Genomic DNA, 113451 nt, shown 5'->3' on the forward strand with positions numbered 1-113451 from the left:
ATATGCGGTTGTGTGAGGGTTGTTCTCGGTGGGGCACTCCCCCGCCCCGGCCCCGGCCCCGGGGGGGGGGGGCCGGGGGAGCGGCCGGAGCGGGGGCGGGGGCAGGGGCGGCCTGCACGGGCTCGGGAACCGGCGCGGGAGCAGGTGTGGGCGCGGGAGCGGGAGCAGGAGCGGGCGCGGGAGCACCGACAGCGGCCCGCGCGGCGGCGGGCCCGCCACCAGGACCGGCCGGCGCCATGGCATGGGCCTCGGGCCCGGGTACGTACCCCATGGCGGGCCCGGCACCCTGCGGCGCGAGGACCGGCGGCCCGGCGGCGAAGGCGGCGGCCCCGCTGCGCTCCAGCCGGTCGAGCCGCGCCTGGAAGGACCGCTCGTCGTCGAAGGCGGCCGGCAGCAGCACGCGGGCGCAGATCAGCTCCAGCTGGAGCCGCGGCGAGGTCGCCCCGCGCATCTCGGTGAGGCCGGTGTTGACCAGATCGGCGGCGCGCGACAGCTCGGCCGCCCCGAAGACGGACGCCTGGGCCTGCATCCGCTCCACGACATCGGCGGGGGCGTCGATCAGCCCCTTCTCCCCGGCGTCCGGCACGGCGGCCAGGATCACCAGATCGCGCAGCCGCTCCAGCAGGTCGGCGACGAACCGGCGGGGGTCGTTGCCGCCCTCCACGACCCGGTCGACCACCTCGAAGGCGGCCGCGCCGTCCCCGGCGGCGAAGGCGTCGACGACGGAGTCGAGCAGCGAGCCGTCGGTGTAGCCGAGAAGAGAGGTCGCCATGGCATACGTCACACCCTCCTCACCGGCACCGGCGAGGAGCTGGTCCATGACGGACATCGAGTCACGCACGGACCCGGCGCCGGCCCGCACGACGAGCGGCAGCACCCCGTCCTCCACCTGCGCGCCCTCGCGTCCGCAGACCTCGCCCAGGTACTCGCGCAGGGTCCCGGGCGGCACCAGCCGGAAGGGGTAGTGGTGGGTCCGGGACCGGATGGTCCCGATCACCTTCTCCGGCTCGGTGGTGGCGAAGATGAACTTGAGGTGCTCCGGCGGCTCCTCGACCACCTTCAGCAGGGCGTTGAAGCCCGCCGAGGTGACCATGTGGGCCTCGTCGATGATGTAGATCTTGTACCGGCTGGACGCGGGGCCGAAGAACGCCTTCTCGCGCAGGTCACGGGCGTCGTCCACACCACCGTGCGAGGCGGCGTCGATCTCGATGACATCGATGGACCCGGGCCCGTTCCTGGCCAGGTCACGGCAGGACTGGCACTCCCCGCAGGGATCGGGGGTGGGACCCTGCTCACAGTTGAGGCACCGGGCGAGGATGCGCGCGCTGGTGGTCTTTCCACACCCGCGCGGCCCGCTGAACAGGTACGCGTGATTGACCCGGTTGTTCCGCAGGGCCTGCATCAGGGGCGCGGTGACATGCTCCTGACCGATGACCTCGGCGAACGACTCGGGGCGGTAGCGGCGGTACAGCGCAAGGGACGACACGTCTACGAGGTTATCCGGGCCCACCGACAACAGCCCACAGCCACCGAGCGCACCGCAAGCGGCGGGCCCCCGGGAACAGCACCGCCCCGGGAACGCAAAGGGCCCCCCACGCACCCACCAGAGCCCACTTACCCTTGCTGCCTTCCGGCCCTGGGGGAGTTGGGTGAGATAGCGCCACGTGAGGGGCTGGCCCCCACCCTAGCGGATCCCACCCCCCGGAATCGACCCCGCCCCGCACCCACACCCCCGCCCCGCCCCCTCGGAACGATCACGTTCGCGAGCACCCCTCAACGTCTTGTATTGTTTGCCGCGGAGGATTCGCCTAGTGGCCTAGGGCGCACGCTTGGAAAGCGTGTTGGGGGCAACCCCTCACGAGTTCGAATCTCGTATCCTCCGCACCCGCCCATCAGGGCAGCCGAAGGCCCGGACAGCGATGCTGTCCGGGCCTTCGTCGTCTCCTGGTTCCAGTTGCCGCGTCTCACGGCCTTGAGCGAAGCCGAGCACGGCAGGACCAAGCCACAGCTCACCGGCCCCGCGCTCGTATCGGCCAGGATCGACTCAGAACAGCGGTGTCCATGACGACCGGGGCCCTGCTGATCCAAACTTCGGTGACGATAGGACGCCACGGACGAGGAGCACAGCGCATGGCCGAGCGAACGATCTACCTCGATCCGGATCGGCGCGGCCCGCAGTCTCGGAAGATCCTGGTCCGCTCCAACCGCTGGTACGCCACTGTCGAAGTCGACCGCGACGGATACGTCGATGCCACGACGAGGCGGGGCGATGCTCCCGATCTGCCCGCCGCCTACACGGAGGCCGTCGACAGGGCTCGAACCGTCTCTATCGACCACATCTGGTGCGAGGGATATGCGGGCAACTTCACCTGGGGTGATGGTCCGCGCTGGATCACCCTGTACGTTCAGTTTCCCCACGTCGGGGCTACGGTTGAAGCGCTGCGTGCAGCTGAGCTCGACCACGAGTACAGCGGACTCCACGCCCTCGCCGACCGGCTGGCGCTCCCCGTCGATGACTGGCTCGCCCCTGGTGAGCGGGAGCTGGTCCGTGGCATCGACTTCACCTCGCCGCCCGGGGCGTTCCTGCGTTTCCTGCGAGTCAAGGCCAAGGCACGCGGGGTGCGGCTCAACGGACGCGCAACCCCAGGGAGTGTGTGGGTTCGCCCGACTCTGCCACCTGCAGAGAAGCAGAAGCGGGAGAGGTTTCCCGAGCGGTATCCCGAGTGGGAAGACCGATGGACTGGATATGTCGAGCAGGACGGTGCGCCAGTCCGACCTTGGGTGGGCGGCAGAGATCAGAATCTCAGTTACGGCGCCGCTCCTGTCGAGTTCCGCCACGTGGAGGCTCCCGAGGGCGGCCAGTGTCCCTGCGGCATGAGCCTGAAGGACGACTGGAATGGCGGCAAGGAACACACCTCCCACCATGCGGCGTGGGCATTCGGTATCCGGGCACCCAGGAACCTGGACTGGTGGGCCGACGTGGCCGTCGTCACGACGGAATCGCCGATTGCCTGGAGGAAGCTGACCCACCAGGCAGGGCGGATGCCGCAAAGGGAGAACCACTACGACTTCAACTCGTGGTCCGACCTTGCTGAACCCAGGCAGACCCCGGACAACGTACGGGCGTACCTTCTGAAGGCCAACGAGTACGTCATCGGCTACCTGGCCGCCCGGGACTCAGATCAGCACATCCGCTGGGATCTGATCGACGGATCGGAATACGGCGACGAGGACGGCACTCTGCGACCGCTCATCGACCTGATCTGGGTGGCGAACTCCTATCGCCGACAGGGCGTTGGCGCCAAGCTCGTACAAGTCCTTGCCGACGACTTCGGGTGCCAAGTCACCGAAGTGTCCTGGTCGCACCCAGTCAGCGCCGCTGGCCAACGTCTCGCGCGCCGGGTTTCACCGGGTGGCATCTGGATCGGCTGAAGCTCCAGCAGACATCCTTGAGTCAGACTCATTGGGCAGCGCAAGGGGATACTGCATCCGTGACTCACCCATCGCGACCACAGAGCGCCGGCTGACAGCGTGGAGCTCTTGGGATCCATCAGCCGGCGGACTCAAGCCAATTAAGAAAACGGTCTTCGGGCGTCGTTGTCCTGCTCTTTGGTCGCCGTCAGGTGAACGTCGGCATGGTGCCCGTTGTTGTCGACAAGTCGATTACGGCGAAGGCCGCGCCCTGGGGGTCCGCCACTGCTGCGAAGCGGCCGAAGGGGCTGTCCATCGGGCCGAAGTGGAGTTTGCCGCCGTGTTTCTGGGTCTTCGACACCGCCTCGTCGCAGTCCGGGACCGCGAAGTAGACCTGAATGTACGGCGGCACCTCCGGCGGGAAGTCGTCGTCCATCCGCATGCGGCCCAGCACCGGGTTCCCGGGGCCGCCGACGCTGAACACCTTGAAGTCCATGTCCGGCGCGTCCGGGTCGCTGCCCGGTTCCATCTGCTGGGCGCCGTACGGGAAGACCCGCGGCAGGAAGGTGTCCGGTGCGGCCGGGTCGCGGGTGAAGACCTCCGCCCAGGCGTACGCGCCGGGCTCGCCCATCTTCTCGAAGCCCTTGTGGTCGCCCGGCTGCCAGACCCCGAAGACGGCGCCGCTCGGCTCCTTCGCGATCAGCATCGTGCCGAAGCTGCCCACCTGCATCGGGCCCATCAGAACCTCGCCGCCGTGCGCGGTGACCTTCTCCGCCGTGGCCGCCGCGTCGGGCGAGGCGAGGTACAGGCACCACTGCGAGGGGGCGTCGGCCCCCGGCATCGGCGGGACGACGGCCGCGACGGCCTTGCCGTCGGAGTACGCCTGCGTGTAGTTGCCGTACTCGCTGCTGGACTCTCCGAAGGTCCAGCCCAGCACGTCACCGTAGAAGGTCTTGGCCGCCTCCACGTCCCGGAACATCGCGTCCACCCAGCACGGCGCGCCCTCGGGGAACTCTTGCATCTTCGATCGACTCCTCGGCTGTCCCGACGTCCCCCGTACTCACGCTAGGCGCGCGGTGTGCCTCCCGCGCGGGGAGCGCACCCGCGCGGGAGGCTGGAGCCATGGACAAGGACATCACCATCCGGCTGGCCCAGCAGCCGGAGGCCGACGCACTGCTCGGCCAGAGCCCGCTCGCCGCGCTGGTCGGGATGCTGCTGGACCAGCAGGTGCCGATGGAGTGGGCCTTCTCCGGGCCCTGGACCATCGCCCAGCGGCTCGGCACGGACGATCTCGACGCGCACGCGATCGCCTCGTACGACCCGGAGGCGTTCGCCGCGCTGCTCTCCGAGAAGCCCGCGGTGCACCGGTACCCGGGGTCGATGGCGACGCGGATCCAGCAGCTCTGCGCGTACCTCGTGGAGCACTACGACGGCGACGCCGAGGCCGTGTGGGCCGACGCGGCGACCGGGCGCGAGCTGCTGAAACGCCTCAAGGCGCTGCCCGGCTTCGGGGAGCAGAAGGCGCAGATCTTCCTCGCCCTGCTCGGCAAGCGCTTCGGCGTGCGCCCCACGGGCTGGCGGGAGGCCGCCGGCGGCTACGGGCAGGCGAACGTCTACCGCTCGGCGGCGGACATCACCGGGCCGGAGTCCCTGGCGAAGGTGCGGGCGCACAAGCAGGAGATGAAGGCCGCCGCGAAAGCCGCCAAGGCCGCGAACACCTGAGTTCTCCGCAGCCTCCGGATTGACCGGCCCGGCCGGTCACCGATTGACCTGCGCCGCCGGTCGATCCGGACCCTAGGTTGAACGACATGACAGAGATCGCCACCCGCGCCGCCACCGCCGAGACCGTCCAGGACGCCCCCGGCAGCCGCATCACGCTGCTCACCGACACCGCCGAGCTCACCTGCAACACCGCCACCTTCGACGAGGGCGCGGCCGGCGCCCCGGTGCACTTCCACACCAGGGCGACCGAGTTCTTCCACGTCACCGCCGGGCGGCTCGACGTCCTCGTCGGCGACGAGATCCACACCCTCGACGCCGGCGACTTCCTCGCCGTCCCGCCCGGCGTCCGGCACGCCTTCGCCCCCGCCGCCGGCCACACCGCGAGCGTGTTCGTCGGCTTCACCCCCGGCATGGGCCGCTTCGACTACTACCGCCTGCTCGGCCGGGTGCACGCGGGCGAGGCCACCGTCCAGGACATCAAGGACAGCTCGGCGGCCTTCGACAACCACTACGCCGAGAGCGCCGCCTGGAGCGGCCGCCGCCGCAGCGCGGAGCCGTAGACCACGTCCGCGTCGAGGCGGCGCAGTTCCTCCGCGATCAGTTCGACGCCGCTGCGGATCTTGAGCGCCACCTTGCGGTCCGGGCTCCCCGGCAGCCGCAGCGTGGCCAGCGCGCCCCCGGGCCGGTCCACCCGGATCTCCCCGCCCGCCGTCTGCAGGCCGACCCCGGTGATCACCGGGCCGTCGGTCGCCACCCGGGCCACCGGGACCCCGAGCCGGTCCTCCAGCCAGCGCGCCAGCAGCTCCGCGCTCGGGTTCTCCGGCTCGCTCTCCACCGACGCGCCGGTCACCGGCTGCGGCAGCTGGTCCAGGGCCGCGGCCAGCAGCGCCCGCCAGGGGGTCAGCCGCGTCCACGCCAGGTCGGTGTCGCCCGGCTGGTAGCCCGCGGCCCGCTCGTCCAGCACCCCGACCGGGTCGAAGGCGGCCACCGCGTCCGTGATCCGGCGCTGCGCGAGCGCGCCCAGCGGGTCCCCCGCCAGGTCCGCGGGGGCGTCGGCCGGCCACCACGCCACCACGGGCGCGTCCGGGACCAGCAGCGGCAGGACGACCGACCCGGCCTGCTCGGTCAGCGCCCCGTGCAGGCGCAGCAGTACGAGCTCCCCCGCGCCGGCGTCGGAGCCGACGCGCAGTTCGGCGTCGACCCGGTCCTGGCGGAGCTTGTGCGGGCCGCGCGAGACCCGCTTGATCACCGCGATGATGCGGCACGGGTGCTCGCGCGCGGCCTCGGAGGCCGCGCGTACGGCGTCGTAGGCGTTCTCCTCGTCGGTGACGACGACGAGGGTCAGTACCAGCCCCATCGTGGGGCTGCCTATGGCCCGGCGGGCTTGCAGCAGGGCCCGGTTGACCTTGCTGGACGTGGTGTCGGTGAGTTCGGTCCGCATGCGCCGAGTCTGTCAGCGCCCCCTCCGGTCCGGGCACCCGGTGCGCTCGATTCCGCCTGGAGCGGCCGCCCGTACGAGGACCTCCGCGTACGAGCACCCGACCGTACGAGGACCCGACCGTACGAGGATCCGCGCGCCCGGCGTGCGCCCCGCGCCCCGCCCCCGCCCTCAGCGCCTCCGCCGTGCCGTGCCGAACACCGAGCGGGAGATCTCCCGGCCCAGCTGCGTACCGATCGACCGGGCCAGCGAGCGGAACAGCCCGCTGCCGACCACCTGCTCGGCCAGCGAGGGCTCCGGCTTCGGCGCGCCGCGTCCGGCCCGGCCCGCCTCCTTCTGCGCCGCCTTCGCCCGCTTCTCCTCCTCGGCCTCCGTCGCGGCCGCCTCCGCCTCGGCCTCGGCGGCCGCCTGCTCGGCGCTGATCCGCTCGTACGCCGATACGCGGTCCACCGGCTGCGCGTAGCGCGCGTACAGCGGCGAGGACTTCACCGCCCGGTCCAGGTCGGCCTCCGCGACCGGCCCCATCAGGGACTGCGGGGCGCGCAGCCGGGTGGCCGCGACCGGGGTCGGGGCGCCGTTCTCGCTGAGCACGGTGACCACCGCCTCGCCGGTGCCGAGGCCGGTGAGCAGCTCCTCCAGGTCGTAGGGGGAGCGCGGGAAGGTCTTCACGGTCGCCCTGAGCGCCTTGGCGTCGTCGGGGGTGTAGGCGCGCAGCGCGTGCTGGACCCGGTTGCCGAGCTGGGCGAGCACGTCCGCGGGCACGTCCTTGGGGGTCTGGGTCACGAAGAAGACGCCGACGCCCTTGGAGCGGATCAGCCGCACGGTCTGGGTGATGGAGGCGAGGAACGCCTTGGAGGCGCCGTTGAAGAGGAGGTGGGCCTCGTCGAAGAAGAAGACGAGCTTGGGCTTGTCCAGGTCCCCGACCTCGGGCAGGTCGTTGTAGAGGTCGGCCAGCAGCCACATCAGGAAGGTGGAGAAGAGCTGCGGCCTGTCCTGGACGGCGGGCAGTTCGAGCAGCGAGACCATGCCCCGCCCGTCGGGCGCGGTCCGCAGGAACTCGGCCGTGTCGAACTCGGGCTCACCGAAGAACTCCGCGGCTCCTTGCGTCTCGAAGGCGGTCAGCGCCCGCAGGATCACCCCGGCGGTCACCGTGGACAGCCCGCCGATGCCCTTGAGCTCGGCCTTCCCCCGGTCGGAGACGAGGAAGGCGACGACCGCGCGCAGGTCCTTGAGGTCGATCAGCTCCAGGCCCTTGGTGTCGGCGTAGTGGAAGATCAGGCCGAGGGACTGCTCCTGCGTCTGGTTGAGCTGGAGCACCTTCGACATCAGGACGGGGCCGAAGCTGGTGACGGTCGACCGGAGCGGGATGCCGGAGCCGATCCCGCCGAGGGAGTAGAACTCCCCGGGGCAGCCGGCCGGCTCCCAGCGCTGCGCCACCTCGCGGGCCCGCCGCTCGGTCCGCTCGCCGGGCGTGCCGGGGGCGGTGATGCCCGAGACATCGCCCTTGACGTCGGCGAGGAAGACGGGGACGCCCTGCGCGGACAGCTGCTCTGCGATGAGCTGGAGCGTCTTGGTCTTGCCGGTGCCGGTGGCCCCGGCGACCAGTCCGTGCCGGTTGAGCATCGACAGGGGGATGCGGATCTGGCGCTCGGGCAGGCAGGCGCCGTCCCAGAGCAGGGCTCCCAGGTCGAGCGCGGGCCCGGTGAAGGCGTATCCGGCGGCGATCCGCGCGGCGGGCCCGTCAGCAGCCCCGGCAGCGTCGGAAGCCTCGGCAGCCGGAGCCGCCGGGGGAGCCGCTGAGCCGGCAGCCGCTCCCGGATCCGCCGGATCCGTCCCCTTCGCGGCATTCGTCCCGGTCTCCGGAACAGCAGGGTCCGTGCTCTCACTCATGGATCACTCCCCAAATAGCCCTCTTCGTCACTTTTGCACCGCCCGCGCGAGGCTGCGCCCGCAGGCACGGGCCCGGTAGGCTTTCCGTGTGATCTTCAAGCGCATCGGCAGCGGGCGGCCGTACCCCGACCACGGCAGGGAAACCACCCGGCAGTGGGCGGACGTCGCGCCGCGCCCGGTCCGGCTCGACCAGCTCGTGACGACCAAGGGCCAGCTGGACCTCGAAACGCTGCTCGCCGAGGACTCCACCTTCTACGGCGACCTCTTCGCGCACGTCGTGAAGTGGCGGGGCGACCTCTACCTGGAGGACGGGCTGCACCGCGCCGTGCGCGCGGCCCTCCAGCAGCGCCAGGTGCTGCACGCGCGCGTCCTCGAAATGGACTGACGCTTCGCGAAGATTGCGCCTTTCGGGTCGCCATTGACCTATCAGCAGATCATTTAGTAGGCATCGCCACCGGGTCGCATTACGCTGCGCCCATGAGCATGCTCACTCCCCCCGGCATGGGCGGAAAGTACCGCGTCACGGGGACGGCCTACCCCCGCATGAGCCGTAAGCGGAGCCGCCCGCGGATCGTTCTCGCCGTGCTCGGTTCGGTCCTCGCCCTGGCCCTGGTCGGCTACGGGGCACTGCAGCTCATCGACGTGTTCCGGGGCGAAGGCCCGAAACGGAACACGGCTGCGGGTGCCAAGGACTGCCCGACCACAGCCCCCGGCGCCGCCGCCAAGGGCGCCCCCGTCGCCGCCACGGCCGCCGCCTCGGCGACGCCCGCGGTGGCCCTCCCCGCCCCCGGCCAGATTCAGGTCAACGTCTACAACGCGACCGCGCGCGCGGGCCTGGCCAAGGCCGTCGGCGACGAGCTCGCCAAGCGCGGCTTCGTCGTCGGCAAGGTGGGCAACGCGCCGCCCGACTTCGACAAGAAGGTCCCCGGCACCGGGATACTGCTCGGCGCGCCGAGCACCGACAAGGGCGCCTACGCCGTGCTCGGCACCCAGCTCGCCGGCATGACCCAGCAGACCGACACCCGCGAGACCGCGGACATCGACCTGATCCTGGGCGATGCCTTCAAGGAGCTCAGTACGAAGGAGGACGCGGACAAGGCGCTGGCCCTGCTGGCCAACCCCGCGCCCGCGCCCGTCAAGAAGTGCTGACGGCCGGCGGCCCGGCGGACGCGCCGGGCCGCCGCGCCCGCTACTCCGCCGAGCCGTACATCCGGTCGCCCGCGTCACCCAGGCCGGGCACGATGTAGCCGTGCTCGTTGAGCCGCTCGTCCACCGCGGCCGTCACCACCGTCACCGGGGTACCGGCCAGATCGCGCTCCATGACCTCGACGCCCTCGGGCGCGGCCAGCAGCACCACGGCCGTGACATCGTCGGCGCCGCGCTTGATCAGCTCCTGGATCGCCGCGACCAGCGTGCCGCCGGTGGCGAGCATCGGGTCCACGACGTAGACCTGGCGTCCGGAGAGGTCCTCCGGCATCCGGGTGGCGTACGTGGACGCCTCCAGGGTCGACTCGTTGCGCACCATGCCCAGGAAGCCCACCTCGGCCGTCGGCAGCAGCCGCACCATGCCGTCGAGCATGCCGAGGCCGGCCCGCAGGATCGGGACGACCAGCGGACGCGGGTGGGAGAGCTTCACGCCCGTGGTCGGGCCGACCGGCGTCTCGATGTCGGACTGCTCGGTGCGCACGTCGCGGGTGGCCTCGTAGGCGAGCAGGGTGACCAGCTCGTCCGCGAGCCGCCGGAACGTGGCGGAATCGGTGCGCTTGTCGCGCAGGGTGGTGAGTTTGTGCGCCACCAAGGGGTGATCGACGACCTGCAAACGCACAACATCCTCCAAGACTCAGCCTGCGACCCGGCAAAAACGGCCGCACGACGCGACCCGCACCCAAAAGGCTACGCGCTGGAACGGGCCCTCCGCGTCCCAGGACCCGGCCGCGCCCGCCCCGTCCTGCGGATGCGCCCCGCCCGGACGCCCAGCACGCTGGACGGATGAGCAACGCACCGGTCATCGTGGCGGTCGACGGGTCCGAGCACAGCCTCAGGGCCCTGGAGTGGGCGCGGGCCGAGGCCGAACTGCACCGCACCGGGCTGGTCGTGGCCCATGTGCTGCCCGACCACGCCCAGTTGTACGCCGGCCGCCGCGCCTCCCTGCACGACCGCGGCGCGCCGGAGGAGACCGCCGACCCCGTGCACGACTGGCTCCGCGCCACCCTCGGCGGCGGCCCGGGGCTGCCCGGGGGCATCCGCTACGAGGCCCTGGAGGGCTCCGTACCCGAGGCCCTGCGGGTCATCGGCGCGGAGGCCCGGATGCTGGTGATGGGCTCGCGCGGCCGCGGCGGCTTCAAGGCCCTGCTGCTCGGCTCCAGCAGCCGGGCCGTCACGGCGACCGCGCCCTGCCCGGTGGTGGTCGTCCCGCACGCGGACCGCAGCGCCGGAACCGACGCCTCCGGGGAGTCCGCCGGGCGCGTGGTGCTGGGCCTGCACGCCGCCGAGACCCCCGACGACGTACTCGTCCACGCCTTCACGGAGGCGGCCGTGCGGGGGACCACCGTCCAGGTGGTCTCCGCGTACGCCGTCCCGCCCGCGCCCGCCCTCGTGGTCGACGCCCCCTTCGCGGTGATCCCGCCCGAGGGGCTGGCCGACGAGGGCGACGGGGTGCCCGCCGAACGGGAGATGCTGCGCGCCCAGACCAGGCGCCTGGAGCCGTACCGCGCGCGCTACCCGGACGTGCCCGTGGAACAGGCGGCGGTGCCCGGCGACGCGGCGGGCCGGCTGGTCATGGCCTCCGCCTCCGCGGCCCTCGTCGTGGTCGGCCGGCACCACCCGCGGCGCACCGCCATGGCGCTCCAGATCGGCTCCGTGGCCCACGCCGTCCTGCACCACGCGCACGGCCCGGTGGCGGTCGTTCCGACCCTGCACGACGACGACTGAGTGCGCACGCCCGGCCACGGATCACCGGCCGCAGACGTCTGACCTGCACGGGGGTGGCATCAAACGGCCTGTCCGAGGGAAGGTGGGTGCCGGGGGGAACGACCGACCAGCCCAGGGTGGTGGCCGATGCCCGAGACGCAGCCGAGCGACGACACTCCGGAGACCGCGGCGCAGCGCCGAGCGCGCCGTGCGCAGTTCCTCCGCGACCTCATGGAGGCGCGCGAGCTGCGCGACCGCGTACAGCCCCGCCGCGCCCGCGCGGCCCGCATGCGCCAGCAGATGCGCATGCGCACCTTCCGCTGGTGACCCCTGCCCGTACGGCTCCTTGCGCGCCCGTACGGATTCCCCCGCGCCCGGCGTTCCCCCGCCCGCCGGCGCGACACGAGCGGCCCGCGGGGCAGCCGGCACGGCCCCCGCGCGCCCGGAACGCCCCCTCGCCACAACCCCGTACCGGCCCCGGCGCGGGGCGGCGCGGCACGACGCAAGCGCGGAAGACCTCTCGCAAAGCCGCTGTTTCTGCCACGATGCCGATTGGGCGGGGCAGGGCGGCGCGCAGCACAGCCGTTCCGTCCCATCCTCCGGCCGGGGGGACCTCCAACCGGCACGCCTAAGACCAGTGGGAGAGTCACGGTGTATTTCGCCGCACTGCTCGCGCGCACCGAAGACGGGTGGGAAGCGAGCGACATGGAACTCGACGATGTCGAGTCCCTCAGTGATCTGATCGATCTCGCCCGGTCCGCCGCTGTCGACGACGACACGGTGGTCGCCCTCATCGAGCAGGAGGACGCCTGGTTCGGCGTCGTCCGCGTGGACGGCGAGGAGGACCCGCGGTATTTCGTGTCGAACGCCGCCGCGGCCGACCGCAGCTCCTACGGCTCGATGCTGACCAAAGAGCTGCTGGGCAGCGACGAGGAGGACGACGAACTCGACGAGCTGGACCTGGACGGCACCGAGGACGGCGAGGAGGATGCCGTCTCCGCGTACCGGGACGAGGACGACGACGCGGACGAGGCGGGCGGGACGGGCTCCGAGCCGGTACCGGCCGGTCCGCTCGGCGATCCCCGGCTGCTGGACGACCTCGGCGTGACCAACAGGCAACTGATGACCCTGGACGGCGACGCCCTCTCGGAGATCGCCGAGTCCCTCGGAGCCACCGAGGTCCTGGAGGCCGTCCGCTAGTGCTCACCACGGACACCACCGATCCCGTCGATCCCGTACGGGACCCGTGGCGCGCCTCCATGCGCCTGGCGCTCCAGGAGGCCGCCCGGGCGGTGCCGGCCGGCGACGTGCCGGTCGGCGCCGTCGTGCTGGGCCCGGACGGGGACGTCCTCGCCACCGGGTACAACGAACGCGAGGCCACCGGCGACCCCACGGCGCACGCCGAGGTACTGGCGCTGCGCCGGGCCGCCGCGGAGCTCGGCGCGTGGCGGCTCCCGGGGTGCACCCTCGTGGTCACCCTGGAGCCGTGCGTGATGTGCGCGGGCGCGCTCGTACAGGCGCGGATCGCGCGGGTGGTCTACGGCGCGGACGACGACAAGGCGGGCGCGGCCGGCTCGCTGTGGGACCTCGTACGGGACCGCAGGCTCAACCACCGGCCGGAGGTGGTGCGCGGGGTCCTCGGCGAGGAGTGCGCGCGGCAGCTGACGGACTTCTTCCGCGACCTCTGAGCAGGGGCGGGGCGCCGATTTCGGCGGATGGGGGTTCGTGGGCTAGGATCCATCTCGGTAGTGTGTCCGAGTGGCCGAAGGAGCTCGCCTCGAAAGCGAGTATGGGGCAACCCATCGGGGGTTCAAATCCCTCCACTACCGCTTCGACCGAGAGCCCCGCCCCGCAAGGGTCGGGGCTCTCGGCGTTATCCGCCGTCGGCTGTCGGTGTTCCACGGCGTAGGCTTTCGGTGTTCTCCGGCTTCGGCTCCCGGTGTTCTACCGCGTCGGTTTTCGGCGTCTTCCGGCGGCCGGGCCCGGGTTTTCCGCTCGCCTCTCCGGAGGACACCCGCGTGACCGCCCGCGTCCTCGGCCGTTGTCACGGCATGACCAAGACCCAGCGCATCCTCGCCGCCTTCGCCCTCGCGGGGGCCGCCGCGGGCCTCGCCGCTCCCGCCGCCTCGGCCGACACGGCGCCCATCTCCCCGCTCACCCTCCCGGACCTGCCGTCCGCCGCGCCCGGAATGCCCGCCGGGGCGCAGCCCACGTCGGTCCAGGAGATCGGCTCGAAGCTCAGCGCGGGCGCGAACCAGCTCAACGCGCTGATGGAACTCCCCAACCAGCTCGCGCCCGTCATCGCACCCGTGCAGCCCATCGCGGACCTGGCCGGCGGCCTCGAATAGCGGAAAGCGGCACGGGGAGAGGTGGTGGGGCGGGGGAAGTGGCCACGGGGGGACAAAGCCACTTCCCCCGACGAGGACGGGCCCGCCGGTCCCGGCCGCCGTCAGGGGAAGCGCGGCCCGGACCTCGCAGTGAGGCCCTGTCCCTCACCCGCCGGTTTCCTGCCAGAACCGGTGGGCTCCCCTCCATCGTGCGCCCGCACCGGTCCCCGGCCGTGCGGCAAAGGGCCTGGAATGCCGGGTCGTTGGTCCTTAAAGGACAGGTGAGTGCCCATTCCTGACCGGTTAGACTCACCCGACTTGCCAGGACCGGTTGGGGAGGCCGCCCGCACGTGGACACCAAGAAGCTCATCACGGGTGCCCTCACCGTTTTCGCCCTCTTCGTGATCATCACCCAGCCGAAGCGGGCCGCCGAGATCGTCGGAATAGGTTTCCAGGGGATATCCGATGCGGCCTCCGGCATCGGCGAGTTCATAACCGAACTGGTGCGCTGACCCGTCCGCCGCAGCGGTTACCGGACTCCCGCCCCCCACTCCGACGGGTGGGGGGCTTTTGCGTACCCATGACCGGGCATAATGCCCGGATATGCCCAACTTGCCCTCAACACGGCTATATACGGTGCTTGCACACAGTGTGCATCTCTTGTGATGCTATGACCGCTTTTGACCGATCAGTTGACTGAAGGGGTGGCGTGACCGTGCCGGCCAGTACTGCGCCTCAGGTGCCACCCCAGCAGGACCCCCAGGTACCGCCCCAGCAGGAGCAGGTGCCGACCCAGCAGGAGCCCCGCCAGGCCCCCGCCCGTCCCGCGAGCCGGGGCGCGGACACCCGGGCCCTGACCCAGGTGCTCTTCGGCCAGCTGAAGGACCTCCAGCCGGGCACCAGCGAGCACGCCCGGGTGCGCGGGGCCCTGATCGAGGCGAACCTCCCGCTGGTCCGGTACGCGGCCGCCCGCTTCCGCAGCCGCAACGAGCCGATGGAGGACGTGGTCCAGGTCGGCACCATCGGCCTGATCAACGCCATCGACCGCTTCGACCCGGACCGCGGCGTGCAGTTCCCGACCTTCGCGATGCCCACCGTCGTCGGCGAGATCAAACGATACTTCCGCGACAACGTCCGCACCGTGCACGTGCCGCGCCGCCTCCACGAGCTGTGGGTGCAGGTCAACGCCGCCACCGAGGACCTGACCACCCTGCACGGCCGCACCCCGACCACCGCCGAGATCGCCGAGCGGCTGCGCATCACCGAGGACGAGGTGCTGTCCTGCATCGAGGCCGGCCGCAGCTACCACGCCACCTCGCTGGAGGCCGCACAGGAGGGCGACGGCATGCCCGGACTGCTCGACCGCCTCGGCTACGAGGACCCGGAGCTGGCCGGGGTCGAGCACCGCGACCTCGTACGCCATCTCCTCGTACAACTGCCCGAACGCGAGCAACGGATCCTGCTCCTGCGGTACTACAACAATCTGACGCAGTCCCAGATCAGTGCCGAGCTCGGTGTCTCCCAGATGCATGTCTCACGGCTGCTGGCACGCAGCTTCGCCCGTCTGAGATCCGCAAACAGGATCGAGGCTTAACCCCCACGGGTGTAGATCATCCACGCTTTTCGCGACAGAACGGGCTGATCACGATCTGCCCCTTTCTGTCGCTGGGGATATATGTCGACATGGCGCTACAGCGCGTTGCCGACATGTGACATCCTGCGGGAACCGCGTTTGCCGCGGCCCCGCCTCCGGTATTCAGGTGGAAGCTGCGTTCCTCAGACGGGCGCGCCGTGCGCGACCGTCCGCGACCTCAAGGGGGTGGCATGTCCGTAGACCAGGGCAGCTCCAAGGTGCTCACGCTCGTCAAGCCCGTGACACCGCCGGCAGTGGCCAACCGCTCGGAAGCCATCGACACCCGCACCCTCTCCCGCTCGCTCTTCCAGCGACTCGCCACCCTGGACGCGGACAGCCCGGAACGGGCCTACGTGCGCGACACCCTGATCGAGCTCAACCTCCCCCTCGTGCGCTACGCGGCGGCCCGCTTCCGCAGCCGCAACGAGCCGATGGAGGACATCGTCCAGGTCGGAACCATCGGCCTGATCAAGGCGATCGACCGCTTCGACTGCGAACGCGGCGTGGAGTTCCCGACGTTCGCCATGCCGACCGTCGTGGGCGAGATCAAACGCTTCTTCAGGGACACCTCCTGGTCCGTGCGCGTCCCGCGCCGCCTCCAGGAGCTGCGCCTGGCGCTCACCAAGGCCAGCGACGAGCTCGCCCAGAAGCTGGACCGCTCGCCGACCGTGCCGGAGCTCGCCGCCGTGCTCGGGGTCTCGGAGGAGGACGTCGTCGACGGCCTCGCCGTCGGCAACGCCTACACGGCCTCCTCGCTCGACTCGCCCTCCCCGGAGGACGAGGGCGGCGAGGGCTCGCTGGCGGACCGCCTGGGCTACGAGGACACCGCGCTGGAGGGCGTCGAGTACCGCGAGTCGCTCAAGCCGCTGCTGGCCAAACTCCCGCCCCGGGAACGGCAGATCATCATGCTGCGCTTCTTCGCGAACATGACGCAGTCGCAGATCGGCGAGGAGGTCGGCATCTCCCAGATGCACGTCTCCCGGCTGCTGACCCGCACGCTGGCGCAGCTGCGGCTGGGCCTCATCGGGGACTGACGCGGAGGCCGGATCGTCCACCGGGACGATCCGGCGCCGGAGCCTTCCTAATTGACGGGCCGTCAGGAACACTGGCGCGATGCGAACGGGATCGCGCGCCGCCACCGCCCTCCTCGCCCTGTGCTGCTGCGCGACCACCGCATGCGGCGGCCCGCCCCGCGAGGGCTACGCGGCCGTGGGCGCGGCGGCCCCGGGCCCCGAACGCGGCGCGGGCGACACCGTCGCCCCGGAGGCCGGGGTGGAGTTCCAGCAGCTCGGCGACCCGTCGGCGCCGGGCGGACCCCCCGCTTCATCCGGTACGCCGGCCCCACCCCCGGGATCCACACCCCCGGGCGGCCCCCCGCCCGGCGGAGCCACCATCACCGCCCCCGGCGGCCCGGCGTACACCCCCGGCACCCCCGCACGGCCGGGCACGCCCCCTCCGGCCCCCGGCACCCCCAGCGGGCCCGGCGCACCCGGCACCTCCGGCCCTCCGGCACCTCCCCCGGGCCCGACGCGGCCCACGGGAGCGCCCACCGGACCCGTGACGCGACCCCCGGACCCGCCGCCGAGCACCCCGGCACGGCTGACGCTGTCGGCGCCGGCCCGGTCCGCCGCGCCCGACCGCTGGTGCGAGCGCGTCACGGTCACCTTCACCAACACCGGCGGCACCGCGGCGCGCGCGGGCACGGTCACCTTCGCCACGCACATCATCGGCGCGCTCGGCGTCGACTGGGCGACGATCACCACCACGCAGCCGCTCCCGGCACCGCTCGCGGGCGGGGCGTCACGGACGCAGACCTACACGGTGTGCGTGGAGTCCTGGCGGGTGCCGCTGGGTATGCACGTGGACACCCGGAAGGTCACCGCGACCTGGAGCTGAGCGCGGTGATGCGTGGGGCCGGGAAGGTCCGCGACGCCGGGGCCGTCAGCCCAGGAGGAACCAGGCCACCGCGCCGATCACGAGCAGGAGCGCGACGCCGATGCCCACCTTGAGTCCGGTGCCGGATCCGGCGGCCCGCTGCTCGGCGCGGCGCTGCTGCCGCGCCCCGGGGCCCGCCTGGCGGGCCGGCGCGGCCTCGTCGACGAACGCGCGGAACATCTGGGTGCTGCCCGCGGGGTCGTAGTTGCCCTCGGGGCCCTGTGAGTTGTGGTTGTCAGCCATGGAGCAGGACCCTAGCCGGTTTTCCGATTCCTTTACCGCCCTACCCCCCGGATTCATTTGCCTGTAGCAACCATCGGCTTCTATGGTTGCCTCAAGCAACGACATGGAGGCTGCCGGTGATGCTCGTGCAGACGACTCGGACCGGGCAGGCCGGTCCGGCCCCTGACATCGGTGGGGCCGCCGGCACAGGCCGGGCGGGCGCCCCGGCGGGAACCCCGCACGAGGAGCTGGCCCGGCGGCTGACCGGCATAGGAGCGGTCAAGCGCGAACTGACCCGCCACCTGCCGCCGGACTGCCCGCCCGGCACCGCCGCCGTCCTCACCCTGCTCGACCGGCAGGGGGAGATGCGGCTGAGCCGGCTGGCCGAGCTGATGGCCGTGGACATCTCCGTCACCAGCCGCCACGTCACGCACACCGCCGAGCGCGGCTGGATCGAGCGCGAGCCCGACCCGGTCGACGGGCGCTGCCGGATCCTGCGGCTCACCCCGGCCGGGCGGGCCCTGCTCGCCGAGATCGGCGCCCGCTACACGGCGGCGCTCGAAAGAGCCCTGCACGACTGGTCCCCCCAGGACATCGACGTACTGAACACCCTGCTGGCCCGACTCCGATCGAGCTTCTAGAGGAAGGAAAGACATGGCCCAGTCGGAGACGACGACCCGACGGCCGATCCCGCCCGCGGACGGGAACGTGCCCATGACCCACCCCCAGATCATGAAGGCGCTGTCCGGGCTCATGCTCGGCATGTTCGTGGCGATCCTCTCGTCCACGATCGTCTCCAACGCGCTGCCCCAGATCATCAGCGACCTCGGCGGCACCCAGTCCTCGTACACCTGGGTGGTGACCGCGGCCCTGCTGTCGATGACGGCCGCCACCCCGCTGTGGGGCAAGCTGTCGGACCTCTTCAGCAAGAAGCTGCTGGTCCAGATATCCCTCGTGATCTACGTCCTCGGCTCGGTGGTCGCGGGCCTGTCCCAGAACACCGGGACCCTGATCGCCTGCCGCGTGGTGCAGGGCATCGGCGTCGGCGGCCTCTCGGCCCTCGCGCAGATCGTCATGGCCGCGATGATCTCCCCGCGTGAGCGCGGCCGGTACAGCGGCTACCTCGGCGCCGTCTTCGCCGTCGCCACCGTCGGCGGCCCGCTGCTCGGCGGTGTCATCACCGACACCGACTGGCTGGGCTGGCGCTGGTGCTTCTACGTCGGCGTACCGTTCGCGATCATCGCCCTGATCGTGCTCCAGCGGACCCTGCACCTCCCGGTGGTCCGGCGCGACGTCAAGGTCGACTGGCTGGGCGCCTTCCTGATCAGCGGCGCCGTCTCGCTGCTGCTGATCTGGGTCACGCAGGCCGGCGACTCCTACGAGTGGATCTCCTGGCAGACCTGGGCGATGACGGGCGGCGCGGTCGTGCTCGGCCTGCTCTTCGTGCTCGTCGAGTCCCGCGCGAGCGACCCGATCATCCCGCTGCGGCTGTTCCGCAACAAGACCATCACCCTCGCCTCGGCCGCCTCGCTCTTCGTGGGCATCGCGATGTTCTCGGGGACGGTGTTCTTCAGCCAGTTCTTCCAGCTGGCCCGCGGTGAGTCCCCCACGATGTCCGGAATCCTCACGATCCCGATGATCGGCGGCCTCTTCGTCTCCTCCACCGTCTCCGGCCAGGTGATCACCAAGACCGGCAGGTGGAAGGCGTGGCTCGTCGCCGGTGGCGTGCTGCTGTCCGCCGGCATGGGCCTGCTGGGCACCCTGCGCTACGACACCCCGTACTGGCACATCGCGATCTACATGGCGCTGACCGGCCTCGGTCTCGGCATGATGATGCAGAACCTGGTCCTCGCCACCCAGAACCAGGTGGCCCCCGAGGACCTGGGCGCGGCCAGCTCGGTCGTCACCTTCTTCCGCTCCCTCGGTGGCGCCATGGGCGTCTCCGCGCTGGGTGCGGTGATGGCCCACCGGGTCACCCACTACGTCCAGGAGGGTCTGGCCGCGCTGGGCCCGAAGGCCGCGGCGCTGGGCCACGGCGGCACCGCCGGGGGCGGGATCCCCGACCTCGACAAGCTGCCCGCGCCCTTCCGCGAGGTCATCGAGTCCGCGTACGGGCACGGCGTCGGCGACGTCTTCCTCTACGCCGCGCCGTTCACGGTCCTCGGCCTGGTGCTGGTGCTGTTCATCAAGGAGGTCGCTCTGCAGTCGAAGCCCTCGACGCACGCTCCGGCGGCCGGTTCGGCCACCTCGGCCGAAGCCCCGTCCGCGAACGCCTCGATCTCGGCCTGAGCAATCCTTCACGAAGGCCCGGACCCCGCGGGGGTCCGGGCCTTCGTGCGTCCGGTTCCGGTGTTCCCGGGGCGGCTCAGGCCGCCGGAGCGGTGAGGTCGTAGAAGGTGGCCCCGCCGATGGTGGACGGCTGGTACGTGGCCTTGATCCAGGTCTCGATCTCCGTACTGGTGCCCCCGCCGGGGCCTCCGGCGCCGCGGGCGCCGCGGCTCCTTTCGGCGCCGGCTCCGGCTCCGGTGCCGGTGCCGGTGCCGGTGCCGGTGCCGGCTCCTCCGGATTCCGTGGACTGGCCGATGAACCAGTGGATCCTGCCCGCCCGGACGTACTCCTGGAACTGCGCCAGGGTGGGCGAGGGGTCGCTGCCGTTGAAACCGCCGATCGGCATGACGGGCGCCCCGGAGGCGAGCTGGTAGCTGGCCGCGTTCTGTGAGCCGATGGCGGCCGCCGCCCAGGTGTACCGGCCGGCGTCGGTGGTCAGGGCCGCCTTGGCCTCCGCGCTGACGCGGGCCCCGTTGAGCAGCCCGCCGGGGCCGCCGCCGCCCGGGGCGCCGCGCTCGGCCGTACGACCGTCCGTACCGCCTTGGCCCTGGCCCGGCCCTCGGCCCTGGCCCATCGGCATTCCGCCCGGGGGCATGCCTCCCTGCGGCATACCGCCCTGCGGGGGCGCGCCGCCCGGACGGAAGCCGCCCGGGGCCCCGCGTCCGCCCTGGCCGTCGGACCGCGTCCCGTCGGGGCCGCCGCCGGGACCGCCGCCGAAGCCGCCGCGGCCGCCCGCCACCGCCGGACCGGCCGTCACGATGGAGCCCGTGTGCGCGGTGTTCACGGTGGTCATGCAGTACGCGAACGGTCCCGCCAGAGCGGCGGCCACACCCAGCGCCGCCGTGGCCCGCAGGGCCTGCCGCCGCCCGGCCCGCGCCGCGAACGGCAGGGCCAGCGCGGCGAGCAGCCCGCCCGCCAGTACCGCCCAGCGCAGCCACGGCAGATAGCCCGTGGACCGGCCCAGCAGCACGTACGACCACACCGCCGTCAGCGCGAGCGTCCCGGACAGGGTGGCCGCGGCGGCCGCGGAGCCCCGTTCCTCCCACAGCACGGCGACGCCCATGCCGATCAGCGCGGCCACGAAGGGCGCCAGCGCGACCGTGTAGTACTCGTGGAAGATCCCCTGCATGAAGCTGAAGACCAGCGCGGTGACCAGGAGCGAGCCGCCCCAGGCCAGGAAGGCCGCGCGGGCCATGCCGTCCACCGAGTCCGTGGCCCGGCGGGCCCGCCAGGTGATCACCAGCCCGGCGACGAGCAGCACCAGGGCGGCCGGCAGCAGCCAGGAGATCTGACCGCCGATGGCGCCGGAGAAGAGCCGGCCGAGACCGGCCTCCCCCCAGCGGCCGCCGCCGGGCCCGCCGCCCCCGCCGACGCTGCCGGTCTCGTTGCCGTTGATCCGGCCGAGCCCGTTGTAGCCGAGGGTCAGCTCCAGGAAGGAGTTGTTCTGCGAACCGCCGATGTACGGGCGGGAGGCGGCGGGCCACAGCTCCACCACGGCCACCCACCAGCCCCCGGCGAAGACCATCGCCACCCCGGCGAGCAGCAGCTGCCCGAGCCGCCTGCGCAGCCGGGTGGGCGCGCAGACCGCGTACAGCACCGCCAGCGGCGGCAGGATCAGGAACGCCTGGAGGGTCTTGGTGAGGAAGGCCAGGCCCACCGCCACCCCGGCCCCCACCAGCCAGCGCGTGGACGCCCCTTCGAGGGCCCGCAGCACGCAGTACACGGTGACGGTCAGCAGCAGGGTCAGCAGCGCGTCGGGATTGTTGAAGCGGAACATCAGCGCGGCGACGGGCGTCAGCGCGAAGGCAGCCCCGCCCAGCAGCGCCGCTCCCGGCCCGAACTGGCGGCGTACGGAGGCGTACAGCACGGCCGTGGTCGCGACGCCCATCAGGGCCTGCGGGACGAGGATCTGCCAGGCGCCGAGCCCGAAGAGCCGTACCGACAGCATCATCGGCCAGAGCGCGGCCGGGGGCTTGTCGACGGTGATGGAGTTCCCGGCGTCGGAGGAGCCGAAGAAGAACGCCTTCCAGCTCTCCCCGCCGGCCTGCACGGCGGCCGAGTAGAAGGAGTTCGCGTACCCGGAGGCGCCGAGGTCCCACAGGAGCAGGACGGCGGTGGCGGCCAGCAGGCCGGCGAAGGCGGGCCGTTCCCAGCGGGGCCGGCCGGTGCGTGCGTCGGCCGTGGCGGCGGCCGGGAAGAGCGGGATTGCTGCCGCGGTGGTCATCGGCCCTCCTCGGGTGTCGGGGTCGTCGGGGGAGTCAGGGAAGTCGAGGAAGTCGGGGACATTGGTGTCGCCAGCGTCGCCGGGTTCGCCGGGGACATCGGTGCCTCCGGGGTGCCGCGCCGCTCGGGGAAGACCCAGGCGCGCAGCAGCAGGAAGCGCAGCACGGTGGCGGCGAGGTTCGCGGTGATCAGGACGGCCAGCTCGGTGCTGTGCGCGGGGGCGGCCGTGGCCGCGTCCAGGGCGGCGAGGGAGCCACTGGTGAGGGCCAGCCCGATGCCGAACACCACCAGCCCCTGCGCCTGGTGGCGTACGGCCCGCTCGCGGCCGCGCACCCCGAAGGTGAGCCGGCGGTTCGCCGCGGTGTTGGCGACGGCCGAGAGCAGCAGGGCGGCGCCGTTGGCGAGCTGGGGTCCGGCCGCGCCGCGGAAGGCGGAGTAGAGGGCCAGGTAGAGGACGGTGGACAGGATTCCGACGGTGCAGAAGCCGATCAGCTGGCGGGCCAGCCCGCCGTCCACCCCGGGTACGGCCGTCCGGTCGCGCGGGTCGTCTCCGAAGGGGCGGGCGAGCCGGTCGAGGGGGAGCGCCCCGACGGCCAGGGCCCGGCCCACGCGCCAGACGCCCTTGAGGTCCTCGGCGGCCGTGCGGACGATGTGCACGGTGGAGTCGGGGTCGTCGACCCAGTCCACCGGCACCTCGTGGATCCGCAGCCCGGCGCGCTCGGCGAGCACCAGCAGCTCGGTGTCGAAGAACCAGCCCGTGTCCTCCACCAGCGGCAGCAGCCGCTCCGCCACCTCGCGCCGGATCGCCTTGAACCCGCACTGGGCATCGCTGAACCGGGCGGCGAGGGAGGAGCGCAGCAGGAGGTTGTAGGCGCGGGAGACGAACTCCCGCTTGGCCCCGCGCACGACCCGCGAGGAGCGCGCCAGACGGGTGCCGATGGCGAGGTCGGAGTGGCCGGAGATCAGCGGCGCGACCAGCGGCAGCAGGGCGTTGAGGTCGGTGGAGAGATCGACGTCCATATAGGCGAGGACGGGCGCCTCCGAGCCGGACCAGACCGTGCGCAGCGCCCTTCCGCGCCCCTTCTCCTCCAGCCGGGTGCTGCGTACGCCGTCCAGTGCGGCGGCGAGCCCGGCCGCGACCTCGGGGGTGCGGTCGGTGCTCGCGTTGTCGGCGACCGTGATCCGGAAGGGGTAGGGGAAGGTCCGGCTGAGATGGTCGTGCAGTCGGCGCACGCACGGGCCGAGGTCCTTCTCCTCGTTGAAGACCGGGATCACCACGTCGAGGACGGGCTCGCCAGGCACGGGCGCGAGGGGCGCCCGGGCCGGAAGGGCCCCGGGAGAGGTGTCGGTTGGCATGCTCCGACCCTCGCGGGGCGGCCTGTCACCTCAGTGTGGTGAGCCTGTGGCCTGTCTGTGAGTGCCGGCGCGTAGCGCTCTGTGCGGGCCGCAGGGTGCCGCGCGCGAGCGGCAGGACCACCTCGAAGCAGGTCCGTCCCGGCTCGCTCGTCACCTCGACGCGGCCGCCGTGGGCGGTGACCACGGCGTGGACGATGGCCAGTCCGAGCCCGGTGGAGCCCGCGGCGCGGGAGCGGGAGGCGTCGCCGCGGGCGAAGCGCTCGAAGACGTGGGGGAGCAGTTCGGGGGCGATGCCGGGCCCGTCGTCCTCGACACGCAGCAGGACGGCCGATGTTTCACGTGAAACGGTCGCTCGTGTTTCACGTGAAACGGCCGCGGATGTTTCACGTGAAACACGCGCGGTGACGGTGGTGCCCGGCGGGGTGTGCGTACGGGCGTTGGCCAGCAGGTTCACCAGTACCTGCTGGATCCGGGCCGCGTCGGCCCGTACGGGTGCGGGCTCCTCGGGCAGGTCCAGCCGCCAGTGGTGCGCGGGGCCGGCGGCGCGGGCATCGCTGACGGCGTCGACGACGAGCGGCACGAGGTCGGTGCCCGTATCGGCCTCGGCTCCGGCCTCGGGCTCGCCCTGCTGGGGCGGGCGTCCCGCGTCGAGCCGGGCCAGCAGCAGCAGGTCCTCGACCAGGCCGGTCATCCGCGTGGCCTCGGACTCGATACGGGCCAGCGCGTGCCGGGTGTCGGGCCCGGGCTCCTCCCGGCCGCGGCGGGTCAGCTCGGCGTAGCCGCGGATGGAGGCCAGCGGGGTGCGCAGCTCATGGCTGGCGTCGGCGACGAACTGCCGGACGCGGGTCTCGCTCTGCTGGCGAGCGATCAGGGCCGAGGAGACATGGCCGAGCATCCGGTTGAGGGCCGCGCCGACCTGGCCCACCTCGGTACGGGGGTCGGCCTCGGTGTCGGGGACCCGCTCGTGGAGGGCGGGCTCGCCCTGGTGCAGGGGGAGTTCGGAGACCCGGGTGGCGGTGGCGGCGACCCGGCGCAGCGGGCGCAGGGCGACCCCGACCAGGGCCTGCCCGGCGAGGGAGGCGGCGAGCAGCCCGGCGAGGGTGACGCAGACCTCCACGGCCACCAGGGTGCGCACGGTGGAGTCCACCTCGCGCAGCGGGAAGCCGAGCACGAGGCTGCCGTCGGCGGACGCCTGCACCCGGTAGGCCCCGAGGCCCGGCAGGTCCGCGTCCACCGGGCGGGGCTCGCCGCCCCGTGCCGCCTTGCGGCCGGCCTGGGCGAGGGCCGCGCTCTGGGCCTCGGTGAGGGGCGGCAGCCGCTGGCCGGAGGCCCAGCCCTCGACGCGCGCGTTGCGGGCGCTCCCGAGGACCGCACCGCCTGGGTCCAGGTGGATCCCGGCCGCGTCCAGCGGGCTGCCGGGGGGCATGAAGAAGCCGGAGGGGTTCTCCCTGGCCGCTTTGCTGCCGGGAGGCCGGGGGGCCATCTTGAGCGAGCCCGTCAGCTGCTCATCGGCCTGGTCGACCAGGTACGAGCGCAGGGCGAGGGTGGTGACGGTCCCGATGGCGGCGCCCACAACGGCGATCAGCGCCACCGCCGAGACGACGAGCCGGGTCCGCAGCGACCACCGGCGCCGGGCGCGCGGCCGCCGCTTCCCGCGCGGGGCCACTACTCGGCCGGCTTGATCAGGTATCCGGCGCCCCGGCGGGTGTGGATCATCGGGGCCATGCCGATGCCGCTCTCCAGCTTCCGGCGCAGGTAGGAGATGTAGAGCTCGACCACGTTGGCCTGGCCGCCGAAGTCGTAGGACCACACCCGGTCCAGGATCTGCGCCTTGCTCAGCACGCGCCGCGGGTTGCGCATCAGGTAGCGCAGCAGCTCGAACTCGGTGGCGGTGAGGTGGATGTCCCGGCCGTCCCGGGTCACCTCGTGACTGTCCTCGTCGAGCCGGAGGTCGCCGACGGCCAGCACCGAGCCGCCGCGGGCCGCCTGGGCCGCGCCGGAGCGCCGTACGAGCCCGCGCAGCCGGGCCACGACCTCCTCCAGGCTGAACGGCTTGGTGACGTAGTCGTCCCCGCCCGCCGTGAGGCCGGCGATCCGGTCCTCTACAGAGTCCCGGGCGGTCAGGAAGAGCACGGGGACCTGCGGGATCTCCCGGCGCAGCCGCCCGAGGACGGCGAGGCCGTCCATGTCGGGGAGCATGACGTCGAGGACCACCACGTCGGGCCGGAATTCGCGGGCTGCGCGGACGGCCCCGGCCCCGTCACCGGCGCTGCGGACCTCGCAGCCCTCGTAGCGCAGGGCCATGGACAGCAGCTCGGAGAGCGATGCCTCGTCGTCGACGACAAGCACCCGGCAGGGGCCACCGTCGGGCCGGACCAGGGCGGAGGGGTTGCTGGTGGACGTGGACGCGTGAGAGGTGGTCGTCGCAGTCATACCGCATACGGTGTCCCGGGCCTCTGAGAGCGTTCTTGTCCCTCCCTGTGAATTTCCTGAGAAAGAAAACCGCAGGGCGGCGGCGCCTCTCAGAGCTCAAGCTGGAACAGCCGGGCACCGTTGTCATGGCAGACGGCACGCAACCAGGCGTCCCCGAGGCCGAGCCTTTCGAGGGCGACGAGCTGGTGCTCGTAGGGGTAGGGGATGTTCGGGAAGTCGGTGCCGAGGAGGATCCGGTCACCGAGATCCGCGAGCCGTCCCAGGTCGGCGGGCGGATAGGCGCCGCCGAGCCGGTCGGAGAAGTCCGTGAAGGCCATGGTGGTGTCCAGCCGCACCTCGGGGTACCGGTCGGCGAGATCAAGAAAATCGGCGTACTCGGGCATGCCCATATGCGCGATCACCAGCGGCAGCCGCGGATGGCGGGCCAGCAGCCGGGCGATCGGTGCGGGCCCGGTGTACTTGCCGGGGGCGGGCCCGGAGCCGCAGTGGATCACGGTCGGGATCCCGGCCTCCGCGAGCAGCCCCCAGACGGCGTCGAGCCGCTCATCATTCGGGTCGTAGCCGCCGACCTGGAGATGCGCCTTGAACACCCGCGCCCCGCCCTCGACGGCCTGGTGCACATACTCCTCGACCCCGTCCTCGGGGAAAAAGGTGGCCGTGTGCAGGCAGCCAGCGGTCCGACCGGCGAACCCGGCGGACCAGGAATTGAGCCACGCGGCCATCCGCGGCTTGTGCGGGTAGAGCAGGGAGGTGAAGGCCCGCACCCCGAACTCCCTCAACAGCGCGACGCGCTCCTCCTCCTCGTGCCGGTAGGTGATGGGCCACTCGACCCCGGTCAGCGGCCCGACCGCATCGAAGTAGTCCCACACCTTGAGCAGCACCCGCTCGGGCATGAAGTGGGTATGCACGTCGACCAGCCCAGGAATCCCGACCCGCCCCCGAAACCCCCGAACCGCCTCAGCCGTTCCGGACAAAGCCATGCCTCCCTTCGCGGCTTGCGCCGTGCTCAGCCGCTCCGCATGGTGCCCGCGGAAACAGCCCACGGCGATCCTGAGCGCCCGGCACACCCAACGTTGTCGGACGTACGCCGACCGCCGAAAACGGCCACACCATAGGGCGGTTCAACTCCCGCCAAGGACAGAGCCCTCATGACCCCACCCTCGGCTCATGATCCGTCCCTATCCATGGCGAACACCCCGGAACAGCCAAAGAGTTCCGAGACTTGACCCAGAACCCTCCCCCACCCGAACCACCCTCAGAACAACCCGCCTTGCTCAGCGGGAGCACTGAACCGCCATCGGGGCGACGTCCCAGCTCCGCCAGCCAGGCCAGCCGACATCAGAACAACCGGCCCTGCTCAGCGGAAGCACCGGCCGCCGCCGACTCCACGCGAGCCCTGCTCAGCCGGTCACGCCAGCGCCAGAACAACCCAGGCCGGGCCCCCCGGTCGCCGCTGAACTACGAGCGAGGGCCCCTCCTCCACCAACCCGGCCGCAACCAGGACAGCCGCTCCACCAGCCGGGCCAGCCGACGTCAGAACAACCCACCCACTCGACGGAACGACCGGACGCCGCCGGTACCCGGGGGAGACTCTCAACTCCGCCGAGTGGCCACCGTCCGCGCAGACCGCCCTCCTCGGCGGGACCACCGGCCTCCCCCGAGATCCAGGCGAGGGCCTTCCTCCGTCAGCCCCGGCCGAGGTCAGCACAATCCATCCTGCGCGGCCGAACCACCGGCCTGAGCCGGGATCGGAGCGATGGCCCTCTCCCTCTCCGACCCGACCGACGTCAGAACAGCCCGCCCCGCTCGATGGAGCCACCGACCGCCGCCGGTATCCGGGCGCGGGACCCCAGCCCGCCCAGCGGGCCGACGTCTTACAGCCCGTCCTGCCAGGCGGGAGAACCCGCCGCCCCCGGCCTCCGTACGAGGGCCCACCCCCGCCCACCCGACCGGCGTCAGAACAACCCGTCCTGCTCGGCGGGAGCACCGGCCGCAGCCGCCGGGATCCGGGTGAGCGGGACCGAGGTCGACGCGTCCGGCTCCGGGACGGCGAGCTGCCAGCCGGCCAAGAGCCGGGTGTCGACCACGAGCCCGTCCGCGAGGTGCAGATCGGGACCCGCCGCGCCGACGAGCCGTCCCACGACCGCTCCGCCGGCCGCCATCTCCGCCACCACCCGCGCGGGAGCGGGCAGTCCCTCCCAGCCGTCCATCCCGAACGCCCGTGCATGGTCGGTCACTTCGCAGGCGACCGGCTCCAGGGAGTCCGGCCACCCGGCCAGCGTCGCCGCCCGGACGTGCAGCTCGGCGACCTCGCGGGCCCGCTCCGGGGCGCCGGGCAGATGCGCCCGCACGGCGCGCTTACGGGCGTACGCGATCCGGTCGGGCACCCCGAGCGCCGCGCGCAGCAGCTCCTCGGTGCGCCGCGCGGCCATCAGCGGCCCGCGCCCCAGCCAGGCCCAGGCCACCGCGCCCTGCTCCAGCAGCCGGGTGGAACCCCGCTCCTCGGCCGTGATCCCGACCTTGACCATGCCGGGTCCGAACCAGGCCAGGTAGACCCGGTAGGTCCGCGGATCAGCGGCGTTGGTGTCGGCGGCCACGGAGAACGACCGGTCGAGGCGAGCACACTCGGGGCACTGGGCGTTCCCCGCACGGCCCGGCACGGTGGCGACGGTGGGGCAGGCCGTCCGCCTGCCGCCGCGCCACACACCGAGGCAGTGCCGGTCCCCGCGCGCGACGAAGGCCAGCGCCTGCCCATAGGCGAGCACGCTCACCCGCTCCTCACCCCCGTCCCCGCACCATCCGATCACGGGAGCGCCGTCCTTCCACCGCAGCCCGGTGCACCACCAGCTCACAGCGGGAGCGGCCGCTCGAAGAAGGTGTCCAGCACGACGGTGGCATGCGTACCGCTGACGCCGTCGATGGCATAGAGCCGGCGGAGCACGTCCTGCAACTGCTCGGTGGAGGCCGTGCGCACCTTGACCAGAACCGACGCGCTGCCCGCGATGATGTGCGCCTCCTGGATCTCGGGGATGGCCGCGAAGTCCTCGGCGGACTCGCCCATCCAGGCGTTGGAGTCGACCATCACGAAGGCCAGGACCCCGCTGCCGACCGCGGCCGGGTCGACGTCGATGGTCGTCCGCCGGATCACCCCGCGCTCGCGGAGCTTCCGTACGCGCTCGTGGGTGGCCCCCGCCGAAAGCCCGACGGCCGTGCCCAGGGCCGCGTAGGACTGTCCGGCGTCCTGCTGCAGGCGCAGGACGAGCGCCCGGTCGATGTCGTCCACGCAATCTTCCTCTCATGGGCCTGACAACCCTTGCGAAGACGGTACCTGATCCTGCAATCTCACCATCAGACCGAACAGAATTCGGCGAATCGCCCTTAGGGGGAATCGTGTCTGTCATAGCTGACCTCACCTTGTACGAGATCCTGGATGAACGCTTCCGCACCGGCCGCTGCGCCAACGGCGATGCCCGGCTCGAACGGCTCTACGACGACTGCCGCTGGGCCGAAGGCCCGCTGTACCTGCCGGCTTGGCGCCAACTCGTATGGAGCGACATCCCCAACGACCGCATGCTCCGCTGGGACGAGGCCACCGGCGCGGTCTCCGTCTTCCGCTCCCCGGCGGGCCACTCCAACGGCAACACCCTGGACCGGGAAGGCCGCCTGATCACCTGCGAACAGGGCAACCGCCGCGTCACCCGCACCGAGCCCGACGGTCGCCTGACCGTCATCGCCGACCGCTTCGAGGGCAAGCGGCTCAACAGCCCCAACGACGCCGTGGTCCGCTCGGACGGATCGGTCTGGTTCTCCGACCCGGACTTCGGCATCACCAGCGACTACGAGGGCCACCGCGCGCCCAGCGAGATCGGCGCCTGCAACCTCTACCGGGCCGACCCCGCGACCGGCGAGGTCCGCATGGTCGCCGACGGCTTCCTCGGCCCCAACGGCCTGGTCTTCTCCCCCGACGAGAGCGAGCTCTACGCCTCGGACACCCGCGCCGGCCACATTCGCACCTTCAAGGTGACGGACGAGGGCACGCTCACCGGCGACCGTGTGTTCACCACCTGCCCCGGCGTCGACAACATCCGCTTCGACGACGAGGGCCGGCTGTGGGCGGCTGCCATGGAGAACGGCGTCCACTGCTACGCCGCGGACGGCACCCTCATCGGCCGCCTCCGCGTCCCCGAGCCGGTCTCGAACATCGCCTTCGGCGGCCCCAAGAACAACCGCCTCTTCATCACCGCCACCACCTCCCTCTACTCCCTGGTGATGTCGGTGACCGGCCTCCCCCGCGCCCTCTGAGGCCACCCACGACGCGTCCGGCTACCCGCGCCCGACTACCGGGCGACGAACTGCGTCAGAATCGCCTGCAGCTCATAGATGTCGACCCCCTTGGTGAAGGTCTTCTCGATCGGCGCCGGGGTCCCGGATATCCAGATCTTGAGCTCGGCGTCGAGATCGAAGTGGCCGGCCGTCTCCACCGAGAAGTGCGTGATGCTCCGGTAGGGGACGGAGTGGTACTCCACCTTCTTGCCCGTGAGCCCCTGCTTGTCGACGAACACCAGCCGCCGGTCGGTCAGCAGGATGGTGTCGCGGATCAGCACATACGCCGCATGCACCTGCTCCCCCGGCCCCAACAGCCGCGCGTAGTCCCGTTGCGCCGACACGTGGTCGACGGTGTGCGCGTTCCCGAACAGTCCCATGAGTGCCCCCTTTTTCCGACTTCCGACGATCCATTCGGACGATCTACAAGAACCGTAGTGAGACGCAGCCGTAGCCCGCGTCCCCCGCAGGAGCCATCCCACCCCTGACATCCCCCGGGGGACCCCCTGCCCACCAGGAACGACCCCCACCCGCCGACCGCCCCACCCAGGAAAAAGGCCGGAGGCCCCGAACTTCCGTCCGGTTCTCTGCCCTGCTGTGCACTCGGCAGGATCCGAACCTGCAACCTTCTGAGCCCTAGCTACAGTGAGATCGGTCAACGGCATTCATCCCGGCCGATGTACGGCTCCGGCGGGTGTTACAGGATGAGATGGGTTGTTGTGGTTGCTGTACGTCGCTGCCGTACAGCACGATGCCTTCATGGCGTCTTGGTCAGGGGAGGGCCGCTATGAAGCGAGGCACGGAGCCGTACGACGCAGCGCTCGACGCGATGATCATCGTTCTTCAGCGTTGGGCACGAGAAGCCCGGAAGAATGGGTGGTACAGCGCTCTGAGCGCCGAACTGCAGGAGCTCGGTCATCCTGTACACCACCGCTCCAGAACAATGAGCGAGCTTCTGGCCGACGTCTGTCACAGAGAGTGGGCTAACGGAGCGCCCATGCTCTCGGTCATTGTCATCAACAAAAAAAGTGGCGCCCCATCTGGCCAATTCTTCGAGTTGGCCAGGACAGGCCCCTTCCATCGCATTGGCTCTGACTGGGGCTGGGAAAGCGAGCGCTCCCACGTCTTCGCGTACTACAGCCAGAGCTAGTCGACACACCGCATCTGAATGGCCGCTAACCACAGACAGGCCAGGAGCTGTTCGCAGACAGACCGTCGCCGGATCCCGGTGGCGCCCGTGATTCCCCGGAAGATCGGACACGAGAGGGGCACGGCGTGGACTGGAAAGCCGTCGCAACGTTCGCTGTTGGAGTGATCGGACTCATAGGCGTTTTAGCGCAGCGCCGATACAATAGGGCAGTGGGTCGCGATCGCGCGAAAGCCGATCTAGAACTTCTGGCACTGCTGCCAGACGACAGCTCGGTGCGGGACGATCTGCGCAGCCACGTCGATGAGACCATCCGCCACATCATCAGCGTAGAAGACACTGAGAGGCGGGATGCTTTTGGGATCGTCCTTGCATCCGCTTTTCTAGTGGTCAGCGCAGGCTTTGGCTATTGCTTTGTTGAGTACGGAGGATGGTGGCTTGCCCTAGCGGGCGCCTTCTTCTTCATCTTCGGTGTGGTCGGCTTGGCCAGTGATGGGCCTCGCCGACAAAGGGATAGCCGGGGTAGGAGGATCTAAGCCCGCATTACCGGGGCAAGCCCACTACTCACCCAACTCCCACCTCAGCCCCACTCGGCCGGCCCTAACGGCCTGGCCCACGCCATCCCAGAGGCCGGAGCGCCACCGCCGGAGGTATGGCGGTGACGACGGAACCCGCGAGCCTAGGCGTTTAACTCATGCCCTCTGGCCTATCCCGCCTCACAGGGGCCGGCCACCGGCGCAGCCAGGGGGCCGCCCCCGCGGAGCTGGGGAGGCCAGCCGGTGGAGTGGAGAGCGGCCGGGGGCTCGATGGGGTGGAAGACGCTGTGACAGATCGTGGCCGGGTCGGTGGTGGGCGGTGGCTTGTGTGGTGGGGTGGGGGCTGCTCCTATGGGGTGCTGGTCATCCGGAGGTAGGGGGCGGGCCGTGGATGGGTTACGGGTGTCGCCGTGGGAGCGGCATGGGTACGACCGGCTCTACGTGAACACGCCGGACGGTACGGCGGTGGCCTGGTTCGATCGGAAGACCGGGCATGTGCAGATCAAGGATGAGCGCTTCCGGGATGCGGCTCTGAGCGCCCTGGCGCGCCATCTGCCCTCGCCGGCGCCCACCTCCCCTCCACCGCCCGCTCACGATCTCGCGCTGCGTCGTCCGGGGCAGGCGCTGCGGGACAAGGTTCAGCGGGAGGGACCCGGCCTGGTGGGGCGCACGGTCGCGTGGATCCTGCGGCGCCCGCCGAGTCCCTGGCAGCTCGGGCTGCGGGGTGAACGCGTCGTCGGCCGGGAGCTGGCCCGGCTCTCGCGACGGGGATGGTCCGCCCTGCACTCGATACCCCTCTCACCCACCTGGGACATCGACCACCTGCTCATCGGCCCCGGCGGGGTCTTCTCGATCAACACCAAGAACCACCACGGCCGGAGCGTGTGGGTGGGAGATCACTCCGTGCGGGTCGACCACGGCCCGGGACGCCCGTACGTCCGCAACAGCCGCCGCGAGGCCGCCGTGGTGCAGAAGGTGCTGGAGCGCGGATGCGGGTTCCCGGTCGTCGTGAACCCGCTGCTCGTCTTCGTCCGGCCCGCCCGGCTCGACACCGTGGCCTCGCTCACCGATGTACAGGCGCTTGAGGACCGAGGGCTCGCGGGGTTCACGTCGTTGCCCGGGGTACTCCGCCCGGATCAGGTCGCGGACCTCTACGCCGTCGCTCGCGATCACCGCTCCTGGCCGGCCGACCGCTGACGCAGACACGGCCGGGGCGATTGCTGTACGGCGGAAACGCCAGAGGCCCCGGACTTTCGTCCGGGGCCTCTGACCTGCTGTGCACTCGGCAGGATTCGAACCTGCAACCTTCTGATCCGTAGTCAGATGCTCTATCCGTTAAGCTACGAGTGCTTGGGCTTCTCGGGGTTTTTCGCCCCGTTGGCCTTGCGAGAACAACAATACATGGACCTCGCCGGGACGCGAAATCCATTAGCCACACCCCTGCTGACCTGCGGAAACGCTCCGGACGTAGATCGTCCGGATGAGTTCGCACAAAGGTCGGGCGGGCCACGACGTCCTCGAACAGGGCGCCCCGAGGGACGTTCGCTCCCGCACCCCGGCTCGGCGCCGCACGGCGCCCTACGCACCGCCCGTGCGCACCATCCGTACCGGACCCCGAACGCATCGAAGCCCCGGTCCTGACGGACCGGGGCTTCGATGAACTGCGGAGGCGGAGGGATTTGAACCCTCGATGGGGTGTAAGCCCCAAACCGCATTAGCAGTGCGGCGCCATAGACCGGACTAGGCGACGCCTCCAGCACACCCTCGCGTACGAAGGTGCGTGCAGATGATGACACAGGCGCGGGGCCCCTCACCAATCCGCTCCCACGGTACTAGGCGGGACCGGCCCAGGGCAAAGCCTTAAGGGCCCCGCCGCGAAGGCTCCGCCGCGCGCAACAGCCCCACCCGACCTCCGCACCCAACAGCCCCACCCAACCGCCGCACGCAACAGTTGCGCGCAACATCGGCGCCCCCGGCTCGTTGGTCAGGCGTACGTCGTACGGACGACCTGGAGTGCCCCATGCTGCGTCTCGCCGCCTTCGCCGTCACCTCGGCCCTCGCCAGCGCGGCGGTGGGCCCGCTGCCCCCGCTTCCCCTGGCACGTCTGCTGGTGGCACCGGACCGCCTCACCATGACCATGGCCGACACCGGCAACCGCAGCCTCGACGGCCGCGAGTACCGCCTCGAATGCGACCCGGTCGGCGGCGACCACCCCGAGGCGCAGGGCGCCTGCGACCGCCTGGCCGAGCTCGCCGCCGCGGGCCGGAACCCCTTCGCCCCCGTCCCCGCGGACCAGATCTGCACCAAGCAGTACGGCGGACCGGCCACCGCCCGTGTCACGGGGACATGGAAGGGGCAGAAGGTGAACGCCACCTTCCGGCGGACCGACGGCTGCGAGATCAGGCGCTGGGACGAGTTGGAACCTCTGCTTCCGAGTGGGCGTTCCTGACCTGGGAGGATGGCCGGGAGGAGCGCGATCCGCCCCACATCGGCCACCCCGCCGCGGGCCCGTGGCCTTAGACTCCTCCCGTGACTTGCCGGTAGTCGTTGGTCAGGGAGGAAGCTCGTCGTGAGCAGCAGGCCATCCCGAGGCGCTGCTCGCCTCGCAGCAATACTCGACGCCCTTCCGGACGCGTTGTTGCTCGTCAACGCCAACGGCACGGTCGTGAACGCCAATTCGATCGCCCTCGAGGTGATGGAGAGCCCCGGGACCGGGCTCGTCGGCCGGGGCGTGCTCGACCTGCTTCCCGAGTTCGACTCCAAGCTGATCCCCGGCTCCATGCGCCGGCCCGGCGAGGACGACGGCGGACGCGCCAAACCCAAGCGGATGATCGCGCGCCGCACCGACGGCTCCGAGTTCCCCGTCGAGGTCACCAGCGCCCATCTCGACGGCCGCGACGCCTACCGCGAGCCGCAGCCCGCCTACACCGGTGACGAGCTGCTGATGCTCGTGGTGCGGGATCTCTCGCAGACCGTGGACACCGAGGCCGAGCTGGCCCGCTCCCAGCGGCAGACCGAGATGATCCTGCGCGCCGCCGCCGAGGGCGTCGTGGGTACCGACACCGACGGGCGGGTGGTGCTGGTCAACCCGGCCGCCGCCCAGATCCTCGGCTACCGCGCCACCGACCTCGGCAACCGCGAACTGCACGGCCTGGTGCAGCACTCCCGCGCCGACGGCTCGCCCTTCCCCTTCGAGGAGTCCCCCCTCGCCGACACCCTGCGCAGCGGGCGCAAGCACCGCGTCCGCGGGCAGGTGCTGTGGCACAAGTCCGGGCAGCCCGTCGCCGTCGACCTGACGACCTCCCCGGTCCGGGACGGCGAACAGCTCGTCGGCGCCGTCATGACCTTCACCGACCGCCGGCCCTACGACGCCTTGGCCGCGCGGCACGCGCAGCTGCTGGCCGTCCTCGGCGAATCGCTGCGCGGCCCGCTGGACGAGCTGCGCGGCGAGCTGGCGACCCTGGCCGCCGACGACGCCGGACAGCTGTGGCCCGAGGCCAACCAGCTGCTGCACCACCTGGCCGCCGGGTATTCGCGGATGACCGCGCTGGTGGACAACGTGCTCGGCTTCCAGCGCCTGGACGCGGGCAGCGACAAGCTGGCCAAGAAGAAAGTGCTGATCAACGGCGTGGTCACGGACGGCGTGGACGCCGCCGTCGAGCTGATCGGGCCGGGCCGGGCGCAGTTCGCCGTGCACGCGCCCACCATCGAGGCCGAGGTGGACGCCGCGCGGATCTCGACCGCCCTCGCGCACCTGATCGCGGACGTCGCCGGGGTGGACGCCACGGGCAAGACCCGCCAGGGCAGCGGCTACAGCGACTCGACGATCGTGGTGGCCGCCGCGCAGCGCGGCGATGTCGTACGGATCGAGGTGCGCGGGCCGTACGAGGGCGGCAGCCCGGTCCACGGGCCGATCGTGCGGGGGATAGTGGCCGCGCACGGCGGCGTGCTGCAGACGGTGGAGGTGCCGGGCGCGCCCGGCGGGGCCTGTGTGCTGGAACTCCCGCTGGGTGCGGGCGCCGGGACGGTGACCCTGCCCGAGCCGCCGGAGGAGCCTGCGGCGGACGGTGCCGAGGACGGCGCCGGTACGGCGGCGGGTGCGGCCCCCGGCAAGGTCTCCGGCGGCCGGCGGGGCCGGCGCGGCGTGGACGCCTTCCTGGAGGACGAGGCCGCCGCCCCCGAGGCCGCGCCGTCCGGGCAGGGCGGGGGCGCGCTGGCGCTGCCGTCCGGCAGGCGGCGCGCGGGGGAGGCGGGCCCGCCTCCCGCGGCTCCTGAGCTCGCGCAGTCCCCGGTGAACCCGGCCGGTCTCGGTACGGGCCGCAGGCGCGGCCGGGCCGGCGACGGCAGCGGCGAGGGCCCCGAGGGCCAGGGCGGTCCCGGCCGGCCCGTGCACCCGCAGGGCACCGCCATGCCCGCGCTGCCGCCGGTGCCCCCGGTTCCGGTGAGCGAGCACCCGGCCGGACGGCGCCGCGCGCTCGGTGCGCCCGGTCCGGCCCAGCCCGCCGGCCCCGTCCCCGCGACGGGTCTCGGGCCGGCGCCCGCACCGGCGCGGCCCATCGCCACGGAGGGCGGCTTCGCGCTGCCCGCGGGGCCGACCCCGGCTCCCGCGCCCGCCCCGGTGCCCGCCTCGGGCGGTTCCGCTTCCGCCGAGGGCGCGGCCTCCGACGCCGACGGCGAGGCTCCGGCCGGGCGGCGCGGCCGCCGCGCGCTGGGGACCCCCGGCGGCGAGCCCGAAGCGGCCGCCGAGCCGTCCGACACGCCCGCCGAGAACCCGACGGGGCGGCGCCGCGCGCTGGCCGGGGCGCCCGCCTGGCCCGCTCCGGCGGCCGGTGCCGCCGAGGACGAGAGCGCTCCGGGCCCGGCCGCCGTGCCCGGCGCACGGCAGCCGCAGGACGCGCCGCCGACCGGCCAGGGCGGGCAGCCGATCAGCGTGCGCGCACTCGGCACCCTGGGCCAGGGCATCGCCGTGGACCCCTCCGCCACGGGTCCGGCCGCCGGTTCCGGTTCCGGCCGTCGGCGGCGGCTGGCCGAGCCCGCGCCGCAGGGCCGGGCCTTCGCCATAGGGGCTCCCGAGGCCGGTGCCGATGAGGGGCCCGAGCCGCTGGACGGTCCGGGCGGGGCGGTCGAGGTGGTCAACCGGCCCGTGCCGCAGCCCGTGGACGACGAGCTGCCGCCCGAGCCCCTGGACAACCCGCGGCGGCTGCTGGTGTGGCCCGCGCCCGATGCGCAGACGCAGCAGGCGCTGAGCGACCGCGGCTACCGCCCGGTGATCGTGCACTCCCGCGAGGAGGTGGACGCGCAGATCGCCGCGTTCCCCGCCGCGCTGTTCGTCGACCCGCTGACCGGCCCCATCACGCGGACCGCGCTGCAGTCGCTGCGGCAGGCCGCCGTGGCCGCGGAGGTTCCCGTACTGGTCACGGCCGGGCTGGGGCATGCCACGCGCGAAGCGGCGTACGGAGCGGATCCGGCGGTGCTGCTGAAGGCGCTGGCGCCCCGGGACAGCGAGCAGCATCCCTCGCGGGTGCTGCTGATCGAGGAGCGCGAGGAGATCGCGACGGCGCTGACCGCGGCCTTGGAGCGGCGCGGGATGCAGGTCGCTCGGGCGGGCGCCGACACCGACGCGGTGGAGCTGGCGACGCGGATGCGGCCCAACCTGGTGGTCATGGACCTGATGCAGGTGCGCCGCCGGCGGGCCGGGATCGTGGACTGGCTGCGCGCCAACGGGCAGCTGAACCGTACTCCGCTGGTCGTCTACACCGCGACCGGGATCGAGGCGGCCGAACTGCCGCGGCTGGCCTCGGGCGAGAGCGTGCTCTTCCTCGCCGAGCGGGCCACGACGGCGGACGTCCAGGGCCGCATCGTGGACCTGCTGGCCAAGATCGGCACCAACTAGCGATCCTGGCCGGATGGCTGTCATCAATACGAGCGAGCACACCGTCCCCGCTGACAACGGGGAGGTGAACCTGCTCATCGCCCGCCAGGTGGATCCGGGCCACGAGGAGACCTTCGAGGCGTGGGCCCACGGGATCCTGGAGACGGCCGCGAGCTTCCCGGACCACCTCGGCTACGGGCTGTTCCGCCCGGCGACGGAGGGCGGGCCCTGGTTCCTGGTGCACCGCTTCCGTGACCAGGCGGCCTTCCAGCGCTGGCAGGACTCCCCGGAGCGGGCGCAGTGGTTCTCCAACTGCCTGGGCCACCACCACACGGAGATAGCCCGGCGGGAACTGCAGGGCATGGAGACCTGGTTCGCCAAGCCGGGGACGACCCGGCCCGCGCCGCCGCGGTGGAAGATGGCGATCAGCTCGGGGCTGGCGATCTTCCCGATCTCGCTGGTGGGCAACGCGGTGCTCGGGCCTTACCTGGTGGATCTGCACGTCGTGCTGCGGACGGCGGCCTTCGCCGCCGTCTTCAGCACCCTGATGACCTACGCGGCCATGCCCGCGGTGAGCCGGCTGCTGCGGCCGTGGCTCACCCGGGGCTGACCGCTCAGTCGAGCCTGGTGACGTCCAGTGCGCCGTCCGCGTACTGCTGGCGGATCACCTTCTTGTCGAACTTGCCCACGCTGGTCTTCGGTACCGCCTCGATGATCGTCCAGCGCTCCGGCAGCTGCCATTTGGCGATGGTCCGGGCCAGGAACTCGCGCAGCTCCGGGTAGCCGGCGGTGGCGCCCTCCTTGAGGACGACGGTGGCCAGCGGGCGCTCGCCCCACTTCTCGTCGGGGACGGCGACGACCGCCGCCTCCGCGACCTCCGGGTGCGCCATGAGGGCGTTCTCCAGCTCGACGCTGGAGATCCACTCGCCGCCGGACTTGATGACGTCCTTCGCCCGGTCGGTGAGGGTGAGGTAGCCGTCGGCGCTGATGACGCCCACGTCGCCGGTCTTGAGCCAGCCGTCGGCGCTGAACTTGTCCTCGGGTGTGAAGGGTTCACCGGACGCGCCGCCGTAGTAGGCGCTCGCGATCCAGTTGCCGCGCACCTCCAGCTCACCGGCCGACTCCCCGTCCCAGGGGAGCAGGTCGCCGCCGGGTCCGACCAGACGGGCCTCGACCCCGGCCGGGAAACGCCCCTGGGTGATGCGGTAGGGCCACTCCTCCTCGGCGCTCAGTCCGGCGGGCGGGTGGGCCATCGTGCCGAGGGGGGAGCTCTCGGTCATGCCCCAGGCGTGGCAGACGCGGACACCGAGCTTGTCGTACGCCTCCATCAGCGAGGGCGGACAGGCCGCCCCGCCGATGGTGACCTGCTTCATCGACGTCAGGTCGCGGGGGTTCGCGGTGACCTCGGCCAGCAGCCCCTGCCAGATGGTGGGGACGGCCGCGGCGTGCGTGGGCTTCTCCCGCTCGATCATCTCGGCGAGCGGGGCGGGCTGGAGGAAGCGGTCGGGCATCAGCATGTTGATGCCGGTCATGAAGGTGGCGTGCGGCAGACCCCAGGCGTTCACATGGAATTGCGGGACCACGATCAGGGTGGTGTCCCGGTCCGTCAGCCCCATCGACTCGGCCATGTTGACCTGCATGGAGTGCAGGTAGAGGGAGCGGTGGGAGTAGACGACGCCCTTCGGGTCGCCGGTGGTGCCGGAGGTGTAGCACATGGCCGCGGCCTGGCGCTCGTCCAGCTCGGGCCAGTCGAAGCTGTCGGAGCGGCCTTCGAGGAGCTGCTCGTACTCGTGCACCCGTACGTTCAGTCCGTCGAGCACCGAGCGGTCACCGATGCCGCTGACCACGACGTGCTCGATGGTCGGCAGGTGCGGCAGCAGCGGCGCGAGCAGGGGCAGCAGGGTGCCGTTGACCAGCACGACCCGGTCGGCCGCGTGGTTGACGATGAAGACCAGCTGCTCCGGGGGCAGCCGCAGGTTCAGCGTGTGCAGGACCGCGCCCATGGAGGGGATCGCGAAGTACGCCTCGACGTGCTCGGCGTTGTTCCACATGAGGGTGGCGATGCGGTCGTTCTGCTGTACGCCGAGCTCGTCACGCAGGGCGCCGGCGAGGCGGGTGGCACGGGCGCCGATCTCCGCGAAGCTGCGGCGGTGCGGCTCGCCTTCCCCGGTCCAGGTCGTGACCTGGGACTTCCCGTGGATCGTCATCCCGTGACGGAGTATGCGGGTGACGAGGAGCGGTACGTCCTGCATGGTGCTGAGCAAAGCGTCCTCCCGGTGAGCGCTGCGGCGCTGCGGCGGCTACGGATGCAGCCGATTCTGCGCACGTACCGGTCGGCATGTCACTACCCGGGAGTAGAACCACGCCGTGTTTCACGTGAAACATCCTCCTGTTTCACGTGAAACATCGCCTCGTTTCACGTGAAACACCGACCGGGATCGGGCCGGGCTCAGCGCACCGGGCTCAGCTCCGGGTCCTCGCGGAGCTTGCACAGCGCGCGGGAGACGGCGCTCTTGACCGTGCCGACCGAAACGCCCAGCAGCTCGGCGGTCTGCACCTCGCTCAGGTCCTCGTAGTACCGCAGGACGACCATGGCCCGCTGCCGGTCGGGGAGCCGGGTCACCGCACGCCACATCGCGTCCCGGAGGGCCTGCGCCTCGGCGGGGTCGGCGGCCGGGGGCTCCTCGCTCTCCGGCAGCTCGTCGCAGACGAACTCGTCCACCTTGCGCTTGCGCCACTGCGAGGTACGGGTGTTGACGAGGGTCCGCCGGACATAGCCGTCCAGGGCGCGGTGGTCCTCGATGCGGTCCCAGGCCACGTACGTCTTCGTGAGGGCCGTCTGGAGCAGGTCCTCCGCGTCGCACGGGTTCGCGGTGAGGGAGCGCGCGGTGCGCAGGAGGACCGAGCCGCGGGTCCGGACGTACGCCGAGAACGACGGGTACGGCGTCGGATTCGAGGCGAGCGTGCACACAGGCGGGGTCATGGCTCCACGCTAGGAGCGCCCGCCCCTGCTGGAATCGGCCGCAGGTGCCGATGGGGGATCCGTCTCAGGTTGTAGGTGTAGGGCTCTCCCCACCCCCTGAAGGTGGAGGGGCCACGGACCGGCCGCGATCCGGATCTCAGCCGTCGGCGCCGAGGATCAGACCGGACGTGGGCACCCCGGTACCGGCGGTGACGAGCACCCGGCCTGCCCCCGCCACCTGGTTCACGGAGGTGCCGCGCAGCTGACGGACGGCCTCCGCGATGCCGTTCATGCCGTGCAGGTACGCCTCTCCCAGCTGGCCTCCGTGGGTGTTGAGCGGCAGTGCGTCCGCGGCCACGAAGCTGGCGGCCTCACCGGGACCGCAGAAGCCGAACTCCTCCAGCTGCATCAGTACGAAGGGGGTGAAGTGGTCGTAGAGGATGCCGACGTCGATGTCCGCGGGGCGCAGCCCGCTGGTGCGCCACAGCTGGCGGGCGACCACGTCCATCTCCGGCAGCCCGGTCAGGTCGTCGCGGTAGAAGGAGGTCATGGCCTCCTGGCGGCGTCCGGCGCCCTGGGCGGCGGCGGTGATCACGGCGGGTGCCTGCCGCAGGTCGCGGGCGCGCTCGGCCGTGGTGACGACGAGGGCCTGGCCGCCGTCGGTCTCCTGGCAGCAGTCCAGCAGCCGCAGCGGTTCGACGATCCAGCGCGAGGCCGCGTGGTCGTCGAGGGTGATGGGCCGGCCGTGGAAGTAGGCGGCCGGGTTGTTCGCGGCGTGCCGGCGGCCGGTGACCGCGACCTGCCCGAACGCCTCGGGGGTGAGGCCGTAGGTGTGGAGGTAGCGCTGGGCGGCCATGGCCACCCAGGAGGCGGGGGTGAGCAGCCCCCAGGGCAGCGACCAGCCGAGCGCGGCCCCTTCCGCCGAGGGCTCCCGCTGCTGGACGCCGGAGCCGAAGCGGCGTCCGGAGCGCTCGTTGAAGGCGCGGTAGCAGACCACCACCTCCGCGACGCCGGTGGCGACGGCGAGGGCGGCCTGCTGGACGGTGGCGCAGGCCGCGCCGCCGCCGTAGTGGACGCGGGAGAAGAAGGAGAGTTCCCCGATGCCCGCGGCCTGCGCGACCGTGATCTCGGGGCTGGTGTCCATCGTGAAGGTGACCATGCCGTCGACGTCGGCGGGGGTCAGTCCGGCGTCGTCGAGCGCGGCGTGCACGGCTTCGACGGCGAGCTTGAGCTCGCTGCGGTCGGAGTCCTTGGAGAACTCGGTGGCTCCGATCCCGGCGATGGCGGCCCGCCCGCCGAGGCCGTCCCGGGTGCGGACGCTCATGCCGGCACCTCCGCCGTGACCGTGCCGGAGACGTGCCGGCCCAGGCTGTTGGCCCCCACGACCCGGATTTCGACGGTGGCCTCGTGCACGGCGGTGACGGTGCCCGTGAGGGTCAGCGTGTCCCCGGGACGGTTGGGCGCGCCCAGGCGGATGGCCACCTTGCGCAGGACGGCCCGCGGCCCGAGGTGGTCGGTGATGTAGCGGCCGACGAGGCCGTTGGTGGTCAGGATGTTCATGAAGATGTCCGGGGAGCCCTTCTCCCGCGCGAGCTCCGCATCGTGGTGCACGTCCTGGTAGTCGCGGGAGGCGATCGCGCCCGCGACGATCAGGGTGCGGGTGACGGGGATCTCCAGGGGCGGCAGCGTGTCACCGACGTTCATGCGGGTCCCCCCTCGGCCAGCGAGGTGCCGAGCTCGGCCAGCAGTTCGCTGCCGCAGCCCAGGTAGGCGTCGAGCTGGCGCCCCCACAGGAAGTGCCGGTGCACGGGATGGTCGAGGTCGGCGCCCGTGCCGCCGTGCAGGTGCTGGCCCGCGTGCACGACCCGCTTGCCGGCCTCGGAGGCCCACCAGGCCGCCGTCAGTGCGTGCTCGCGGGCGGGCAGGCCCTGGTCGATGCGCCAGGCCGCCTCGTACGTGGTCACCCGGATGGCCTCCGTGTCCATATGGGCGTCGGCCGCGCGCAGCATGACCGCCTGGTGGGTGGAGAGCGGGCGGCCGAACTGCTCGCGGGTGGAGGTGTGGGCCACCGCACGGGCGAGGGAGCCCGCGCAGACGCCCGCCTGGAGTCCGGCGAAGGCGGTACGGGCGGCGGCGAGCGTGTCCTCGTAGGCTCCGTCGGCGCCGAGGGGTTCGGCCTCGGCCCCGCTCAGTTCCAGGCGGCCCGCGGACCACGGGGCGGTGGTCTCCACCGGCGAGGTCCGCACCCCGGGCGCGTCGGTCCGTACGAGCCACAGCCCGCGGTCCGCGTCCGGGACCAGGACGTGCGTGGCGTCGCGCAGCCAGGGCACGACCGGGGCGGTCCCGGTCAGCCGGCCGCCCCCGGCGGTGATCCGGCCGCGGGCGGGGAAGGCCCCGGTGGCCACCGCCTCGCCGGTGCCGAGGGCGGGCAGCAGGCGGGCGCGCTGCTCGGCGGTGCCGTGCGCGGCCAGGGGCAGGATCCCGTACGCGCAGGTGGCGGCGTAGGGGACCTGGGCGGTGGTGCGGCCCTGCTCCTCCAGGAGGAGGACCAGGCCGAGCAGGCCGGTCTCCTCGACGGCAGTGATCAGTCCGGCGGCGGTGAGGGCCTTCCACAGCTCGGCGTCGCTGCCGGTGCCCGCGGCGGCGAGGCGTTCGGGGGTGGCGAGGTCGGAGAAGATCCGGGCGGCGAGGCCGACGGCGGCGGCCTGCTCCTCGGTGGGACGGAAGTCCATCAGCCCTCGCTCCCGCGGAAGACGGGGAGTTCGAGCTCGTCGTCGACGCGCAGGAACTCCAGCTGGACGGGCAGGCCGATGCGCACCTTGTCGTAGGGGACACCGGTGATGTTGCTGATCATGCGGACCCCTTCGGTGAGCTCGACGAGCGCGACGGCGTAGGGCGGGTCGAAGGCCGGGAAGGGCGGATGGTGCATGACGACGTAACTGAACACCGTGCCGGCGCCGGTGGCCTCGACGGTGTCCCAGTCGGGGGAGGAGCAGGCGTTGCAGCCGGGCAGCCACGGGAAGCGGAGGGTGGTGCAGGCGGTGCAGCGCTGGATGAGCAGCTTGTGGTCGCGGACGCCGTCCCAGAATCCCTGGTTGTCGCGATTGATCACGGGCCGGGGGCGCCTGGCCGCGCGCTGCTTCGGGGGGCGGGCCATGGGGGCGTACTTGAGGATGCGGAAGCGGTGGGTGCCGGCGAGGGCGCCGTCGGCGCGGATGTCCATGCGGGTGGTCACGAAGTGGCCGGTGCCGAGCCTGGTCGTCTTGCGCGGTGACACGGACTCGATGACGGCGTCGAAGGTGATGGTGTCGCCGGGGCGCAGGGGGCGCAGGTACTCCTGCTCGCAGTCGGTGGCCACGACGGAGGTGAAGCCGGCGCCGTCGAGCAGGGACAGCAGCTCGTCGTAGGCGGAGGAGCGGTCCGTGTGGCCGGAGAATCCGCCCATGGTCCACGCCTGGAGCATGGTGGGCGGGGCGACGGCGTCCGGGCCGGTGTAGGCGGGGTGGGTGTCGCCCATGGCCTCGCACCAGTGGCGGATCATCGGCGTGTTGACCGGGTCCTTGCCGCGGCCGGCGGTGGCGGCGGGCTGTCCTTCGAAGGCCGCCAGGAGGGTGTGGAAGCGGGCAGCCTCGTCATCCGCTGCTCGGGCCGGGGCAGCCTCGTCATCATCCGACGCCGCTCGGGCCGGGTCCGCCGTCATCGCTTCCTCCCCTTCATGCCGAGCCGCATCATGGCGACGATCTCCCGCTGGACCTCGCTCACCCCGCCGCCGAAGGTGTTGATCTGGGCGGCCCGGTTCATCCGCTCCAGCTCGCCGCCCGCGAAGGCCGTGGGGCCCCGTACGAGGGCCTCCTCGCCCACCACCTCCTGGCACATCCGGTACACCTCGACGGCGGACTCGGTGCCGAGGAACTTCACCCCGCTGGCGTCGCCGGGGGCCAGTGCGCCGCTGCCCACGTCCTGGACGAGCCGCCAGTTGAGGAGCCGTACGGCGGCCAGCCGCGCATGGGCCTCGGCGAGGCGGGCCCGCACCCACGCGAGGTCGGCGGGCCGCTCCCCGGTGACCGGATCGGGGGTGCGGGCATGACGGAGGGCGTGCGCGTAGAAGTCCTCGGCCTGCATGCCGATGGCGGCGAGGGCCACGCGCTCGTGGTTGAGCTGGTTGGTGATCAGGCCCCAGCCGCCGTGTTCGGGGCCGACGAGATGGCCGGCGGGTACGCGGACGGAGTCGTAGTAGGTGGCGGTGGTGGTGAGCCCGCCCACGGTCTCGATCGGGGTCCAGGAGAATCCGGGGTCACTGGTGGGGACCAGGATGATCGAGATGCCCCGGTGTTTGGGGGCCTGCGGGTCGGTCCGGCAGGCGAGCCAGATCCAGTCGGCGTTCTGGGCGTTGGAGGTGAAGATCTTCTGCCCGTCGATCAGCCAGTCGGCGCCGTCCCGGACCGCGCGGGTGCGCAGGGAGGCCAGGTCGGTGCCGGCCTCGGGCTCGGAGTAGCCGATGGCGAAGACGGTCTCGCCGCGGAGGATGCGGGGGAGGAAGTAGTCCTTCTGTTCCTGGGTCCCGTACTTCATGAGGGTGGGGCCGACGGTGTTGAGCGTGACCATGGAGACGGGGGCGCCGGCCCGGTACGCCTCGTCGAAGAAGACGAACTGCTCGTCCGCGCCGCGCCCCTGGCCGCCGTACGCGACGGGCCAGCCGAGGCCGAGGCGGCCGTCGGCGCCCATGCGGCGCAGGAGGTCGCGCTGGCGGGCCGGGTCCTCCGGGGGCCCGTCGGGGAGCAGGTCCTTGAAGTACGCGCGCAGTTCGGCGCGCAGTCGCAGCTGGCGCTCGGTCGGGGCGAGGTGCACGGTGCGGGCCTCCCGGCATCACATCGGCGCAGATATCTGACTGTCCGTCAGATACGGCGGGTGTGTCAAGGGCGGGAGGGGAGGCGGGGGCGCGGGGCCGTGGGGGCGTGGGGGCGCGGGGGCGCGGGGGAGGTGCGGGCATGCGCGAGGGCGCCCGCGCTACCGGACCCCAGCCGGTCCGGTCGCACGGACGCCCTCACGAGGTGGGACGGGTGGTGCCGCTGCTACCACCAGGGGAAGAAGTTGACCGCCACAGTCGTGGTGTCCTGGTCGATCGCCGTCAGCGCCGAGCCGTTGACCTGCGCGCTGTTGCTCTGGTTGGACGCCCCGGAGCCGGTGGCCACCTGCTGCGAGGTGGAGGAGTTGCCGAGGTTGTCGCCGGCCACGCCGCTGCCGATGATGCTGGCGACGCCGGCATTCGATCCGTCGTTCGCGAGGGCGCCGTTGTCGGCCGAGGCCACGCCGCCGAAGAGGGCGGCGGCGAGGGGGAGAGCGGCGACTGCGGCGATGACGCGGACGCTACGGATGTTTGCCATGTCTTGATCCTCCAGAAAACCGAAGTGGGAATCTCCCCAAGGCAGTTGGCCGACCGCCTTGGTCGTGGTGACGACGTCGCGAGACCAGAGTTGCCCACCGAATCCCCGGCGAACCACCCCGGAGTCACCGATTCCCCCGCAAGCATGACCAACACCGGATAAACCTGGTTCACGCCCCCTGAGACCCCTGAGCCCCAGGTCAGCACCCCCGACACTGCTGAAACCCGCGTCACACAAGGGCGACGCGTTCCGCCGGACCTACGTGTCCTGGGCATGCCGAAAAGGGCCGCGCGTGTCCGGGAACCCCACCGTCTCCCGGGCCAGCGGCCCTGCAATGCCATGCTTCACACCCCATGCACGCCCCCCGGCGCACGCCGGGGTGATCCTGCTGTGCCCACTCCGGGGGCACTGCGCGGGCGCGATCCACGGCCGTCGCGAGCGACCGGTCTCCAGCGCCTGCACCTCGACCGTCGGTACGGGCTATGCGGCGAGCGCGAGCGTCTCGCGGGCGGCGGCGACACGACCGGCGACCGCCTGCCCCGGCACCCGTCCGGCCCGACCATTCCCGACCCCTGCGCCACCACCGACACCGACACCGACACCATCACGGACACCCGCACTTGAGGCTGCCGCACCCGCTCCGGCACCCATGGCGGCGGCGGTGGTCGAACGGCGCACCGCGGGGGTCTTGCCGTGGGCCTCGGCCCGGATCCGCTGCTTGATGGTGGGCGGCAGCGCACCGCCCCGCATCACCTCCCGCCAGCTCCGCCGCACCGCGACGGCCGGCCGCACCGCGGAGGCGACGGGCGCCGGGGCGGCGGGAGCGGCGGCGGCCACGGCGGCCGGGGCCGTCTTCGCGCCGAAGCCGAGGGAGGAGAGGAGCGCCACCAGAGCGGCGAGGACCGAGGTCCAGATCGAGGTGAGGACGGTGCGCTGAGCCATGACGGGTTGCCTCGCTTCGTGATGTTCGGACGGGCGGATCTGAATACATTCGTCATGATGTGGGTGCAACCGCAGGGCGTTCATCACACGCGCCGATCTTCCGACAAACACCACTCAAAAGGCCCAGTCCCCCTCCCGAGCCCCCGACCCGAACCCCACCCGGACCCCCCGATTCCCCAGTCCCCCCAAGGCTTCCCACCCCGACACACCCACCCAGCCCCCGCAACCCGAAGCACCACGCCCCACCTCACCCGACGGAGAACGGCGGCGCACCCGGGCACGCGAACGGCCCCCGACCTCGTCTGAGGTCGGGGGCCGTTCCGCTGCGGTGGGTGTGGGATTTGAACCCACGGTGACATCGCTGCCACGACGGTTTTCAAGAGAGTGCTGCGGGAGTCGTCTCCGCCCTGGCTGACCTGCGCCTTACCCACCCGCCCTGCTCTTCGTCGCTTCGGGCGGTCCACGCCTGGTCCACTGGGTCAGTAGAGCGCTACCGGCGGGCCTGCAAGATCAGCACCTGTGCCAGGTGTGGAGCGACCTCTGCAGCGCCAATCCCAAGGGCTGCAAGAGTGACAGACTCATCGGGCTCGGTCCGCAGTTGGCGACCCGAACGCCCAGGGCCAATGGGTTGGTACGACTGGCGAGACCGCCGCGGATCAAAGGTGTCGACGCTCATGAGCATCTCAGTCAACACGCCGGCCGCCACCACGATGCGGTCTGCCTGGACGATATTCAGCGCCCCGGCAAACCGCAGCAGGCCAGCGAGCTGCTGAGGCAGCACATCAGCATCCAAGATCGCGCCGCAGCTGTCTCGGGGCAACGTAGCCCGGATCGAGAGCTGCCCCGTCTTGTACAGGCGGCATTCCGCTGTCTCACCCTCCTGAGGCGTGTTCCATGACCGTGGCCGACTGGCCGGAATGCTGACGCCCACGTATCCATCAGCCCTGATGGGGTTCAGTGCGACATCGCTCCCGATCATCCGAGTAGCTCGGATTCGTTCCATCAGCGACGCACCCAGTTGATCTAGCTCACGTGCCGAGTATCCAGGGAAATCCAGCGGAAGGACGTGCAGTTCCAGCGGGAGATCGCGGTCGCTGGCGGCCTGGGAGGCCCTATCGTCCGAGGACCAGTGAAGGGCCGGTTGCTGCAGAATCTTGGCGAAGGCCAACGGTGACGCGGCTGACTCCAGTTCCCTTACCTTCTGCACGATCTTGATCGTCAGGTCTTCCGAGGTGTGGAACGTGTCGCGGAACTTTCCGGTGGCGTAAGCCTCCAAGATCCGCACAAAATTGTGCTGATTCGGCTCGAACTCCACGCCTTCCTTGCGGTAGACGAAACTGGGTTTGCCTGCTGCTTGGGCAGCTACCCATTCGTCATGCGTAGCCGACTGCCCTGTCTCTGGGAAGACGTGGCCGTAGAACGGACCAAGGAGGAAGAGGCATACATCCGCGGATTCCAGGGCACTCAGACACGCCTCACGACTTGGCACGGTCTGAGCCGAAAAGTCCTCGAATCGCACTGGAGTGTGACCAAGTGCGGTAATCAACGGACTGAGGGCGTCTCGCTCTTTCACAAGACCTTTGCGGGCGCTGCTGATGAAGATCTTCACGCTACGGTGTCTCCACTGCTGCGGTTCGCCTTCACGGCGAAGCGGTTGGCTCGTGTGTCCAGTGTGCCGATCCTGGGGAGGAGGTGCTTCATGCCTGACGCTTCAGACGAGGCAACACGCGCCTACTGGAAAGAGCACCGAGAGCAGCTACGACAGTGCGAAACCCAACGCTCCACGCTGACGAACCTCCTCATCGTCGTTACAGCTGCGTTGAGCGCTCTGATCGTGCAGCAGAAATTCACGCTCAATGTCGTACCCCTATGCATCTTCGTCGTACTGACGGGTGCGTACGGATCTGTCGCTGTATCTAAGTACTACGAACGAGCCTCCTACCACCTCTCTCAGGCGAGGGCGTTGACCGCAGATCTGGTGGCGCGAGGAGTGCTGGGGTCGAAAGAGGGGCTCGTGCAGGCGCGTGTTGAGCACAACAACAGGTTCCCCCGCCTGCACCGCATTCGGCTGCACCGGCTATGGGTGATGCTGCATCTCGCAATTGCGCTCTACGGCGTGGCACTCCTCTGCGTATGTGTGCTTGTGGCTTGACGGCAGAGACTCGCAGGCAGTGTGGTGCCAGGCTCACCGGCAGACAAGTATCCCGCCCAGACAGGTGACGCGAAAGACGCCCTCTGCCTCAATGACCCTGTTGACTCGCTCCCGCGCACGCTCGATCGTCTCCCGGAACGGGACGCCCATCTTGTCCGCCCAGGCTTCGTACGAGGCCAAGTGCGCAACAACTGGTTCGGCGTCGGTCACCTCGATCACTCCTGGCAGGAGGATCGTGCGGATCTCGCTGAAGACCGTACCGAGGATCGCGGGCGCGTCCTCCAGGGTGAAGCGAGCAGAGAGCTGCACCCGGGCCGGGCCCTCCTGGATGCCCAGCACATCGCCCGCGGCCTGGCGCCAAAGGTGCTCCAGTTCCAGCTTGTCGGTCCTGCTGTTGGTGGAGACGATCGCGATTCCGCCGGGCGCCAGTACACGGCCCAGCTCCCGCACGGCCTGGGCCTGGTCCTCGACGTGGTACAGCATGTGGAGCGCAAGCACCGCACCAAGGGCTCCAGTGGTGATGGGGAGCTGCTGGACATCCGCAACGAGGGCTCCGGGTATGGCACCGAGGATGCCGTGAGACACATCCATGGGAAGCACCACCAGGTCCGGACGGTCTTCCCGCACCCGGGCGACGAACTTCCCGTTTCCGCACCCCACGTCCGCGACCGCACCGCGTGCGCCGGCCAGTTCGTTCACAACGATGCCCGGAAGGTCGTGGCTGGGGGTCTGCCACTGGTAAAGGGATTGACGGGCCGCCAGGTGCTGACCCGTGCCGTACGCCTTGGTGGAAAGAAGGCTGCGGTCGGTGACCAAATGATCAGGCGTGGGTTGGACGGTCATCGGGGCTCCGTGGGGTTGCTGGCGAGAGCGGGCCGGACGGTCACCTCGTGAATGTGCGCGCGGAGATCGACTGCCGACTGTGCGCCACGGTACGGCTCGCTTCCGAGGAGCGCGGCTAGATTGCGGAGCCTGATGGTGATGCTCGCCGTGAACACCTCGGCGGTGAAGACCTCCGAGAGCTTCACACCGGCCCTCTCAACCTGGCCACTCGCAAGGTAGGCCGTGGCCAGGTCCAGGTGGGCGGCTTGTAGATCGCCGGGGGAGCGGTCGCCCTCTGGCCCGGCGTGGTACAGCTCAACGGCACGATTGGAAGCGCCTATGGCGTGCCGGGTCTGCTCGTCGCCCCCGACGGCCAACAGGGTGGTACCGGCGTAGGCCCACTGTTTGGCCTCGGGAAACGAGAAGACCCCGGGCAACTCGTCGGGTCCCGCAGTACTCCGTGCCTCATGTGCCAACGCGAGTACCCGCAGCGCACTGCGATTGTCCCCTTCGGCCGCACGGGCTCGGGCCTCCAAGCTCAGTAGCCGGGCCTTGATCGTGCCTGCGCCGGGACCTCGACCCTCGCTATGCCCGGCCTGTGCAAGGTCTCCCGCCCGCCGGTAGTCCCCCGCCCAGTAGGCGGCCAGCGACTGGAACGACCGTGCCCATGCGCGCAACGGGGAGTGCTCCGAGATCTCCGCGCACTGCACCACCGTGCGGGCATGAGTAGCTGCGGCGGAGCGGTCCCCCAGGTCAAGCGACACATGCGCCGCGAGACCGGATAACCACCCCGCAACCACGTAGAGGTGACGGATCTGGCTGGGGTGCTGGCGGCCCTCCAGCAACCGGAACACCGCACCCCGAGCCGTGCGGATCTCCGGGATCAGGAGAGGCAAAGGCCGGCTGACGAAGTCCCGGGCGAGTCGTTCGACGTCAGCGTCGAACTGCTCCAGCACGAGCGCGTTGACGTTGGTCTCCGCCGCGTGGCGAGCCAGTCGGGCTGACAGCTCCATGTCGGCGGCCAGGGATCCGACATCATCAGACGGAGCCTCTTCGGCCGCCCTTTCATCCGGTGCGGCGGACCCCTTCGGGTACAGGCCCAGCTCCTCTTCGCTGGCGACCTGGAACACCGCGCACAAGGCGGCCCTGTAGTCACCGGAAGGCCACGTGATGGCTCCTCGCTCAAGGCGGGAGACCCAGTTTGCATCAAGCTCCGGATCGCGCCCGGTGGCTGCCTGAACCTGAGCGCACACGCGCTCCGCGACCTGTGTCTGAGTCCATCGCTGGGAGTTTCTGTGTCTGCGAAGAGCTTCGTTCGCCATCATCCCGCCGTCCGCTGGTCGAGCCGGGCGCCGAAATCGTAGCCGGGATCTGCCTTCCGAGTGCCTACAACGTGCCTAGTGGAATGCCCTGTTGGGGTCTTGGCCAGCGGAGTTGACTGGTCTCAGCCGCCCGGAGAGGCGGCCTCCCCCTCGCAGCGGGTCGCAGGGCCGTCCGCAACGTCACACCTGCGGCCCGCTGTGTCCCCGGAGTGCAGTGCCCGACCTAGACCGAGGAGAGGCGCAGTGTCCACCAAGAGCCGTTTTCGTCAGCGTCAGACCGTGCCCGGCTGGGTCAGCGAGGGCACCCGCATCCGCGACCCGCTGAACGGCCGCACCGGCATCGTCCAGTTCATCGGCGAATTCGAGGACCCCAAGTCTCGCGTCGTCATGCAGAACGCCGTCTTCGTCCGGCCGGAGGGCGGTGGGGTGGAGTGGGTCGTCGAGGACCCTTCCAGCCTGGAACGCGGCTGACCGCACGCGCCCCCTGGGGTTGGCGTCAACAGCTCGCCGTCCTCGTGTACGCCGTCGCCGCCAGCGTCCTGGTGGTCACCCTGGCCGTCGCCGGAAGCCCCGGGAGCTGACTCACAGATTTCCCTCCGGGACCCCGGCGGGATCCATCGAGATCAGGAAGGAGTACGGAATGAACGAGAACGCTCCCACCGAGCAGAACAGTGGCCTGCTGATCGGCGTTCGCCGCATCGCGGCGGCCCGCTCGCGTGCCGAGGAAGCCTCGGACAACACCGGCGGCAAGTCGGACATGAACGACACCTGATCGACCGAGGAGACCCACGGTGATTGATTCCGCATCGTGGGCCGAGCGTCTGGGCGAGGACACGTTCCTCGCCCAGACGTGCTTCCGGGCCCACAAAGTGATCCGCTCAAACGGCAACACGTCCCCCTCGCCACTGACCTGGGGCGACCTCAACGAGATCGTGGCCGCTCACCGGCTCGAACCGCCCCGGATGCGGCTCTCGCGTGCCGGGGAGGCTGTCCCGGCCACCGCGTACTCCATCCTCCGCACGAACCGGCGCGGGGTGTCCTGGTACCAGCCCCAGCCTGCCGACTTCCACGCACGGCTCGCCGAGGGCGCGTCCCTCGTCATCGACGCGATCGACCAGATCCACCCGCCCGTCCGGGAAGCCGCGGCCGGCCTCGAACGGTTCTTCCGCACCCCCGTGCAGGTCAACGCATACGCCTCGTGGACCGCCGAGGAAGGCTTCGGCACCCACTGGGACGACCACGACGTAGTGGTGCTCCAGCTCGAAGGCTCCAAGCGGTGGAAGATCTACGGCCCCACCCGGCAGGCCCCCGCCTGGCGCGACGTGGAAGCCCCAGAGGTCCCGACGGGCGACCCGATCGCGGACATCGTCCTGACGCCCGGCGACCTGCTCTATCTGCCGCGCGGCTGGTGGCACGCCGTGAGCGCCGACCAGGGCACCGCATCCCTCCACCTCACCTTCGGACTCGCCACGCAGACCGGCGCCGAGTTCCTGGGCTGGCTGTGCGACGGCCTGCGGGCCAGCGTGACCGTACGGGCGGACGTACCGCGTTTCGGCACCCCGGAGGAGCGGGCGGACTACCTGGCTGCCGTACGGAAGGACGTGCTGGCCGCCCTGGACGACCCTGCGGTTCTCGATCGCTGGGAAAGGACCCTGGACGCGACGCACCCCGGGCACCCGCGCCTGTCACTGCCCCACCTGACCGGCGTTCCTGCCGAACCCGGCATCACCGTGCAGGCCACGGTGCCCCGCGCCCGGATCGACCAGGACGACCAGGCCGTGACCTTCGCCGGGGCAGGGAACGAGTGGACCTTCGCCCTCCCCGTCGCCCCGGTCCTCCGCCTCCTCGCTGGTGGATCGCCGGCCACCTTGGCGGACCTGGCCGCCGAGTCGGATCTCACCCTCGTACAGGTGGCGGAAGTCGTCTCCGCGCTGGTTGCCGGTCAAGCCGTCGCCGTGGTCGGGGGCTCCTCGTGACTGCTTCCCTGGGACTGGGGACGTACCGGGTGCGCGCCGTCGAACAGGCGGCCCGCACCGCGTGCGCCGACGGGCTCGTGTGGATCGACACCGCCCCCAACTACGGCAGTGCCCACCAGGCGCTCGGCCCCGTCATCGCCGACCACCCACGCGCCATGGTGGCGACGAAGACGGGCTTCTTCACCCCGGATGAGGGCGCGGCTGCTCTTCGGGACGGGCTCCTCACTGCCGCCCAGGTCCGGGCCGGACACAGCCTCGACCCCGGCTTCGTCCGGTGGCAGACGGAAAGGTCCCTGGCCGCTCTCGGCCGAATCGACCTCGTGTTCGTCCACAACCCGGAGCACGCCGGCCTCAGCCCCACGGAGCTGCATCCGGCACTGCGTGATGTGTTCGCGGTGCTGGAGGAGTTCGCGGCTGCGGGCAGGATCGGCGGGTACGGCGTGGCCACCTGGTCGGGGTTCCAGCACGACGCCTTCTCGGTGTCCGAACTCCTTGGCCTGGCCATCGAGGCCGCTGGTTCGGGTGAACATCATCTGCGGGCCGTCCAACAGCCGGTCAGCCTCGTCATGGCAAGGCCGATCGCCCTGGCCCTCGACGGCAGGGGCCCTCTCGTCCTGGCCCGCGCGGCGGGCCTGATCACCTTCGGCTCCTCGCCCCTGCACGGCGGCGAGCTGCCCGGCCTCGTCACCACCGAACTCGCCGAGTTCATCCGCCCGGGGGCCTCGCCGGGCACCGCCTGTCTCCTCGCTGCGGCCTCCTGCCCGAGCCTGGACGTGGTACTGCTGTCTGCCGGCACCGCCCACCATTGGGCCGCCGCAAAGGCCACCACTGCCGCCCCGCTCGATCCGGGCCACCTCAGGAAGGTCACCGATGTACTCGCCCAAGGATGAGACCACCAGGGCACGCATGGCGGACGCCCTGGCCCACGCCGCTGCCCGCCTGTCCACCACGACGACGGGGGCGCCGGCCTGGGGATGGCTCGGCCGCACCATCGGCAGTCGCACCGCAGGCGGTCACTGGCTCCGTGTCCACTGCGGTGAGGCAGCCAAGACCCCCGCCACCCGGAACGAGGGGATCGCCCTCGCCGAGGAACGGGTGTCCGACAAGGTGTCCCGCCCTCACCTCCACGACCTGTACCGCTGGGGCGGTGGCGAGTACGTCTTCGAGGCGGAGTTGATCGACTACATCGCCCAGCCCGTCATCTCGCCGGAAACACCCGACCTGGCTGCGGATCCGGGCCTGCCGGACTCCTGGTGGACGACCCTGCGGGAAAGCCTGGACGCTCTCAGCACCGCGGAACCGCCCCGCGAGACCATCCGCCAGTCCTGGGCCGACCGGGTCTTCCCCGAGTTCCTGGGGATCCCCGCCCCGGCCATCACCGAACGCGTCACCGGGCACGCAGACCTCCAGTGGGCCAACCTCACCCACGACCCCCTCGTCATCCTGGACTGGGAGCGCTGGGGCGCCGTCCCCGTCGGCTACGACCCCGCGATGCTCTACGTGAACAGCCTCCGCGTCCCCGCCGTCGCCGACCGCATCCGTGCCGAGTTCGCCCACGTCCTCGACACCCCCGCCGGCCTGATCGGCGAACAGATCGCCCTCGCCGAGATGCTCCAGGCCGTGGGCCGCGGCTGGTACGTCGAGCTGGCCCCGCTCCTGCGCCGACGCGCGGAGAACCTGACGGGGGTCCGTCCTCCGGCCCCGTCCCCCGCCTGATCGGCGCCTCCTGCACGAGCCCCAGCGCACCCCCTCCGCGCTGGGGCTCGCGTGCGTCAACTTCCGCCCCGTCTCTGGCGTTTGGCGATGACTGCCGCACAGGTCAACGCGGTCGGCCGGAGCGGCTTTGGCCGGTGCCCTGTTCGGGTTGGGGTCGGGCATGTTCAGGGGGCCTTACGCTGTCCGGCAACTCGGGCAGGCTTTGATCCTGCCCGGAATTTGATCGAGTGGCCCCCTGGACTTGCCCGACGCGGGCCCCGAGCCGAACAGGTGGGTAAAGCCGTGGAGGCCGACCGCCCCGGCCGCATCTGGGTGAAGGGCAATCCGCGGTGGCCCGCGCGTTCCTGGCGTATGTCCCGCTGCTGTCGGCCGTGCTCGCCGTGGGGCGGCGGGCGGAGTTTTTTCACGGGTCTGACTGCCCGCTCCCCGGGCTATTGCGGCGCGAGCGGACGGGGGCCGTCGCAGGCGGTGGCGGAGACATGGAGCCAGCGGCGGCCTGGGGCCGCCGCGCCGCGCGGCCCGCGTCAGCGGGCCGCCTTGATCCAGTAAAGAAACTTTGGACAGCTCACCCCTTCGGCCGCTTCGGGTGGCGAGTATCGGGGCATTTTGCCCTGAAATGCCAGGACCATAAAAGCAATCGCCCTTTCATCCCGAGTTGGGCCGGTCTGTTCGGGGAATCGCTCTCCCTTATCCACAGGCTTGGCGTGGTTGCCTGCTCTTCGTACGGAGTTGTCCACAGGGAGGGCGCGGCATGGCCGTTCGGGGGAGGTGTCCGCTTCGACTGGTTGCGTGCGATCGCACCGGAAAGTCCGGAGCGGAACGGCAGGGGAGACGCACGATGCGGGCCAATGTGACTGCCCGTCACACAATCCGGGGCAATGGCATGTACATGCTCCAAACGAAGAGCGGGGCGCAACATAGCAGCACATCTCCGGTTAGCGAAACCGGGGATTCTCTGGATCCTTGCCTTCACCGACCTGTGCGGCCAGGCCCAGAGAGAGAAGAAATGCAATGCAAATCACCCGCGTCGACTGTCACACCGCAGGCGATTTTTATACGTCCCAAACGGTGGGGGACGCTTAGCACGCGACCCGCGGCTTCCGAATTCCGGGACTCTGCGGAGGCTTGGCGCAGAGTCGCGCGCGAACGGGCGGAGGCGGAGCGGATGACGTGCAGTGAGGCCGGTGGCACGGCTCCCTCTTCCGTGGCCCACCAGGCGGGATGCGTCTTCTGGGTGGATGTGCACGGGGCGGGATTCATGGAAGTAACTTCCCACTTCTGCCCGCCTGACGGGCAGGGGTTCGCTTTGTCCGCAGGGTTCGGTGCACCCTCATATCGGGGGTGGGCGAAAGGGCCACCCAACCGGTCACCAGCGGAGACGCGTGTATGGGATGGACCGGATCAGGGCCGGATGGCAGAACCGATGGCAACGCAGGGGGAAGAGAACCAGATGGGTACGCAGGAAGCGGTATCGGCTCAGGCCATGGTCGCGGAAATGCTGGCGGCAGTGAGGCGAATGCGCCTGGAGGCCGCAGTACTCATCGAGGACGTGGCGGAACTGCGGCGGACCGCTACTCCCGCTCCTGCCCCTGTCGCTCGGCCCGGAGTTCGGCGACTTCCCGCTTGAGCTGCTGATGGTCCGCGCTCAGCGCGCGGATCTCGTCTCTCAGCAACCCAAGCATCTCGGTCAGGGCATCGGCGGGTATCACCTCACCGCCGGGGCCCCCTACCGAGGCATCGCCTCGCTTGGATGCCAGGTACCAAGCGGGAGCCTCGTAGTCAGCGGGGATGTCGTGGGCCAGTTCCGGAGCGTCGGCAACGAAGCTGCCGCGTCCTTGGACCGTATAGACGAGCCCCTCGTCCCGCAGGACGTTCACGGCACTGCGGGCGGTCATGCTCGCGATGCCGAAGCGGTCTTGCAGCTCTCGGTACGAGGGAAGCTGCTCACCCGGCTTGAACCGGCCTGCCTTGATCTCGCGGCGAAGCTCGTCGGCTGCGTGCTGGTACGGCGGCCGGCGGTCGGGCTTGGCGGTGTGGGCAGGGGTCATGCCTCCAGGGTAGCCACCTCTAGCACGCCTAGCACACCGCTCTGACACTTCGTCCGCCCTCTGCCCCGCTGTCGCAGCCTGCTGCAACTTCACGACCCCGCTATCCATTCCGATTACCTCACTTGACACTGCTAGCACTGCTATGTATCAATTGCTGTGTCGCCGCACCTCAGCGGCTCACCTGACGAAAGGTTTCACCACCCCATGCCCATGACTCGTATCCCCGTCTACGTCTCCGACTCCACGAACCACATGGTCGTCACGCCTCCGGTGCCCAAGTGGAAGGACGAGGAGAACGGCATCCGTGCCACCGACCGCGAGACCGGCGCCGAGCTGGTCACCCTGACGCTCGTCGTCATGGAGGAGGGGCGGGCAGACACGATGAAGATCACCATCGCGAAGAACGCCCTGCCCAACGGACTGCACCCGGGCCGCTACGTCCGCCCGGTCAGGCTGGTCGCGACCCCGTGGGCGCGGATCTTCAACAACCAGCTCCAGGACGGTGTGGCCTACCGGTGCGAGTCCCTGGAACTGGTGGAGGCCCCGGTCATCCCCGAGGCCCCGCAGGAGATCGCGGCGTGACGAACCCGCCCGCTCTCATCTGCTCCGCTGCCAGCACGGCGTCCGACTCTCGTGGCCCCGTGCTGGCGGCGGGGCCCGCCCCTGAAAACGAAGGAATCCCCTCGTGGACGATCTAAATGGCGCCTTTGGCTACGCGCCCTACGCTGTCGGCCTCGGCCTCGCGCTCTTCTTCGTCTGGTCTCTCCTGTGGATCGTGCGCTACGTCCGTGCTGACCGCATGATGCGGGCCAGCATCCGCCAGGCCATACGGGTGCGCCGCACCTGGAAGCGCCTCGCACCGATGGCCGGTCTGTCGGTCACCGACAAGACCCCCACCATGCTCGCTCAACTGTCCGATTCGGACGGTAAGAAGCAGCACAAGCCTCGTGTCCTGATCCCGAGCCTCAAGGTCACCCCAGATCCCTTCGGGGTAATGGTGCGGGCGAACTGCCTGCCGAAGGTGAGCCTGGAAGAATTCCAGAAGGCAGCCCCCTACCTGGCCGACGCCTGGCGCTGCACACGGGTCTCAGTCCTTCCCGACGGGCCCGGACAGGTCCTGATCCGCGGTGTCAGGACGGACCCGTTGATCACCCTCACCTCCCACGTACCCACCGGCCACCCGCCGAAGGAATCCACGAAGTGGGAACTGGGCGTGGACGAGTACGGCATGCCCATCGTCGTACCGCTCAAGGACGTACCCGGTATCACCGTGGGCGGCCTGCCCGGCTACGGCAAGTCCTCGCTGACGAACCGGCTGATCTGTGACTGGGCTCCTTCGCCGGCCATCCAGTTCGTCACCCTCGACGGCAAGGTCACCCACGCACGGGAGGGCGACTACGCCGACCTGGCACAGCGGATGTTCTCCTTCTGCGGCGACGACCTGGAGGCCGCGAACAAGCTCCTCAAGCGCCTTGTCGAGCTGCGGCGGGCCCGCTCGGCCTGCATGAAGGACGTCCTGGGCGTCAAGAACATGTGGCACGTCGGCCCCTCGGAGATGTGGCCGCTGGTCGTCGTCAACATCGACGAGGCCCACACCTTCTTCCGCGACTACAAGGGCTCCGACCCGGAAACCAAACGCCTCGCCGCACTCGCGGCCGAGAACGCCCGCCTGGTTGAAGACCTCGTCAAGAAGGGCCGCGCCTTCGGCATCCTGACGATCCTGATCACGCAGAAGACCACCGGCGACGCAATCCCGACTTTCATCCGCGACGTATGCCCTGTCGGCCTGTCGTTCGCCCAGAAGACTGCCGAAGCCGCGGTGGCCGCACTCGGCGAGGACATCCGCAACTGGCCCGACGCCAACCCCATCAACCTCCAGGACCCCGCCTATGTCGGCGTCGCGGTCATGTCGGCCCAGGGCCGTCCCGGCTTCGTCCGCATCCGCACCCCCTACGTCGCCGACGAGAAGGCCGCCCGCATCGCCGAACAGACCGCGCACCTGGTCCGCGACCCCTTCAAGCTCCTGGAGAAGCTGACGGGCCACACGGTCGTGGACCTGGCCAAGAGGTCTGACGAAGACGGCCCCGAAGCCCTCGCCGCCTGAGCCCGCTCCGTCCCCGACCCCTTGGAAAGGGGGTGAAACTCCTCATGTCAGAAGACCGGATCACACAGCGCATCGTGACCGTCGTCATGGTGGTCATCGCCGGACTCGCGTTCGTGTTCTCCTTCGGCAACGTCTGGTCGCTGGCCCTGCGCCTGGGCATCCCCGCCCCGATCGCGCCGCTGATCGCGCCGATGGTGGACCTGTCCGTGGTCGGCCTCCTGGTCGCCCTCCGGTACCTGTCCCTGCGCGGCGTACCCGCCGAACACCTCAAGGCCGCGAACCGGCTGATGCACGCTTCCGGCTTCTTCACCCTCGCCCTCAACATCGCCGAACCCATCCTCGCTGGACACTACGGCCGCGCCTGCGTGGACGCCGTGGCCCCCCTGCTCCTTCTCGGCTGGGGCGCCGTCGGCCCCGCGCTCCTGCGCCACTTCCACGCCGTCACCACTCCGGCCCCGGCCACCACCCCCGTGCCGGTCCCCGAACCCGTCACGGCGCCGGAACCGGCTCAGTGTTCGGAAGACGAACCGGTCGCCGGGCCTGCATCGGAACCTGAACAACTCCCCGTAGCGGAACCGGTCCTCGCTGCCGCTCCTGCCCTCGCTCCGGCCGCTGCTCCGGCGACCGTGACCCTTCCGGCGGTCAAGGTGCCCCCGGCCATGCTCGACGCCGCCCGCGAGATCGCCGACGAACACCGGACAACTACCGGTCAGCCGATCACGCTGCCGCAGCTCAAGACCCGGCTCGGCGTCAGCCTTCCGATGGCTACCGCCGCTCACGCGGTCCTGTCGGCCTGACTCTCCCGCCGGCCTTCCGGCACCTCTCCACCCCTCGGCCCCATCCGGGCCTACCCCGCCATGCCTCCGGGCAGCACCACACCCCTTTCGTGGTGCTGCCCGGGGCATCCCCCACCAGCGGAAAGGACACCCGCCGATGCCCCGCAACCTCGACCTGCGGCACGTGATCAGCCCCGCTGTCCGGGACCTGATCGAACTGGCCAACCTCGAAGACTTCGACCGCACCCGCGATCAGATCACCCGCCTGCGCGGCTGCACCCGCCCCGTCAACCTCGTCGGCCACACTCACACCCTCAACGCCGCCACAGGAGAAACGATCCGCTCGTACTCCACCAGCGACGAGCCCACCGGACGGCTCCTGACCACCTGCGGAAACCGCCGCGCCTCCCGCTGCCCTGCCTGCTCCCGCACCTACGCCGCCGACACGTTCCACCTCGTCCGTGCCGGGCTCTGTGGCGGCAAGGACGTCCCCGAGTCCGTCCGCACTCACCCGCGCGTCTTCCTCACCCTCACGGCCCCCTCCTTCGGCCCCGTCCACAACCGCCCCACCACCACGGACAACAAGCCGCGCCCCTGCCGCTGCGGCACCCGCCACCCCGAGGACGCTCCCGAACTCGGCACGCCCCTGGCCCCCAAGTCGTACGACTACACCGGCGCCGTGCTGTGGAACGCCCACGCCGGGGCCCTGTGGGCACGCTTCACTCTCAACCTCCGCCGCGCCTTGGCCGCCCACTTCGGGATCACGCAGAAGGACATGCAGCAGGTCCTGCGCGTGTCATTCGCCAAGGTCGCCGAGTACCAGAAGCGCGGCCTGGTCCACTTCCACGCGGTCGTCCGCATCGACGGGCCCGATGGCCACACCAGCACCCCGCCGGCCTGGGCCGCTGTGGATGACCTCACCCACGCCATCCGCACCGCTGTCCCCCGCACCGCCCTCACCGTCTCCTCGGACACGGTGGGAGACCAGGAGATCCGCTGGGGCACCATGCTCGACGTGCGGGAGATCACCGCCTTGGGGGACGGCGAACTCACTGACGCGGCCGTGGCCGGGTACGTCGCCAAGTACGCCACCAAGAGCGCCGAGGACTCCGGCACCGTGGACCGCTCCTTGGTCTGCCGGACCTGTTCGGGCCGGGGGACCGTCGGGGGTCGCGTCAAGGATCTCTGCCCCGACTGCGAAGGCACCCGCCAGGCCGAACCTCTTCGGGAACTGCCCGTACACCGGCACGTCCGACAGATGATCCGCACCGCCTGGGATCTGGGCGGCCTGCCCGAGTTCGCAGACCTCAAGCTCTGCAAGTGGGCCCACATGCTCGGCTTCCGCGGCCACTTCTCCACCAAGTCCCGCGCCTACTCCACCACCCTCGGCGCACTCCGCGACATCCGCCGCGCCTGGCGCCTTGCCCAGGCTGACGCCGCCCGCGTCCGCGCCGGCCACCCCACGCCCGCCCCGGACACCGTGCTCGTCACCGAGTCCTCCTGGGCCTACCTCGCCTCCGGCTACCGCCCCGGCGAAGAACTCCTCGCCAACCAGACACGGCACGAAATCAACCAGACCCGCGCCGACAAGGAACGCGCCAAGACCGAAGGGGAGGTATGGCAGTGACCGCCGCACCGACCACCCGCATGCTGACCATGGTGGAAGCGCTGGCCGAGCTGCGCATGTCGCGGGCCGCCTTCTACCGGCTCCGCGCTCGTGGCAACGCGCCCCGCTGCCTCAAGCTCCCCAACGGACAGATCCGCATCCGCCGTGCCGACCTCGACGCGTGGTTCGAGGGCTGCGAGGTGCCCGCGTGCTGACCTTCGACGTGCAGATCTGGGGCATCCGCAAGCGCCCCGACCGCGCTGCGGCCTATCAGCTGCGCTGGCGAGTCGGCGTGCAGCCATTCTCGAAGAGCTACAAGATCAAGGCCCAAGCGGACGGCCGACGCTCCGAGCTGCTGGCAGCGCTCCGCAAGCGCGAGCAGTTCGACACCGAGACCGGCCTGCCGGCCTCCGAGGTGCAGGCGGCCCAGTCCCCCACCTGGTTCACGCACGCCCGGGAGTACGTGGCGATGAAGTGGCCGAACGCCTCGGCCAAGCACCGCGCGAGCATCGCGGACGCGCTCGCCACCGTCACACCGCGCCTGGTCAAGGACAACCGTGGTGCCCCCGCTCCCCGGGTCCTGCGAACCGCCCTCTACTCCTGGGCCTTCCGCCTCGTCCTCGACCAGGACGGCGAACTCGTGGCCCGCATCGACGCCGAGGAAGCACCCGAAGCCATCCTGGCCGCCCTCGACTGGATCGGCCGGAAGTCCGTGGACATCTCGTCCCTGAACACGCCGACGGTCGTGCGGTCCGCCCTGGACGCGCTCGCCCGCAAGATGGACGGGACCGCTGCGGCGGACAACACGGTGAACCGCAAGGTACCCGTGTTCAGCAACTGCCTGCGGTACGCCGTCGAGCTGGACCGCCTGCCCTCCCTGCCCCTGACCAAGGTGGACTGGACGGCACCCGAGACTGACGACGAGATCGACTTCCGATACGTCCCCGGCCCGGCCCTGGCCCGCAAGCTGATCGACGCCGTGGGCGAGCAGAACGACCGTGGTCGGCACCTCAAGGCGTTCTTCGGGTGCCTCTACTACGCGGCCACCCGTCCCGGCGAAGCCGTGGGTCTCCGCGAGTCGGACTTCACTCTGCCCGAGGACGGCTGGGGCCAAGTCATCCTGTCGTCCAGCTCCCCTCGCGTCGGCTCAGGCTGGACCGACTCCGGGGAGTCCTACGACTCCCGGGGCCTCAAGAAGCGCGCCCGAAAGGCCACCCGCGAGGTGCCCATTCCTCCGGACCTCGTCCGTCTGGTCCTCGAACACATCGCGGAGTTCGGCACCGCCGCCGACGGACGACTCTTCCGCGCGGCCCGTGGTGGCGGCCTTCTGAGCAAGGAGTATGGCGACATCTGGAAGGCCGCTCGCCGCTCGGCCCTCACCGATGAGGAAGCCAAGACGCCGCTTGCTGGAGTGCCGTACGGACTCCGCGCCGCTGGTGTCTCCCTCTGGCTGGAGTCCGGCGTCTCCCCGGCCGAGGTCGCCCGCCGTGCCGGCCACAGCATCGCAGTGCTGTTCCGCTTCTACGCCAAGGCCATCCGTCGCAACCAGCACCACGCCAACCGACAGATCGAACGGGCGCTCTCCGAGGCCAACGACCAGTAACACAGCGACCCACCACCCAAGGGGCGTCCTAAACACAGGGCGCCCCTTTCGCCTGCCTTAAAGAATCCACACATCTCGACCTAGGAAATCCGGGACGGGAGATTCCGCGCCTCCAGATAGGCCCTAATTCCTGCAATATCATGAAGATCTTTGTCGCGACCGACGCCTCCTGCCACAAGCCGGGACTTCCATTCCATCACCCTAAGTAGAGGCATAAACCTAACGCCTTCAACGACTTCCGCTTCCGCGATTAGCGAATCCACAGAATAGTCGAACCAGCCATCCAGAATCTCGATCGTCTCACCCATTAGACCGATACGCCGCGCCCACCCCATTGGGGCGTCCTCTGGAGTTCCGAAACTACCGGCCACTTCCCAAGCAGCACCACGCGCCACGACGTCGAGATCCCCAATTTGCCGCCTAATACCATGCACCAGCAGCGAGCCACTGCCAGCGATCAAGTAATCCTCCACAGGGAGCCCCAACGAAAATAGGTCCCGAAAGAATGGATGATCGCCAAGCATCGCCCACATCCCTAAAGAGGAGACAGTCCGAGAATGATCCTAGTGGCGCTGGCCGAAAAGAGTGCGGCCGCCACACTCACCAGGGTTCCGATCACGTAGTAGTCCCCAACCAGCTTCCCCCCTTGCCTTGCCTCTGGAGCTCGTGCGAACGACTTCGCCGCAACCACCAAGGCAGCCGCTTCAGGGCTACCAGAGACAAGAAAAGCGAAGAGGATGAACCTTTCGATCCAACCCACATGGGGCCCAACCTTCGTGAAATCATTTGTGTTCACAGGGAGGTTACCGGAGGCAATTTCCGCCTCAATCTCCTTCAGGAGCGGACGCACCGCAGGCCCAATAACAAGCTGACAGCCAAACATAGCAATCAGCAATCCTGAAACCGTAATGAGGAGCCGGCCGTCGACCACAGCCAAATATTTCATGCTGTCTTGGACAGAGCCCTCTCCTACATACAGCAGAAGAGCAACCGACGCAGCGGAACCGACGCCAGCGACGTATCGCGTCGGTGACATAGTGGGGGCTGCGAGCCAGTGGAAGTCACCAAAGATTGCAAGCCACGGCCTGCAGAAAGCGGTGATACAAACAGTCAGAATTACGACCGCTACCAGCGCAAGCCAGGCACTTTGACTTCGACTGGCAGGCAAGATGACGACGGCCGCGTACCCGGATGCGAATAGAACCGCCAACGCCGGGCGCTTCTTATACCAGGCCAAACCCGCCGGGATGGATAATGCGGCAACCAGTCCGATCACTGTGCGAGCCAACTCCACGAGACCTCCCCGAGCCTAGCCGTGCAACACCCTTGGCCTGACTGGCTGTTGAGCGTGCTCGACACCTGCCTGTGCCTCGGCAGGCTATCGCGTGTGACGCCTCACGCGGCTGCGCAGCTGGTAGCCGATCCAGGCAGGAGGTAGCACCGATCTCGGTCCACGCCTGGTCCACACACCATGATCTAAAGCAGCACACGGGCGGATCATGGTGAGACACCGCTCCACGACGAAGGGGTGCCCCTGGTCGGGACACCCCTTCTGGTCAGCGCATTCGCTGAGCTGGCGGTGGGTGTGGGATTTGAACCCACGGTGACTCGCGCCACGACGGTTTTCAAGACCGTTCCCTTAGGCCGCTCGGGCAACCCACCTGGCCGGTACAGAGTACCGGCCGGGCGGGGGTGGCGGGGGCGTCAGGAGGTCTGGGCCTTGTCGTAGGCCGCCTTGGCCTCGTTGCCGAGGTACGGGCCGTGCATGCGGTTCGGGAGGAAGTTGTAGCCGAAGCTGTTCACCGAGACCTGGGTGCCCAGGCCCGTGGTCTCGTTGAAGTCCTGGAACCAGGGGCCGCCGCTGGAGCCGCCCGTCATGTTGCAGCCCAGGCTGTGGTCCTTCGTCAGCAGGAAGTCCTTGCCGCTGTTGCCGCTGCAGTAGACCAGCTTCGTGCCGTCGTACGGGGCCGCCGCGGGGAAGCCGAAGGCGTACATCCGCTTGTTGTAGCCGCCGTTGAACAGGACGCCCTGGGCGCCGACCGTCTGGCTGAGGGTCTTTCCGTTCAGCGGCGCGACCACGGCCAGGCCCACGTCCATGTTCATGTCCTCGCTCGCCGCCCACTGGTCGGTGGCGAAGGTCTTCGTGGCCGACCACTGGCCGTACGGCGCCGAGCCGTTGTCGTAGGCGGGGACGAAGACCCAGTTCGTGTGCCAGGCGCCCTGGTACTTCACGCAGTGGCCGGCCGTCATGACCGTGCTGCCGTTGGCGCTCGTGATCGAGTTACCGGAGCAGGAGGCGGTCCGGCCGCCCATGGTGAAGAAGACGCGGCCCGAGGTCTTCACCACCGCGCCGCCGCCCGTCCAGGCCCCGCCGGCCTGCGGGAAGGCCGTCGGGGCGGCCGCGGCGGGGGTCGGCGCGATCGCGGTGGGGGCCGCGGCGGCCGCCACCGGGGTGCGGGCCGCGCCCGGGAGGGCCGTCACGTCGAGCGGGGTGGCGGCGCGCATGCGCTCCGCGGTCCAGAAGCCCTGGGTGTGCTGCTGCCGGAAGGACGCGGGGGCGTCCGCCGCGATCGAGGGGGTGGCCGCCGTCAGGGCGCCCGCGACCAGGGCACCCGCCGAGAGCAGGACGGACAACGCCGTGCGATGACGATTCACGCAGGACTCCTTCTGCCGTGCCCGGACCGGACGGATCCGGGCAGGGTGGGGGTGAAGAGCGGTCGGTGCGGATCGGCTGTGCAAGAGCGGTGCGGGGGCAACGGGGTGCGGATGCGGCGCGCATCGGTCGGAGCGCGCTCGCCGGGGCAGAGTGGCACGGCCCCGTCGCAATGTCAGCGGGGAGCATGAACGTTCGGTCGGTTCCGGCCAGGAATTGGCCAACTCCCGGCCGTTGCGCGGTCATACTGTGAGCATCACGCCCGCGTACGAGGCTCCGGCCACCACCACCCACGCGCCCAGCCCCAGCACGGCGGCCCGCCCGCCGGTACGGGCCAGCGACGGCAGGTGCACCGCACTGCCCAGTCCGAAGAGCGCCGCGGCCAGCAGCGCCTCCTGGGCGGTGTGCGCCCACTCCAGCGCTACGTCGGGCAGCACCCCGGTGGCGCGCAGCGCGGCCGCGGCCAGGAACCCGGCCACGAACAGCGGCACCAGTGCGGGCCGCCGGCCCGAGGCGGTGCGCACCCCGCGCCGCCGGGCCCGTACCGAGAAGGCCACCGCGGCCACCAGCGGGGCGAGCAGGGCCACCCGCATCAGCTTGACCAGCACCGCTTCGCCCAGCGCCTCCGGGCCCGCGGTCTGGGCGGTGGCCACCACCTGGCCGACGTCGTGCACACCGGCGCCGACCCAGCGCCCGAAGGCCGGGTCGGACAGGCCCAACGGGCCCTGGAGCAACGGGAGTACGGCGATGGCGAGGGTGCCGCACAGGGTGACCAGGGCCACCGAGGCCGCCACGTCCTCCTCGTCACTGCCCGAGACCTCGCTCACGGCGCCGATCGCGGAGGCCCCGCAGATCGAGTAGCCGGTGGCGATCAACAGCGGCTGGTCGCGCGGGAGTCCGAGGCGCCGGCCCAGCCAGATCGTGCCGAAGAAGGTGGCCGCGACCACGCCGACCACCATGGCCACCGTGGCCCAGCCCAGCCGGAGCACCTGGTCCAGGCCCAGACCGAGGCCGAGCAGGACGATGCCCACCCGCATCAGCCGCCGCCCGGCCAGCGAGAGCCCCGGGCGCGCGGCCCCGCGTACGAAGGCCCGCGAGCCGGGCAGATGCGCCACGGCGATGCCCAGGACCACCGACGCGGTCAGCATCGGCACGGCGGGGACGAGGAGGTGGAGGAGCCAGGCCACCAGGGCGCCGCCGACCGCCAGGGCCAGCCCCGGCCACGGCGTCGATGCCGGCGTCGGCGTCGGTGTTTCACGTGAAACATCTCCGACCGCCGCGCTCTGAGGGCGGTGAAGGAGCGCCATCAGTCGACGGGGAGCGTGTAGACGCGGCGGATGCTGGTGCCCAGCCGGGAGACGTCGGCTCCGTAGACGTGCACGGATATCGCCGTGCCACGACAGGAGTTGCGCACCTTGTGGATGTCCCCGGGCGGGGCGAAGCCGCAGACCTCCCCCTGGGCGTTGACCACGTCCTCGGTGGCCACCAGCCGCGCGGGACCGCTGTCGGGGCCGCCCGGGACGAGCCGGAAGCGGCGCTCGCTCTCCTCGCCCTGGTGCACCCCGGCCACGCACCACGAGACGTGGTCGTGGATACAGGTCTCCTGTCCGGGCAGCCAGACCAGCGCCACCACCGAGAAGCTGCCGTCGGACTCCGCGTGCAGCACGTGCTGCCGGTAGCGCTCCGGGTCGCCCTCCTGCTGCTCCGGGGTCAGGAGGTCGGAGGCCCCCAGGTGCGGAGCGAGCCGTTCGCCCACCAGGTAGGCGGTCAGGTCGGGGGCCAGACCCCGTTCGACGACCGTGCGGATCTCACTGACGAGGGCGGCCATCCTCGTGGTGGTGCGGGCCGGAGTGGTGGTGGTCATATCGGCAGCGTGCTGCCGTCTTCCCATCACGTCCAACGACAGTTATGACCCGAAATCCCAAGCAGCGCTTATGGATCGCTCAGCAGCCGACCCGGTTCGCGGCCGCCTGCTTGAGCGCGTCGAGCACCACGGCCGTGGCGGGGATGCGCAGATGGTCCCGGTAGACGTAGGCCGCTATGTGCCGCCGCGCGGCGGGCTGGAGCGCCCGGCCGCACACCCGGCTCAGGGAGAGGGAGGGCAGGACCAGCGCCGGCATCATCGCCACGCCCAGCCCCTGCGCGACCAGGCTCTGCACCACCAGGTTGTCGTCGGTGGCGAAGCGAATGTCGGGGACGAAGCCCAGCTCCGCGCACTCGTGCAGCAGGTTCGCCCGGCAGCGCGGGCAGCCCGCGATCCACCGCTCCTCGGCGAGATCGGCCAGCTGGACGGCGCGGCGGCGGGCCAGCGGATGCCCGGTCGGGAGGAGCACCGTCAGCTGGTCCTCCAGCAGCCTGACCTCCGCGACCTCCTCCGGGACCTCCTCGTGCAGGCCGGGATAGGTGAAGGCCAGGGTGATGTCGCACTCGCCGCGCTCCAGCCGGCGCAGCGATTCGGGAGGCTCGCCCTCCAGCAGCTCCACCTGTATGCCCGGATGGTCCTTGGCCAGGCCGCTCAGGGCCTCCGGTACGAGGGTGGCGTTGGCGCTGGGGAAGCCGCACAGCCGGACCCGGCCCGTGCGCAGCCGCGCGTACGCCCTCAGCTGGGCCTCGGCGGCGGAGAGGTTGCCGAGGATGGTCTCGGCGTGCCGGGACAGGGACTCACCGGCCTCGGTGAGCTGCATCTTGCGGCCCACGCGGGTGAACAGCGGGGTGCCGACGGCCCGTTCGAGGGCCTTCATCTGCTGGGTGATGGCGGGCTGGGTGTACCCGAGCACGCGGCCGGCCGCCGAGTACGACCCGGCGGCCACGACCGCGTGAAACGTGCGTATGTGCCGAGAATCGAACACGACCGAAGCATAAGCGGACGTTGGAGGGGCCGTGGGCACAATCCGTCCCACGGCCCCCCGCCTCACCGTCCGGCCCCTGCCGCTGCCGGTGCGCCCGCCGGCGCCGCTACTTGTCGCCGACCCGCGAGCCGAGCGTGATGTCCACGGTGGTCGGCTTGCCGCCGCGCAGGTACGTCAGCTTCACGGTGTCGCCGGGCTTGTACGTCCAGATCAGGCTGATCAGGGTCGGGCCGCTGTCGACCGGCTTGCCGCCGAAGTCGGTGATGATGTCGCCCGGCTTGAGACCGGCCTTGCCCGCCGGGCCGTTCGGGTCGACCAGCTCGTTGGCGGCCGCGCCCTGCTCGGAGATCTTGGCGCCCTCGGACTTGGCCTGGAGGTCCACGGAGACCGAGATCACCGGGTAGACCGGCTTGCCCGTCTTGATCAGCGACTCGGCCACGTTCTTGGCCTGGTTGATCGGGATGGCGAAGCCCAGGCCGATGGAGCCCGCCTGGCCGCCGCCGAAGCCGCCGTTGCCCGCGGACTGGATCGCGGAGTTGATGCCGATGACCGCGCCGCGGCCGTCGAGCAGCGGTCCGCCGGAGTTGCCCGGGTTGATCGAGGCGTCCGTCTGGAGCGCGCTCATGTACGAGTTCTTGCTGCCGGAGCCGTCCCCGGAGGCGACCGGACGGTTCTTCGCGCTGATGATGCCGGTGGTCACCGTGTTCGACAGGCCGAAGGGGGCGCCGATCGCGATGGTGGAGTCACCGACCGCGACCTTGTCGGAGTCGCCGAGCGCCAGCGGCTTGAGGCCGGCCGGCGGGGCCTTGAGCTTGAGGACGGCGACGTCGTAGCCCTGGGCGCGGCCGACCACCTCGGCGTCGTACTTCTTGCCGTCGGAGAAGATCGCGAAGAGCTTGCCGCCGTTGGCGGCCGAGGCCACCACGTGGTTGTTGGTGAGGATGTGGCCCTGCTGGTCGTAGACGAAGCCGGTGCCGGTGCCGCCCTCGCCGTCCCCGGCCGACGCCTCGATGGTGACCACGCTGGGCAGCGCGCCCGCGGCCAGGCCGGCGATGGAGCCGGCCTCGCGCTTGAGGTCCTTGGGGGTGTTGGTGGCGCTGATGGTCGTCGACCCGCTGCCGTTGTCGCTGCGCTCGGCGGCCCAGTAGCCGACGCCGCCGCCGATACCGCCCGCGAGCAGGGCCGCCACGAGCACGGCGGCGATCAGGCCGCCGCGCCCCTTGGGCTTCGGCGCGGGATAGCCGTCGCCGGCCGGGGGAGCGCCCCAGACGGGGCCCGCGGGGCCGCCCGTACCGTACGCCGGCATCGCGGGCGGCGGCGGAGGCCAGCCCTCCGCGCCGTGCGCGGCCTGGGCGTGCGGCTGCCCGTAGCCCGGGGCGGGGGCCGCAGGCGCCGGGGGAATCGGCTGGGTGGGCTCGGTGCCGGGCGCGGGCGTCGGCGGGATCTGCTGGGTCACGGCCTCACCGGCGGCGGGCGCCGCGGGCGCCGGAGCGGGCGGGGTGGCCGGGGCCGCCGGGGCCGGGGCGTCCTGCGGGGCGCCGGCCGGCCGGTGGGCGGGCGCGTGGGCCGCCGCCTGCGTCTCGGAGGCCGGAGCAGGGGGTACGGACGGGGCCGCGGGGGGTGTGGGGGCCGCGGTGCCCTCGTTCTCGTTGCTCACAGCTCTCTCTCCTCGTCACACACGCTGCAGAAAATCTGGCAATCGGTCCGACAGAACGTTCGACGTGCCGTACAAGTTCCTGAGCCAAGCCTTTCCCATGGCCCGTCAGAGCACTGTAAGCCGGACCTGTGCATCTCTCCCCACTCTTTATATCCGACATTTCGATTACGCTCGCAGGCCGGACCCCGACGCCGGGAGCCCGGTCGGTGGCACCATGACCCGGTGACCCACGCAATGCCGCGCACCATCCAGGTCGTCGCCCACCGCGGCGCCTCGGAGGACGCCCCCGAGCACACCCTGGCCGCGTACCGCAAGGCCATCGAGGACGGGGCCGACGCCCTCGAATGCGATGTCCGGCTCACGGCCGACGGCCATCTGGTCCTGGTCCACGACCGCCGGGTGAACCGCACCTCGAACGGCCGGGGCGCCGTCTCCGCCCTGGAGCTGGCCGATCTCGCGGCCCTCGACTTCGGCTCGTGGAAGGACCGGGAGGAATCGCCCGACTGGGACGCCGACCCCGAGCGCACCTCCGTGCTGACCCTGGAGCGCCTGCTGGAGCTGGTGGCGGACGCCGGCCGGCCGGTGCAGCTCGCGATCGAGACCAAGCACCCGACGCGCTGGGCCGGACAGGTGGAGGAGCGGCTGCTGCACCTGCTCAAGCGCTTCGCCCTGGACACCCCGCCCGCGGAGGGGCCCCATCCGGTCCGGGTCATGAGCTTCTCGGCGCGCTCCCTGCACCGGGTGCGGGCGGCCGCCCCGACGATCCCGACGGTGTTCCTGATGCAGTTCATCACGCCCCGGATGCGGGACGGGCGGCTGCCCGCCGGGGTGACGATCGCGGGCCCGGCGATGCGGATCGTGCGCAATCACCCGGGCTACATCCGCAAGCTCCAGGGCGCGGGCCATCCCGTTCACGTCTGGACGGTGAACGATCCGGAAGACGTTCAGCTCTGCGCGGATCTGGGCGTGGAGGCGATCATTACGAACAGACCGCGTCAGGTTCTGTCCCAACTCGGGCGCTGACATCCCTGTTTGCGCACCCGCCCCCACCATCCCTCGCGTCACAGGGTGTGCCCCGGCGCATCCGCTCCGTATACGCACGGCGTGAATGCGTCAGTGCGGTCCGACGTGGCGGTTTCCGGTCCAGGCCATTGGGGCATCCAGACCATGCGTGGGGCTAAGGAGGTTCCGGGGGTGGCGTTGGTGGTGGCACAAGAAGTGCCCACGTCGTCGTGCATGGACGTACGCCATGGTCCTGCGGGCGTGGGTGAGGCGAGGCACCGCATGCGCGAACAATTGCGCATGAGCGGAGTGGCCGAAACGGTCGTGGACGATGCCGTACTGATCCTTTCCGAACTGCTCAGCAACGCATGCCGACACGGCAGGCCACTGGGCGCGCGGGAGGTCGGGGACGGGGAGGTACGCGCCGCATGGCGTGTCGACGGAACCGGGCGGCTGACGGTCGAGGTCACGGACGGAGGCGGGCCCACGCGCCCTGTTCCTTCCACGCCCTCGGTCACCGCTCGCGGCGGCCGGGGGCTGAACATCATCAGCGCCCTCGCCCAGGACTGGGGCGTCCGGGACGGAGCGGCGGGTGAGGTCACCGTGTGGGTGGTCGTCGCCTGCGGGCCCCGGCACGACGACTTCGCTACGCGCGTCGCACCCCCGGCGATCGATTTCAGCACCGCGTTCGACGATCTGAGCACGGGGCACCGGGACTTCTGAGCTCCCGGCCGCACCCCACCGGTTCCGGCGGTACGAACGGCTAGGCTCGCGCCCAGACACGCCGTACCGCCGCAACCGGGAGACACGCACGATGGCCAAGAAGCGCCCCGCAGCCAAGTCTGCGAAGCCGCAGCTCAACAACGGTGAGATCCCCGTCGTCGGAGCCCGCGAGCCCTGCCCCTGCGGATCGGGGCGCCGCTACAAGGCATGTCACGGCGCGGCCGCCGCGCACGCGGTGACCCAGCACGTGCAGCGCCCCTTCGAGGGCCTGCCGGGCGAGTGCGACTGGGTCGCGCTGCGCGAGCTGGTGCCCGCGGCCACCGTCCCGCTCTCGCTCAAGGGCGGACTGCCCGAGGGTGTGCCCTCCGTGACGCTGGTGACCGTACTGCCCATGGCCTGGCCGGCGCTGCGCCGCGAGGACGGCTCCGTCCTGCTCGGCCTGCAGAACGAGACCTCCTCCGGGGACCTCGCCCGCGACATGGCCGACACCCTGGAGCGTGCGCTCGTAGCGGAGCCCGGAAATCCGGTTCCCGCGCGGCGGGTCCCCTCCGAGGGTCCCCGGCTCCAGGATCTTCTGGACGCCGACGGCGGTTTCGAGCCGGTTGTGCACAGCGGCTTCGAATTCTGGATTCCGGAATCCGAGGGCGGGCCGAACGCCTCCCCGGAGATCGCCGCCTCGCTGGAGCGCGCCAACGCGGCCGCCATTCCCACCGTCAAGCTGACCGGCGTGGACGCGGCCTACTGGTGCGAGACCCCGGACAAGAACCACCTGCGCTGGGTCATGCCGCACGCCGAGGAGAAGCTGCTCGACGCCCTCGCGCGGCTGCACGCGGCGGGCACCTCCTCGCTCGGCGAGGGCACGAAGCTCGTCGGCTCCTTCCGCGCCCACGGGCTGATGGTCCCGGTCTGGGACCTGCCCACCGGGGTCTCGGCGGCCGATGTCGAGAAGCCGGCGGCGGAGTTCGCGGAGCGGCTGGCCAAGGCTCTGGCCACGGATGCCCCGCTCACCGCGGAGGAGCGCCGGGCCCGCGGCGGACTCACCAACCGCCAGGTGACGCTGAGCTGACCGGACGGGTCCGGCGGGCGCGAGGAGCCGGTGACCGGAGTCACAACTCCCGCTAATCGTCTGCAAATCGGTGTCTGAATATCAGAGATCGAATTTGCGAACAGGCGATCTCTTGTTACCGTTCTTGTAGCCCGGTCGCTGGTGCATCCCCCGTCGCCAGCGACCGGGCCCTTCCATTTAGGCGGTGTTCAACCGTCTCACGGTGCCGGTGAGTTGCTCCCGGACCGCAGGAGCAGCTTCCCTTCATCATCCGGAACTGCAAACTCCGCTACGGCCGAGTAACCCTCCGGGTCCCCCACCGAGTCCTCCCTGGGCGTCTCGCACAGCCCCGGCTCGTCCCCCGCGCCCACCGCGCAGCGGATCTGCACCGTACGCCCGGCCGGACCCATCGTCGTCAGCACGGCATCGAGCGCGTGGCCACTCGTGTTCCGGTAGTAACTCCGGCCCCACGTCCGGCCTTCCGACACCAGCACGCAGGTCTGGACCTCCACCCCGTACGGAGCGGTCAGTTCCGGACCGCACCGGGAATCCGTCCGCGGCTGCTCCGCCGGACCGGGCCGCTCCAGCCCGACCGGCGCCTCCGAACGGGCCGAAGGCGCCGGGGAGGAGCCGCGGGAGGGCTCCGCGAGGCCGAGCGTCGAGAGCAGGCCGCCGCCCTTTCCGTCGTCCCGCCCCGCAAAGTCCGGCCCGGCGATCGCGCCGGCGAGCGGGAGCGACAGGATGATCAGCACACCGGCGCCGATACCGATCAGGCGGAGATTCATTCGCCGAAGATAGCGACGCGGGAATGGGGCGCGGAGATCCCCGCGCCCAATTCCCTTGGATTCCGGCCCCGCCGGCACCCGTACGAGTGATCCGGCGGACGCCGCGCGCCGTCAGTACGCCAGCCGGCTTCCGCCGCCCGACGCACCGCTGCTCGCCTCGACCAGGGCGTGCACCACCGCCTCGACCTCGGGCAGCCACGGCGCCGGCTCCCGCGGGTCCGGCTCCCGTTCCCAGCGCACCCGGCCACCGGTGGAGGCGGCGGACGGCGGCAGCAGGAGGTAGCCGCCCTCGCCGTGGAAGCGCAGCGACGAGGGCACATGATCCTTCGTGTACAGCAGTTCGCCCAGCCGTTCCAGCGAGTAGGGCGCGACCAGCAGCGCCCACCGCGTGGGCGTGGCCACGACCGGACCGAGCCGCAGCCCTTGCGCGTCCAGTCGTACGAGGGCCCGCGCGGCCGCCCCGGCCGGGAGGCTCACCGCACACGGGGCGGGCCCGCCGGTGGCCAGCAGGACGGGCGCGGCCGGCCGGTTGGCCCACCACCAGGCCACCATGCGGCGGTCGGTGGTGGCGGCCAGCAGGCCGGGATCGAAGGGGTGCGCGCCGGGGACGACGCACTCGGGATCGGGGCAGGCGCAGTGCGCGCCGTCCGCGCCGGACCGGCCGACACCGGGCAGCACGGGCCACTGCCAGGTGGTGGCGCAGGTGAGCGCCGTTTCGAGGTGGGTGGAGGGGGCGCTGTTCCGTGCCGGATCGGGCCGCAGGGACTGAAAGCGATCGCGGAGCCGCTGGAGACGCCTTCCGAGGATCTCGCGCATGAGCGCTCGTTCCTTTCCGTTGAACGCCGAGGGCCACATCACACCATGCAACCGGGGACTCACCACACGTACGGATCCGGCGGTACTGGTCCGCCGGGGGCGGGTCCACGCGGTTCGTGCAGTCTTCGTACGGGTCCATCAAACGTCCGGCGGGGGCGGAGCGCGACCCGCGCCGACTGCCGGGGCCGGCCGTCGTCACCGAGGACGACCGCCCGGGACCGGGTGGTTCCCGGTGTGCCAACTGCCCCCGGCGGACACCGAGTACGTACCCGAGCCCCTTGTGGAGCTCGTCCAGTCGACCTCAAAAACCGGCTGCTTCCAGCTTTTTCCGGCCAAGTTCTAGCCTTGGCCCGACCGTGAGTTGCCGTCTCACGGACACCAGGATTCCCACCTGGGCAATGCTGGACAGGGATCCACGTGGGCGTGTAGATGTGGATTCCTTGATGGCGGCGCAGCACGATCTGGGGGTTTGCGATGCTATTCGGCGAATCGCACCAGGTGGAAAGGCGGACGCCATGAGCGCCCCGCATCTGCCGAAAGTGGCTGGAATCGATCCCGCAGTCGACACGTCGCCGCACACTGCGACGCCCACGGCTGCCCGTACCGCGCCCGCGCCGGCCCCGCCGGCCGCCCCGGGCAGTGTCATCCAGGACCGCCTGGCGGGCATGGTCTCGGATCTCACCACCCTCCACGAGCTCACCGAGCGGCTGGCCCGGGCCGACGGCCTCGGCACCTCCCTCCAGGAGTTCCTGCGCGCCGGGGCGGCCCTCGTCGGCGCCCGGCGCGGCCTGGTCGTCCTGGAGCCCTCCGACGGGCTCGGCCCCGCCACCACCATCGGCCTCGGCCTCGGCCACGCCGAGCTCGGGCACATCGAGACCGTCCCCCGCAGCGCCACCCGCTACGGCCGCATCCTCGACGGGCTGCCCGACGCCCAGGGCGGCTCCGAATTCCTCCCCGAACCGGACGCCGCCCCCGGTACCGGAGGCTTCGCCGCCCCCGTCGACCCCCGGCACCGCGAGGTGGCCGCCCGCCTGGGCTACGCCGCCAGCTACGCCCTCCCGCTGACCGCCGAGGCCACCGGACGGCTGGGCGCCGCCGTCTGGCTCTACGACGAGCAGGCCGAGCCGAGCGACCGCCAGCGCGACCTCGCGAGGCTCTACGTACGGCACGCCGCCGAGCACCTGGCCCGGATGCTGGAGGTCGAGCGCTCCCGCGCCCGCCTGGCCACCGTCGCCGAGGAGCTGCTGCCCAGCCGGCTCCCCCGGATCCCGGGCGTGCAGCTCGCGGCCCGCCACCACACGGGGCCGCTCGGCGGGGGCGACTGGTACGACGCGCTGCCGCTGCCCGAAGGGGCCCTCGGGCTCGCCGTGGGCTCCGTCACCGGATCCGGCCCCAGCGCCGTCGCCGCCATGGGCCGGCTGCGTGCCTCGCTGCGCGCCTACGCCGTCATGGAGGGCGAGGACCCCGTAGCGGTCCTGTCCGACCTGGAGCTGCTGATGCGCCTGACCGAGCCCGCGCGCTCGGCCACCGCGCTCTTCGCCTACTGCGAGCCCGCCGGAGGGCTCCCGTCCGGCGGCCGCGGACACAAGATCGTCCTGGCCGGTGCCGGGCACGCCCCGCCGCTCCTGGTCGGCGAGCACCGCACCGAGTACGTCGAGACCTCCCTCTCCGCGCCCCTGGGGATGCTGTCCTGCTGGGAGGCGCCCAGTATGGAGATCGAACCCGCGCCCGGAGAAACGGTGCTGCTGTACACCGACGGGCTGCTGCGGCACACCGGCGACGCCATGGACCGGGCCTACGCGCGGCTCCACGCGGCCGCCGCCGGAGCCCCGCGGAGCGCCCGCGAGGACCCGGCGGCCCTGTGCGAGCACATCCTGCGGACCGTGCTCCCCGAGGGGAGGCCGGCCGACGCCCCGGAGGACATCGTGCTGCTGGCGGCGCGGTTCGAATGATCCACCGGGCCGTCCGCCCGTGACCGCGCGCACGGCCCCGGACACCCTGCTCCGTACACGCATACGATGGACGAGGTCCACACCCAGGTCCGTACCGTCGTAGCGGAGGAGAAGACGTGGCTGACGAGCTCACCCCGGAGACCCCGGAAGAAGAGCAGCCCAAGAAGACGCACAAGCAGCGCAAGAACGGTCTGTACCCGGGCGTCAGCGACGAACTCGCCGAGAACATGCGCACCGGCTGGGCCGACACCGAGCTGCACGGCCTGGAGCGGATCCCGCAGGCCGCGCACACCGCCGCCCGCCGTGCCGCCCTGTCCGAGCGCTTCCCCGGCGAGCGCCTGGTCGTGCCCGCGGGCCGCCTCAAGACCCGCTCGAACGACACCGAGTACCCCTTCCGCGCCTCGACCGAGTACGCGTACCTCACCGGCGACCAGACCGAGAACGGCGTCCTGGTCCTGGAGCCCACGGGCGCCACGGGGCACACCGCCACCGTCTACCTGCTGCCGCGCTCCGACCGGGAGAACGGCGAGTTCTGGCTGTCCGGCCAGGGCGAGCTGTGGGTCGGCCGCCGTCACTCGCTCGCCGAGGCGGAGCAGCTGCTGGGCCTGCCCGCGCAGGACGTCCGCGAGCTCGCCGCCGCGCTGACCGAGGCCGAGGGCCCCGTCCGCGCCGTCCGCGGGCACGACGCGCTGATCGAGTCCGCCCTCACCGACAAGGTGACCAAGGAGCGCGACGAGGAGCTGCGCGTCTACCTCTCCGAGGCGCGCGCCGTGAAGGACGACTTCGAGATCGGCGAGCTGCAGAAGGCCGTCGACTCCACCGTCCGCGGCTTCGAGGACGTGGTGAAGGTCCTCGACAAGGCCGAGGCCACCTCCGAGCGCTACATCGAGGGCACCTTCTTCCTGCGCGCCCGCGTCGAGGGCAACGACATCGGCTACGGCTCCATCTGCGCCGCCGGCGCCCACGCCTGCACCCTGCACTGGGTGCGCAACGACGGCGACGTCCGCTCCGGTGACCTGCTGCTGCTCGACGCCGGCGTGGAGACGCACTCCCTCTACACCGCCGACGTCACGCGCACGCTGCCGGTCAACGGCACGTACACCGACATCCAGCGCAAGATCTACGACGCGGTGTACGCCTCCCAGGAGGCCGGGATCGCCGCGGTGAAGCCCGGCGCGAAGTTCCGCGACTTCCACGACGCCTCCCAGCACGTGCTGGCCGAGAAGCTCGTGGAGTGGGGCCTGCTGGAGGGCCCGGTCGAGCGTGTCCTGGAGCTCGGCCTGCAGCGCCGCTGGACCCTGCACGGCACCGGCCACATGCTCGGCATGGACGTCCACGACTGCGCCGCCGCGCGCACCGAGGCGTACGTCGACGGGACGCTGGAGCCGGGCATGTGCCTCACGGTCGAGCCCGGTCTGTACTTCCAGGCCGACGACCTGACCGTGCCCGAGGAGTACCGCGGCATCGGCGTCCGGATCGAGGACGACATCCTCGTGACGGAGGACGGCAACCGGAACCTGTCGGCCGGGCTGCCCCGCACCTCCGACGAGGTCGAGGCGTGGATGGCGCGGCTCAAGGGCTGGCGACCGGCTCCGTAGGCGACTGCATCCGCGGACGACTGCTTCCGTGGACGACTGCTTCCGTGGACGACTGCTTCCGTGGACGGGCGGGATCCCTTGGGGGGTCCCGCCCTCCGGCGTTCTACGACACCTTGAGCAGCGCGTCGTCACGCCATTTCAGCACCTTGTCGAAGGTCACCACGGCGCCGCGGCCCGGCCGGTTGCGGAAGCGGACGTGGTCGGCGAGCTCGGCGATCAGGTGCAGGCCACGGCCGTGCTCGGCCAGGGAGGGTCTGCGGCGGGCGACCGTCGCGGGCGGGAAGCCCGGCCCGGAGTCGGTCACCTCGATACGGCAGCAGTCGCCGTCGAGATAGGCCGTGACGTGGTACGCCTCGGTCCCGTCCGGGCCCGCGCCGCACCCGCCGTGCTCCACCGCGTTCGCGCACGCCTCGGTCAGCGCCACCGAGAGATCGAAGGAGATGTCCGGGTCCACCCCCGCGGTCTCCATCGTCCCCAGCAGCAGCCGCCTGGCGAGCGACACGCTCGCGGCCTCGCGCTTCAAGTGGAGAGACCACCAGATGCTCATACCGTTACCTATTGCCGTCCGCGAGGGACCGTAAGCGTGCTGCGACCGTCCGGAACGGCATTCCGTCCTTTCGGCGGACGCCGTTCGTCCGGGCAGCGGTGTACACGGGCCGCCTCCTTGTCGACCGGCCGCGGTCGCGGTGGTCACAGCGGGTGGCGGCGGGGGCAGTGGTCGCGGCGGTCACAGAGGGGACTCAAGCGGATCTTCCGGACCTGCCGTAGGGACGGGATCAGTGCAGTGCGATGATGACCCGGCCATGTCTGACCCCCATGCGACGCACGCCGGAGCCGGTCTCCGGCTGATCCGGGCCGCGGTGTTCACCGCGGTCTGCGTCGTGCTGTCCGGAGCCGGGCACGCCCTCGCGTCCTGCGCCACCGTGCCGTGGTGGTCCCTGTGCGCCGGCTTCCTCACCGTCTTCCTGGTCGCGGCCCCGCTCGCCGGACGCCGCCGGACCCTGCCCGGCCTCGCCGCCGGACTCGCCGCCGGACAGCTCTCGCTGCACGCGCTGTTCGGCCTCGGCCAGCACGGCGCCGCGGCCGCGCAGGCCCCGGCCGGCTCCGCCGACGGCTCGCTGGCGGAGCTCGCCGCCCGGCTGGTGTGCGGGGGCAACTCCGTACCGCTCAGCCCGGCGGACGCCCGCCGCGTGCTGGAGGCCGCCGGTCTGGACCCGGCCGCGCTGGCCCAGCAGGGCGGGCAGATGGCCGTGCAGGGGCACGGCGCGCACGGGCACACCGCCGGGGCGGCCCTCGCCGTACCGGACACCGGGCTGCTCAGCCCGGGGATGCTGGCCGGCCACCTGCTGGCCGCGCTCGCCGCGGGCTGGCTGCTCAGCCGTGGGGACGCCGCGCTGTTCCGGCTCGTCGAACTGTCCCGGCTGTCCGCCGCCGGGACCACCGCCGTCCGTCCGCTGCGGGCCGCGCTGGCCTTCGTACGCGCCCTCCGCGCCGGACTCGCCACGCCCGTCCGGATCCCGCGGCCGCGCCGCCGGACCGCCGACGGGGCCGCCGTGCCCACGGGCCGGGAAGCGCTCCAGCACACGGTGATCCGCCGCGGGCCGCCCGCCGCGCTCGCCCTCGCAGCCTGACGCGGCACCCTCCTCCCCGGGACACCCGGCGGTACGGCCGGTGCCGCGAACTCCGCGCGCGCCCGTGCGCGGAGCCACCGTCACCCCTGCTCCCGTGGAGTCTCCCGCCATGAAGACCTCTCGCGTCTCCTTCGCCGCCGCCCTCGCCGCCGGCTCCGTCCTCGTCCTGTCCGGCACCGCGTTCGCGCATGTCGGCGTCCAGCCCGGCGAGGCCGCCAAGGGCGGCTACGCGACGATCAACTTCAAGGTCCCCAACGAGCGCGACAACGCCTCGACCACCCAGCTGGAGGTCAACTTCCCGGCCGACCAGCCGCTCACCTCGGTCATGCCGCAGGACGTGCCCGGCTGGACCGTGACGGTCGAGAAGAGCAAGCTCGACAAGCCCCTCACCGTGCACGGCAAGCAGATCAACGAGGCCGTCACCAAGGTCACCTGGTCCGGCGGCAAGATCGAGCCCGGCAAGTTCCAGCAGTTCCCGCTGTCGGTCGGCAAGCTGCCGGAGAACGCCGACCGGATGGTCTTCAAGTCCCTCCAGACCTACGACAACGGCGAGGTCGTCCGCTGGATCGAGGAGGCCAAGGAGGGCGCGGCCGAACCGCAGAACCCGGCTCCCGTGCTCAAGCTGACCGCCCCCCAGACCGACGACCACCACGGCGCCGCCCCGGCCGACGGGGCCAAGAACGCCGACCAGGACGGCAAGGACGGGCACGGCCACGACGAGGCGGCCGCGGACGGCTCCGACACCACCGCGCGCGTCCTCGGCATCGCCGGCATCGTCATCGGCCTCGGCGGCGTCGCCTTCGGTATCGCCTCCCGCCGCCGCTCCGCCTGACACACCCCTCCCCGACACACCCCGATCCCAGGGACATCCCTCCATGCGCACCACACGTGTGACGGTCGCCGCGCTCCTCGCCGCGGCCGTCCTCACCCTCACCGCCTGCGGCACCGATCCCGCGCCGAGCAGCGGGGTCACCCAGATCGCGGGCGGCCAGGACAAGACCAAGGCCGCGACCGTTCTGGACCGCCCCTTCACCAAGCCGGAGCTCGTCCTCACGGACACCACCGGCAAGCCCTGGAACCTGCGCGAGCAGACCAAGGGCCGGCCGACGCTCATCTACTTCGGCTACACCAACTGCCCGGACGTGTGCCCGCTGACGATGAGCAACATCGCCGTCGCCAAGAAGGCGCTCCCGGCGGCCGACCGGGACAACCTCCAGGTCGTCTTCGTCACCACCGACCCCGAACGGGACACCCCCGAGTCCCTCGGCGCGTGGCTCAAGGCCCAGGACCCGGCGTTCGTCGGACTCACCGGGGACTTCGCCACCATCCAGGCCGCCGCCCGCGCGCTGGGCATCGGCATCGACCCGGCGAAGAAGGAGGCCGACGGCAGCGTCGTCTCCATGCACGGCGCGCAGGTCATCGCGTTCTCGCCCAAGACCGACGAGGGCTACGTCCTCTACGGCGAGGGCACGACCGTCGACAACTACACCAAGGACCTGCCGAAGCTCATCAAGGGGGAGAACCCGTGAACACCCGCACCCTCCGCACCCTGGCCGCCGCCCTCTCCCTGACGGCAGCGCTCGCCATATCCGGCTGCTCCGGCAAGAGCGAGCCCGCGATGAGCGTCAGCGGCGCCTTCATGCCCCAGCCGGTGAGCGACAAGATGGCCGGCGGGTTCATGGTCATCAAGAACGGCTCCGACTCCGCCGACAAGCTCACGGGCGCCTCCTCCCCGCTCTCCGACGATCTCCAGATCCACGAGACCAAGGACCAGAAGATGCAGCAGGTCCAAGCGATGGACGTGCCCGCGAACGGCGAGCTCCGGCTGGAGCGCGGCGGCAACCACATCATGTTCATGGGGCTCAAGAACACGCCGCAGGTCGGGGACAAGGTCACCGTCGAGCTCCGGTTCGAGAAGGCCGGCCCGGTCAAGGTCGAGCTGGACGTGAAGGAACGCACGTACAACGCGCAGACCCCGACATCCACGGCTGGCAACGGCCACTGACGGACCGAGGAACCGACACGCCATGACGGCCACCGCCCCCGCACCCTCCGCGGCCCGCGTCCGCGCCACGGCCCTGCTGCCGCGGCTCGCGCTGGTCCTCGCAGCCCTGCTGGCAACCCTGTTCACCGCGGCCTCCCCGGCCGCGGCGCACGCCGCACTCACCGCGAGCGACCCCACGGACGGGGCGGTGGTCGCCACGGCGCCCGCCCAGGTCACCCTCTCCTTCTCGGAGCAGGTGGCGATGGGCGACGACTCCATCCGCGTCCTCGACCCGCAGGGCAGGCGGGTGGACACCGGCGAGCTGCGCGACATGTGCAGCGGGAACACCGTCCGCTACGGCACCGCCCTGCACACCGGTCTGCCCGACGGCACCTACACCGTCGCCTGGCAGGCCGTCTCCGCCGACAGCCACCCCATCTCCGGCGCCTTCACCTTTTCCATCGGCGCGCCCTCGGCCACCGATGTCACCCTGCCCACCGCCCAGGCGGGGGGCGGCCCGGTGGGCATCGCCTACGGGATCGCCCGGTACGCCGCCTACGCCGGGTTCACCGTCCTGGTGGGCGGGGCGGCCTTCATCCTGCTGTGCTGGCGCCGGGGTGCCGCCGAGCGCCCGCTCCAGAAGCTGGTCGTACGGGCGTGGGTCACCCTGACCGCCGCCACCCTCGTGATGCTGATGCTGCGGACGCCGTACACCGGGTCCGGCCGGTTCGGCGACGCGTTCGACCTGGACGGGCTCCGGGCGGTCCTGGAGACCAAGACGGGCGCCTCGCTGGTCTCGCGGCTGCTCCTGCTGGGCGCCGCCGCGCTCTTCCTCGCGGTCCTCTTCGGCGTGTACGCGCGCCGCTTCCAGGAGACCGAGGCCGACGGGGGCGCCGAGGAGGCCAAGGAGACCGGTGACCTCACCTTCGGTCTGGTCATCGGCGGGGCCGTCGTCTCCGGCGGCATCGCCGCCACCTGGGCGCTCGCCGAGCACGCCTCCACCGGGATCCAGCCGGGCATCGCCATGCCGGCCGACGTCCTGCACCTGATGGCCGTCGCCACCTGGCTCGGCGGGCTGGCCGCCCTGCTGGTCGCCCTGTACAAGGTGCCCGGGATCGAGCGCGCGGCCGTCCGGCGCTTCTCCACCGTCGCCTTCGTCAGCGTGGCGGTGCTGGCCGTGACCGGGGTCTACCAGGCGTGGCGCCAGGTGGGCAGCTGGTCCGCGCTCACCGGCACGGACTACGGGCGGCTGCTCCTGGTGAAGGTCGCCCTGGTCGCCGTCCTCCTCGGGATCGCCTTCCTCTCGCGGCGATGGACCGCACGGCTGGCGGAGGCGGGCGATGTTTCACGTGAAACGGAGGCAGGGGTCACCGCCACGGCTGATGTTTCACGTGAAACAGAGGTCGAGGTGACCGCCGCGGGCGGTGTTTCACGTGAAACATCGGCGGTCACCGTCGCCGAGGACCCGGACCCCCGGCGGGCCGCCCAGCTCGCCCGGCAGCGGGCCGCCCGCGAGAACGCCCGGGAGAAGCGGGTCCGTGACGCGGACCCGGGACGGACCGGGCTGCGCCGTTCCGTCCTCGCGGAGACGGCGGTCGCCGTGGTCCTGCTCGTCGTGACCACGGTGCTCACGAGCACCGAGCCCGGCCGCACGGTGGAGAAGGAGGCCGGGAACACGGCGGGCTCCACGGCGGTCCCGGCCCGCGCCGTCAAGATCACCCTGCCCTTCGACACCGGCGGCCCGAACGGCAAGGGCTCCGTCCGGCTCGAACTCGACCCGGGCCGGGTAGGGGCGAACACCCTGCACCTGTGGGCCGAGTCCGGTGACGGCAAGCCCCTCGACCTGCCGGAGATCAAGGTCTCCTTCACCCTCGCGGCCAAGGACATCGGGCCGCTGCCGGTCGCCCCCGACCGCGCGGCCCCGGGACACTGGACCGCGTCGGGGGTCCAGCTGCCGCTCGCCGGGGAGTGGCGTATCGACGTGACCGTCCGCACCTCCGACATCGACCAGACCACCGTCCAGAAGAACGTGAAGATCGGCTGACCCGCGTGACCGAGAGCACCCCCGACATCGAGATCTCCCGACGCAGGCTGCTGGGCACCGTCGGCGCGGCCGGCGCCGCCGGGCTCGCCCTCGGCGGCGCGAGCGGTGCCCTCGCGCACGCGGCCCTCACCGACTCCGGCGGCGGATCGGCCTCCGGGGCGGCGGGCAGCCTGTCCTCCCTCGGCGCCACCCGGGTCGCCTTCGAGGGAGAGCACCAGGCGGGCATCACCACCCCGCTCCAGGCCAAGGGCCATCTCGTCGCCTTCGACCTGGCGGCGGGGGCGGGCCGTACGGAGGCGGCCGCGCTGCTGCGCCGCTGGTCCGACATCGCCCGGCGGCTGATGGCCGGGGAGAGCGCCCCGGACGCCGACAGCGGGATCGCCCTGGACGCCGGACCGTCCTCCCTGACGGTCACCTTCGGCTTCGGTCACTCCTTCTTCGAACGCACCGGCCTCACGGCCCGCCGCCCGGCGGCCCTGGACCCGCTGCCGGACTTCTCCTCCGACCGGCTCGACGACCGGCGCAGCAACGGCGACCTGTGGGTGCAGATCGGCGCGAACGACGGGCTCGTCGCCTTCCACGCGCTGCGCGCCGTCCAGAAGGCCGCGGGCGAGGCCGCCCGGATCCGCTGGCAGATGAACGGCTTCAACCGCTCCCCCGGCGCCACCAGCACCCCGATGACCGCCCGCAACCTGATGGGCCAGGTCGACGGCACCGGCAACCCGAAGCCGTCGGAGCCCGACTTCGACCGGCGGATCTTCGTACCCGGTACGGGGCCCGGCCCCGCCGAGCACGCCTGGATGGCCGGGGGCTCCTACGCCGTCATACGGCGCATCCGGATGCTGCTCGACGACTGGGACAAGCAGTCCCTGGCCCAGCAGGAGCAGGTCATCGGCCGGACCAAGGCCACCGGGGCCCCGCTGACCGGCGGCACCGAGACCACCGAGCCGGCCCTCGACAAGCTCGGCGCGGACGGCAAGCCGGTCATCGCGTCCAACGCCCACGCCCGGATCTCCGCCCCCGAGCAGAACGGCGGGGCCGCCATGCTGCGCCGCCCCTTCTCCTTCCACGACGGCATCGGGCCCGACGGCACTCCCGACGCCGGGCTCCTCTTCGTCTGCTGGCAGGCGGACCCGCTGCGCGGTTTCGTGCCCGTCCAGCGCAAGCTCGACCGCGGCGACGCGCTGTCGGCCTTCATCCGGCACGAGTCCAGCGGCCTGTACGCGGTGCCGCCCGGACCGCGTGCCGGGGAGTACGTGGGGCAGCGGCTGCTCGAAGGGTGAACAGCAGCCCGGCGGGCGGCACCCCGGCATTAGGCTGATCGCATGTCAGCCACCCGCTTCACGTATCTCGGTCCCGAGGGCACGTTCACCGAGGCCGCCCTGCGCACGCTGCCGGAGGCCGCGACCCGGGAGCTCGTCCCGATGGTGTCGGTCCCGGCCGCCCTGGACGCCGTACGGGCGGGGGAGGCGGCGGCCGCGCTGGTCCCGATCGAGAACTCCGTGGAGGGCGGGGTCACCGCCACCCTGGACGAGCTGGCCTCGGGCGAACCGCTGATGATCTACCGCGAGGTGCTGCTGCCCATCGCGTTCGCCCTGCTCGTCCGCCCGGGGACCGCCCTGTCGGACGTCAAGACGGTGACCGGGCACCCGGTGGCGCAGCCCCAGGTACGCAACTGGCTGCGGGCGCATCTGCCCGACGCGGTGTGGGAGTCGGCCGCCTCGAACGCCGACGGCGCCCGGCTGGTCCAGGAGGGCCGCTTCGACGCCGCCTTCGCGGGCGAGTTCGCCGCCGCCACCTACGGGCTGGTCCCACTGGTCACGGAGATCCACGACGCGGAGAACGCCGAGACCCGGTTCGTCCTGGTCGGACGCCCGGCCCGGCCGGCCGCGCCGACGGGGGCGGACAAGACCTCCGTGGTGCTGTGGCTCGGCGACGACCACCCCGGTGCGCTGCTGGAACTGCTCCAGGAGTTCGCGGTGCGCGGGGTGAACCTGATGCTGATCCAGTCCCGGCCCACCGGGCAGGGCATCGGCAACTACTGCTTCGCCGTCGACGCCGAGGGCCATATCTCGGACCGGCGGGTCAGTGAAGCACTGATGGGCCTCAAGCGCACCTGCCCCCAGGTCCGCTTCCTCGGTTCGTACCCGCGGGCCGGTGTCGCGCAGAGTGACGTGCGGGCTCCGCGGGCCGGTACCTCCGACGGCGATTTCACGGCAGCCTCCGACTGGCTGGCACGCTGCCTCGACGGCCGGGCCTAGGCTTCGTCCACTGTCCACAGAGTTATCCACAGGCCGAGAAGGAAACCTGGGGACAAGTCGACACGGCAACCCGACAAGGTCGACAAATCGGCCAGGTGGCCCAGGTTTCGCGCTGGCAAGCGGTGGGTGAACGCTGTCACCCCCGCATCGCCGATCAACTCTTTGGAGCGAGCCTTTCCCACCCGAATGAGTGTGTGAGGGTGGTTTGAACCCTGATTCGACCCGGCGGACCACCGATCAGGAATGATCTATTCCTGTATCCACAGAGGAAGCGCACAGCCTGTGGATAAGCTGCGGGTGGGGACAATTCCTGTGGACAAGAACCCCCTCCCGCCCTGCTCAGGACGGGCCGGAGCCGTCGGCATTGTGCCCCTTTCCGGGGAATGGCACCGCTTTTATTGACGGGCCGGCAAGGGCCACTTCCGGTCAACGATCAAGACTTATGCATTCGTTGCAATTGCGACATAGCGACACGCAGCGTGATATCGGTGTGATCCGATCAGGCCCCGCCCGGTAGCCTGGAGGGGTGATTGACCTCCGGCTGCTCCGTGAAGACCCTGACCGTGTCCGCGCCTCGCAGCGCGCCCGTGGAGAGGACGTCGAGCTCGTCGATGCCCTGCTCTCCGCCGACGAGCGCCGCAGGTCCTCCGGCATGCGCTTCGACGAACTGCGCAACGAGCAGAAGTCGCTCGGCAAGCTCATCCCGAAGGCGTCCCCCGAGGAGCGGGCCGAGCTGCTGAAGAAGGCCGAGCAGCTCAAGCAGGACGTCAAGGCGGCCGAGGCCGAGCAGAACGAGGCCGACGAGGCCGCCAAGAAGCTCCTCCTCCAGCTCGGCAACATCGTGCACGAGGACGTCCCGGTCGGCGGCGAGGAGGACTTCACCGTCCTGGAGACGCACGGCACCGTCCGCGACTTCGCGGCCGAGGGCTTCGAGCCCCGGGACCACCTGGAGCTCGGCGAGCTGCTGGGCGCCATCGACGTCGAGCGCGGCGCGAAGGTCTCGGGCTCGCGCTTCTACTACCTGACGGGTGTCGGCGCCCTGCTGGAACTGGCGCTGGTCAACGCCGCCATCGCCCAGGCCACCGAGGCCGGCTTCATCCCGATGCTGACCCCGGCGCTGGTCCGCCCGCGCGCCATGGAGGGCACCGGCTTCCTCGGCCAGGCCGCGGAGAACGTGTACCACCTGGAGAAGGACGACTACTACCTGGTCGGCACCTCCGAGGTCCCGCTCGCCGCCTACCACATGGACGAGATCCTGGAGGGCGACCAGCTGCCGCTGCGGTACGCGGGCTTCTCCCCGTGCTTCCGCCGCGAGGCCGGCACGTACGGCAAGGACACCCGCGGCATCTTCCGCGTCCACCAGTTCGACAAGGTCGAGATGTTCTCGTACGTCGCGCCGGAGGACGCCGAGGCCGAGCACCAGCGGCTCCTGGAGTGGGAGAAGCAGTGGCTGAACAGCCTGGAGCTGCCTTTCCAGGTGATCGACGTCGCCACCGGTGACCTCGGGTCCTCCGCCTCGCGCAAGTTCGACTGCGAGGCGTGGATCCCGACCCAGGGCAAGTACCGCGAGCTGACCTCCGCCTCGAACTGCGACAGCTTCCAGGCCCGCCGCCTGTCGGTGCGCTACCGGGACGGCAAGAAGACCCAGCCGCTGGCGACGCTCAACGGCACCCTGTGCGCCGTGCCCCGCACCATCGTCGCACTCCTGGAGAACCACCAGCTGCCCGACGGCTCGGTCCGGGTGCCCCAGGCGCTCCGCCCGTACCTCGGCGGCCGCGAGGTGCTGGAGCCGATCGCCAAGTGAGCCCGGCACCGTTCCCCTACAAGCTCGTCGCCACCGATCTGGACGGCACGCTGCTGCGCGGCGACGACACCGTCTCGGAACGCACCCGTGAAGCGCTCGTCGCGGCCACCGCGGCGGGCGCGGCGCACATCGTCGTCACCGGCCGTGCCGTGCCGTGGACGCGGCATGTGCTGGACGATCTCGGCTACAAGGGGATCGCCGTCTGCGGGCAGGGCGCCCAGGTCTACGACGCGGGTGCCCACCGGCTGCTGACCTCGGTGACCCTGGACCGGCAGCTGGCCGGTCTGGCGCTGTCCAAGCTGGAGGCCGAGGTCGGTCCGCTGGCCCTGGCGGCCAGCCGGGACGGGGTGGACGGCGAGGTCCTCTTCGGTCCCGGGTACCGGGTGCAGGAGGGCCTGCCGGCCCTCTACCTGGAGGACACCGCGGCCGTGTGGACGGCTCCGCTCAACAAGCTCTACATCCAGCACCCGGAGCTGGACGACGACGCCCTCGTCGACGTGGCCCGGCAGACCGTGGGCAACCTGGTCGACGTGGTCATGGCCGGCCAGGGCATCGTCGAGATACTGCCGCTGGGGCTGACGAAGGCCACCGGCCTGTCGCTGGCGGCCCGCCGGCTCGGGGTGAAGGCGGCGGACACCATCGCCTTCGGCGACATGCCCAACGACATCCCGATGTTCGGCTGGGCGGCGCACGGTGTGGCCATGGCCAATGCCCACGCGGAGCTCAAGACGGTGGCCGACGAGGTGACGACCTCCAACGAGGAGGACGGCATCGCCGTGGTGCTGGAACGTCTGCTGGGCGCCGCGTAGCACGGCCCGTAGAAGGGCCCGTAGAACGACACTTAGAACGGCCCGTTCGGACGGACGAGAGGTCCGGGGCAGCCCGCGCCGCCAGGCGCGCTCGAAGTGGCTGCCCCGGACCTTTTGTTGCTCCCCGCACTCGTCACTCTGCCCCGGCGGGGGGACCCGTACCAGCGAATTTCCCCGCATCAGCCGTGAAACAGCTCATGTTTCACGTGAAACAACGTGGCGGGTGAGCGGCCACGAGAGGAGTCCGACGGAGACCGCGATCGCGTGGCCCAGGTCGGTGAAGGTGCCGCCGGTGGCGAGGGGGAGTCCGAAGAAGGCCAGGACCCCTGCCAGGTAGAACCACTTCCAGGGGCTGGGGAGCCGGTAGGTGAGGACTCCGATGGAAGCCGCCAGGCCGTAGCTGACGCCGATGTCGACCACATGGGTCATGCTGCGCGGGGCCCGGTGGTCCCGGATGGCCGTCAGGAGGACCTGCTGGCTGATCAGCGTGGCGACGACATGGGCGCTGGCCACGATCACGAGCCAGCGCAGGGTGCCGAGCCAGCGTTCCACGGGGGCGTGGAAGAGCTCGAAGAGCACGGCGTAGAGGGCCAGGGAGGCCGGGTTCTCGATCCAGAACGCGCTGCTGAGGAGCGCCCGGACGGGGTGCTGGACGAGCTGGTGGATATTGCTGCTGTTGCGGTGGAGCAGGACCCGTTCGGTCTGTTCGGGCGCGATCACGACGACCAGGCTCGTCACGGCGATGACCAGCAGCCAGAGGTGCGTTCCGGGCGAGGAACGTATCCAGGACCGCAGGGGCCTGGACGGCTCCGGGTCGGGGTGCTCGATCATGCACCGATGATGACCCGCGAAGCTGTGCCCCGCCCGGCCGGTGGGCCGGGCGGGGCACGGTGTACGGGGCTCCCCGCGACGGTGCCGCGGGGAGCGTTCTACTCCTCGCCGGCCAGGGTGAGGCGGCGCAGCTTCTGGCCCGCGTAGACGGTGGCTCCGACGGTGACAGCGACGAGCAGGGAGACGGCGGTGGGCAGGCCCACGCTCGCGTCGACGTACCCCTCCCCGGCGACCTTCTCCGCGAGGGCCAGGGACCACTGCTGCACGCTGAGGGTCTTGGCACCGGAGACCAGGCTGCCGAAGAGCGACTCCCAGATGAGGGCGTAGACCAGGCCGAAGACCACCGCGTGCCGGCTGACGGTGCCCAGCAGCAGGAACAGCGCGCTGTAGGCGATCGAGGCGACGAGGGCGGCGATCGTGTAGGCGACGGCGATCTGCTGGCCGTTGCCGTTGAGGATGAACCCGGCGATGAGCGTCGGGATCGCGGAGAAGGCCATGGTGACGGCGATCGCCACGAAGAGCTTGGTCATGATGATCGTCGGGCGCTTCACCGGCTTGGCGAGCAGGTAGACGATCGAGCCGTCGTCGATCTCGGGCCCGATGGCTCCGGTACCGGCGATGACACCGATCAGCGGCACCATCGTGGCCAGCGCGAAGCCTCCGAGGAGGTCCGCGGCGACCTTGTCGTCGACGCCGACGAAGGCCCGGACGACGAGCGAGATGACGATCAGCAGGGCGGGCAGGATGAAGAGGATCAGCGCGCGGCGCCGGCCCAGCAGGGCCCGGTAGGTGAGCCGGGCGACGGTGGGTTCGTACATGGGTGCCAGCTCCTTTCAGGCCGTGACGAGGTAGGAGAAGACGGATTCGAGGGATTCGTCGGAGGGCGAGACCGTCAGCAGCCGGATGCCGTTGCGGCGGGCCACGACGGGCAGCAGCTCGGTGAACCGGCCGAAGTCGACGGCCTGGATGCGCAGCGCCCCCTCCTTCAGGTCCACCTCGATACCGGCCGTGGACGGGTCCGCGATCAGGGCCGCGGCGAGGGCCCGGTCGTCGGAGGAGCGCACCAGGTAGCGGTGCGGGCGGTCCGTCATCAGGCGGCGGATCTTGCGGAAGTCGCCGGAGGCGGCGTGCCGTCCGGCCACGACCACCTCGATGTGCGAGGCGAGCTGCTCGACCTCCTCCAGGATGTGGGAGGAGAACAGGACGGTGCGCCCCTCGTCGCCCATGCGCCGCAGCAGGTCCATCAGCTGCATGCGCTGGCGGGGGTCCATGCCGTTGAACGGCTCGTCCAGCAGGAGTACGGACGGGTTGTGGACCAGGGCGGAGGCCATCTTCACGCGCTGGCGCATGCCCTTGGAGTACGTGGAGATCTTGCGGTCCTGCGCGTACTCCATCTCGACGGTGGCGAGCGCGCGCTGGGCGGCCGCGTCGTCGAGGCCGTGCAGCTCGGCGTTGGCGACGACGAACTCGCGGCCGGTGAGGAAGTCGTACATCGCCTCGCGCTCGGGCACGACGCCGACCTGCGTGTAGACCTGCTCGTTGCGCCAGATCGGGGCGCCGTCGAGGGTGACCGTGCCGGTGGAGGGGGCGAGGAAGCCGCCCATCATGTTGATGAGGGTGGACTTGCCCGCGCCGTTGGGGCCCAGCAGGCCCGTCACGCCGGGGCCGATGGTCATGGTCACGTCGTTGACGGCGACGACGTTGCCGAACCAGCGGGAGACGTGGTCGATCTCGATGGTGGTCACAGCCCGGCCTTCCGGTAGCGGGCCATCAGGGCGGCGTAGGAGCCGGCGATCAGGCCGAGGACGACGAGCAGGTACACGAGGCCGGTACCGGTGGAGGGGGCCTCCCCACCGGGGAAGGCGGTGGTGGCGCCGAGGAAGGCGCTCTGGACCCCGTCGATCAGGGTGACCGGCGAGAACAGGCCCATCCACTCGATGGCCTCGGGGTTGCCGGTGTTGTAGGCGATGCCCTGCACTGCGGTGACCGCGCCGAAGGGGATGAGGAGTACGGCGATGATGGCGGCGACACCGAAGCCGCGGCGCGGGGTGAGCGCGGCCATCACCAGGCCGATCCCGGAGAAGAGCAGCGACAGGAGCAGCACCGACACGAGTCCCTGCCCGAATCCCTTGGTCTGGTCGGAGAAGTCGAACTTGGCCAGGAGCGAGCCGATCCACATGATCAGCAGCGGGGTGGCGGTGAGGATGAACATGGCCGAGGCCATGGCCGCGTACTTGGCCACCACGTAGTCGACGCGCTCGATGGGCCGCGAGAAGTACAGCGGCACCGTCTTGAAGCGCAGGTCCCGCGAGACGGACTGCGGTGCCTGCGAGGCGACGTAGAGGCCGATGATCACCTGGGTGGTCAGGGCGTACGTCGTGTACTTGATCGGCAGGTCGGAGGAGCCCGGGACCGCGATGGCCACCGCCACGATGATCAGTGCGGGGACACACATCACCGCGAAGAGGATCATCGGGAGGACCTTGGACTTGGCGGAGCGGCCGAGTCCGTAGGCGCCGCGCAGGGACTGCGAGAACAGCGACTTGCGGGCGTAGGCGCGGCCGAGCCGCGGTCCGTCGTAGGACCGGTAGCCGATGTTGTGGATCTGCGTGGACGATTCATGCGCCATCGGAACCGGCTCCCTTCTGCTGGGCGGTGTGCGCGGAGGGGTCGTTGTCGCGGAAGACCTCCGCGATGTGGTGGCGGCGCTGTTCCATGCGGACCAGGCCGAGGCCGAGCTCCGCGACGGTGTCGCGGATGGTGTCGTACGTCTCCTCGCCGGCGGCCTCGACCAGCAGGATGTGGCCGGCGCCGGGCAGGCCCTGCTCGGTGCCCAGGTGCAGGCTGAGGCCCGCCTCGGTGAGCGCCTTGCGCAGGGAGGCGCTGCCGTCCGGGTGGGCGTCGGAGTCGGTGACCTCGACCGCGAGGGTCGCCGTGGTCTGGGTGAAGTCGCTGGTGGAGCTGGAGCGCAGCAGCTTGCCGCCGTCGACGACGACCACGTGGTCGCAGGTCCGCTCCAGCTCGCCGAGCAGGTGGGAGGTGACCAGGACGGAGATGCCGAAGTCCGTGTAGACGCGGCGGATCAGGCCGAGCATCTCGTCGCGGCCGACGGGGTCCAGGCCGTTGGTCGGCTCGTCGAGCAGGACCAGCTGGGGGTCGTGCACGAGCGCCTGGGCCAGCTTGACGCGCTGCTTCATGCCGGTGGAGTAGCCGCCGATGGGGCGGTAGCGCTCCTCGTACAGCCCGACATGGCGCAGGGTGTCGGCGGTGCGCTCGCGGGCGGCGCTCGGCGACAGGCCCGACATGCGCGCCATGTGGACGACGAACTCGGTGGCCGAGACGTCGGGCGGCAGGCAGTCGTGCTCGGGCATGTAGCCGACGCGCTCGCGGATGGCACCGCCGTGCGTGGCGACGTCGAGGCCGAGCACGGCGGCGCTGCCTTCGGTGGCGGGGGACAGTCCCAGCAGAATCTTGATCAGCGTGGACTTGCCGGCTCCGTTGGCGCCCACGAGGCCGGTCACGCCGGGCCCGATGTCCAGGGAGAGCCGGTCGATGGCGGTCACTCGGGGGTACCGCTTGCTCAGGCTTTCGGTCGCGATGACAGTCACAGGAGCGACGTTAGTGGGGCGGCGCGAGCGAAACGTCAGACCTGGAGCTGGATCCGGTCTCCGCCTTCAGGCGTACATGCCGGTACCGAAGGCTGATGTGACCCGGACAAGTTTGTCCACAGGTCCGTGCACGGCCCTTGACGTGATCTCCGGCCATTGTCACATTCATCAGTGTCAACGTGACGGGCGCGTACGGATCTACGGAGGGGCGGGCTGGGATGGCTGGCGACCTGAGCGGGTTCAGAGAGGTGCAGCGCCTCGCGTACGAGTGCGCCGAGGCGGTCGCGGCCCAGCTGCGGCCCGGGGTGACCGAGCGCGAGGCGGCGCGGATGCAGCGCCGGTGGCTGCGCGAACGCGGCGTACGGGACTGGTTCCACCTGCCGTTCGCGTGGTTCGGGGACCGCACCGCCTTCGTCGGCTTCCGGATCCCCCTGCAGTTCTTCCCGACCGACCGGAGACTGGAGCCGGGGATGCCGTTCATCCTCGACATGGCGCCCATATACAAGGGGTACTCGGCCGACATCGGCTACTCGGGCAGCCTCGGGCTCAATCCCGTGCAGGACCGGCTGATGTCCGATCTGCGGGAGCACCGCTCGCTGATCCTGGAGCAGGTGCGGGAGGGCCGCTCCCTGCGCGGGATCTACGAGAACGTGGAGCGGCTGATGAACCGGCAGGGGTACGCCAACCGGCACCGGGCCTACCCCTTCGGCGTCATCGCCCACAAGATCGACCGGGTGAAGGAGCGGCGCTGGGCGCCGACCGCGTTCGGATTCGGTACACGGTCCCTCCGGGGGCTGGCCGGGGACGCCCTGCACGGGCACCGTGAGGGGTGGTCCCCGCTGTGGAGTCCGTACCACTTCTCCGACCACCCGCCGCAGCCCGGTCTGTGGGCGGTGGAACCGCATCTGGGGTTCCGGGGGACCGGCGCGAAGTTCGAGGAGATCCTCGTCGTCACCGACTCGCGTGACCCCGGGGAGAGTGCGTTCTGGCTGGACGACGATCTGCCGCACGTGCGGCGCTGGGCGGAGGAGAGGGCAGCATGAGCGAAGTGACGGGAACGGGCGGGGAAGCGGCGGCGGGTCCGGCCGGCGCGCGCGAGCGGTGGGTGCGGACCGGCGGGATCGAGCTGTGCGTCGCCGAGCTCGGCGACCCGGACCGCCCGACCGTGGTCCTGGTGCACGGCTACCCGGACAGCAAGGAGGTGTGGTCGGAGGTCGCCGAGCGGCTGGCGTCCCGCTTCCATGTGGTGCTCTACGACGTACGCGGCCACGGGCGCTCCACCGCGCCGAAACCGCTGCGCGGCGGGTTCACCCTGGAGAAGCTGACCGACGACTTCCTCGCGGTGGCGGACGCGGTCAGCCCGGACCGGCCGGTGCACCTGGTCGGCCACGACTGGGGCTCCGTACAGGGCTGGGAGTTCGCGACGGTCGCCCGCACCGAGGGCCGGATCGCCTCCTTCACCTCGATGTCGGGGCCCTCCCTGGACCACTTCGGCCACTGGATCAAGAAGCGGATGGCGCGGCCCACCCCGCGCGCCGCCGCGCAGCTCCTCGGCCAGGGCGCGAAGTCCTGGTACGTCTACCTGCTGCACACCCCGGCGCTGCCCGAGCTCGCGTGGCGCGGGCCGCTCGGCAAGCGGTGGCCCGGGATGCTCCAGCGCGTCGAGCAGGTCCCGCCCGGCCCCCACCCGACGTCCTCCCTGGCCTCGGACGCGGCGAACGGCGCCTGGCTGTACCGGGACAACATCCGCCCGAGGCTGCGCAGGCCGCGCCCCGACGCGTTCGCGCACGTACCCGTGCAGCTGATCACGCCCACCGGGGACGCGTTCCTGTCGGAGCGGCTGTACGACGGGCTGGAGCACTGGGCGCCCGACCTGCTGCGGCGGACCCTGCCCGCGAAGCACTGGGTGCCCCGGACCCGGCCCGACCAACTGGCCTCCTGGATCACCGAGTTCGTCACGGCCCGGGAGGAGCCGGCGCTGCGGGCGCCCGAGCGGAAGCCCCCGGCCCGGTACGCCGCCCGCTTCGGCGGCCAGCTGGTCCTGGTCACCGGGGCCGCCAGCGGCATCGGCCGGGCCACCGCCTTCGCCTTCGCCGAGGCGGGGGCGCGGGTGGTCGTCGTCGACCGGAACGCCGGGGGCGCGGAGCGCACGGCCGAGATGGCCCGGCTGGTGGGCGCCCCCGAAGCCTGGGCGGAGTGCGTGGACGTCAGCGACGAGCAGGAGATGGAGAAGCTGGCCGCGAAGGTGGCCGCCGAGTACGGGATCGTCGACGTGCTCGTCAACAACGCGGGCATCGGCCTGTCCGGCGCCTTCCTCGACACCACCGCCGAGGACTGGAAGAAGGTCCTCGACGTCAATCTGTGGGGCGTCATCCACGGCTGCCGGATCTTCGGGAGGCAGATGGCGGAGCGCGGCCAGGGCGGGCACATCGTCAACACCGCCTCCGCGGCGGCCTATCTGCCCTCCAGGACCCTGCCCGCCTACAGCACCTCGAAGGCGGCGGTGCTGATGCTGTCGGAGTGCCTGCGCGCGGAGCTGGCCTCGAAGTCGATCGGCGTCTCCGCGATCTGCCCCGGCATCGTCAACACCAACATCACGGCCACCTCGCGGTTCGCCGGGGTGGACGAGGCCGAGCAGAAGCGGCGCCAGGAGCGGTCCTCGCGGCTGTACGGGCTGCGCAACTTCCCTCCGGAGAAGGTGGCCGACGCGATCCTGCGCGCGGTCGTGCACAACGAGGCGGTGGTGCCCGTGACCCCGGAGTCCAAGGGCGCCCTGTGGCTGTCGCGCTTCGCCCCGCGCACCCTGCGGCGGCTGGCGCGGCTGGAGCCCCGGCTGTGAGCGCGGGCGAGGCGGGCACGGCCATATCCCGCTCCAGCCCGCGGTCGTACCATCCCTCGCAGGAGGGTTCGCCGCGCAGGGCGGTCGAGCGCCTTGCGGCCCCACCTGCCGCCCGGGCCGCGGCGGGCGGGGCCGGCCGAGCCGCTATGTCGTAGGGAGCCGGGATTGTCCGATCAGGCGGTAGCCGAATACCGGATCGAGGATCTGGCACACCACAGCGGGGCGACGGTGCGCACGATCCGCGCGTACCAGGACCGCGGTCTGCTGCCGAAGCCGGAGCGCCGGGGCCGTTCCAATGTCTACGGGGACACGCACCTGGCGCGGCTGCGGCAGATCGCGGACCTGCTCGACCGGGGCTACACCCTGGCCTCCATCAAGGAGCTGCTGGAGGCATGGGACGCCGGCCGCGGGCTGGGCGGCGTCCTGGGCCTGGTCGCCGAGGTGCACGGGCCGTGGACCGACGAGGAGGCGGCCCGGATCAGCCGGGAGGAGCTGAACGAGCGCTTCGGCGGCCGGCCCGACGACGACGCGGTGGGGGAGGCGTGCGAGCTGGGTGTGCTGGAGCCCGTCCCGGGGCGCCCGGACCAGTTCCTGGTGCCGTCCCCGCAGGAGCTGGCGGTGGCCGCCGAACTGTACGCGGCGGGCGTGCCCCTCGCGGCGATCACCGGGCACCTGCGGGAGCTGCGCGGGCAGGTCGAGCACATCGCCTCACGTTTCCTGGAGTTCACCACCGAGCACGTCTTCGCGCGCTACCTCGGGCAGGTGCCGCCCACCGACGCGGACGCGGCGGAGGCGGCGACGCTGGTACGGCGGCTGCGGCCGCTGGCCCAGCAGACCGTCGACGCCGAACTGGCGCGGGCCATGCGGCTCTTCGCCACCCGCCACCTCCAGCGGCATCTGGGCGCGGCGGGCCCGGGGCGGCCGGAGGGCCCGTCCCCGGTGGCACTGCCGGCGGGGACGGTGCGGGCGGTGCAGGACCTCGTGGGCGCCGACCATGTGGCGGACTTCGTCCGGGCGGCGACGGAGCGGGAGCTCCAGGCCCGCAGGATGAACGACCTGGCGCGCCGGGCCGACGGGGCGTAAGGCCGGAAACAGTCCACAGATTCCACAGGGCGGATCGCGCGTTTGCCTCCAAAACCCGCCCAATCGGCTGTGGACAACCGCCCTTTTCCTGTGGGCAACCAGGCCGGTGTCTCAGCCGATGGTCCGGTACGCGCCCCTGGCCGGGCTGGCGCCGTCCCCCGGGAGCGCGGCTTCGACCGGAACCGCGGCTTCCACCGGAACCGCGGCTTCCACCGGAACCAAGGCTTCGACCGGAGCCCCGCCCGCCGCCGCCCGCGGCTCTACCCCGCGCCCCGCGCCGAAGAGCAGCGCGGCCAGGCCCAGGCCGAGGGCGCCGCCGAGCAGCTGGGCGCCGACGAAGCCCGGCAGGGAGGCGGGGGCGATGCCGGTGAAGGAGTCGCTGAAGCTGCGCCCGAGGGTGCCCGCCGGGTTGGCGAAGGAGCCGGAGGAGGTGAACCAGATCGCGGCGCCGATGTACGCGGCCACCGCTACCGGGATGAGCCGGGCGCGCCCGATCCTCCCCAGCCCCTGGATCAGCAGCACGAGGCCCGCCGTGGCGACCACCTCGCCGACGAGCAGATGACCGCCGTCGCGCACCTGGGTGGCGAGCGCCCCCGGGGTCCGCCCGAACATCACCTCCGCGAGGAGGGCACCGCCCACGGCCCCCGCCGCCTGCGCCGCCACGTAGACGGGCACCTCCCGCCCGCCGAGCCCGTCGCCGCCGGAGCGCCGGGTCCACCAGGAGGTCAGGCTGACCACCGGGTTGAGGTGGGCGCCGGACAGCGGCCCGAAGAGGGTGATGATCAGCCCGAGGCCGACGGCCGAGGCCGCCGAGTTGGCGACGAGGGCCACCCCGGTGTCGGCGCTGAGCGAGGACGCCCGCAGCCCGGAGCCGATCACGACCACGAGCAGTCCGGCGGTACCGATCAGCTCGGCGGCCGCGCGGCGTGGCAGAGAGGCGTGCGATGTCATGGTTTCTCCCCCTGGGCGAACATCCTGGCGGAAAACACATTCCGCATCTTGGAATAACGATAGGGCGTGTCCCCGCGCTGTCCAGCCCTCCCGGGCCCGCGAAAATCGCTGTCGGAGCTCCCTACGAGCGGGCACCCTGGCCCCATGGAGGAAAGACGCACCGTCAAGGTGTCGAAGTACATCTCGAAGCATCTGCGGCACCAGCCGGAACGGATCGGGCTGACGCTCGACCCCCACGGCTGGGTGGAGATCGACGACCTGCTGTCCGCGGCCGCCGCCCACGGCTTCCCGTTCAGCCGTGACGAGCTGGACCACGTCGTCGCCGCCAACGACAAGCGGCGCTTCGCCGTCGACGGCACCCGGATCCGGGCCAGCCAGGGCCATACCGTCGCCGTCGACCTGGACCTCCCGGAGGCCGAACCGCCCGCGTACCTGTACCACGGCACCGTGGCGACCGCCCTGGACGCGATCCGCGCCGAGGGGCTGCGCCCGATGGCCCGCCACCACGTGCACCTGTCCCCCGACCGGGAGACCGCCACCCGCGTGGGCGCCCGGCGCGGACGGCCCGTCGTCCTCAGCGTGGACGCGGGCGCGATGCGCGCGGCCGGGCACGTCTTCCGGATCAGCGCCAACGGCGTGTGGCTGGTGGACGCGGTGCCGCCGCGCTTCCTCCGCTTCCAGTAGCCCGGCCCCGTAGGGCCGGGGCAGGGGCTGCGGACTCCGGGCCGCAGGCCGCGGGCTGCCCGAATTCACGCGGAGATTGTCGGACCGTCCGCCTAATGTGTGTCCCACTCCGGGATCCGTGAGGGGGGGGACCTCGCGATCGCCGAACCAACCCAGCACGCACGCGAGGTGACGCCCCATGACGTCCACACCCCACAGTTTCCAGGTCGATCTGCGCGGTCTGGTCGACCTCCTCTCCCACCACCTCTACTCCAGCCCGCGCGTCTACGTCCGCGAGCTGCTGCAGAACGCGGTGGACGCGGTCACCGCGCGGCACGCCCTCGACCCGGAGGCGGCCGTCCACATCCGGCTGTCGGCCTCCGGCGGCCGGGTGACCATCGAGGACAGCGGCATCGGCCTCACCGCCGACGAGGCCCACTCCCTCCTCGCCACCATCGGCCGCAGCTCCAAGCGGGGCGGCGAGCACGGCCTGGAGGCCACCCGCCGCGAATTCCTCGGCCAGTTCGGCATCGGCCTGCTCGCGTGCTTCGTCGTGGCCCGCCGGATCCGGGTCGTCACCCGCTCCGCGCGCGACCCGCAGGCCGCGCCCGTCGAATGGCTGGCCTCGGACGACGGCTCGTACACCGTGCGCGAACTGCCCCACGAGGCACGGCCCGAGGCCGGCACCACCGTCATCCTGGAGGCCCGCCCCGGCGCCGCCGAGTGGACCGTCCCGGCCAAGGTGGAACAGCTCGCCCGCGACTACGGCTCCCTGCTGCCCTACGAGATCACCTTCGACGACGGCGAGGGCGGCGAGCCGCGCCCCGTCACCGACCGGCCGGCCGTGTGGGAGCGCCCCTTCCCTACCCCCGCCGCCCGGCGCGCCGCGCTCGCCGGGCACTGCGCCGCGCTCTTCGGCTTCACCCCGCTCGACAGCATCGACCTCGACCTGCCGGTCGCGGGCGTGCGCGGAGTGGCGTACGTCCTGCCCGACCCGACCAGCCCCGCCCACCGGGCCGGACACCGCGTGCACCTCAAGGGCATGCTGCTCACCGACCGCGCCGACAACCTGCTGCCGGACTGGGCGTTCTTCGTGCGCGCCGTCATCGACACCGACACCCTGCGGCCCACCGCCTCGCGCGAGAACCTGTACGACGACGAGACCCTGGCCGCCGTACGCGACGCGCTCGGCGCCCGCGTCCGCGGCTGGCTCGCCGAGCTCGCGGCCAGCGACCCGGAGCGCCTGGCCGCCTTCCTGAGCGTCCACCACCTCGGGGTGAAGTCCATGGCCCGGCACGACCCCGAACTGCTCGGGCTGATGCTGCCGTGGCTGCCCTTCGAGACCAGCGCCGGCTCCATGAACCTCCAGGAGTTCGCCGCCGCCCACCCCGACATCCACTTCACGCGCACCGTCGAGGAGTTCCGCCAGATCGCGCCGATCGCCGCGGCCCACGGCCTCGGCGTCATCAACGCCGGCTACACCTACGACGCGGACCTGCTGGCCCTGCTGCCCTCCGTACGGCCGGACCTCAAGGTGACCGAGCTGGACGCAGGGGCCGTCACCGAACGGCTCGACCCGGTGCCCACCACCGACGAGCTCCGGCTCGCCCCCTTCCTGGCCACCGCGCGGACCCGCCTCGAAGCCCAGGGCTGCGACGTGGTGCTGCGCGCCTTCCAGCCCGTATCGGTCCCCGCGCTCTACCTCGACGACCGGCAGGCGCGCCAGGAACGCGACCGCAGCGCGGCGCTGGAGAGCGCCGACTCCCTGTGGACCGGGATCCTGGGCGCGCTGCGCGGATCCGCCCCGCGTGCCCGGCTGGTGCTGAACCACAACAACCCGCTGATCCGCCGGATCTCGGCGCTCCAGGACGAGGCGCTGACCGGCACGGCGGTGGAGTCGCTGTACGGGCAGGCCCTGCTGATGTCGCAGCGGCCGCTGCGGCCCGCCGACTCCAGCCTGCTGAACCGGGCCTTCCTCGGGCTCCTGGAATGGGCCACGCACGCGAACCCGCAGACCGATGCCCGTGACGCGGACCCGCGTGGCACCGATCCCCGTGACATCGACCCCCGTGACGCCCAGGAGGACCAGAAGTGACGACCCTGACGCGCGAGGAGATCGCGCGGGGCCTGGAGGAGAACCAGGCGGCGCCCAACGGCGTCGCGCGCAACGCCCACGCCGAGGCGCTGGCCGGTGCGGCGGAGGCGACCGGTGACCGGGAGCTGTTCCGCGAGGCGCTGGACAACCTGATCAACGCCTACCTCTACAGCGCCGAGTCCTCGAAGATGCTCGTGCCCTTCGCCCGGCTCCTCCAGGAGTACGACAAGGACCCGACGGCCTTCTCCGGCTGGGACGCCCACTCGCTGTTCTGGCAGTTCAAGTGGGTGGCGTCGGCCATCTCCGACTCCCCCGGGATCCCCCTGGACTCGGCCACCGGCTGGCTGGAGGAGATGGAGCGCCGCTACCGGATCGCCGGCTACAGCGAACGGCCCGTGCGCGAGGCCGAGATGTGGCTCGCCCACATGACCGGCGACGACGAGCGCGCCGAGCGGGCCTTCCGGCGCTGGCTGGACGCCGAACGCGACGACATGAGCGACTGCCAGGCGTGCGAGCTCTGCGGGCAGGGCCAGTACGCCGTGCTGCACGGGAACGACACCGAGGCGATGCGGCTCTGGGAGCCGGTCCTCGACGGCGAGCTGACCTGCGCCGAGGAACCGCACCGGGTGCTCGCCACCTCACTGCTGCCGCTGCTGCGGCTCGGCCGGGCCGACGAGGCGCGCGCGAACCATGTGCGCGGCTACCGGATGGCGCGCGGGAACGAGAGCCTGCTGCCGACCGTCGGCCGCCACATCGAGTTCTGCGCGCTCACCGGGAACGAGTCCCGCGGCCTGGAGATCCTGGCCGAGCACGCCGCATTGGTGACCCCGCTCGCGAACGTGGACGACCGGCTGGCCTTCCACGGCGGGATCCTCGTCCTGCTGCGCCGGCTGCGGGAGCTCGGCCACGGCGCGGTCCCCACCGTCTCCTACGAGGGCACCGCGCGCACGGTCTCCGAGCTGTACGAGGTGCTGTACGCGGGCTGCCTCGACATCGCCCGGCAGTTCGACGCGCGCAACGGCACCACCCGGGTCTCGGACCGCTTCCTCGACCGCGTCGGCCGCGAGCCGCTGGTGGGGGAGCTGCCGCTGGGGGTGCGCAGCGCGGAGCTGCCGCAGGCCGCCACCCCGGCCGCCGCCGCCGAGGGCACCGTGACGGCTGCCGCGGCCGTCCCCGCCGCGGACTTCACCGGGCTGGTGGAACGGGCCCGGCGGGCCCGTGACCTGGGCCATCCGGGCGCGGACGCCCTGTGGGCCGAGGTCGGCCTGCGGATGGACGCCCTGCCGGAGGCCGAGGCGGATTCCGTGTCCGAGGCGCTCGCGCGTGCCGATCTCGCGGACCAGCGGGCCCTCGCCGCCGCGCGCGCCGGTGACGCGGAGGCCGCCGCGCTCCTCACCGCCGTCCGGGACGGCTACCGCGCGCTGGGCGTGCCCGAGCGGGCCGCGCTCGCGGAGCTGCGGCTGGCCAGTGTCGCCGCGCAGTCCGGGGCCGCGCCCGGGGAGATCCGGGCCCTCTTCGCCACCGCCCTGCGGGCCGCCGAGGCCCTGGACCCGGCCGAGCCGCTGCGGGCCCGGCGGATCGCGCTCGCGGAACTGTCGACGCTGCGCGTGGAGTCGTACCTGCGCTCGCTGGAGGAGGCCGAGGGGGACGACCCCCACAGCCACGACCACCACCAGCACGGCGAGGACCACGGCCACGGTGAACTGGCCGCCGGGCTCACCGCCTTCGTCGCCTCGTACGGGGGCACGGAGACGGCCGCCGATCTGGTGGCCGAGGCCGAGGAGATGCTGGGCCGCGTGGCCCTGGCCCAGGGCGAGCCCGACCGGGCCGTGGCCCTGCTGGCGGCCTGCGCCGACCGCGCCCTCGGGGCGGACCGCCCCTGGCAGGCGGTGGATCCCCTGGTGCTGCGGGCCGGGGTGCTGATGTCGCTGGACCGGCCCGAGGAGGCGGAGGCGGCGGCGCGCTCGGCGCTGGAGCACTCCGCCGAGGTCACCGAGGCCGAGGCCCAGGCCGTCGTACGGCTGACCCTCGCGGACATCCTGCTGCGCCGGGGCGGCGCGGCCGCGGAGGTGGCCTCGTACGCGCTGGCGGCGGCGCACCGCTTCGACCGGGCGGGCCTCGGCGCCGACGGCGGTGCGCAGGCGCGGCTGCTGCTGGCGCGGGCGTACGCGGCCGACGGCCGCACCGCCGAGGCGGCGGAAGTGCTCCAGTCGGCTCTGCCGGACCTGCTGGAGCACGGGGACCAGCAGGCGGTGTTCGTCCGGGAGTTCCTGGGCGATCTGCTGCGGCGGCTGAACGAACCGCGTCCCGCGGCCGAGCAGTACCTGCTGGCGGCGGAGGCGGCCGGGGAGTGGGAGGACCCGCGCCCGCAGGCGAGCCTGGCCCAGTCGGCCGCCGACGCGCTGTCCGACGCGGGACTGCCCGCAGAGGCGGTCGCCGCCTACGAGAGGGCGCTGGAGCTGCACCGCCGGTCGGGCGAGGCACCGGTCGCCGAGGTGCGGATCCTGCGCTCCCTGGCCTGGCTGGGGCTGCGCGAGGAGGTCGACGCCGTGACGGTGGCGGGCGCCCGGGTCCGGATGGACGAGGCGGCCGCGGTACTGGAGACGGCGCTGGCCGCAGATCCCGGAGCCGTGGAGCTGCGGTCCGAACTGGCTCAGACCTGGCACCAGCTGGCCCAGGTGCTGGACCGGCAGGTCACGGCGGACGAGGAAGCGGACGGGGACGGGGACGGGGACAGCGAAGGGGACGACACCGGCGCGCCGCGGGCCGCCCGGCTGACCGCCGAGGCCGTGGACGCCCTGCGCCGGGAGGAGATCGACCTGTGGGACCGGGCCGCCCGCGTCTACGCGGAGCTCGGCCCCGATCATCTGCGCGACCGCTTCCAGTGTCTGAACAACGCGGCCTGGACGGAGCGGGAGCGCGACGACGCGGCGGCAGGCACGGCCCGCTTCCGCGCGCTGATCGACGAGGTGCGGGCCCTGCCCGAGGACGAGGTCCCCGACTGGGTCCTGCCCTCGGCGGAGCGTGTGCTCGGGCAGTTGGAGGCATAGGCCCCGCACGGTCGTCGCCGCTCCCTCCTGGAGCGGCGACGACCGGTGCTCAGCCGTCCAGCTGCGCGACCGCCTCGGTGGCGATCTGCTCGAAGACGGCCTCGTCGGTGGCGAAGGGGGAGTCCGGGATCGGCGCGTGGATCACCAGCTCCGTGAAGCCCAGCTCGCGGTGGCGGCCGGCGAAGTCCACGAACCGGTCCAGGGACTCCAGCACGGTGTTGGCCTCGGGCGTGAACCCGGTGAGCAGGATCTTCTCCATGGGCCGGGGCTCCTGGCCGATTTCCACGAACGCCTTGTCCAGGCGTTCGAGCTGACCCCGCAGGGCCTCCAGCGACTGCTCGGGCGTGCCCTCCTCGAAGAGCTTCGGGTCGCCCGTGGTCACCCACGCCTGCCCGTACCGGGCGGCGAGCCGCAGCCCGCGCGGTCCGGTCGCGGCGACCGCGAAGGGCAGCCGGGGGCGCTGCACGCAGCCGGGGATGTTGCGGGCCTCCTCGGCGGAGTAGAAGGTGCCCTCGTGGCTCACCGAGTCCTCGGTCAGCAGCCGGTCCAGCAGCGGCACGAACTCCGCGAAGCGGTCGGCGCGCTCCCTCGGGGACCACGCCTCCTGGCCCAGCGCGGTCGCGTCGAAGCCGTTGCCGCCGGCGCCGATCCCGAGGGTGATACGGCCGCCCGAGACGTCGTCCAGGGTGATGAGGTCCTTGGCGAGCGTCACCGGGTGCCGGAAGTTCGGCGAGGTGACGAGCGTGCCCAGGCGCAGCCGCTCGGTGGCGGCCACCGCCGCGGTCAGGGTGGGCACCGCGCCGAACCAGGGGCCGTCGCGGAAGGTCCGCCAGGACAGGTGGTCGTAGGTGTAGGCCGTGTGGAAGCCGAGCCGTTCGGCCCGCAGCCACTGGTCTCGGCCTCCTTCCTGCCATCGTCGTACCGGGAGGATCACCGTGCTCAGACGCAGACTCATGCGTCGAGCCTACGACCGCGCCGATGTTTCACGTGAAACAGGCGCCGCTTCGCGCCGCTTCTCGGTGCGCTCGATGTTTCACGTGAAACATCGAGCCCGTTTCACGTGAAACATCGCACCCTCGGCGAACCGGCTCGATCGTGGTTCGGCTCTCCGTCGGCATGGGCGAAGATGGTGCCGTGACCTCGGCTTCTCAGCGCCCGGACGGGCCCACCCCCTCGCCCCGACTGATCGCCACCGACCTCGACGGCACCTTGCTGCGCGACGACCAGTCCGTCTCGCCCCGCACCGTCGCCGCGCTCGCCGCTGCCGAGGAAGCGGGGATCGAGGTCTTCTTCGTCACCGGCCGACCGGCCCGCTGGATGGACGTCGTCGCCGACCATGTCCACGGCCACGGCCTCGCGATCTGCGCCAATGGCGCGGCGGTCGTCGACCTGCATGCCGGACGCGAGTTCGTGCAGGTCCGGTCCCTGCCCCGGGATGCCGCACTCTCCGTCGTACGGGCCCTGCGGGCCGCGGTACCCGGCACCTCCTTCGCCGTCGAGCTGACCACCGGCATCAACTACGAGCCCACCTACCCGCCGTTCTTCAAGGACCCGGGCGCCACGCTCGCGACCGCCGAGAAGCTGCTGAGCGAGGACGGCGGCGAGGCCGCGACGCCGGTGCTGAAGCTGCTGGCGCACCATGCCGAGATCGCCCCGGACGAGTTCCTGGCCATGGCCCGCGGCGCGGCGAGCGAGTACGCGTCGATCACCCGCTCCAGCCCCACCTCCCTGCTGGAGATCAGCGGGCACGGCGTCTCCAAGGCGAGCACGCTGGCCCTGTGCTGCGCCGAGCGCGGCATCGATCCCTCCGAGGTCGTCGCCTTCGGGGACATGCCGAACGACGTGGAGATGCTGACCTGGGCGGGCACCTCCTACGCGATGGGCAATGCCCACCCGGACGTGATCGCGGCGGCTTCGGGACAGACGGTGGCCAACAACGAGGACGGGGTCGCCCTGGTCATCGAGCGCATCCTCGCCGACCGCCTCGCCGGACGTCAGCCGTAGCAGCCCCGGCGACAACAGCGGCCGCAGCGCCCGAAGCCCGACCCGCCGCGCGGCGGCACCGCCCCGGGCGGGCTACTGGAGCGGGGCCTCCCACACCAGGGTGGTCCCGCCGCCGTCCTCCCCGAGCCCCGGTCCGTACGAGCTCGCCCCGCCCAGCGACTCGGCCCGGCGGCGCAGATTGCGCAGCCCGCTGCGGCGCCCGCTCTCCGGGATGCCCACGCCGTCGTCGGCCACCTCCAGCCGGACCCCCGGCCGCCCGTCGGCCAGGGTGACCGTGCAGTCCACGACCACCTCGATCCGCGAGGCGTCGGCATGCCGGAAGGCATTCGACAGGGCCTCCCGCAGCGCGGCGATCAGGTTCTTGCCGACCAGCTCTCCGACGACGGTGTCCACCGGCCCCAGGAAGCGGTGCGCGGGCTTGAAGCCCAGCGGGACGGCGGCCATGTTGATCTCCCGCAGCACCCGGGTCCGCAGGCCCGCCGGGGCCTCCGCCGGGCCCTGCTGGAGGGCGAAGATCGCCGTACGGATCTCCTGGATCGTCACGTCCAGCTCGTCCACGGCCTTGCCCACCCCGTCCCTGACCTCGGGGACGATGGACCGGCGCTGGGCGCCCTCCAGCATCATTCCAGTGGCGAACAGCCGCTGGATGACCAGGTCGTGCAGGTCGCGGGCGATCCGGTCGCGGTCCTCGAAGACGGCCAGCCGCTCCCGGTCCCGCTGCGCCTCGGCCATCATCAGCGCCAGCGCCGCCTGGGAGGCGAACTGCGTGGCGAGGGTGCGCTCGGCCTCGCTGAACGGGCGCCCGCCCCGGGCCCGGGGGGTGACCAGGGCGCCCAGGACCCGGCCGCCGCTGTGCAGGGGCAGCATCATGCAGGGCCCGTACTCCCGGGTGAGCCTGCCGCTCATGCGCGGGTCCGCCGAGGCGTCGTCCACGAAGACCGGCTCGCCCCGCAGCAGATGCGCGACCACCGGGCTCTCGGCCGGGATCACCACGCCGAGCGAGGTGGCCGCGTTCTCGGCGGAGACGGCGACGATCTCCATCCCGCCCTCCTCGGCCGGCAGCAGGACGATCCCGGCGGCGGAGTCGGCCAGGCGGCGGGCCTGCTCGGCCACCACCGCGAGGGCGTCGTCGGCGTCCCCGCCGGAGAGCAGGGCGGTGGTGACGGCCACCGAGCCGTCGATCCAGCGCTCGCGCTGGGTGGCGGCCTCGTACAGCCGGGCGTTGCCGATGGCGATGCCCGCCTCGGTCGCGAGCACCCGGACCATGTGGACGTCGTAGTCGTTGAACTCGCCGCCGCCGTTCTTCTCCGCGAGGTACAGATTGCCGAAGATCTCCCCCTGCACCCGGATCGGGACGCCGAGGAAAGTCTTCATCGGCGGGTGGTGCGGCGGGAAGCCCGCCGCGCGCGGATCCTTCGTCAGGTCGGCCAGCCGGACGGTGTCGAGGTGCGAGATCAGGGCTCCGAGCAGGCCCCGCTTGCCGTCCGGGCGGTGTCCGATCCTGCGGGCCTGCTCCTCGCTGATCCCGTGGGTGACGAAGTCGGACAGGCCCCGGCCCTCCGTGTCGACCACGCCGATCGCCGCGTACCGGGCGTCCGCCAGCTCGGCGGCCGTCTCGCAGATCCGGTCCAGGGTGGAGTGCAGTTCCAGGCCGGTGCCGACCGAGCGCATGGCCTCCAGCAGCTGCGGCACCCGGGCGGTCAGCTCGGTGGACAGGCCGTGCAGACTCCGTGTCGCCCGGGTGGCCGTGTCCATCGGGTCCGCCGTTCCCCCGGAGGGTTCCGGCAACGGATCCGGTGATTCCTGCGACGGCTGCGCTGACATGACGCCGAGCCTAGTGAGTCCCTAGGGGCCGCGAAACTCGGCCAGTACGCCGTCCGTTGCCCGTTCCCGCTCCAGCATGTCCCGCAGCGGGCCCGCGACGGCCGCCAGCTCGGTGTAGCCGCCGCGCTGCACGATCTCGCCCCGGTCCAGTACCAGGACCTCGTCGACCGCCTCCAGCCCGGCCAGCCGGTGCGTGATCAGTACGGTGGTGCGGCCCTCCGTCGCCGCCAGCAGGTCGGCCGTCAGCGCGTCCGCCGTGGCCAGGTCCAGGTGCTCGGCCGGCTCGTCCAGCACCAGGACGGGGAAGTCCGCGAGCAGGGCCCGGGCCAGGGCCAGCCGCTGGCGCTGGCCTCCCGAGATCCGCTCGCCGTGCTCGCCCACCAGCGTGTCCAGGCCGTCCGGGAGGCCGTCGGCCCACTCCAGCAGCCGGGCGGCGGCCAGGGCGCCGCGCAGCTGCTCCTCGTCGGCCCCGGTGCGGGCGAGCCGCAGGTTCTCGCGGACCGAGCTGTCGAAGAGGTGCGCGTCCTGGGCGCACAGGCCGACGAGGACGCGGACGTCGTCGCCGTCGAGGGTGCGCACGTCCGTCCCGCCGAGGCGGTAGCCGCCGGCGCTCGGGTCCAGGAACCGCAGCAGAATCTGGGCCAGGGTGGTCTTGCCGGAGCCCGAGGGGCCGACGACGGCGATCCGGCGGCCGGCCTCCAGGGTGAGGTCCAGCCCGCGCAGCGCGTCCTGCTCCTGGCCCGGGTGGCGGGCGGAGAGGCCGGTCAGCCGGAGCGGGAAGGGCGAGGTGGGCGCCGCCTCGGGCCGCTCGGGCTCGGTTACCGGGACGGGCGCGTCGATGACCTCGTAGACCCGCTGGGCGCTACGGCGCACCCGCTGGCGGTACTGGACGGCGAGGGGGAGACCGCTCACCGCCTCGAAGGCGGCCAGCGGGGTCAGGACCGCGACGGCCATGGCCACGCCCGAGAGCCGTCCCCCGTGGACGGCGTTCGCGGCGACGGCCGCGCAGGCCACGACGGTGAGGCCGCAGACGAGCGCGGACAGCCCGCCGCCGAGGCCGCTCGCGGCGGCCCCTCGGGCGGCGATGCGCGTCAGCAGGCCGTCGCTGCGCCGGGCCCGGCCCTTGCGGTCCTCCAGCGCCCCGGCCACGGTCAGCTCGGCGGTGCCGGTGAGCAGATCGGCCACCCGGGTCGCGAGGTCGCCCCGGGCGGGGGCGAGCCGCCGCTCGGCGCGGCGGGCGACGGCCCCGCTGAGGAGCGGTACGCCGACCCCCGCGGCGAGCAGTCCGGCCGCGAGCGCGGCTCCGGCCTCGGGCAGCAGCCAGGCGGTGAAGGCCACCGAGCCGGTACCGACGAGCACGGCCGTGCCCACGGGCAGGAGCCAGCGCAGCCAGTAGTCCTGGAGGGCGTCGGCGTCGGCCACCAGCCGGGCCAGCAGGTCCCCGCGCCGGTGCTCGCGCAGCCCGGCGGGGGCGATGCGCTCCAGGCGGCGGTAAACGGACACCCTCAGGTCGGCCAGCATCCGCAGGACGGCGTCGTGCGAGACCAGGCGCTCGGCGTACCGGAAGACGGCCCGGCCCATGCCGAAGGCGCGCGTGGCGGTGACGGCGACCATCAGGTAGAGCACGGGGGGCTGTTCGGAGGCCCGGGAGATCAGCCAGCCGGAGACCGCCATCAGCCCGACGCTGCATCCGACGGCCAGGGCGCCGAGCAGCAGGCCCAGCCGGAACCGCCCCTGCCAGGCGCGGGCCACCGCCCGCACCCGGCGCAGCGGGTCGGGGCCGCCGGTGTCGGTGCCGCCGCCGGGGCGCGCCCGCTCGGGTGCGGGGCCGAGGATCCACTCGCCGGCGTCAGGGCCGCGCTCAGCGGGGGAGGGGGCGGCCGCGAGGGCGGGCCGCGGGCGGGCGGACGGGGTGGTGGCGGACGGCCGTTCCCCGGGGCCCGCCTCCACGCGCACCACCCGGTCCGCCACGGCGAGCAGGGCGGGCCGGTGCACGACCAGCAGGACGGTCCGGCCCGCGGCGAGCCGCCGGACCGCGTCCACGATCCCCGCCTCGGTCTCCCCGTCCAAGGCGGCCGTCGGCTCGTCCAGCAGCAGCACGGGCCGGTCCGCGAGGAAGGCACGGGCCAGGGCCAGGCGCTGGCGCTGGCCGGCGGAGAGCCCCACCCCGCCCTCGCCCAGCGGGGTCTCGGCCCCGCGCGGCAGCGCGGCCACGAACTCCCAGGCCCCGGCCTGCCGCAGAGCCTCCGCCACCTCGGCGTCACCGGCCTCCGGGCGGGCCAGCCGCACGTTCTCGGCGACCGTCCCGGCGAACAGGTGCGGCCGCTGCGGCACCCACGCGATCCGCTCCCGCCAGTGCGCGGGCGACAGCTCGGCCAGGTCCACGCCCGCGACCCGGATCCGGCCCGCGGTCGGCCGTACGAAGCCCAGCAGCGCCTGGAGCAGGGTGGACTTGCCGGCCCCGCTCGGGCCGGTGAGGGCCACGCACTCGCCCGGCCCGACGGTCAGCGAGAGCGCCCGGGGGGAGTCCTCGTCGCGACCCTCGTGGCGGACGGCGATCCCCTCGATGTCGATGCGCAGGGGGGCGCCGGCCGGCAGCTCGGCCGTACCGGCGGGACCGGCGTCGGGGGTCTCCAGGACCTCGAAGATCTCCTCGGCGGCCGCCAGCCCCTCGGCGGCGGCGTGGTACTGCGCCCCCACCTGCCGCAGCGGCAGGTATGCCTCGGGCGCCAGGATCAGGATGACCAGGCCGGTGTAGAGGTCGAGTTCGCCGTGGACCAGCCGCATGCCGATGGTGACCGCGACCAGGGCCACCGACAGGGTGGCGAGCAGTTCCAGCGCGAAGGAGGACAGGAAGGCGATGCGCAGGGTCCGCATCGTCGCGCGCCGGTAGTCCTCGGTGATGGTGCGGATCGACTCGGCCTGCGCCTTGGCCCGGCCGAACACCTTGAGGGTGGGCAGCCCGGCCACCACGTCGAGGAAGTGCCCCGACAGCCGGGACAGCAGCCGCCACTGGCGGTCCATCCGGGACTGGGTGGCCATGCCGATGAGGATCATGAACACCGGGATCAGCGGCAGGGTGACGACGATGATCGCGGCCGAGACCCAGTCCTCGGTGACGATCCGGGCGAGCACCGCCACCGGCACCACGACCGCGAGCCCGAGCTGGGGCAGGTAGCGGGAGAAGTAGTCGTCGAGGGCGTCCACCCCTCGGGTGGCCAGCGACACCAGCGAGCCGGTGCGCTGCCCGCCGGGACGGCCGGGGCCCAGGGCCGCGGCCCTGTCCAGCAGCCGTCCCCGCAGCTCCGATTTCACGGCCGCGCTCGCGCGGTGCGCGGCCAGCTCGGTCAGCCAGGCGATGAGGCCCCGCCCGAGCGCCACCGCCGCGAGCAGCAGCAGCGGTGTACGGAGGGCGCTGCCGTCGAGCCCCTTCTCGAAGGCGCCGACCACGATCTCCGCGATCAGCATCGCCTGGCCGACGACCAGGCCCGCCCCGGCCAGCCCCAGGGCCACCACGGCCCCCAGGAAGAGGCGGGTGGAGCGGGCGTACCGGAGCAGACGCGGGTCGATCGGTTTCACGTGAAACATCCCCCTGGGGAGGGCCGGCCGGAAGGGGCGGAGGGCATCGGACGGGACTCAGTGCGCGTCGGCGATGTGCTGGGTCCCGATCCGCTTGCGGAACACCCAGTACGTCCATGCCTGGTAGAGCAGGACGAGCGGGGTGGCCACCGCCGCGCACCAGGTCATGATCTTGAGGGTGTACGGGCTGGACGAGGCGTTGGTGACCGTGAGGCTCCAGGCGTCGTCCAGCGAGGAGGGCATGACGTTCGGGAAGAGCGTCAGGAAGAGCATCGCCACGGCGGCGGCGATGGTGATTCCCGACAGGGCGAAGGACCAGCCCTCGCGGCCCGCCCGGTTGCAGCCGAGCGCCCCGAGCAGGGCCAGCACCGCGACGGCCATGGCGATCAGGCTGCCGCCGTCACCGCGCGAGACCTGGGTCCAGGTCAGGAAGACCACGGCCAGCAGGGCGGTGAGCAGGCCCAGCCGGCCCGCCAGCTTCCGCGAGCGCTCCCGGATCTCGCCGACCGTCTTGAGCGAGACGAAGACGGCGCCGTGGAAGGTGAAGAGGGTGAGGGTGACCAGACCGCCGAGCAGCGCGTAGCCGTTCAGCAGGTCGAGGAAGCCGCCCACGTACTCCTTGTTCCGGTCGATCGCCACGCCGCGCACGATGTTGGCGAAGGCCACGCCCCACAGGAAGGCGGGGATGAGCGAGGTCCAGAAGATCGCGTGTTCCCAGTTGCGCTGCCAGCGGTCCTCGGGGCGCTTGTGCCGGTACTCGAAGGCCACGCCCCGGATGATCAGGCAGACCAGGATGAGCAGGAGCGGCAGGTAGAAGCCGGAGAAGAGGGTGGCGTACCAGTCGGGGAAGGCGGCGAAGGTGGCACCGCCCGCGGTGAGCAGCCAGACCTCGTTGCCGTCCCAGACGGGCCCGATGGTGTTGATCAGGACCCGCTTCTCCGTGCGGTCGCGGGCGAGTAGCTTGGTCAGGACCCCGACCCCGAAGTCGAAGCCCTCCAGGAAGAAGTAGCCGGTCCACAGGACCGCGATGAGCACGAACCAGACGTCGTGGAGTTGCATGCTGTGCTCTCCTCAGCCTCAGTACGAGAAGGCCATCGGCCGGTCGGAGGTCGTGTCGTCCCCGCCGATCCGGGTGGGCGGGTTGAGGTCGGCCTCGGTGAGCTCGGGCGGGCCGATCTTGACGTACTTGACGAGGAGCCTGACCTCGATGACGGCGAGCACCGCGTAGAGCAGGGTGAAGCCGATCATGGAGGTGAGCACCTCGGCCTGGGAGACGCCCGGCGAGACCGCGTCCCGGGTGCGCAGGACCCCGTAGACCACCCACGGCTGGCGGCCCATCTCGGTGAAGATCCAGCCCCACGAGTTGGCGATGAGCGGGAAGCCCATGGTCCAGAGGGCGACGACCCAGTAGAGGTGGGTGAACTTCGGGCTGAGCGCCTTCTTGAAGAGGACCAGGTGCGGGACCTCGTCCTCGCCGGTGCGCAGGGCGCGCGGCAGGAGGAACTTCTTGCGGGTCAGCCAGAGGCCCAGGGCGCCGATGGAGAGCGAGGCCATGCCGAAGCCGATCATCCAGCGGAAGCCCCAGTAGGCGACCGGGATGTTGGGCCGGTAGTCGCCGGGGCCGTACTTCTCCTGCTCGGCCTTGTTGACGTCGTTGATGCCGGGGACGAAGGAGGTGAAGTCGTCGTTCGCCAGGAAGGACAGCAGGCCGGGGATCTCGATCGCGACCTTGTTGTGGCCCTTGTCCACGTCCCCGTAGGCGAAGACGGAGAAGGGCGCGGGCGCCTCGCCGTCCCACAGGGCCTCGGCGGCGGCCATCTTCATGGGCTGCTGCTTGTACATGACCTTGCCGAGCAGGTCACCGCTGATCGCGGTGCCCATACCGGCGATGATCATGACCACCAGGCCGAGCCGCAGCGAGCTGCGCATGACGGGGACGTGCTTCTTGCGCGCCAGGTGGTAGGCCGAGATGCCGGCCATGAACGCGCCGCCGACCAGGAAGGCGGCCGTGATCGTGTGGAAGAACTGGGTGAGCGCGGTGTTCTGGGTGAGCACCAGCCAGAAGTCGGTGAGCTCGGCCCGGCCCCGCTCCTCGTTGATCCGGTAGCCGACCGGGTGCTGCATCCAGGAATTGGCCGCCAGGATGAAATAGGCGGACAGGACGGTGCCGATGGACACCATCCATATGCAGG

102 protein-coding genes, 6 tRNA genes, 1 other RNA gene and 1 pseudogene (1 of these 110 only partly in view) are annotated in these 113451 nt (G+C 71.6%); 57 read left to right on the forward strand and 53 right to left on the reverse strand.

The window, feature by feature from the left end; genetic code table 11:
* Together ABZ873_RS04570 and ffs are read right to left on the reverse strand one after the other, a co-directional pair.
* A partial coding sequence (locus ABZ873_RS04570) for a DNA polymerase III subunit gamma and tau (protein WP_360865061.1) occupies window positions 1-1486 on the reverse strand: 1486 nt, incomplete at its 3' end.
* A gap of 95 nt (window positions 1487-1581) precedes the next feature.
* Window positions 1582-1676: signal recognition particle sRNA small type (gene ffs / locus ABZ873_RS04575), an RNA gene on the reverse strand.
* 121 nt (window positions 1677-1797) lie between these two features.
* Between ffs and ABZ873_RS04580 the strand changes: the two genes are divergently transcribed.
* A tRNA-Ser gene (locus ABZ873_RS04580) sits at window positions 1798-1882 on the forward strand.
* 248 nt (window positions 1883-2130) lie between these two features.
* A complete protein-coding gene (locus ABZ873_RS04585) occupies window positions 2131-3432 on the forward strand; it encodes a GNAT family N-acetyltransferase (protein WP_360865064.1) in 1302 nt (433 codons plus the stop codon).
* Window positions 3433-3619: 187 nt separating this feature from the next.
* Here the strand turns inward: ABZ873_RS04585 and ABZ873_RS04590 are convergent, their stop codons facing one another.
* Entirely contained in the window at window positions 3620-4432 is an 813-nt protein-coding gene (locus ABZ873_RS04590; protein ID WP_360865067.1) for a VOC family protein, read from the reverse strand.
* Window positions 4433-4533: 101 nt separating this feature from the next.
* Between ABZ873_RS04590 and ABZ873_RS04595 the strand changes: the two genes are divergently transcribed.
* Window positions 4534-5133, forward strand: a complete 600-nt coding sequence (locus ABZ873_RS04595; RefSeq protein WP_360865070.1) for an HhH-GPD-type base excision DNA repair protein — start codon at window positions 4534-4536, stop codon at window positions 5131-5133.
* An 86-nt stretch (window positions 5134-5219) separates the two neighbouring features.
* Window positions 5220-5693 carry a cupin domain-containing protein gene (locus tag ABZ873_RS04600; RefSeq protein ID WP_360865073.1) on the forward strand — a complete coding sequence of 158 codons (474 nt, stop codon included), beginning with the start codon at window positions 5220-5222 and terminating at the stop codon, window positions 5691-5693.
* Here ABZ873_RS04600 and opcA read toward each other — a convergent pair.
* Together opcA and ABZ873_RS04610 are read right to left on the reverse strand one after the other, a co-directional pair.
* Window positions 5642-6574, reverse strand: a complete 933-nt coding sequence (opcA, locus tag ABZ873_RS04605) for a glucose-6-phosphate dehydrogenase assembly protein OpcA (RefSeq protein ID WP_360865078.1) — start codon at window positions 6572-6574, stop codon at window positions 5642-5644. The two genes, ABZ873_RS04600 and opcA, sit on opposite strands and share 52 nt — an antisense overlap.
* A gap of 168 nt (window positions 6575-6742) precedes the next feature.
* Window positions 6743-8461 (reverse strand): helicase HerA-like domain-containing protein, encoded by a 1719-nt coding sequence (locus ABZ873_RS04610; protein ID WP_360865081.1) that lies wholly within the window; start codon window positions 8459-8461, stop codon window positions 6743-6745.
* A gap of 88 nt (window positions 8462-8549) precedes the next feature.
* On the opposite strand from ABZ873_RS04610, the gene ABZ873_RS04615 reads away from it, so the two are divergent.
* Window positions 8550-8846, forward strand: coding sequence for a type II toxin-antitoxin system VapB family antitoxin (locus ABZ873_RS04615; RefSeq protein ID WP_030010424.1), 297 nt, complete (start codon window positions 8550-8552; stop codon window positions 8844-8846).
* Window positions 8847-8938: 92 nt separating this feature from the next.
* Window positions 8939-9610, forward strand: a complete 672-nt coding sequence (locus tag ABZ873_RS04620; protein WP_360865086.1) for a LytR C-terminal domain-containing protein — start codon at window positions 8939-8941, stop codon at window positions 9608-9610.
* 40 nt (window positions 9611-9650) lie between these two features.
* Here the strand turns inward: ABZ873_RS04620 and upp are convergent, their stop codons facing one another.
* Window positions 9651-10286 (reverse strand): uracil phosphoribosyltransferase, encoded by a 636-nt coding sequence (gene upp / locus ABZ873_RS04625; protein ID WP_360865089.1) that lies wholly within the window; start codon window positions 10284-10286, stop codon window positions 9651-9653.
* A gap of 164 nt (window positions 10287-10450) precedes the next feature.
* On the opposite strand from upp, the gene ABZ873_RS04630 reads away from it, so the two are divergent.
* From ABZ873_RS04630 to ABZ873_RS04675, 10 genes are all read left to right on the forward strand, one after another.
* Complete coding sequence (locus ABZ873_RS04630) at window positions 10451-11392, forward strand: universal stress protein (protein ID WP_360865092.1); 942 nt, start codon at window positions 10451-10453, stop codon at window positions 11390-11392.
* Between the two features lie 126 nt (window positions 11393-11518).
* Window positions 11519-11698, forward strand: coding sequence for a hypothetical protein (locus ABZ873_RS04635; RefSeq protein ID WP_360865095.1), 180 nt, complete (start codon window positions 11519-11521; stop codon window positions 11696-11698).
* Window positions 11699-12022: 324 nt separating this feature from the next.
* The gene (locus ABZ873_RS04640) at window positions 12023-12571 is read left to right on the forward strand and encodes a hypothetical protein (protein WP_360865098.1); all 549 of its coding nucleotides are present in this window, start codon (window positions 12023-12025) and stop codon (window positions 12569-12571) included.
* A 59-nt stretch (window positions 12572-12630) separates the two neighbouring features.
* Window positions 12631-13059 (forward strand): tRNA adenosine(34) deaminase TadA, encoded by a 429-nt coding sequence (gene tadA / locus ABZ873_RS04645; RefSeq protein WP_360865602.1) that lies wholly within the window; start codon window positions 12631-12633, stop codon window positions 13057-13059.
* A 56-nt stretch (window positions 13060-13115) separates the two neighbouring features.
* Window positions 13116-13200: transfer RNA gene (locus ABZ873_RS04650), tRNA-Ser, on the forward strand.
* 189 nt (window positions 13201-13389) lie between these two features.
* Window positions 13390-13719, forward strand: coding sequence for a hypothetical protein (locus tag ABZ873_RS04655; protein WP_360865101.1), 330 nt, complete (start codon window positions 13390-13392; stop codon window positions 13717-13719).
* 329 nt (window positions 13720-14048) lie between these two features.
* The gene (locus ABZ873_RS04660; RefSeq protein ID WP_360865104.1) at window positions 14049-14210 is read left to right on the forward strand and encodes a hypothetical protein; all 162 of its coding nucleotides are present in this window, start codon (window positions 14049-14051) and stop codon (window positions 14208-14210) included.
* Window positions 14211-14413: 203 nt separating this feature from the next.
* Window positions 14414-15292: an RNA polymerase sigma factor SigF gene (locus ABZ873_RS04665; protein ID WP_360865107.1), complete on the forward strand. Its 879-nt coding sequence runs from the start codon at window positions 14414-14416 to the stop codon at window positions 15290-15292.
* Between the two features lie 230 nt (window positions 15293-15522).
* Window positions 15523-16365 (forward strand): RNA polymerase sigma factor SigF, encoded by an 843-nt coding sequence (locus tag ABZ873_RS04670; protein WP_360865110.1) that lies wholly within the window; start codon window positions 15523-15525, stop codon window positions 16363-16365.
* A 79-nt stretch (window positions 16366-16444) separates the two neighbouring features.
* Window positions 16445-17227, forward strand: coding sequence for a hypothetical protein (locus ABZ873_RS04675; RefSeq protein ID WP_360865113.1), 783 nt, complete (start codon window positions 16445-16447; stop codon window positions 17225-17227).
* Between the two features lie 45 nt (window positions 17228-17272).
* On the opposite strand, the gene ABZ873_RS04680 is transcribed toward ABZ873_RS04675, so the two are convergent.
* Window positions 17273-17509 (reverse strand): hypothetical protein, encoded by a 237-nt coding sequence (locus tag ABZ873_RS04680; RefSeq protein ID WP_360865115.1) that lies wholly within the window; start codon window positions 17507-17509, stop codon window positions 17273-17275.
* A gap of 167 nt (window positions 17510-17676) precedes the next feature.
* On the opposite strand from ABZ873_RS04680, the gene ABZ873_RS04685 reads away from it, so the two are divergent.
* Together ABZ873_RS04685 and ABZ873_RS04690 are read left to right on the forward strand one after the other, a co-directional pair.
* A complete protein-coding gene (locus ABZ873_RS04685) occupies window positions 17677-18129 on the forward strand; it encodes a MarR family transcriptional regulator (protein ID WP_360865605.1) in 453 nt (150 codons plus the stop codon).
* 13 nt (window positions 18130-18142) lie between these two features.
* Complete coding sequence (locus tag ABZ873_RS04690) at window positions 18143-19777, forward strand: MDR family MFS transporter (protein ID WP_360865118.1); 1635 nt, start codon at window positions 18143-18145, stop codon at window positions 19775-19777.
* 76 nt (window positions 19778-19853) lie between these two features.
* Here ABZ873_RS04690 and ABZ873_RS04695 read toward each other — a convergent pair whose 3' ends face one another.
* The 7 genes from ABZ873_RS04695 to ABZ873_RS04725 all read right to left on the reverse strand — a co-directional run bounded on the left by ABZ873_RS04695 (window position 19854) and on the right by ABZ873_RS04725 (window position 29111).
* Window positions 19854-22040, reverse strand: a complete 2187-nt coding sequence (locus ABZ873_RS04695; protein ID WP_360865121.1) for a glycosyltransferase family 39 protein — start codon at window positions 22038-22040, stop codon at window positions 19854-19856.
* Window positions 22037-23395: a bifunctional glycosyltransferase family 2/GtrA family protein gene (locus ABZ873_RS04700; protein WP_360865124.1), complete on the reverse strand. Its 1359-nt coding sequence runs from the start codon at window positions 23393-23395 to the stop codon at window positions 22037-22039. The genes ABZ873_RS04695 and ABZ873_RS04700 overlap by 4 nt, the downstream gene beginning before the upstream one ends.
* Window positions 23396-23420: 25 nt before the next feature.
* Window positions 23421-25061, reverse strand: a complete 1641-nt coding sequence (locus tag ABZ873_RS04705) for an ATP-binding protein (RefSeq protein ID WP_360865127.1) — start codon at window positions 25059-25061, stop codon at window positions 23421-23423.
* Window positions 25061-25828: a response regulator transcription factor gene (locus ABZ873_RS04710; RefSeq protein ID WP_360865130.1), complete on the reverse strand. Its 768-nt coding sequence runs from the start codon at window positions 25826-25828 to the stop codon at window positions 25061-25063. The genes ABZ873_RS04705 and ABZ873_RS04710 overlap by 1 nt, the downstream gene beginning before the upstream one ends.
* 89 nt (window positions 25829-25917) lie before the next feature.
* Window positions 25918-26808, reverse strand: coding sequence for an amidohydrolase family protein (locus ABZ873_RS04715; RefSeq protein ID WP_360865133.1), 891 nt, complete (start codon window positions 26806-26808; stop codon window positions 25918-25920).
* A 975-nt stretch (window positions 26809-27783) separates the two neighbouring features.
* The gene (locus ABZ873_RS04720) at window positions 27784-28680 is read right to left on the reverse strand and encodes a DUF2797 domain-containing protein (protein ID WP_360865136.1); all 897 of its coding nucleotides are present in this window, start codon (window positions 28678-28680) and stop codon (window positions 27784-27786) included.
* The gene (locus ABZ873_RS04725; RefSeq protein ID WP_360865139.1) at window positions 28677-29111 is read right to left on the reverse strand and encodes an Lrp/AsnC family transcriptional regulator; all 435 of its coding nucleotides are present in this window, start codon (window positions 29109-29111) and stop codon (window positions 28677-28679) included. Before ABZ873_RS04725 ends, ABZ873_RS04720 begins: the two co-directional genes overlap by 4 nt.
* A gap of 107 nt (window positions 29112-29218) precedes the next feature.
* Here ABZ873_RS04725 and ABZ873_RS04730 point away from each other — a divergent pair, with 107 nt between their 5' ends.
* Entirely contained in the window at window positions 29219-30130 is a 912-nt protein-coding gene (locus tag ABZ873_RS04730; protein WP_360865142.1) for an SMP-30/gluconolactonase/LRE family protein, read from the forward strand.
* 35 nt (window positions 30131-30165) lie between these two features.
* Here the strand turns inward: ABZ873_RS04730 and ABZ873_RS04735 are convergent, their stop codons facing one another.
* On the reverse strand, window positions 30166-30531 hold the full coding sequence (locus ABZ873_RS04735; RefSeq protein WP_360865145.1) for a PH domain-containing protein: 366 nt from the start codon (window positions 30529-30531) through the stop codon (window positions 30166-30168).
* 979 nt (window positions 30532-31510) lie between these two features.
* Between ABZ873_RS04735 and ABZ873_RS04740 the strand changes: the two genes are divergently transcribed.
* Both ABZ873_RS04740 and ABZ873_RS04745 read left to right on the forward strand, forming a co-directional pair.
* Window positions 31511-31834, forward strand: a complete 324-nt coding sequence (locus tag ABZ873_RS04740) for a hypothetical protein (protein WP_360865149.1) — start codon at window positions 31511-31513, stop codon at window positions 31832-31834.
* Between the two features lie 465 nt (window positions 31835-32299).
* Window positions 32300-33031, forward strand: a complete 732-nt coding sequence (locus tag ABZ873_RS04745; RefSeq protein WP_360865152.1) for a nuclease-related domain-containing protein — start codon at window positions 32300-32302, stop codon at window positions 33029-33031.
* A gap of 80 nt (window positions 33032-33111) precedes the next feature.
* Here ABZ873_RS04745 and ABZ873_RS04750 read toward each other — a convergent pair.
* Together ABZ873_RS04750 and ABZ873_RS04755 are read right to left on the reverse strand one after the other, a co-directional pair.
* Window positions 33112-33184, reverse strand: a tRNA-Arg gene (locus tag ABZ873_RS04750).
* Between the two features lie 314 nt (window positions 33185-33498).
* Window positions 33499-33589, reverse strand: a tRNA-Ser gene (locus ABZ873_RS04755).
* A 265-nt stretch (window positions 33590-33854) separates the two neighbouring features.
* On the opposite strand from ABZ873_RS04755, the gene ABZ873_RS04760 reads away from it, so the two are divergent.
* The 3 genes from ABZ873_RS04760 to ABZ873_RS04770 all read left to right on the forward strand — a co-directional run bounded on the left by ABZ873_RS04760 (window position 33855) and on the right by ABZ873_RS04770 (window position 38316).
* Complete coding sequence (locus tag ABZ873_RS04760; RefSeq protein ID WP_360865155.1) at window positions 33855-34283, forward strand: SSI family serine proteinase inhibitor; 429 nt, start codon at window positions 33855-33857, stop codon at window positions 34281-34283.
* A gap of 120 nt (window positions 34284-34403) precedes the next feature.
* On the forward strand, window positions 34404-37727 hold the full coding sequence (locus ABZ873_RS04765; protein ID WP_360865158.1) for a PAS domain-containing protein: 3324 nt from the start codon (window positions 34404-34406) through the stop codon (window positions 37725-37727).
* A 13-nt stretch (window positions 37728-37740) separates the two neighbouring features.
* Window positions 37741-38316 (forward strand): antibiotic biosynthesis monooxygenase, encoded by a 576-nt coding sequence (locus tag ABZ873_RS04770; protein ID WP_360865162.1) that lies wholly within the window; start codon window positions 37741-37743, stop codon window positions 38314-38316.
* A 4-nt stretch (window positions 38317-38320) separates the two neighbouring features.
* Here ABZ873_RS04770 and ABZ873_RS04775 read toward each other — a convergent pair whose 3' ends face one another.
* The 11 genes from ABZ873_RS04775 to ABZ873_RS04825 form a co-directional block, all read right to left on the reverse strand.
* Complete coding sequence (locus ABZ873_RS04775) at window positions 38321-39970, reverse strand: long-chain fatty acid--CoA ligase (RefSeq protein WP_360865165.1); 1650 nt, start codon at window positions 39968-39970, stop codon at window positions 38321-38323.
* A 185-nt stretch (window positions 39971-40155) separates the two neighbouring features.
* Window positions 40156-40689, reverse strand: a complete 534-nt coding sequence (locus ABZ873_RS04780) for a SigE family RNA polymerase sigma factor (RefSeq protein ID WP_360865168.1) — start codon at window positions 40687-40689, stop codon at window positions 40156-40158.
* Window positions 40690-40825: 136 nt separating this feature from the next.
* Entirely contained in the window at window positions 40826-41992 is a 1167-nt protein-coding gene (locus tag ABZ873_RS04785; protein ID WP_360865171.1) for a lipid-transfer protein, read from the reverse strand.
* Window positions 41989-42372 carry a MaoC family dehydratase gene (locus ABZ873_RS04790; protein WP_360865174.1) on the reverse strand — a complete coding sequence of 128 codons (384 nt, stop codon included), beginning with the start codon at window positions 42370-42372 and terminating at the stop codon, window positions 41989-41991. The genes ABZ873_RS04785 and ABZ873_RS04790 overlap by 4 nt, the downstream gene beginning before the upstream one ends.
* Complete coding sequence (locus ABZ873_RS04795) at window positions 42369-43400, reverse strand: acyl-CoA dehydrogenase family protein (protein ID WP_360865177.1); 1032 nt, start codon at window positions 43398-43400, stop codon at window positions 42369-42371. Before ABZ873_RS04795 ends, ABZ873_RS04790 begins: the two co-directional genes overlap by 4 nt.
* Window positions 43400-44368, reverse strand: a complete 969-nt coding sequence (locus ABZ873_RS04800) for an OB-fold domain-containing protein (RefSeq protein WP_360865180.1) — start codon at window positions 44366-44368, stop codon at window positions 43400-43402. Before ABZ873_RS04800 ends, ABZ873_RS04795 begins: the two co-directional genes overlap by 1 nt.
* The gene (locus ABZ873_RS04805; RefSeq protein ID WP_360865183.1) at window positions 44365-45516 is read right to left on the reverse strand and encodes an acyl-CoA dehydrogenase family protein; all 1152 of its coding nucleotides are present in this window, start codon (window positions 45514-45516) and stop codon (window positions 44365-44367) included. Before ABZ873_RS04805 ends, ABZ873_RS04800 begins: the two co-directional genes overlap by 4 nt.
* 224 nt (window positions 45517-45740) lie before the next feature.
* Window positions 45741-46052, reverse strand: coding sequence for a hypothetical protein (locus ABZ873_RS04810; protein ID WP_360865186.1), 312 nt, complete (start codon window positions 46050-46052; stop codon window positions 45741-45743).
* Window positions 46053-46532: 480 nt separating this feature from the next.
* Window positions 46533-46994: a DUF6344 domain-containing protein gene (locus tag ABZ873_RS04815; RefSeq protein ID WP_360865189.1), complete on the reverse strand. Its 462-nt coding sequence runs from the start codon at window positions 46992-46994 to the stop codon at window positions 46533-46535.
* A gap of 326 nt (window positions 46995-47320) precedes the next feature.
* Window positions 47321-47426: transfer RNA gene (locus tag ABZ873_RS04820), tRNA-OTHER, on the reverse strand.
* 58 nt (window positions 47427-47484) lie between these two features.
* Window positions 47485-48603 (reverse strand): DUF4062 domain-containing protein, encoded by a 1119-nt coding sequence (locus ABZ873_RS04825; RefSeq protein WP_360865193.1) that lies wholly within the window; start codon window positions 48601-48603, stop codon window positions 47485-47487.
* Between the two features lie 90 nt (window positions 48604-48693).
* On the opposite strand from ABZ873_RS04825, the gene ABZ873_RS04830 reads away from it, so the two are divergent.
* Window positions 48694-49146 carry a hypothetical protein gene (locus tag ABZ873_RS04830; RefSeq protein ID WP_360865196.1) on the forward strand — a complete coding sequence of 151 codons (453 nt, stop codon included), beginning with the start codon at window positions 48694-48696 and terminating at the stop codon, window positions 49144-49146.
* Between the two features lie 33 nt (window positions 49147-49179).
* Here ABZ873_RS04830 and ABZ873_RS04835 read toward each other — a convergent pair whose 3' ends face one another.
* A complete protein-coding gene (locus ABZ873_RS04835) occupies window positions 49180-49989 on the reverse strand; it encodes a class I SAM-dependent methyltransferase (protein WP_360865199.1) in 810 nt (269 codons plus the stop codon).
* On the reverse strand, window positions 49986-51293 hold the full coding sequence (locus tag ABZ873_RS04840; RefSeq protein WP_360865201.1) for a helix-turn-helix transcriptional regulator: 1308 nt from the start codon (window positions 51291-51293) through the stop codon (window positions 49986-49988). Before ABZ873_RS04840 ends, ABZ873_RS04835 begins: the two co-directional genes overlap by 4 nt.
* Window positions 51294-51533: 240 nt before the next feature.
* Between ABZ873_RS04840 and ABZ873_RS04845 the strand changes: the two genes are divergently transcribed.
* The 5 genes from ABZ873_RS04845 to ABZ873_RS04865 all read left to right on the forward strand — a co-directional run bounded on the left by ABZ873_RS04845 (window position 51534) and on the right by ABZ873_RS04865 (window position 54982).
* Window positions 51534-51761 (forward strand): hypothetical protein, encoded by a 228-nt coding sequence (locus tag ABZ873_RS04845; protein ID WP_073794824.1) that lies wholly within the window; start codon window positions 51534-51536, stop codon window positions 51759-51761.
* A gap of 169 nt (window positions 51762-51930) precedes the next feature.
* Window positions 51931-52062, forward strand: coding sequence for a hypothetical protein (locus tag ABZ873_RS04850; protein ID WP_008740613.1), 132 nt, complete (start codon window positions 51931-51933; stop codon window positions 52060-52062).
* A 19-nt stretch (window positions 52063-52081) separates the two neighbouring features.
* Window positions 52082-53266 carry a cupin domain-containing protein gene (locus tag ABZ873_RS04855; protein WP_360865204.1) on the forward strand — a complete coding sequence of 395 codons (1185 nt, stop codon included), beginning with the start codon at window positions 52082-52084 and terminating at the stop codon, window positions 53264-53266.
* Window positions 53263-54156 (forward strand): aldo/keto reductase, encoded by an 894-nt coding sequence (locus tag ABZ873_RS04860; RefSeq protein ID WP_073794821.1) that lies wholly within the window; start codon window positions 53263-53265, stop codon window positions 54154-54156. The genes ABZ873_RS04855 and ABZ873_RS04860 overlap by 4 nt, the downstream gene beginning before the upstream one ends.
* The gene (locus ABZ873_RS04865) at window positions 54137-54982 is read left to right on the forward strand and encodes a hypothetical protein (protein WP_360865208.1); all 846 of its coding nucleotides are present in this window, start codon (window positions 54137-54139) and stop codon (window positions 54980-54982) included. The genes ABZ873_RS04860 and ABZ873_RS04865 overlap by 20 nt, the downstream gene beginning before the upstream one ends.
* Before the next feature lie 1571 nt (window positions 54983-56553).
* Here ABZ873_RS04865 and ABZ873_RS04870 read toward each other — a convergent pair.
* The gene (locus ABZ873_RS04870) at window positions 56554-57030 is read right to left on the reverse strand and encodes a GntR family transcriptional regulator (protein WP_360865211.1); all 477 of its coding nucleotides are present in this window, start codon (window positions 57028-57030) and stop codon (window positions 56554-56556) included.
* Window positions 57031-57234: 204 nt separating this feature from the next.
* On the opposite strand from ABZ873_RS04870, the gene ABZ873_RS04875 reads away from it, so the two are divergent.
* The 6 genes from ABZ873_RS04875 (at window position 57235) to ABZ873_RS04900 (ending at window position 63119) form a co-directional block, all read left to right on the forward strand.
* Window positions 57235-57612, forward strand: a complete 378-nt coding sequence (locus ABZ873_RS04875; RefSeq protein ID WP_360865214.1) for a hypothetical protein — start codon at window positions 57235-57237, stop codon at window positions 57610-57612.
* Between the two features lie 103 nt (window positions 57613-57715).
* The gene (locus ABZ873_RS04880; protein WP_360865218.1) at window positions 57716-59134 is read left to right on the forward strand and encodes an FtsK/SpoIIIE domain-containing protein; all 1419 of its coding nucleotides are present in this window, start codon (window positions 57716-57718) and stop codon (window positions 59132-59134) included.
* Window positions 59135-59178: 44 nt separating this feature from the next.
* Window positions 59179-59931: a DUF2637 domain-containing protein gene (locus tag ABZ873_RS04885; RefSeq protein WP_360865221.1), complete on the forward strand. Its 753-nt coding sequence runs from the start codon at window positions 59179-59181 to the stop codon at window positions 59929-59931.
* Window positions 59932-60067: 136 nt separating this feature from the next.
* Window positions 60068-61537 carry a replication initiator gene (locus tag ABZ873_RS04890; protein ID WP_360865224.1) on the forward strand — a complete coding sequence of 490 codons (1470 nt, stop codon included), beginning with the start codon at window positions 60068-60070 and terminating at the stop codon, window positions 61535-61537.
* Window positions 61528-61731: a helix-turn-helix domain-containing protein gene (locus tag ABZ873_RS04895; protein WP_030956933.1), complete on the forward strand. Its 204-nt coding sequence runs from the start codon at window positions 61528-61530 to the stop codon at window positions 61729-61731. Before ABZ873_RS04890 ends, ABZ873_RS04895 begins: the two co-directional genes overlap by 10 nt.
* Window positions 61725-63119, forward strand: a complete 1395-nt coding sequence (locus ABZ873_RS04900; protein ID WP_360865229.1) for a site-specific integrase — start codon at window positions 61725-61727, stop codon at window positions 63117-63119. Before ABZ873_RS04895 ends, ABZ873_RS04900 begins: the two co-directional genes overlap by 7 nt.
* Window positions 63120-63199: 80 nt before the next feature.
* On the opposite strand, the gene ABZ873_RS04905 is transcribed toward ABZ873_RS04900, so the two are convergent.
* From ABZ873_RS04905 to ABZ873_RS04940, 8 genes are all read right to left on the reverse strand, one after another.
* A complete protein-coding gene (locus ABZ873_RS04905; RefSeq protein ID WP_360865231.1) occupies window positions 63200-63580 on the reverse strand; it encodes a hypothetical protein in 381 nt (126 codons plus the stop codon).
* A gap of 74 nt (window positions 63581-63654) precedes the next feature.
* Window positions 63655-64395: a hypothetical protein gene (locus ABZ873_RS04910; protein ID WP_360865234.1), complete on the reverse strand. Its 741-nt coding sequence runs from the start codon at window positions 64393-64395 to the stop codon at window positions 63655-63657.
* A 298-nt stretch (window positions 64396-64693) separates the two neighbouring features.
* A tRNA-Ser gene (locus tag ABZ873_RS04915) sits at window positions 64694-64781 on the reverse strand.
* 42 nt (window positions 64782-64823) lie between these two features.
* Entirely contained in the window at window positions 64824-65774 is a 951-nt protein-coding gene (locus ABZ873_RS04920) for a peptidase (RefSeq protein WP_360865237.1), read from the reverse strand.
* Window positions 65775-66014: 240 nt separating this feature from the next.
* Window positions 66015-67079 carry a putative sulfate exporter family transporter gene (locus ABZ873_RS04925; protein ID WP_360865239.1) on the reverse strand — a complete coding sequence of 355 codons (1065 nt, stop codon included), beginning with the start codon at window positions 67077-67079 and terminating at the stop codon, window positions 66015-66017.
* The gene (locus ABZ873_RS04930) at window positions 67079-67636 is read right to left on the reverse strand and encodes a cysteine dioxygenase family protein (RefSeq protein ID WP_360865242.1); all 558 of its coding nucleotides are present in this window, start codon (window positions 67634-67636) and stop codon (window positions 67079-67081) included. Before ABZ873_RS04930 ends, ABZ873_RS04925 begins: the two co-directional genes overlap by 1 nt.
* A gap of 79 nt (window positions 67637-67715) precedes the next feature.
* On the reverse strand, window positions 67716-68621 hold the full coding sequence (locus ABZ873_RS04935) for a LysR substrate-binding domain-containing protein (RefSeq protein WP_360865244.1): 906 nt from the start codon (window positions 68619-68621) through the stop codon (window positions 67716-67718).
* A 106-nt stretch (window positions 68622-68727) separates the two neighbouring features.
* Window positions 68728-70278: a trypsin-like peptidase domain-containing protein gene (locus tag ABZ873_RS04940; protein WP_360865247.1), complete on the reverse strand. Its 1551-nt coding sequence runs from the start codon at window positions 70276-70278 to the stop codon at window positions 68728-68730.
* A gap of 234 nt (window positions 70279-70512) precedes the next feature.
* Between ABZ873_RS04940 and ABZ873_RS04945 the strand changes: the two genes are divergently transcribed.
* The 3 genes and pseudogenes from ABZ873_RS04945 to ABZ873_RS04955 all read left to right on the forward strand — a co-directional run bounded on the left by ABZ873_RS04945 (window position 70513) and on the right by ABZ873_RS04955 (window position 73069).
* Window positions 70513-71301 (forward strand): glycerophosphodiester phosphodiesterase, encoded by a 789-nt coding sequence (locus ABZ873_RS04945; protein ID WP_360865608.1) that lies wholly within the window; start codon window positions 70513-70515, stop codon window positions 71299-71301.
* 85 nt (window positions 71302-71386) lie between these two features.
* A pseudogene (locus ABZ873_RS04950) lies at window positions 71387-72003 on the forward strand (ATP-binding protein).
* A 91-nt stretch (window positions 72004-72094) separates the two neighbouring features.
* A complete protein-coding gene (locus ABZ873_RS04955; RefSeq protein ID WP_360865250.1) occupies window positions 72095-73069 on the forward strand; it encodes a DUF5926 family protein in 975 nt (324 codons plus the stop codon).
* Window positions 73070-73266: 197 nt separating this feature from the next.
* Here the strand turns inward: ABZ873_RS04955 and ABZ873_RS04960 are convergent, their stop codons facing one another.
* Both ABZ873_RS04960 and ABZ873_RS04965 read right to left on the reverse strand, forming a co-directional pair.
* Window positions 73267-73833 (reverse strand): hypothetical protein, encoded by a 567-nt coding sequence (locus ABZ873_RS04960; protein WP_360865253.1) that lies wholly within the window; start codon window positions 73831-73833, stop codon window positions 73267-73269.
* A gap of 111 nt (window positions 73834-73944) precedes the next feature.
* On the reverse strand, window positions 73945-74649 hold the full coding sequence (locus tag ABZ873_RS04965) for a bifunctional DNA primase/polymerase (protein ID WP_360865257.1): 705 nt from the start codon (window positions 74647-74649) through the stop codon (window positions 73945-73947).
* A gap of 398 nt (window positions 74650-75047) precedes the next feature.
* On the opposite strand from ABZ873_RS04965, the gene ABZ873_RS04970 reads away from it, so the two are divergent.
* Together ABZ873_RS04970 and ABZ873_RS04975 are read left to right on the forward strand one after the other, a co-directional pair.
* Complete coding sequence (locus ABZ873_RS04970; protein ID WP_360865260.1) at window positions 75048-76601, forward strand: PP2C family protein-serine/threonine phosphatase; 1554 nt, start codon at window positions 75048-75050, stop codon at window positions 76599-76601.
* A 116-nt stretch (window positions 76602-76717) separates the two neighbouring features.
* Window positions 76718-78199, forward strand: coding sequence for an aminopeptidase P family protein (locus ABZ873_RS04975; protein WP_360865263.1), 1482 nt, complete (start codon window positions 76718-76720; stop codon window positions 78197-78199).
* A 103-nt stretch (window positions 78200-78302) separates the two neighbouring features.
* Here the strand turns inward: ABZ873_RS04975 and ABZ873_RS04980 are convergent, their stop codons facing one another.
* A complete protein-coding gene (locus ABZ873_RS04980; RefSeq protein WP_360865266.1) occupies window positions 78303-78746 on the reverse strand; it encodes an ATP-binding protein in 444 nt (147 codons plus the stop codon).
* Between the two features lie 256 nt (window positions 78747-79002).
* Here ABZ873_RS04980 and ABZ873_RS04985 point away from each other — a divergent pair, with 256 nt between their 5' ends.
* From ABZ873_RS04985 to ABZ873_RS05025, 9 genes are all read left to right on the forward strand, one after another.
* Window positions 79003-79830, forward strand: a complete 828-nt coding sequence (locus tag ABZ873_RS04985; protein ID WP_360865269.1) for a hypothetical protein — start codon at window positions 79003-79005, stop codon at window positions 79828-79830.
* A 109-nt stretch (window positions 79831-79939) separates the two neighbouring features.
* On the forward strand, window positions 79940-80662 hold the full coding sequence (locus ABZ873_RS04990) for a YcnI family protein (RefSeq protein WP_360865271.1): 723 nt from the start codon (window positions 79940-79942) through the stop codon (window positions 80660-80662).
* A 43-nt stretch (window positions 80663-80705) separates the two neighbouring features.
* Window positions 80706-81359, forward strand: coding sequence for an SCO family protein (locus ABZ873_RS04995; protein ID WP_360865274.1), 654 nt, complete (start codon window positions 80706-80708; stop codon window positions 81357-81359).
* A complete protein-coding gene (locus tag ABZ873_RS05000) occupies window positions 81356-81835 on the forward strand; it encodes a copper chaperone PCu(A)C (protein WP_360865277.1) in 480 nt (159 codons plus the stop codon). Before ABZ873_RS04995 ends, ABZ873_RS05000 begins: the two co-directional genes overlap by 4 nt.
* 22 nt (window positions 81836-81857) lie before the next feature.
* Window positions 81858-83858 carry a copper resistance protein CopC gene (locus ABZ873_RS05005; protein WP_360865279.1) on the forward strand — a complete coding sequence of 667 codons (2001 nt, stop codon included), beginning with the start codon at window positions 81858-81860 and terminating at the stop codon, window positions 83856-83858.
* A gap of 5 nt (window positions 83859-83863) precedes the next feature.
* On the forward strand, window positions 83864-85141 hold the full coding sequence (efeB, locus tag ABZ873_RS05010) for an iron uptake transporter deferrochelatase/peroxidase subunit (RefSeq protein WP_360865283.1): 1278 nt from the start codon (window positions 83864-83866) through the stop codon (window positions 85139-85141).
* A gap of 42 nt (window positions 85142-85183) precedes the next feature.
* Window positions 85184-86119, forward strand: a complete 936-nt coding sequence (gene pheA / locus ABZ873_RS05015; protein WP_360865285.1) for a prephenate dehydratase — start codon at window positions 85184-85186, stop codon at window positions 86117-86119.
* A gap of 526 nt (window positions 86120-86645) precedes the next feature.
* Window positions 86646-87923: a serine--tRNA ligase gene (gene serS, locus ABZ873_RS05020; RefSeq protein ID WP_360865288.1), complete on the forward strand. Its 1278-nt coding sequence runs from the start codon at window positions 86646-86648 to the stop codon at window positions 87921-87923.
* A complete protein-coding gene (locus tag ABZ873_RS05025) occupies window positions 87920-88732 on the forward strand; it encodes an HAD family hydrolase (protein WP_360865291.1) in 813 nt (270 codons plus the stop codon). The genes serS and ABZ873_RS05025 overlap by 4 nt, the downstream gene beginning before the upstream one ends.
* 195 nt (window positions 88733-88927) lie before the next feature.
* On the opposite strand, the gene ABZ873_RS05030 is transcribed toward ABZ873_RS05025, so the two are convergent.
* From ABZ873_RS05030 to ABZ873_RS05050, 5 genes are all read right to left on the reverse strand, one after another.
* Entirely contained in the window at window positions 88928-89563 is a 636-nt protein-coding gene (locus ABZ873_RS05030) for a rhomboid-like protein (RefSeq protein ID WP_360865294.1), read from the reverse strand.
* Window positions 89564-89661: 98 nt separating this feature from the next.
* On the reverse strand, window positions 89662-90381 hold the full coding sequence (locus ABZ873_RS05035) for an ABC transporter permease subunit (RefSeq protein ID WP_360865297.1): 720 nt from the start codon (window positions 90379-90381) through the stop codon (window positions 89662-89664).
* Window positions 90382-90396: 15 nt separating this feature from the next.
* Window positions 90397-91308 carry an ABC transporter ATP-binding protein gene (locus ABZ873_RS05040; RefSeq protein ID WP_360865300.1) on the reverse strand — a complete coding sequence of 304 codons (912 nt, stop codon included), beginning with the start codon at window positions 91306-91308 and terminating at the stop codon, window positions 90397-90399.
* Window positions 91305-92192, reverse strand: a complete 888-nt coding sequence (locus tag ABZ873_RS05045) for an ABC transporter permease (protein WP_360865303.1) — start codon at window positions 92190-92192, stop codon at window positions 91305-91307. Before ABZ873_RS05045 ends, ABZ873_RS05040 begins: the two co-directional genes overlap by 4 nt.
* Entirely contained in the window at window positions 92182-93171 is a 990-nt protein-coding gene (locus tag ABZ873_RS05050; protein WP_360865307.1) for an ABC transporter ATP-binding protein, read from the reverse strand. The genes ABZ873_RS05045 and ABZ873_RS05050 overlap by 11 nt, the downstream gene beginning before the upstream one ends.
* A gap of 218 nt (window positions 93172-93389) precedes the next feature.
* Here ABZ873_RS05050 and ABZ873_RS05055 point away from each other — a divergent pair, with 218 nt between their 5' ends.
* The 3 genes from ABZ873_RS05055 (at window position 93390) to ABZ873_RS05065 (ending at window position 97093) form a co-directional block, all read left to right on the forward strand.
* Window positions 93390-94214, forward strand: coding sequence for a M24 family metallopeptidase (locus tag ABZ873_RS05055; RefSeq protein ID WP_360865310.1), 825 nt, complete (start codon window positions 93390-93392; stop codon window positions 94212-94214).
* Entirely contained in the window at window positions 94211-96010 is a 1800-nt protein-coding gene (locus ABZ873_RS05060; RefSeq protein WP_360865312.1) for an SDR family oxidoreductase, read from the forward strand. Before ABZ873_RS05055 ends, ABZ873_RS05060 begins: the two co-directional genes overlap by 4 nt.
* Window positions 96011-96175: 165 nt before the next feature.
* Window positions 96176-97093, forward strand: coding sequence for a MerR family transcriptional regulator (locus ABZ873_RS05065; RefSeq protein ID WP_360865315.1), 918 nt, complete (start codon window positions 96176-96178; stop codon window positions 97091-97093).
* A gap of 111 nt (window positions 97094-97204) precedes the next feature.
* Here ABZ873_RS05065 and ABZ873_RS05070 read toward each other — a convergent pair whose 3' ends face one another.
* On the reverse strand, window positions 97205-98044 hold the full coding sequence (locus ABZ873_RS05070; protein ID WP_360865318.1) for an aquaporin: 840 nt from the start codon (window positions 98042-98044) through the stop codon (window positions 97205-97207).
* Between the two features lie 144 nt (window positions 98045-98188).
* Between ABZ873_RS05070 and ABZ873_RS05075 the strand changes: the two genes are divergently transcribed.
* The 3 genes from ABZ873_RS05075 (at window position 98189) to ABZ873_RS05085 (ending at window position 103852) form a co-directional block, all read left to right on the forward strand.
* A complete protein-coding gene (locus ABZ873_RS05075) occupies window positions 98189-98728 on the forward strand; it encodes an RNA 2'-phosphotransferase (RefSeq protein ID WP_360865321.1) in 540 nt (179 codons plus the stop codon).
* A gap of 178 nt (window positions 98729-98906) precedes the next feature.
* A complete protein-coding gene (locus ABZ873_RS05080) occupies window positions 98907-100802 on the forward strand; it encodes an HSP90 family protein (protein WP_360865324.1) in 1896 nt (631 codons plus the stop codon).
* Complete coding sequence (locus ABZ873_RS05085) at window positions 100799-103852, forward strand: tetratricopeptide repeat protein (protein ID WP_360865327.1); 3054 nt, start codon at window positions 100799-100801, stop codon at window positions 103850-103852. The genes ABZ873_RS05080 and ABZ873_RS05085 overlap by 4 nt, the downstream gene beginning before the upstream one ends.
* A 49-nt stretch (window positions 103853-103901) precedes the next feature.
* Here ABZ873_RS05085 and ABZ873_RS05090 read toward each other — a convergent pair whose 3' ends face one another.
* A complete protein-coding gene (locus ABZ873_RS05090) occupies window positions 103902-104807 on the reverse strand; it encodes an LLM class flavin-dependent oxidoreductase (protein WP_360865330.1) in 906 nt (301 codons plus the stop codon).
* Between the two features lie 161 nt (window positions 104808-104968).
* On the opposite strand from ABZ873_RS05090, the gene ABZ873_RS05095 reads away from it, so the two are divergent.
* A complete protein-coding gene (locus tag ABZ873_RS05095; RefSeq protein WP_360865333.1) occupies window positions 104969-105856 on the forward strand; it encodes a Cof-type HAD-IIB family hydrolase in 888 nt (295 codons plus the stop codon).
* A gap of 72 nt (window positions 105857-105928) precedes the next feature.
* On the opposite strand, the gene ABZ873_RS05100 is transcribed toward ABZ873_RS05095, so the two are convergent.
* The 4 genes from ABZ873_RS05100 to ABZ873_RS05115 form a co-directional block, all read right to left on the reverse strand.
* A complete protein-coding gene (locus ABZ873_RS05100; RefSeq protein ID WP_360865336.1) occupies window positions 105929-107611 on the reverse strand; it encodes a GAF domain-containing protein in 1683 nt (560 codons plus the stop codon).
* 90 nt (window positions 107612-107701) lie between these two features.
* On the reverse strand, window positions 107702-111259 hold the full coding sequence (gene cydD, locus ABZ873_RS05105; RefSeq protein ID WP_360865339.1) for a thiol reductant ABC exporter subunit CydD: 3558 nt from the start codon (window positions 111257-111259) through the stop codon (window positions 107702-107704).
* 57 nt (window positions 111260-111316) lie between these two features.
* On the reverse strand, window positions 111317-112318 hold the full coding sequence (cydB, locus tag ABZ873_RS05110; RefSeq protein ID WP_360865341.1) for a cytochrome d ubiquinol oxidase subunit II: 1002 nt from the start codon (window positions 112316-112318) through the stop codon (window positions 111317-111319).
* 18 nt (window positions 112319-112336) lie between these two features.
* On the reverse strand, window positions 112337-113451 hold the 3' portion of the coding sequence (locus ABZ873_RS05115) for a cytochrome ubiquinol oxidase subunit I (protein WP_360865344.1). 391 nt of this gene lie beyond the right edge of the window; only the last 1115 of its 1506 coding nucleotides appear in the window; its start codon lies beyond the right edge, outside the window — the gene reads right to left on this strand; the stop codon is at window positions 112337-112339.

Source organism: Streptomyces sp. NPDC047014, from assembly GCF_040644195.1.
In the GTDB taxonomy this organism is placed as follows: Bacteria; Actinomycetota; Actinomycetes; order Streptomycetales; family Streptomycetaceae; genus Streptomyces.

What these genes read in the sequence shown, in the direction of transcription:
- ABZ873_RS04585 (WP_360865064.1), top strand. Translation starts at nt 2,131, where the DNA reads ATGGCCGAGCGAACGATCTACCTCGATCCGGATCGGCGCGGCCCGCAG.
- ABZ873_RS04590 (WP_360865067.1), bottom strand. Translation starts at nt 4,432, where the DNA reads ATGCAAGAGTTCCCCGAGGGCGCGCCGTGCTGGGTGGACGCGATGTTC.
- ABZ873_RS04595 (WP_360865070.1), top strand. Translation starts at nt 4,534, where the DNA reads ATGGACAAGGACATCACCATCCGGCTGGCCCAGCAGCCGGAGGCCGAC.
- ABZ873_RS04600 (WP_360865073.1), top strand. Translation starts at nt 5,220, where the DNA reads ATGACAGAGATCGCCACCCGCGCCGCCACCGCCGAGACCGTCCAGGAC.
- opcA (WP_360865078.1), bottom strand. Translation starts at nt 6,574, where the DNA reads ATGCGGACCGAACTCACCGACACCACGTCCAGCAAGGTCAACCGGGCC.
- ABZ873_RS04610 (WP_360865081.1), bottom strand. Translation starts at nt 8,461, where the DNA reads ATGAGTGAGAGCACGGACCCTGCTGTTCCGGAGACCGGGACGAATGCC.
- ABZ873_RS04620 (WP_360865086.1), top strand. Translation starts at nt 8,939, where the DNA reads ATGAGCATGCTCACTCCCCCCGGCATGGGCGGAAAGTACCGCGTCACG.
- ABZ873_RS04630 (WP_360865092.1), top strand. Translation starts at nt 10,451, where the DNA reads ATGAGCAACGCACCGGTCATCGTGGCGGTCGACGGGTCCGAGCACAGC.
- ABZ873_RS04635 (WP_360865095.1), top strand. Translation starts at nt 11,519, where the DNA reads ATGCCCGAGACGCAGCCGAGCGACGACACTCCGGAGACCGCGGCGCAG.
- tadA (WP_360865602.1), top strand. Translation starts at nt 12,631, where the DNA reads ATGCGCCTGGCGCTCCAGGAGGCCGCCCGGGCGGTGCCGGCCGGCGAC.
- ABZ873_RS04670 (WP_360865110.1), top strand. Translation starts at nt 15,523, where the DNA reads ATGTCCGTAGACCAGGGCAGCTCCAAGGTGCTCACGCTCGTCAAGCCC.
- ABZ873_RS04675 (WP_360865113.1), top strand. Translation starts at nt 16,445, where the DNA reads ATGCGAACGGGATCGCGCGCCGCCACCGCCCTCCTCGCCCTGTGCTGC.
- ABZ873_RS04680 (WP_360865115.1), bottom strand. Translation starts at nt 17,509, where the DNA reads ATGGCTGACAACCACAACTCACAGGGCCCCGAGGGCAACTACGACCCC.
- ABZ873_RS04690 (WP_360865118.1), top strand. Translation starts at nt 18,143, where the DNA reads ATGGCCCAGTCGGAGACGACGACCCGACGGCCGATCCCGCCCGCGGAC.
- ABZ873_RS04695 (WP_360865121.1), bottom strand. Translation starts at nt 22,040, where the DNA reads ATGACCACCGCGGCAGCAATCCCGCTCTTCCCGGCCGCCGCCACGGCC.
- ABZ873_RS04700 (WP_360865124.1), bottom strand. Translation starts at nt 23,395, where the DNA reads ATGCCAACCGACACCTCTCCCGGGGCCCTTCCGGCCCGGGCGCCCCTC.
- ABZ873_RS04710 (WP_360865130.1), bottom strand. Translation starts at nt 25,828, where the DNA reads ATGACTGCGACGACCACCTCTCACGCGTCCACGTCCACCAGCAACCCC.
- ABZ873_RS04715 (WP_360865133.1), bottom strand. Translation starts at nt 26,808, where the DNA reads ATGGCTTTGTCCGGAACGGCTGAGGCGGTTCGGGGGTTTCGGGGGCGG.
- ABZ873_RS04735 (WP_360865145.1), bottom strand. Translation starts at nt 30,531, where the DNA reads ATGGGACTGTTCGGGAACGCGCACACCGTCGACCACGTGTCGGCGCAA.
- ABZ873_RS04760 (WP_360865155.1), top strand. Translation starts at nt 33,855, where the DNA reads ATGCTGCGTCTCGCCGCCTTCGCCGTCACCTCGGCCCTCGCCAGCGCG.
- ABZ873_RS04770 (WP_360865162.1), top strand. Translation starts at nt 37,741, where the DNA reads ATGGCTGTCATCAATACGAGCGAGCACACCGTCCCCGCTGACAACGGG.
- ABZ873_RS04780 (WP_360865168.1), bottom strand. Translation starts at nt 40,689, where the DNA reads ATGACCCCGCCTGTGTGCACGCTCGCCTCGAATCCGACGCCGTACCCG.
- ABZ873_RS04785 (WP_360865171.1), bottom strand. Translation starts at nt 41,992, where the DNA reads ATGAGCGTCCGCACCCGGGACGGCCTCGGCGGGCGGGCCGCCATCGCC.
- ABZ873_RS04790 (WP_360865174.1), bottom strand. Translation starts at nt 42,372, where the DNA reads ATGAACGTCGGTGACACGCTGCCGCCCCTGGAGATCCCCGTCACCCGC.
- ABZ873_RS04795 (WP_360865177.1), bottom strand. Translation starts at nt 43,400, where the DNA reads ATGGACTTCCGTCCCACCGAGGAGCAGGCCGCCGCCGTCGGCCTCGCC.
- ABZ873_RS04800 (WP_360865180.1), bottom strand. Translation starts at nt 44,368, where the DNA reads ATGACGGCGGACCCGGCCCGAGCGGCGTCGGATGATGACGAGGCTGCC.
- ABZ873_RS04810 (WP_360865186.1), bottom strand. Translation starts at nt 46,052, where the DNA reads ATGGCAAACATCCGTAGCGTCCGCGTCATCGCCGCAGTCGCCGCTCTC.
- ABZ873_RS04815 (WP_360865189.1), bottom strand. Translation starts at nt 46,994, where the DNA reads ATGGCTCAGCGCACCGTCCTCACCTCGATCTGGACCTCGGTCCTCGCC.
- ABZ873_RS04830 (WP_360865196.1), top strand. Translation starts at nt 48,694, where the DNA reads ATGCCTGACGCTTCAGACGAGGCAACACGCGCCTACTGGAAAGAGCAC.
- ABZ873_RS04835 (WP_360865199.1), bottom strand. Translation starts at nt 49,989, where the DNA reads ATGACCGTCCAACCCACGCCTGATCATTTGGTCACCGACCGCAGCCTT.
- ABZ873_RS04840 (WP_360865201.1), bottom strand. Translation starts at nt 51,293, where the DNA reads ATGATGGCGAACGAAGCTCTTCGCAGACACAGAAACTCCCAGCGATGG.
- ABZ873_RS04850 (WP_008740613.1), top strand. Translation starts at nt 51,931, where the DNA reads ATGAACGAGAACGCTCCCACCGAGCAGAACAGTGGCCTGCTGATCGGC.
- ABZ873_RS04865 (WP_360865208.1), top strand. Translation starts at nt 54,137, where the DNA reads ATGTACTCGCCCAAGGATGAGACCACCAGGGCACGCATGGCGGACGCC.
- ABZ873_RS04870 (WP_360865211.1), bottom strand. Translation starts at nt 57,030, where the DNA reads ATGACCCCTGCCCACACCGCCAAGCCCGACCGCCGGCCGCCGTACCAG.
- ABZ873_RS04875 (WP_360865214.1), top strand. Translation starts at nt 57,235, where the DNA reads ATGCCCATGACTCGTATCCCCGTCTACGTCTCCGACTCCACGAACCAC.
- ABZ873_RS04885 (WP_360865221.1), top strand. Translation starts at nt 59,179, where the DNA reads ATGTCAGAAGACCGGATCACACAGCGCATCGTGACCGTCGTCATGGTG.
- ABZ873_RS04890 (WP_360865224.1), top strand. Translation starts at nt 60,068, where the DNA reads ATGCCCCGCAACCTCGACCTGCGGCACGTGATCAGCCCCGCTGTCCGG.
- ABZ873_RS04895 (WP_030956933.1), top strand. Translation starts at nt 61,528, where the DNA reads ATGGCAGTGACCGCCGCACCGACCACCCGCATGCTGACCATGGTGGAA.
- ABZ873_RS04925 (WP_360865239.1), bottom strand. Translation starts at nt 67,079, where the DNA reads ATGGCGCTCCTTCACCGCCCTCAGAGCGCGGCGGTCGGAGATGTTTCA.
- ABZ873_RS04930 (WP_360865242.1), bottom strand. Translation starts at nt 67,636, where the DNA reads ATGACCACCACCACTCCGGCCCGCACCACCACGAGGATGGCCGCCCTC.
- ABZ873_RS04945 (WP_360865608.1), top strand. Translation starts at nt 70,513, where the DNA reads ATGCCGCGCACCATCCAGGTCGTCGCCCACCGCGGCGCCTCGGAGGAC.
- ABZ873_RS04955 (WP_360865250.1), top strand. Translation starts at nt 72,095, where the DNA reads ATGGCCAAGAAGCGCCCCGCAGCCAAGTCTGCGAAGCCGCAGCTCAAC.
- ABZ873_RS04960 (WP_360865253.1), bottom strand. Translation starts at nt 73,833, where the DNA reads ATGAATCTCCGCCTGATCGGTATCGGCGCCGGTGTGCTGATCATCCTG.
- ABZ873_RS04965 (WP_360865257.1), bottom strand. Translation starts at nt 74,649, where the DNA reads ATGCGCGAGATCCTCGGAAGGCGTCTCCAGCGGCTCCGCGATCGCTTT.
- ABZ873_RS04970 (WP_360865260.1), top strand. Translation starts at nt 75,048, where the DNA reads ATGCTGGACAGGGATCCACGTGGGCGTGTAGATGTGGATTCCTTGATG.
- ABZ873_RS04980 (WP_360865266.1), bottom strand. Translation starts at nt 78,746, where the DNA reads ATGAGCATCTGGTGGTCTCTCCACTTGAAGCGCGAGGCCGCGAGCGTG.
- ABZ873_RS04985 (WP_360865269.1), top strand. Translation starts at nt 79,003, where the DNA reads ATGTCTGACCCCCATGCGACGCACGCCGGAGCCGGTCTCCGGCTGATC.
- ABZ873_RS04990 (WP_360865271.1), top strand. Translation starts at nt 79,940, where the DNA reads ATGAAGACCTCTCGCGTCTCCTTCGCCGCCGCCCTCGCCGCCGGCTCC.
- ABZ873_RS04995 (WP_360865274.1), top strand. Translation starts at nt 80,706, where the DNA reads ATGCGCACCACACGTGTGACGGTCGCCGCGCTCCTCGCCGCGGCCGTC.
- ABZ873_RS05005 (WP_360865279.1), top strand. Translation starts at nt 81,858, where the DNA reads ATGACGGCCACCGCCCCCGCACCCTCCGCGGCCCGCGTCCGCGCCACG.
- pheA (WP_360865285.1), top strand. Translation starts at nt 85,184, where the DNA reads ATGTCAGCCACCCGCTTCACGTATCTCGGTCCCGAGGGCACGTTCACC.
- ABZ873_RS05030 (WP_360865294.1), bottom strand. Translation starts at nt 89,563, where the DNA reads ATGATCGAGCACCCCGACCCGGAGCCGTCCAGGCCCCTGCGGTCCTGG.
- ABZ873_RS05035 (WP_360865297.1), bottom strand. Translation starts at nt 90,381, where the DNA reads ATGTACGAACCCACCGTCGCCCGGCTCACCTACCGGGCCCTGCTGGGC.
- ABZ873_RS05045 (WP_360865303.1), bottom strand. Translation starts at nt 92,192, where the DNA reads ATGGCGCATGAATCGTCCACGCAGATCCACAACATCGGCTACCGGTCC.
- ABZ873_RS05055 (WP_360865310.1), top strand. Translation starts at nt 93,390, where the DNA reads ATGGCTGGCGACCTGAGCGGGTTCAGAGAGGTGCAGCGCCTCGCGTAC.
- ABZ873_RS05060 (WP_360865312.1), top strand. Translation starts at nt 94,211, where the DNA reads ATGAGCGAAGTGACGGGAACGGGCGGGGAAGCGGCGGCGGGTCCGGCC.
- ABZ873_RS05070 (WP_360865318.1), bottom strand. Translation starts at nt 98,044, where the DNA reads ATGACATCGCACGCCTCTCTGCCACGCCGCGCGGCCGCCGAGCTGATC.
- ABZ873_RS05075 (WP_360865321.1), top strand. Translation starts at nt 98,189, where the DNA reads ATGGAGGAAAGACGCACCGTCAAGGTGTCGAAGTACATCTCGAAGCAT.
- ABZ873_RS05080 (WP_360865324.1), top strand. Translation starts at nt 98,907, where the DNA reads ATGACGTCCACACCCCACAGTTTCCAGGTCGATCTGCGCGGTCTGGTC.
- ABZ873_RS05090 (WP_360865330.1), bottom strand. Translation starts at nt 104,807, where the DNA reads ATGAGTCTGCGTCTGAGCACGGTGATCCTCCCGGTACGACGATGGCAG.
- ABZ873_RS05095 (WP_360865333.1), top strand. Translation starts at nt 104,969, where the DNA reads ATGGGCGAAGATGGTGCCGTGACCTCGGCTTCTCAGCGCCCGGACGGG.
- ABZ873_RS05100 (WP_360865336.1), bottom strand. Translation starts at nt 107,611, where the DNA reads ATGGACACGGCCACCCGGGCGACACGGAGTCTGCACGGCCTGTCCACC.
- cydB (WP_360865341.1), bottom strand. Translation starts at nt 112,318, where the DNA reads ATGCAACTCCACGACGTCTGGTTCGTGCTCATCGCGGTCCTGTGGACC.